Source organism: Streptococcus equinus (assembly GCF_049393805.1).
Taxonomy (GTDB): Bacteria; Bacillota; Bacilli; order Lactobacillales; family Streptococcaceae; genus Streptococcus; species Streptococcus equinus.
Genome location: NZ_CP185763.1, coordinates 807,402 through 922,744 on the forward strand (window position 1 = coordinate 807,402; position 115,343 = coordinate 922,744).

Below are 115,343 nucleotides of genomic sequence, written 5' to 3' on the forward strand. Positions count from 1 at the left end.
ATCACCGTACAATTTGCCGATAAGACATTCCATATTCACTACGATAACCCAAATCAAAAAGATTTTGGAAAATATATCATCAAAAAAGCTGTCTGTGATAACCAAGAAATCGACATCACTGATGACGCATTTGCTTTTATCACAAAAGATAAACTCACAGAACTCTCTGACGATACCCACGAAATTATCATTACACTAGCTTAAAAAACAGAAAGGACTCTCTCATGAAATACGGCTACTTTGACGATGACAATCGCGAATATGTTATCACTCACCCAAACACCCCCAAACCTTGGGTCAACTATCTTGGCTCACCTGAATACGGTGCTATCATTTCAAATAACGCTGGCGGATACAGTTTTGCAAAATCTGGTGCTAATGGACGTATTTTGCGCTATGTTTTCAACAATTTTGATCAACCAGGTCGCTACATCTACCTGCGTGACGATGACAATAAAGACTTCTGGTCTGCATCATGGCAACCTGTTGGTAAAGATTTAAAAGACTATCATAGTGAGTGCCACCACGGGATGGGCTACACTAAGATGATTGCTGATTACTCTGACATTCATTCAAAAGCTACCTACTACGTTCCAAAAGACAAAAGCTATGAAGTTTGGGCAATCACCGTTACTAACCGCTCTGAGCAAGCTCGTCATCTCACACTAACAGGCTACGCTGAATTTACCAACCACAGCAACTACGAGCAAGACCAAGTCAACCTTCAATACTCACTTTTCATCACGCGCACCCTTTTCCAAGGCGACCGTATCGTCCAACAAATTCACGGAAATCTTGACACCCTTAATGATAGCGAACAAGTGGACGAAAAAAATGTCACTGAACGCTTCTTTGGACTTGGTGGTGCAAAGGTTAGCTCATATTGTGGAGACAAAAAAAACTTCTTAGGTGACTACAACGGCTACGACAAACCTGAAGGAGTCACATCTGGAAATCTTGGTGACCAAACAAGCTACAACGAAAATGCTTGTGGTGCTCTTTCAAGCAAAATCACACTTGAACCACAAGAAAGTAAAACACTTGTCTTTCTCCTTGGTGAAAAAACATCCCAAGAAGCTGCTGACATTATCTCTCATTACGCTAATCCAGCAAAAACTGTTGAAGCTGAAATTCAAGAACTTCGAGATGAATGGGAAGACCGCTTAACTAACCTTCAAGTCCAAACACCAAGTCCAGAATTCAACACCATGCTCAATACCTGGAATGCCTACAACTGCTACATGACCTTCATCTGGTCACGCGCCGCCTCATTTATCTACTGCGGACTTCGTAACGGCTATGGCTACCGCGATACTGTCCAAGACATCCAAGGTATCATTCACTTGAAACCTGAAATGGCAGCTGAAAAGATTCGTTTCATGCTATCAGCTCAAGTCGATAACGGTGGGGGACTTCCTCTTGTAAAATTCACCCACAACCCAGGTCACGAAGACACACCAGATGACGCATCCTATGTTCAAGAAACTGGTCACCCAGCCTACCGTGCAGACGATGCCCTCTGGCTATTTCCAACAGTCTACAAATACATCTCTGAAACAGGAAACCTTGCCTTCCTTGATGAAGTGATTCCATTTGCCAATAAAAGAGAAGCAAGTGTCTACGAACATTTAAAAGCTGCTGTTCAGTTCTCACTTGACCACCTCGGACCTCACGGCATGCCTGCTGGGCTTTACGCTGACTGGAATGACTGTCTTCGCCTCGGTGCCAATGGTGAATCATCATTTGTCGCTTTGCAATTCTACTATGCCCTAAGCGTCTTGCGTGAATTTGCCAAAGCCAAAAACGATACTGACTACCTTGCTTTCCTTGACTCTGAACAAGATAAAATGGGACAAAAAATTCAAGACCTCTGCTGGGATAATGACCGCTTCATTCGTGGTTTCACCGAAGCAGGTGAACGTATCGGCGCAGCTGATGACCCAGAAGCTAATATGTGGCTAAACCCACAAAGCTGGGCTGTCATCAGTGGCTTTGCTGACAAAGAACAAGCAGACCTCGCTATGAATAATGTTTTTGAACAGCTTAACACAGATTATGGTGCTATCCTCATGAACCCACCATATCACGCTCACGCTTTCGACGGCGCTCTTGCTGTTATCTATAACCAAGGCACCAAAGAAAACTCTGGTATCTTCTCTCAATCACAAGGTTGGCTAATCCTAGCTGAAGCACTACGCGGACAAGGACAACGTGCCTTTACTTACTTTATGGAAAATGCTCCCGCTGCCCAAAACGACCGCGCAGACATCCGTCAACTAGAACCTTACTGCTACGGTCAATTTACAGAAGGTCCTGCTAGCCCACATTTTGGACGCTCACACGTCCACTGGCTAACTGGTACAGCTTCAACTGTTATGGTTGGCTGCGTAGAAGGGATCCTAGGACTTCGACCAGACTTAGGTGGTCTAAAACTCTCACCAGCCATTCCAAAAGAATGGGATGCTTTCAGCATGACCAAAATCTTCCGTGGCAAAGAACTTCACATCACTGTGGAAAATCCAAATCATAAGGAAACAGGCTTTACAAAACTCATCCTCAATGGTCAAGAACTTGACCAAGCCTACATTCCTGAAGACCTCCTAAAAGAAACCAACCAAATCACTCTTACCCTATAAAAACAAAAGCTGAGACTAAGTCTCAGCTTTTTAGCTATCAAAAAAAGGACTGAAATCATTCAGTTCTTTCTTCTTTTAACGTTTTAGTAAGAGTGATTTTAAAGAGTTATTTTTGGGGGAGTTAACCGATTTGTTTGGGGAGTGTAGTTTCAATCAGTTAAGTAAAAACAGACTGTTATGTCGCTAACAATAACTTAATTAAAATTTATCATAACTAATCCAGTCATAATAAGCATATAAAGGAGTCCAACCATTATAAGCGCCTAACCAAGAATCTACTTCATGAGTTCCAGGCCAAGCATTCATCATAATCTTACCTGGTGTGCTAGGAATATTGTTATAAGCTGTGTAAACAGCTCTTCCATCAACATACCAAGTAATATGGTCTGCTTGCCAATCAAAACCATAAGTATGGAATCCTTGAGAAGCATCGAATCCTAAATTATAAAGGTATTCGTGATTTCCTTGACCACTAGTATAGTAGTTAAATTGAACTTTAGTAGTATCTTTACCTAAAAATTCAATGTCAATTTCATCCCACTTTGTTCCATCACTTGGACCAGTGTAAGTAAAGAATGAAGAAACAACACCTGGATTTTTAATGGGTTTCATATTCACTTGGAAAAGACCATATCCAAAGCGTTCTCTACTACGCCATTCACCACCAGTGTAGCCTCCGCGGCCATCACTTCCAATTTTAAGGTTCATAAGACCGTTGTTAAAACCAACGTTTGCGGGATCCCAACGGCAATTAAACATACCGCCATTCGTTCCGCTACGAAGTTCCATGGTACCACCGTTATAGCCATTTAGTTCTTGACTATAGTGATATTTACTTTGCGCAGAAACACTTTGCGAAATCCCAAAGAAAGCTAATAAGAGAACAATTAAACAACTAACTTTTTTCAACATAGTAATACCTCAGTTTAAACATTTTCAAAAGTAAAGTTCTGGCAGAAAAAGGAACTAATCTCCTCTACCAGATTTGCAAGAGATAAGCAAATCTAGTCAAATTCACTTTTTCTAACCGACAACGATTTTTAAAAATGGGGCAAATTCTTTTTCATAATCCTGAAAAGATGCTAGTCACACAAATTTTTGTTTCTCTTTAAAATCCTCCGTTTTTCCGTTATGTCAATAGTATAGCGCTTTCATTAAACCTGTTATATTACTTTCTCTAAAAAAATATCAGATTTATGACATCAAGAGAAAAAAGAAAAAGTCTTCTTGGAACCATTTTAAGTAAAATAGCTCTAAGAAGACCTTTTATAAAGGTTAAGAAAATCAAGACTGATGACTTAATTTTACTCGCTTATAAGACAAAATCCCCTGCAGTAAAGCTGACAAGAATAAAATAACTACTGCTAAAATAAGTACACTTTTAACACCACTATCTAAAAGCGCTAAAACCAGCAAAATAAAATTAATGATTCTGATATAAAGGCTAACTTCTTTCATCAACTCACCCTCCCAAATTCTTTATCTTGCGTTTTTCATAAAACGCTTACATTTATATTATACTACATTTTTCGCCAGATTTTTATACTTTTTTCAAAAAATATGAAAAAATTTTATAAAAAACCACAATTTCATTCATGAAACTGTGGTAAATCGTATTATTTCTTTTTATCTAATGATTTCTTGATAGTATCGATAGCTCCTTCTGAGCCTTCTTTGAGGTCATCAACCAATTCTTTTCCCTTAGCAATTGTCTTTTCAACAAAGCCTTCAGCTTCTAGCTTTTTATTACCAGTTACTTTTCCCAAACCTTGTTTGAGACCGCCCTTAACTTGATCTAATTTTGCTTTATATTTTTCGTCAGACATACATGTGTCCTCCAATCTTTAAGTTACTTAAAGTCTAGCATTTTCGATTAGATAAGTAAAGTATCCGCTTTCAAAAATCATAAAATAAAAACCGCCAGACTCGAGCACTGGCGGATGATTTATCATTATGCAGATAAAACTTTACGTCCTTTACGACGACGAGCAGCAAGCACGCGACGTCCGTTTTTAGTTGACATACGGTGACGGAATCCGTGTTTACGTTGACGACGGATTTTACTTGGTTGATAAGTACGTTTCACGATGAATACCTCCTCATAGATTTTCGTATTCGTTTAGCCGGCTATATTTGATCAGTTACTAAACATACCCTACTATTTTATAATAAGTATGGCTAGCTGTCAAGCACTACTTATTTTTTTCCTGTAGTTTCTGATTAATATTTTTCACACGATGATTAAAATTAATGTAAAGCACAAGCCAAATCACTAGGTAAATCAAGGTAAATTCTACCAAAAAATCCCATGACCAAAAGAAACTTGTCGTGATGCCATTCATCAAATTTAAGCAGCTATTAATGCTGTAAACAAGGCAAAAATGGATAATCAGTTTCCAAGTCATAGCAAAAGCTTCTACCTCAAAAATCATACTAACTAACCCAATCAAACCACTTGTAAAAACAACATTAGCAATCTGCTGAACCGTCTGTGTCTTTGCACCACTTTGCCACAAGAAGAAAAGGTAACAAAGACCCCCAAAGCCTATTCCAATTAGAATATAAACAATCGCACGTTTAATAAATTTCATCAGGCACACCTCACAATCCCAAAGCTTTTTCCAAATCTGACAAATAACGACGACTGACGTCTGTCTTAATATCATTTGTCAAAAGAGCCAGCATATTTCCCGAGAAACTACTCTCTAAAGCCTTTAAATGATTGATATTAAGCACAGCATGCTTTGATACTTGTACAAAATCAGGGTTGTTCAGGCGAGCACGAAACTTGTAAAGACGGTCGTTAGTCACAAGTCTTCCGTGTCTTGTCTCTAAAATCAAAGAACTTCCGTCAACATCTATCAAAATTAAATCTGACACGCGCAATAACTCTGTACGCATAGCCGTTTTTACTGGTAAAACTTCCGTTTTTTCCTGATTAAATCTCGCTAAATAATCTAAAACATCTTGGACAGCTTGATCGTATTTTCCACTTCGGACCAAAACCTCAATAGCCTCTTTTGGCAAACTGCTATCCTCTTCAAACTGGTAGTGCACCCTTTAACTCCTCTTATTTATTTTTAGTCAATGAGAATCGCTCAAGATATAAACTTAGCGCCAAAAGAATGATTATCCCACAAATGACAAGGCTCACTAGGAGCATTTCTTGATTCAAGGTCGTTAAGTTTTTTAATTTCAAACCAATTCCTAAAAATTCCTTGGCATCTGCGTTTACAGCGTCTTTTGCAATCAAAAGCTGACGATAAGCAGCTGATACGTAGGCTGCTGGTGTTAATTTGACCACTTTTTGTGCAAAATCAGGCAAAGCACCAATCGGCATATAAACCCCAACAAGAAAACCTGAAACTGTTCCTACAATAGTCGAGAGAGCTTCGTTTGTCGTTAAAGTTTTGACAAATTGCAAAACAAGCAAAGCAAAACCTGCTCCCATGATTGAACTCAAAAGCATGATTAAAAGCATTTGAGGCAAGTGTTCAAGCCCAAAACTAATGCCATCTTGCCAGTAAAAATAAAGTTTCATGATAGCTAACATGACTAGCTGCATGATAAAACCAATCAAGCTAGATGAAATAAGATAGCCAAGATAAAGTTTTAATTGTGAAATATCTGTCAGCAAGAAATCTTCCAACTTATGACTCACCTTGTCTTGCACCAAGCGAGAAATCCCTGTCCACGTTGTTGTCATGCTGGTCACTGCAAGTGTACCGCCCAAGACCCAATTATCAAGCAGTTCTTCCAGATTTGGTGTCCCAGCAAAAGAATCCTGCATATTTTTCTGCAAAAAAATCACATAAAGAATAAAAGCAATCAAAGCTCCCAAAAGTGAGAAAAAGACACTTGCTTTATTTGAAAAATAGAGCTGTAAATTGCGTTTTGTCATCGCCCACATATTAAGCCATCTCCCTTCCCGTAATACTCAAAAAGACATCATTGATATTTGCTTTAACATAATCAAAATCATTAATCGCTGCACGCTTATCAGATAAAATTTGCAAAGCTTCTTTTGAATCATTGACAACAAGCTTCAATTGACCATTTCCCAAAAGCTGATACGCTACGTCCGAAAATGCTGATGCATCACTCGCATCAACGAGCAAGTATGGTTTAGAATAAGCTTCTTTCAGCTCCTTAGCAGAGCCTTTAGCCAAAACCTTACCACGGTCGATAATATAAGCCATATCGGCATTTTCAGCCTCTTCGAGATAATGAGTAGTCAAAAAGATTGTCAACTTTTCTTCACGCTGCAAGCGACGTAATAACTCCCAAATCGCCTTGCGTGTCTGAATATCAAGACCAGTCGTCGGCTCATCTAAGAAAAGAAGATTAGGTTTGTTCAAGAGGGCTCGCACAATATCAACTCGACGACGTTGGCCACCTGATAGCGTTCCATAAGCTTGATTAAGAAACTCCTCAATGCCAGTCAGATGAATCAGCTTTTCCATCCAATTCTTATCACGATTGCGATAAAGCGATTGGCGGCTCTTTAAATTGTCCAAAACACTAAGTTCAGCATCAAGCACACTGTCTTGGAAAACCATTCCGATTTTCAGATTTGGCGATAATTCAATCTCACCAGACGTTGGTTTTAACAAGCCTGTCAACATCTTCATCGTTGTTGATTTTCCGGCACCGTTTGTCCCGATATAAGCCAGTAATTTTCCTTCTTCTACCTCTAAGTTCAAGTGGTCAATAACCGTTTTATTTCCGAATGTTTTAACCAGATTCTTTGTCCTAATTAACATAGCCGTCCTCCCTTTTGACATTATTTTATCAAAAAAAGACCTGAAATAAAGCCTTTTTCGGTAAGCGGTTAAAAATAATTGCTAAGCGGTAAAATAAAAAGCCCTTAAAGGGCTTTTTTTATCTAACAGCAGTCACAACAACATAGCGATTTGGGTCATTTCCTTCTGAATAGCTGTCTACGCCTTCGATACCAGTAATGGTTTTGTGAACAATTTTGCGTTCGCTATTGCTCATCGGGTCCATGACATAATCTTTACCTGTTTCAAGCACACGGCTTGCTGCTTTACGAGTAAATTCAATCAATGTTTCTGTACGGTGTTCAACGTAATCATGAACATTTAAAATCACAGAGAAATTCTTTGAATAACGGTCATGTAAGAAATTTTGTGAAAGCAATTGAAGAGATTTCAAAACCTTACCGTGATAGCCAATCACACGACCAGCTTCCGGTGTTTCGATTTGCAAATTAATTTGGCGACGATTGTGGCTAGTCTCAACAGTTGCCTCAATATCCATTTCGTAAATGATTTTTTTAACATATTCAGCAACTTCTTCAGTCGCTTTTTCAATGTCTTTACTCAATTCACGTTGAGCTGGAAACTCACTTGCAACAAATTCTTCAAAGCTTTGTTCAGAACGAACAGGTTTTGGAACATCTGAAACTTCGACAACTTCAGGTGTTTTTTCAGTTTCTGCTTCATTAACTTTTTCAAGAGCTTCTAAGACTTCTGTGTGACCTGCTTCCTCAAGAATAGTTTGTGTTTTTTTCTTGTGCATAACGATGTCTTCTTTGACAGAATCATCGATGACTTCGCCACGCTCTTCCATTTTCTTGATGATACCAGTTACTTTTCGAAGTTCCATTGTATCTTCGAATTTTGATGATACAGGTTCATTTTTTTGATTAACTTCTTCAGGCACACCTTTGACCGCTTTTTGGTTAGCACGGTGTGCAGTCACTTCGTTAATGCCTTCAATATCTACTTGAGCAGGTTTCTTTCCAAAACCAAAGAAACCTTTTTTCTCACGAGAAACAACTTTAATATGAGCTTTGAGGCGTGAAAGATTTAATTCCTTCAAACCTTTTTCAATAGCATCTTCAACAGTTCGACCTGTGAATATTACCATATTTTTATCCTCTTACTTTCTTCTCTTTTGCGCTTTCTTCTTAGCACGACGAATTTTAGCGGCACGTTCTTTTTCAGCTTCTTCTTCTGCTTTACGCTTAGCAATAATTTTAAACGGATTGTTCAATAGAAGAACTTGGAAAACTTGGAAAGCGTAAGAAACTGACCAATAAAGCACAACCCCTGATGCCAAACGGAAAGCTAAGAAGAAAATCATGATTGGCATCACGTAAGTCATCATCGTCATTGCCATGTTTTTCTCGCGCGCAGCTTTATTACTCAACCAAGTTGAAAGGAAAGTAAAGAAAGCAGCCAAGACAGGCAAGATATAGTATGGGTCTGGTTGTGATAATTCAATCCACAAGAAAGTTCCAGTTTTTAGGAAAGCAACACGAGTCAATGCTTGGTACAAAGCCATCAAAATTGGCAATTGAATCACTAATGGAAGCATTGTCGCATATGGATTAACACCATATTCTTTATAAAGAGCTTGACTTTCCTCAGTCAACTTCATGCGGCTGTCAGTATCACGACCAGGATATTTTTCTTGTAATTTTTTAAGTTCTGGCTGCAAATCTTGCATTTTTTGACTAGATTTGATTTGCATATTAAACAATGGCATCAAGATTGCTCGAATGATGATTGTAAAGAGAATAATCCCCACACCAATACGACCATTAATTGAAAGCCATTGAATAGCTTTGGCAAAGAAGTAAACAATTTGTTCCCAACCATTTGTTGAGGAAGCGGTTACTTCGCTGCGCCCACAAGCAGCCAAAAGACCTAAAGTAAGACTACTTAATCCTAATAATTTAATCTTTCTTTTCACTATTGAGACCTTCCTGATATAAATTAGCAAGTTTTAAAACGTGCAATAGATTTTTTTTCACTTCATGGTAATCAAGTTCCTCGACACCTTTACGCGCAATGATGACAAAGTCCTGATTAATCAAGTTTGGTGACAATTCCATGATAACGTGTCGAATTTTTCGTTTAATGCTATTACGAGTGACAGCGTTACCAAGTTTCTTGCTCACAGAAAGCCCTACTCGATAGTGGCTCTGATTTTTTTCTAAATGATAAAGGACAAATTTTCGGTTAGCAACACTTGATCCTTTGCTAAAAATCGCCTGAAAATCTTTGTCACTTTTGACACGATAGGTTTTCTTCAACGTACGACTCCATTCTAAATTATTTTTATTATACCATAAAAATCGAAAAAAGCCCTAACCTCTAAGAAGTTTGGGCCTATTATCTTTAAAATATTTTTATTGGAATCTATGCTCAACGTTTTTTAAGTCAAAATGACAGTCGATTGAGTTTTTATAAAGCATTTTTTGCCAATTCAATTTGCCATTTTACTTGGTCAAAACCAGTTCCGCCAAGAGAGTGACGGCGTTCAACTGCCGTATGAGATTTGAGAGTTTCATAGATATCTTCCTCAATCAAATCAGAAATTTCTTGGTAACGTTCAAACGGCACATCTTGCAAATAATATCCAGCTTTTGTGCATTCAAGAACTAATTTACCAACAATTTCATGCGCTTGACGGAAAGGAAGTCCTTTGCTAGCAAGATAGTCAGCCAATTCTGTCGCATTTGAGAAATCTTTTTCAGTCGATTCAGCCATATGTTCTTTATTAACGGTCATAGTTTTTAGCATGCCAGCTAAAATATCAATAGCAACCGTGATTGTTTCAACCGTATCAAACATGCCTTCTTTATCTTCTTGAAGGTCTTTATTATAAGCTAATGGCAAAGATTTCATAACTGTCAAAAGCCCAAAGAGATTGCCATAAACACGACCTGATTTCCCACGAATTAATTCTGCCATGTCAGGATTTTTCTTTTGTGGCATGATAGATGAACCCGTTGAGAACGTATCTGAAAGAGTTACAAATTTGAATTCATTTGAACACCAGCTGATGATTTCTTCACAGATACGACTCATATGCATCATCAAAATCGAACTATTTGCCAAAAATTCCAAGATAAAATCACGGTCAGACACAGCATCAAGCGAGTTGCTGTAGGGTTTGGCAAAGCCCATAAGCTGCGCTGTCATTTCACGGTCAATCGGGAAAGTTGTCCCAGCGAGAGCAGCCGCACCAAGCGGTGACAAATCAGCATGCTTCACGTTAAACTCAAAGCGCTCGCTATCACGGGTAAACATATTGTAATACGCCATCAAGTGGTGCCCAAATGAAATTGGCTGTGCATGTTGCAAATGCGTGTAACCTGGCATGATTGTGTAAACGTGCTCTTCAGCCAAATCAACTAAAGTCTTACGCAAATTACCAAGCTTTCCAATCACTTCATCAAGCTTAGCTTTCAAGTACAAGTGCATATCAGTTGCAACTTGGTCATTACGCGAACGTGCTGTGTGCAATTTTCCAGCCACAGGACCGATTTTTGCTGTCAAAAGACTTTCCATATTCATATGAATGTCTTCGTTTGACACGTCAAATTCAATTTTTCCAGCCTTGTATTCTTCAAGGAGTTCTTCAAGACCGGCCTTGATTTGAGCTGCTTCATCTTTTGTGATAATGCCTGTTTCACCAAGCATTGTCACGTGTGCAATAGAACCTTTCAAATCAAATTCTGCCATTTTTTGGTCAAAAGAAATCGATGCACCAAATTCCTCAACCCATTTTTCAAGACCAGCTTCAAAACGCCCGCCCCATAATTTATGATTTTCTGTTGTCATATCACTGATACAATGAACCACCAAAGCTGGCGTTCAAAGCCTTTCTCTTTTCTTATTTCAATTAACAAATAAGTCCTAGGAGCTACCAAGGACTTATGATGTGTTGCCTCACTGGGCGAATGTCTTAAATGAATCTCACAGGATATCATTATTTAAGCTCGATGCCACTCTCTGTTGACACTAACGAGTGTTTGGTAAGTTATAAGAAAAGAGTCTCAGATGGGGCTCTCTGTCCCCTTTTATCTGATGCTTGGTGGAAATTTTTGGTACTAATCATAGGCATCATGACTTGCCGTATCCTAAGTACTGCCTGCGCCATTCTTCCTTGGTTAGCTTTGAACCCCTCACCAATTCTTTTCTTGTTTATTTGGCTGTGACATGTTCACGCCCATGTTTTTCTTTTCCATAATCGACTGCTTAAGCAGATGATTTATTTATTGTTAACTTGTGAGTTAACTTGAGTTGGTAGTCCCCAAAGTTTGATGAAGCCTACGGCTGCATCTTGGTCAAAGCTATCAGCTGATGTGTAAGTTGCCAAGTTTTCATCGTAAAGTGAATTTGGTGATTTACGAGCGACAACTTTTGCTGAACCTTTGTACAATTTGACTTTTGCAGTACCATTAACAACTTTTTGCGTTTCTTTGATGTAGGCAATGATAGCTTTTGTTGCTGGGCTGAACCACAAAGCATTATAGATAAGATTTGACAATTCATTTTCAAGAATTGGTTTGAAATGAGACACTTCACGAACAAGTGTGATATCTTCGATTTCTTTGTGAGCTGTCAAAAGAGTAATCGCACCTGGGCACTCATAAATTTCACGTGATTTGATACCAACCAAACGATTTTCAACGTGGTCGATACGACCGATACCGTGTTTGCCAGCGATAGCATTTACTTCTTGGATAAGGTCAGCAAGTTTCATTTCTTTGCCATTAAGAGCGACTGGCTTACCTTCTTTGAATTCGATATCGATAAATTCTGGTGTATCAGGAGCTTCTTCTGGTGAAGTTGTGATACCAAAAGCGTCTTCTGGAGCTTGATTCCATGGATTTTCAAGGACGCCACATTCGTTAGCACGCCCCCAAAGGTTTTGGTCAACTGAATATGGATTGTCAAGGTCAGCAGGAACTGGAACACCATTTGCTTTAGCGTATTCAATCTCTTCTTCACGAGACCATTTCCATTCACGGACTGGAGCAATAACTTTCAATTCAGGGTCAAGCGCAGCGATTGCTACTTCGAAACGAACTTGGTCGTTACCTTTACCAGTACAACCGTGAGCGATTGTTGTCGCACCAGTTTTATGAGCGATTTCTACCAATTTTTTAGAAATCACTGGACGGCTAAGAGCTGATACCAATGGGTATTTTTGTTCGTAGTAAGCATGAGCTTGAAGTGCTGGAAGAACATACTCTTCAGCGAATTCATCTTTAACATCAAGAACATAAGATTCAACCGCACCAACTTTAAGAGCTTTATCATGAATAAAATCAAGGTCTTTACCTTCGCCGACGTCCATACAAACCGCAACGACATCATAATCTTTCATAAGCCAAGTAATAGCAACTGAAGTATCAAGACCACCTGAGTAAGCAAGGATAACTTTTTCTTTTGACATAGGAATACTCTCTTTTCTTATTTTGTGTTTTTATCAACTTTATGTGTATAATTATACACACACCAAATATCCTTGTCAAGAATTTTTTGAATATTTTTTCAAAAAACTTGCAATTTTTATGATTTTATAACAAATATACAGTATATATACAAATATTCAATAGTTTTATGCAAAAAAATCCCCCCAGCTGAGCTAGGGAGATATGTATTATCTTAATTATAGAATTTTTTCAAATCGTTCTGTGTAGAATAGCGCTGCTGTCATTACAATTGTACAAATGAATAGGCAAAGTGCTGCTACTGTCCATGAACCAAAAAGGTCAAAGCTATAACCAAAGAGCGTTGGTCCGAAGGCTGCTAGCAAGTAACCACCTGATTGTACCATACCTGATAATTGTGCTGTTTGGCTTGGTGTATGTGATTTCATTGAGAAAGCCACAAGCATGTATGGGAAAAGGGCACTAACTGCGATACCGATAAGAATATTCACAATCAACCAGTAAGTAAAGCTGCTTGTTTGGAACAAGAGCATACCTGTACCTGCAATACCACAAATTGATACGATAGCAAGCATGATTTTACGATTTTTACTTGAAAGGCTAGTTGTCAATGTTGGAATAGTCAATGAGAATGGCAAGCTCATCAATGAGTAAATTGAAGCTAAAATTCCCGCTGCTTCGCTTGAAACGCCTGCTTGGCTAGCCATTGTTGGCAACCATGTCATCCCTGTGTAGAAAAGAAGTGATTGCAAGCCACCAAAGATAAGAAGGGCAATTGCCGCTTTGTTTTTCCAAAGAGATACTGAGTGTGTGTGTTCATCTTTTTCTGTCATATGATTGTGGAAAGTATTTGGAAACCAAACAACTAACGCAATCAAAATCAAGAGACTAAGGATAACGATTAGCCCTTTCCAAGAAGTCATTTTAACAATCGGCACAGCGACTGATGAGGCAACTGATGAGGCAATCCCCATAGCTGTTGTGTAAACCGTTGTTAACAACCCGATACGAAACGGTTGGTTTGCTAAAATGATACTTGGGAACAAAACGTTCATCATGGCAATGCTGATACCGATAATCATCGTACCAATGTACAGACTTGGAAGGTTAAATACACGCATGATTGACCCTGCAAAGAGTGCAACCAAAACCATAGTGAATAATTTTTCAAGTCCAAACTTGTCTGCTAGACGCGGTGCCAAAGATGAGCAAAACGCAAACATAATCAATGGAATACTAGTTAAAATCCCTAATGAATTCACAGAGACACCCAAACCATCTGCCACATCACTTAGGACAGTTGGAATAGTGGTAAAAGGAATACGCATTACGGCACCTACTAGGATAATCCCTGGAACAAAAAAGATTGAATTGTCTTTTTTCATGTAACCCCTCTTAACTTATAAATAACAATTTTTAAAGCCTATTATAGCAGGAACTGAGGCTCTTTAGAATAGGAAAAATCAAAGAAAACGTTTTTCACAAGCAATTAAAATCTTTCTAAAAATTCACAATATATAGATAAAAATACATTTTTTAAAATAACAAAAAAACCTGAGAAAAACTCAGGCTTTTTATCTATTATTTCAAGCTGTTAAGCATGTTTTCAATGTGTTCAATTGATTTTTCACGACCAAGAAGGTAGATAGTATCTGGAAGTTCTGGACCGTGCATTTCACCTGAAACGGCGATACGAATTGGCATGAAGAGATTTTTACCTTTGATACCAGTTTCTTTTTGAACAGCTTTGATTTGTGGGAAGATGTTTTCTGATTTGAAATCTTCATCACTCATAGCTTCAAGTTTAGCTTTGAAAGCTTCAAGAACTGTAGGAACTGTTTCACCAGCCATAAATTCTTTTTCAGCATCTGTCAATTCTGGGAAATCTTCGAAGAACAAGTCAGTCAATGGAATGATTTCATCAACAGATTTCATTTGTGGTTTGTAAAGTTCAACCAATTTTTCAGCTTTGTCAGTCAAACGACCAGCTTCTTCCAAGAATGGTTTAGCCATTGCAAAGATTGTATCGAAATCTGCGTTCTTGATGTATTCGTTGCTCATCCAGTCCATTTTCTTTTGGTCAAATGCAGCTGGAGATTTGCTCAAACGGTGTTCATCAAAGAGTTTGATTAATTCTTCACGTGAGAAGATTTCATCTTCACCACCAGGGTTCCAACCAAGAAGAGCGATGAAGTTGAATACTGCTTCTGGCATGTAACCTTTTTTACGGTAGTCTTCGATGAATTGAAGAGTGTTTGTGTCACGTTTTGACAATTTTTTACCAGTTTCAGAGTTGATAATCAATGTCATGTGACCGAATTCTGGTGCTTCCCAACCAAGTGCTTCGTAAACCATCAATTGTTTTGGTGTGTTTGCGATGTGGTCATCACCACGGATAACGTGAGAGATTTCCATCAAGTGGTCATCGATAACAACGGCAAAGTTGTATGTTGGGTAACCATCTTTTTTCTGGATAACCCAGTCACCACCGACGTTTCCACCTTCAAATTCGATGTCGCCTTTAACGATATCATGCCATTTGTAGATACCTGATTCGTTAACAGCCAAACGAACTGTAGGAATGATTCCTTTTGCTTCACGTTCTGCGATGTAAGCTGCTTTTTCTTCTTCAGACATACCAAGGAATTCGTTGATGTAACGAGGTGTTTCACCAGCAGCTTCTTGGCGTTCACGTTCTGCAGCTAATTCTTCTTCAGTAACGTATGATTTATAAGCTTTACCTTCAGCCAACAATTGGTCGATGTATTTTTGGTAGATGTCCAAACGTTCTGATTGGCGGTATTTTTCGTGAGTTTGTGGGCTTTCGTCCCAATCCATTCCCAACCATTTAAGGTTTTCCAATTGTGAACGTTCACCGTCTTCGACATGACGTTTACGGTCAGTATCTTCGATACGGATAACAAAATCACCACCGTGGTGACGAGCGTAAAGATAATTAAAGAGCGCAGTACGCGCATTTCCAATGTGTAAAAGTCCTGTTGGACTTGGTGCATAACGCACGCGAATTTTCTTAGGCATTTTCGTCTCCTGTTAAAATTTCAATCGTTTCTATTATAGCACAATCTTTAGTCTTGGAACAAAAAATCAGCTGAAAACAGCTGATTTCTAACATATCTTTCTATAAATTATCACTGTCTAAAGGCTGTAAAACTTTTAAAGCACTTTCACGCTTTGCCAGTTTCCCATCACAAACATCCTATGGCAAATCATTGCCTGCAGCTAAATAGATTTCGTACCATTCTTTTCGTGTTAGAACAATGTCTGCTGCTTTAGCTGCTTGGGCAACTCGCTCAGATTTTGTTGTTCCGATGACGGCTTGCATCTGTGCTGGGTAGCGAAGTACCCAAGCAATAGCAATCGCTGACGGCGTCACTTGATATTTTTCTGCTAAACGTTCCAAAACGCGATTCAATTCAGGGTATTTTTCTGAACCCAAGAACACACCGCCAAAATAGTCAAACTGAAGCACTGACCAAGCTTGAATCACCACATCATTTAAGCGACAATATTCAAAAATACTGCTGTCGCGGACAATTCCTGCATCTTGTTTCATATTGACATGAAATCCTGCATCAAAACTTGGCGTAAATGCTGCGCTCAACTGCAATTGATTAGCTACCAAAGGTTGCTTGACATCTTTTTTAATCAACTCCATCATCATCGGATTTTGATTTGAGACACCAAAATCAATCACTTTGCCTTGAGCTTTCAAAATATCAAAAGCTTCTGCGATTTCTTCTGGTTCCATGAGGGCATCAGGTCGATGTAGCAAAAGTGAGTCAATGTAATCCACGCCAAGACGTTCTAAAATCCCATCAACAGCTTCTAGGATATGCTCTTTTGAAAAATCAAAATAAGTAAAGTCTTCCATTCGGATACCACATTTTGATTGAATCCACATCTTTTCACGCAAATCGGGACGACGTTTCAATACTTCACCCAAAATACGTTCACATTCTCCGTGCCCATAGCAATCCGCAATATCAAAAGCATTGATACCAACAGCTAAAGCTGACTCAATCAATTCTTCAACCTGATCGACAGTCATCTCTGAAATACGCATCAAGCCCAAAACAACTTCTGAAATTTCTACTTGACGTTCACCAAATTTAATATATCTCATCTTTTTCCTCTTCTAAAAAATTTACATTCTAAACAAGGACTTCACTAATACGACCTGTATCGACATCATAAATAGCACCTGAAATCTCAATATCATCAGGAATCAAAGGTGAATTGCGCAGTTTCATAACATCCTCACGAACACTTTCTTCCACATCAGAAAACGGCAAAAAGTCTTTCCCTTGAACATCAACACCTAAATCACGCTCAAGCTGTTTGGCAAAGCCTTCATTGCTGAGTCCTTGCATGCCACAATCTGTATGGTGTAAGACAACAATCTCACGTGTCCCAAGTTGCTGCTCTGAAATGACCAACGAACGAATAGTGTCATCTGTCACGCGCCCACCTGCGTTCCGCAAAATATGAGCATCACCAAGTGCCAAACCAAGCGCATGCGCGACGTGCAAACGTGAGTCCATACAAGTCACGATGGCAACGTGCGTTTTTGGTTTTTGTGGCAAATGCGCCGTGCCATGTAAATCCGCATAAGCTTGATTGGTCTTTAAAAATTTTTCAAAATAAGACATAACAGTCCTCCTAATATGTATCTATGAGAGCGTTTTTATCATCTTATCATTTTTAGAACAACTTATCACTTAAAACGACTTGACACAAAAAAAGAGGAGTAACCTCCTCTGCAATTCTATTTAAAAACTTTCTTAAGAACTTCTCCAACAGTTGTCACACCAACAACTTCAATAGATGATGGCATATCAATACCAACTAAAGAATTTTTCGGTGCGTAAACTTTTGTAAAGCCAAGCTTAGCTGCTTCATTGATACGTTGTTCAATACGAGTGACGCGACGAATTTCACCTGTCAAGCCAATTTCACCGATAAAAGCTTCTTGTGGATTTGTTGGCTTTTCTTTGTAGCTTGACGCAATAGCTACCGCTACTGCCAAGTCAATCGCTGGCTCATCAAGTTTGACACCACCAGCAGATTTGAGATAAGCATCTTGATTTTGCAATAAAAGCCCACAACGTTTTTCAAGTACCGCCATAATCAGACTAACGCGATTGAAATCAAGCCCAGTCGTTGTGCGTTTGGCATTTCCAAAAACAGTCGGTGTCACCAAAGCTTGAACCTCCGCCAAAATCGGACGACTACCTTCCATGGTTACCACGATAGCTGAACCAGTCGCGCCATCCAAGCGTTCTTCCAAGAAAACTTGGCTCGGATTAAGCACTTCAACCAGTCCACCAGATTGCATTTCAAAAATGCCGATTTCGTTAGTTGAACCAAAACGGTTTTTCACTGCACGCAAGATACGGAAGGTATGATGGCGTTCACCCTCAAAATAAAGCACCGTATCCACCATATGCTCAAGCATACGTGGACCAGCAAGTTGTCCTTCCTTAGTCACGTGACCAACGATAAAGGTTGCGATGTTATTAGTCTTAGCCAACTGCATGAGCTCTGCCGTCACTTCACGCACTTGAGATACCGAACCTTGGACTCCTGAAATATCAGGACTCATAATCGTTTGAATCGAGTCAATAATTAAGAAATCAGGCTGGATTTGCTCAATCTGCGCATGGATAGCTTGCATATTTGTCTCAGCATAAAGGTAAAATTCATTATCAATGTCGCCAAGACGTTCACTGCGAAGTTTAATCTGCTCAGCTGATTCTTCACCAGAAACGTAAAGAACCGTTCCTTTCTCTGCCAGCTGAATCGAAACCTGCAAAAGAAGCGTTGATTTCCCGATACCTGGGTCACCACCGATAAGCACCAGACTACCTGGCACCACACCACCACCGAGCACACGGTTAAATTCATCCATGCCAGTCTTTGTGCGTGAATAATTAATCGAGCTAACGTCCTTCAACTTAGTTGGTTTGCTCTTTTCACCTGTCAAACTGACACGCGCATTTTTAACCTCTTGTACTTCGACTTCTTCAACAAAAGACGTCCAAGATGAACAGTTTGGACAACGTCCTAGATATTTAGGAGAATGATAGCCACACTCCTGACAAATAAACGTTGTTTTCTTCTTAGCGATAGCTCATTACCTCCTTGATATTCTTATCTTAAAACTTATTTTCCTGTTGAACCAAAGCCACCAGTACGAACGCCATCTGCTTCGTCACCGTCAGCAACCAAGAAAGGCATGAAAACACCTTGAACAATGCGTTCGCCAGCTTCAATCACAACAGTTTCATCTGTGATATTTTTCATTTGCGCAAAGATATGACCTTCATTGGCTGGATTGCCATAGTAATCACCATCAATGACACCAACAGAATTAATCAAAACCAAGCCTTTTTTACGTGGGTTTGATGAGCGGTCAAAGAGATAAAGCACTTCGCCAGCTTGCATGTAAGCTTTAACCCCAGTTGGCACCAATTTGATTTCGCCAGGTGCGATTTCTGTCGTTTCCGCAGCTTTCAAATCATAACCAGCCGCATGCGCTGTTTCACGTTTTGGTAGCAATGCTTCGTCTGTGAATTGTGAAACCAATTCAAACCCTCTAATTTTACTCATTTTGTCTCCTTAATTACTTATTCGTATTAAATTTCTTTACCTTCAAATGTAAAACGGATGTGTGGAAATTCTTTTTCGCCATCTTTGCCGACCATGAATTCTTTGGCTTCTTTTTTGATTTGATTCAAATCAACGCCTTGAATTTTTGCTGCAAAGACACAGCCACAGTAGCATTGACGATAAATGTCATACTCCTCGCACATTTCAACTGAACGGCGGTATCCATTATTTTTCTTGAAATCACTTGGCAAATACTTAGTCGCATAAACTTTTTGGACTTCGATTCCCACGCTGTTGATGACTTGGGAATTTTTGTGCGGGCTGATTGTCAAAGCACTGGCAAAGTAATCATATCCAAGCTCAACCGCCATTTTTGCCGCTTTATCCAAACGATAATCAAAACAAACCGTACAACGTTCTCCACCCTCAGGTTCGTCTTCTAGACCGTGAACCTTTTGAAAATATTCTGATGGGTCATAAGGTGCCTCAATGAAGTCAACATTATTTCCTGTTTTTTCATTAAAATCCGAGATGAATTTTTGCACCACATAAGCACGACGAAGGTACTCGTCTTTTGGATGAATATTTGAATTAGCAAAATAAACTGTTAAGTCAGCATACTGCGTCAAATATTCCAAAGTATATGTAGAGCACGGTGCACAGCAAACGTGGACAAGAATTTTTGGTCTTACCTCTTCTTGCGCCCAACGTTTAGCCATTTGTTGCATGACTCGGTCATAGTTGATTTTTTGATTGGGATTCATCTTAGATAGAACCTCTTCTAAATCAATCACCAGATAAGTCTTCCTTTCCTATTCCTGTTAAGTCATTTCATTATACCACAAGTTATTTTACAAAAACATATCGACGTTTTTTTCTATTGTAATAGCTTAAATAAAAACATGACAAAACTCACCTTTTCTAATAAACAAAGACAAACAGACTGCTCTTATGATATAATGGAGAATGTAATCTTGCTCGTTTAAGAGAGGAGTAAAAATGACAAGACAAAAAGTTGCTGTCTTAGGGCCTGGTTCATGGGGAACCGCTCTTGCACAAGTATTAAACGACAATGGACATGAAGTTTGTCTATGGGGAAATATCCCAGAACAAATTGAAGAATTAAATACGAAACACACAAATACTCGCTACTTCAAAGATATCGTTATCTCTGAAGATATCAAAGCGACACTTGATTTAAAAGAAGCTCTTACAGACGTTGATGCTATCTTGTTTGTTGTTCCAACAAAAGTTACACGTTTGGTTGCAAAACAAGTTGCTGAAACACTTGATCACAAAGCAGTTATCATGCACGCTTCTAAAGGTCTTGAACCTGGAACACACGAACGTCTTTCAACTATTCTTGAGGAAGAAATTCCTGCTGAATTGCGTTCAGATATCGTTGTTGTTTCTGGACCAAGTCACGCTGAAGAAACAATCGTTCGTGATATCACTTTGATCACTGCCGCTTCTAAAGATCACGAAGCTGCTAAATACGTTCAAAAACTATTTAGTAACAACTACTTCCGTCTCTACACTAATACTGATGTTATCGGTGTAGAAACAGCTGGTGCTCTTAAAAATATCATCGCTGTTGGAGCTGGTGCACTTCACGGTCTTGGTTTCGGTGACAACGCTAAAGCTGCTGTCATTACACGTGGACTTGCTGAAATCACACGTCTTGGAGTTAAATTGGGAGCTAACCCACTCACTTACAGCGGACTTTCTGGTGTCGGAGACCTTATCGTAACAGGAACATCAGTTCACTCACGTAACTGGCGTGCCGGTGACGCTCTTGGTCGCGGTGAAAAACTCGAAGACATCGAGAAAAACATGGGAATGGTTATCGAAGGCATTTCAACAACTAAAGTTGCTTATGAATTAGCAAAAGAATTAGATGTTTATATGCCAATCACAAGCGCTATATACAAAGTCATCTATGAAGGTGCTGACGTTCGCGAAAGCATTCTTGGTATGATGTCTAATGATTTCCGTTCTGAAAACGAATGGCATTAAAATATGGCACTAAAATTAAAATTATAGTATAATTTAATTCAGCATAGTTAATTTATGAAAAGGAGTTCTCTATGAACACAAGAAAAGTTAGAAAAGCCGTTATTCCCGCTGCTGGTCTCGGAACTCGTTTCTTGCCAGCTACAAAAGCACTCGCTAAAGAAATGCTTCCGATTGTTGATAAACCAACAATCCAATTTATCGTTGAAGAAGCCTTAAAATCAGGCATTGAAGATATCTTGGTTGTTACTGGCAAATCAAAACGTTCTATCGAAGATCATTTTGACTCAAACTTCGAACTAGAATACAACTTGGAACATAAAGGAAAAACAGATCTTCTTAAACTCGTTAACGATACAACAGCTATCAATCTTCACTTTATCCGTCAAAGTCACCCACGTGGTCTTGGGGATGCTGTTCTTCAAGCCAAAGCCTTTGTAGGCAACGAACCTTTCGTTGTTATGCTTGGTGATGACCTTATGGATATCAACAACGACAAAGCTGTTCCACTTACAAAACAATTGATTAACGACTACGAAAACACACACGCATCAACAATCGCTGTTATGCCTGTGCCACACGAAGAAGTTTCATCATACGGTGTTATCGCCCCTCAAGGCGAAGGTAAAGATGGTCTTTACAGTGTTGATACTTTCGTTGAAAAACCAGCACCTGAAGACGCACCAAGTGACCTTGCTATCATTGGTCGTTACCTTCTTACACCAGAAATCTTCAGCATTCTTGAAACTCAAGAACCTGGAGCTGGTAACGAAATTCAATTGACAGACGCTATCGATACATTAAACAAAACTCAACGCGTCTTTGCACGTCAATTTAACGGTGACCGCTATGATGTCGGTGATAAATTCGGCTTCATGAAAACTTCAATTGACTATGCCCTTCAACACCCACAAATCAAAGATAACATGAAACAATATCTTATCGATTTAGGTAAAAAATTAGAAGGTCAATCAGCCAAAAAAGAATCTAAATAATATACTATAAATTAAAAAAATTCCTCTAGATAATATCTAGAGGAATTTTTTAATGCAATGAAATCATAATCAAAAGCATACTCAGCACAACATATGTTGCCAACGCTAGCCAACGTTGCCATGGTTTAAACATATGTTTTTCCACAAGAGTTGGTAAAAAGATGGCACACAAAACACCACCAACAAGTCCACCAATGTGCCCTGCAATCCCGACACTTGGTGTGAATAAATTAAACAGCAAGTTAATCAAAATAAGCGCTTGATAATTGCGACCTAGCTCTTTCAAATAAGGATTTCTGCCAAAATATCCTGCCACCATAATTGCCGCAAAGACACCAAATAAGGATGTCGAAGCTCCTGCAGCAACAACGTTTGGCGTGAAAAATAGAGTAAAGACATTACCCACTATACCTGAGAGAACATACAAAGCTAAAAATTTATGATGTCCCCAGATTTGCTCTGCCATTTGTCCGACAAAATAAAGCGTTAAAGCATTAAAGAAAAAATGCTCCCAGCCGATATGAACAAAAATCGGTGTCACCAAACGCCATAATTGACTATGGTCGTACATGACATAAGCGCCATACATACCACCAGAATTAAAAATCGCTTGGGTAGATGTTGCATTGCCAAAATAAATCAATTGCATGGCTACAAAAACAAGTGTCGTCAGTGCCAGCAAAAGAATTGTCACAGGACTTTCCTTGATAACTTTTTTCATCGACTCAATACCTCCTTAACAGCTACGTCATGACCATCCGGCTGAAAATCAGCCTTTTGAAAATCATAAATCGTACTAATCGTATTTCCTTTATAATCTTTTAAATATCTATCGTAAAAGCCACCGCCATATCCAATACGGTAACCATCATGATTAAAGCCCACACCTGGCACATGAATCAAATCTATTTCAGATTTATCCACAGGTTTTCCACAATCAGGCTCCCATAAACCAAACTTAGTTTTAACCAGATGTTCGGGGTCATAAGCACAAAAAATCATTTTTCCTTTAGGATAAGTTTTAGGAATAAGAATTTTTTTGCCGTCTTTTTCTGCTTGATTAATCAACAGTTGGGTATCATATTCAAAATCAAAAGCCAAATATGTCGCAATTGTCTTTGCCTCTTTGTAAGCTTTTGTCTGTATAAAATCATCTAATAAAGCCTTATCTATCAAGGCTTTATCACGTTTATCTTGTCCTTTCAAATTGGCAAGAATGTTCTTTCGCAAGGCTTCTTTTTCCATGCTATTATGATAACACAAAACCGCGTTTTTACTCTGAAAAAACCTTAAAATTTACTTTAAGGTTTTTTTAAGGTTTCTCCGCTATACTATATCTATCCTAAATAGCGGTTCTCCCAAACCGCTGGGAATTGGCTCTTTTGGAGTTATTCCCTTTTCATAAATCTCCTGGACATGGTTGAAAAATCATGTCCTTCCCTTTTTAAGCCGCTAGCTCCCAATAGCGGCTTTTTTGTATTTTCTATTAAAAATGAGTTTGAGAATTTCTCAAACTCATTTATTTTATGACAAATTTGCTTTTTTCTTTAAAAAAGCTGATATTTCAGCAACTGCAAAGGAAAGAGCTGCCTCATTTGGGCTCATTTTAGGGTGATGCAAAGCATATGGCGTGTCCACGCCTAGCCAGAACATGACACCAGGAATTTGGTGCAACAAATACCCGAAATCCTCACCAGTCATGGCTGGTAGACAATCAATTAAGTTCACATTTTCCCTATTTCTAAAGAAATCCATAGCCTCACGCGCTAATTCAGGATTGTTTTCAACAGGTAAATAGCCACCTTGTTTAAGATTGATATCAACTTCCATTCCAAAACTTGCTGCAACTCCCTTAGCTATCTCAGTCACACGTTTTTGGATAAGAAGACTCATGTCTTGGGTCAAAGTGCGAATGGTACCATGCAGCTGCGCTGTTTCTGCAATGACATTATTCGTTGTCCCCGAATGAAATGACCCAAAAGTGACGACGCCACCTTGAATCGGGTCGACATTTCGACTGACAATTGTCTGCACTTGCGTGACAAAATAAGCTGCAGCAACCAAAGCATCGTTTGCTTCATGTGGAAAAGCCGCATGTCCACCTTTTCCTTTGAAAGTTATCAACACCTCGCAAGTGCCCGCAAAAAGAGTCGAGGTATTTGTCGCGATATCCCCAACCTTAAAATCAGGTCGCACATGTAGCCCGTAAAATTCATCTGGTTTCCACTCGCCAAATGCATTTTCTTGATACATGAGCATGCCACCAGCTTCATTTTCCTCAGCTGGTTGAAAAAGAAAGAGTAGATTGTTCTTTGGTTGTGTTTGCACCAATTCATCTAACAAACCAAGTGCAACGGTCATGTGCATATCATGTCCACAAGCATGCATGCGCCCTTCATGTTGACTTGCAAACGAAAGACCAGTCTCTTCAACCACTGGCAGAGCATCTATATCTGTACGCCAACCAATTGTTTTTTGAGGAGCAGAACCTTTTAAAAAGACTAAAATCCCAGTTCGCCAAGTTCGTTGTTCCACAAAGTCTTTTCCCGCTGTGATTTCTGCGATACGCTCTAAAAGGTAAACTTGCGTTTTAAATTCTTCCAAACCAATTTCTGGAATCTGATGCAAATCACGACGAATTTTAATTAAATCTAAAGTCATATGTTTTCCTTTATTTGTGAAAAGCTTGAGAAAACTCCCAAGCCTTTGAATCTCTTATTACAAATTGCGCAAAGCGTCTTCGAGTGCTGTTTTTTGTTGTGTTTTAGCATCAATTTCTTTGATGATACGAGCGGGAACGCCAGCCACAACAACATTTTCTGGAACATCTTTGGTAACAATAGCTCCCGCTGCTACGACAGAACCATTACCAACTTGGACACCTTCGATGACAACGGCATTAGCACCAACAAGGACATTATCCCCAATGCGCACTGGCTCTGCTGAAGCTGGTTCAATCACACCAGCAAGGACAGCTCCTGCACCAATATGGCTGTTTTTACCAACAATAGCACGTCCACCAAGAACAGCCCCCATATCAATCATCGTACCTGCACCAATTTCAGCACCAATGTTAATAACTGCACCCATCATGACAACCGCATTATCATCGATAGTCACTTGGTCACGAATAATGGCACCTGGTTCGATACGAGCGTTAATATTGCGTTTATCAAGCAATGGCACAGCTGAATTTCGACCGTCTTGTTCAACAACATAATCTTTATTTTCAGTCAAGTTTGCCAAAAGCGGCTCAATATCTTTCCAGTCACCAAAAAGCACGTTGCCAAGCTTAATGACACTTTCTGGAACAGCTGTAGCAAGTTTACCTTCAAATGTTACTTTAACATTTGTCTTCTTCTCAGCATTCCCAATAAAAGCAATAATCTCTTGAGCCGTCATTTTTTGTGCAGTCATATTTAAGATACCAAGAGCGTTTTAAAGACCTAGGAGAATCCTGATACCAAGACTTTCCAAGCCAAACACCCTACTCCTTCCAATTCAAAATTAGTTAATTGTATATTATTATAACAAATATTCAGAAAATTTGGAAAGAATTTTTATTTGTTTTCACAATTTCATGCCCACTTATTTTTAACACACAAAAAAGCTTCCGAGAGGAAGCTTTTTTATCTGTGTAGTGATGAATTAAAGACGTGCGTTCAATTCAGCTGACAAGTCTTCAAATCCTGGTTTACCAAGAAGAGCAAACATGTTTTTCTTGTATGCTTCTACACCTGGTTGGTTGAATGGGTTAACGGCGTTAAGGTAACCTGAAAGACCGATAGCCAATTCGAAGAAGTAGATTGTGTAACCAAGAGTGAATTCATCTTGTTGAGGAAGTGTCAAGAACATGTTAGGTACTCCACCGTCAGTGTGAGCAAGAAGTACACCATCAGTTGCTTTTTTGTTTACGAAGTCAACGTCTTTACCTTGAAGGTATCCAAGACCATCAAGGTCTTCTGACAATTCAGGGATAACAACGTTTTTACGTGGTTTATCAACACGAACAACTGTTTCGAAGATGTTACGGTAACCTTCTTGGATGAATTGTCCAAGTGAGTGAAGGTCTGTTGAGAAGTTAGCAGATGTTGGGTAGATACCTTTTTGGTGTTTACCTTCTGATTCACCAGCTAATTGTTTCCACCATTCACCGAAGTATTGAAGTGATGGTTCGTAGTTAGCCAAGATTTCAGTGATGTAACCTTTACGGTAAAGTACGTTACGAACTGCAGCGTATTGGTAAGCGATGTTTTCTGAGATTTCAGCAGAAGTCAATTCTTTACGAGCAGCGTTAGCACCGTTCATAAGAGCTTCGATATCGATACCAGCAGCAGCGATTGGAAGAAGACCTACAGCAGTCAATACTGAGAAACGTCCACCAACGTTATCTGGAACAACAAATGTTTCCCAATCGTTAGCAACAGCTTCAACTTTAACAGCACCTTTAGCTTTATCTGTTGTAGCGTAGATACGTTTGTTAGCTTCTTCTTGACCGTATTTTTCAACTAGAAGTTCTTTGAAGACACGGAAAGCGATAGCTGGTTCAGTTGTAGTACCTGATTTAGAAATGATGTTAACAGAGAAATCTTTATCTTTAACATATTCAACAAGGTCTGCAAGGTAAGTTGAAGAAATTGAGTTACCAGCGTAAAGGATTTGAGGACCTTTACGATCTGCAGATGCTTGAAGGTTGTAGAAGTGGTTGCTCAAGAAATCGATAGCAGCACGTGCTCCAAGGTATGAACCACCGATACCGATAACAACAAGAACTTCACTGTCTGATTGGATTTTAGCAGCAGCTTTTTGGATACGAGCAAATTCTTCTTTGTCGTAGTTTTCTGGAAGGTCTAACCAACCAAGGAAATCAGAACCAGGACCAGTACCTTTACGCAAATATTCGTCAGCAACGTTGACTTGTGTTTGCATGAAGTCGATTTCTTCTTGTTCGACGAATTGACCCAACAATTTTGAATAATCAAATTTAATATGTGTCATTACAAATACTCCTCAAAAAAAATTAAATTTCTCTTCTATATTACTCTTTTATGCGCTTTTTTTCAATCATTTTTGCTAAATAATCCCATATAATAAAGCGTTTCACAAGGGTTTGCCATCTTACTGAAAACTTTCATGAAACAATCAATTTAGCATGAAAAAATGCAACAATTTTTGCATAAAATAGCATGTCTTAAGAACAAAAAAGAGCACACACCTACAATCGCTTAGGGCTGCTGGATTCCTCCCCTGACCCGCTTCACGCGCAGATGTTGCTCCGAAGAATATTATATCATAAAAATTTAATTATGCAAATCAGCAATGTTCTTTAGCAGCACGTTTAGCTGCTTTTTTCTTTTCACGATTTTTACGGAAAAAATCTTGCATGATGCCTGCACATTCAGCCTCGAGAATACCCGTTTCAACCTCCACACGATGATTAAGACGAACATCTGTCAAAATGTCGTAAAGACTTCCAGCACCGCCGAATTTCTGATTGGCTGCTCCGTAAATCACTTGTGGAATTCGGGCAAGCCCAATCGCTCCGCTGCACATCACACATGGCTCGATAGTCACAAAAAGTGTGCTGTCTAGCAAACGCCAGTTACCTTCGTTTTCATTGGCTTCGTTGATTGCCATGATTTCAGCGTGCAAAATAGCCATCTGCTGCTCTTCACGCGCATTGTGCCCGCGTCCAATAATCTCACCATCTTTGACAATAACACAGCCAATTGGAATTTCTTCTTTTTCTAGCGATTTTTGTGCTTCCTTAAGCGCTTCTCGCATGAAAAACTCTTTTTCTTCCTGTGTAAATTCAGCCATTAGAGCTCCCCAATTTGCCATGATTTGTGAGGCTCTGCCAAATCAACAGGAACATCTGCAGCAAAACCTTGTGCTTCTTCTTTAAGCACTTGAAGATGATTTTCAGCAGAAATGCCTTGTGGTGGAACTGGTGGTGTGTGTGTCAAAACAAGTGATTTCACACCCGCAGCTTTGGCAATTTGCCCTGCTTCTTTGGTTGTCAAATGCGCTGGGTGATTTTCATTTCCTGCATAAAGGTAAACATCTGCCAAGAAAAGGTCAGCACCTGCGGCGAATTTTTCCAAGCCATCAAAATAACCTGTATCACCAGTAAAGACAAGGGTTTGACCAGTAGCACGTTCTACGATACGAAAAGCGTAGCAAGGCACTGGATGAACAGTCTTGATAAATGTAATGTCAAATGGACCAATGTGTTCAACACCATTGACATCATAAGCTCTACCTTCAGACACACCAGGCAAAGTCAACTTAGCAAATTCAGATTCATCTTCTTTATGACCATAAATCGGCAAAACTTTCGGTGCCCAAAGGTGTTTTGGATAAAGTTGGAAATAATGGCGGAGCACGCCAAGATCCGCAATATGATCAGGATGATAGTGTGAAATAATCACTGCATCCAAATCAAGTGGACTGATTTCTTTTTCTAGTTCTGTGACAGCGCGGCTTCCACAATCCATAAGCAATTGAAAACCATCTTCACTTGTAACAAGATATGAAGTTGTTCCGCCGTCTTTGTAAGGGTATGCGCCCCAGCAACCAAGTGTTGTGAGTTTCATAGTAGACTCCTTCTCTAGTATTACTTACTCACATTATAACAAAAAATGAAGTCTTTTTTCAAAAAGGTAAATCACTTAACACGCTACTTGAGACGGGATTAATTTATCTTTGAATTTATAGGCAATCGTTGCTGCGACAACTGATTTAATCGTATCTCCTGGAATAAAAGCTAGATTTGATAAAAGCGAAGCTACTAACGATGTATGTGTGTAAACTGACAAATAAACCGCACCAACAACATCCACAAAAATCATACCGCCAAGTAAAATGGCAATAAGATTTGCCACAAAGCTTGTCTTTTTAAAAATGGCTAAAATTCCTGAAATTACCATCGGTACAAACAACCAAGCAATGACATAGCCAAGCGTTGGTCCAGCAAAAACAGCAAACAAAGTGCTACCTGAAAATGCTGGAATGAACATCCCTAAAAGATAAAATAAAAGAATCGACAAGGTTCCCTTTTTCCAACCCAATAAAATTCCAGCCAGCATAACTCCCAAATTTTGCAACACAATCGGAACTGGAATAAAGCCCAAAGGTATAGCAGGAATGAATCCCAAAATCACTAAAATTGTTGACATCATCGCAATGTAGAGCAAATCTCTCACGTTTTTCATAAACTACTCCTTAAAATAAATGGTCTCGTGCACCTGGCACTTCGGATTAAAGGCATGATGACAATATGGACAAGCTCCCTTTTTATACTCATCAAAAGTTAAAAAATGCCGACAGCTCCCACAAATGACGGGCGCTACATCTTCTTTTGACACTGGTTCAAAAGGGTGATTTTGCAACTGATTGTGACACTGATAGCAAGCAAAATATTCCTTACATTTATTGCATTTTAAGGCAACGACATCACACTTTGTATGATAATGCAGGCATCTTCCCTCACTATCAAGTCCAATTCCATAAATCATAATCATCACCAACCTTTTAACAAAGTTTACTACTTCATCGATTTTTAGTCAACTAATTTTTGTAATTAGGTTAACACTTTTTAAAAATAGACATAGCTAAAACTAAAAAAAGCCTAGAACAAAACTGTTCTAGACTCTGTAGTTATTAGAAATTACGGTCGCTACGGTTGTAACCATAACGTTCGAAGAAATCTTCACGGAATTCCAAAAGATTGTCATCCATGATTGCTTGACGAACTTTTTTCATCAAGTTTACAAGGAAGTAAAGGTTGTGGTAACTTGTCAAACGAAGACCAAATGTTTCATCAGCTTTAAGCAAGTGACGAATGTAAGCACGTGTGTAGTTACGGCAAGTGTAGCAATCACAATCGTGATCAAGTGGTGTAAAGTCTTCAGCGTAAGCAGCATTTTTAACAACCAAACGACCTTCACTAGTCATACATGTTCCGTTACGAGCGATACGTGTTGGAAGGACGCAGTCAAACATATCGACACCGCGGATAACACCATCAATCAAGCTATCTGGTGCACCAACCCCCATAAGGTAACGAGGTTTATTTTCTGGCAACATTGGCACTGTGAAATCAAGTACCGCGTTCATTTCTTTGTGTGATTCACCAACAGCAAGACCACCGATTGAGTATCCTGGGAAGTCCATACTTACCAAATCATTTGCTGATTGACGACGAAGATCTTTGAAACCAGCACCTTGAACGATACCAAAAAGACCTTGGTCATGTGGACGACGGTGTGCTTTCAAACCACGTTCAGCCCAGCGGCTAGTACGTTCAATTGATTTTTTAACGTAATCATATGGTTGATAAAATTGTGGACATTCATCAAAACTCATCATGATATCTGAACCCAAATTATTTTGGATTGAGATGGCTTTTTCTGGAGACAAGAACATTTTTTGACCGTTAAGGTGGTTTTTAAATGTTACCCCTTCTTCAGTGATATTACGAGACTCAGCCAATGAGTAAACTTGGAAACCACCGCTATCTGTTAAAATAGCTTGGTCCCAGTTCATGAATTTGTGAAGACCGCCAGCGCGAGCGATTAATTCATCACCAGGACGCAACCATAGGTGGTAAGTATTTGACAAAATGATACCTGAACCCATTTCTTTGAGTTCTTCTGGTGATTGTGTCTTAACTGTGGCTTGTGTTCCAACAGGCATGAACATTGGTGTTGGAAATGTGCCGTGTGGTGTGATAATTTCACCCAGACGAGCACCTGTGTGTTTTTCTTTCTTAATTAAACGATATTTAATCGGATAATCTGTCATCTTTTTTCTCCTTGCTATCACAAAAAACAGTTGTGGGCATTTTTTATTATCGTCATGATTAAACAGTAATCAGACTGAGAAAATCTGAAAAAACTTCCAGATTTTTACAATGCATTGCTTAAATAGCGCAACCTTTACGATTTTACCAAAAATCACATTTTTTGTCATGTTTACCTCTTATCGTGTGACTTCTCTAATACAAGGTGCTATAATGAAAGCGTGGAAGTAATACATTTTACGGAATTTTTTAAGGAGGTTCATATTATGAAAGCTTCAGAAACTCGTCAAAAAGCTAGAGAATTTTTGAAAACTCTCTCTGGTAAGTACCAATTGTTTCTTGTTTCTATCATTTTAGCTATTTTAACAATTTCAATTAGCTATACAGAAACATATCATATTAATGGTACTACAGTTAATGCTACTGCATCTGTTCCAGGTATTGTTTCAATTCTATCAGCATTATTCCTTGCTTCAGCAAGTTACGCCGTGCTTGATGTTATTCGCCACAAACGCGACCATGTTGAAGTAGGAGATAACATGCGTGTTTTCTCAAATGAAATATTTGGAAAATATGTAGTAACTGCTATTGTCAAATGGGTATTCCTATTCCTATGGTCTTTAATCGGTATTGTAGGTTCTATCATCTTTGTTGCAGGAGTTACAGCAACTACTTCAAATAATTCTAACGGTGGCATCTTTGTCACTATCATTGGATTTGTTCTTATGGTTGCAGGTTTTGCTCTTTCAATCATCAAACAATATTCATATAGCATGACAACATACGTCCTTTATGACGCTGTTCAAAATGGCACTTATGAAGGTCCACGTAGTGTTATCAACAAGAGTACAGAATTAATGGCTGGTAACAAATGGCGCCTATTCTGTCTACAATTTAGTTTCATCGGTTGGTACATTTTAACTGCACTAACTTGTGGATTGCTTTACTTCTACACATTACCATATACAACTACAGCAGAACTCTTCTTCTACGAAGATTTAATTGCTAAAGCTGAATAAATGAAATAAACCCCAGCTTAGCTGGGGTTTTTTGTGTACAAAAAAGAAGATGTTAAGACACCTTCTTTTTATTTCTCTTCACGATAAGCCATGAATGGTTCGCCAGCTGCTCTAAGCTTTTCTTGGCAATTTGGGCAAATACCATAAGCAGTCAACTGAACCTTGGTAATCATATAACCAGTTTGTTCATAGGCTTCTTTACCGATGTCAATAGCGTCCACATCCATAAAGTCTGCAATATCACCACAACATTTACAAACGATGTTGATATGCTGATGTCCCATAAAGTCATAGTAAGTTGTTGTGTCGTTAGTCACTTTCAACTCAGCAACAAAGCCCTCTTCGACAAGGACTTTCATGTTGTTGTAAACCGTCGCTAAACTCATATTTGGATGTTCTGGCAACAAGTCTTTATATATCTTTTCAGCACTTGGGTGCTCATGACTATTTATGATATAAGCAATAATGGCTTTACGAGTCTCCGTAATACGAATGTGCTTTTTCCTGAGATGCTCAATGACATTTTCATAGGCATCCAAAGGACGGTGATGGGTATGAATGTCCATTATGGCTCTCCTGTTCTATTTATTTAAAATCATTATAACATAGTTTAATTTTTGCATGTCTTGACACGCTCATTCATTTTATTATAAAAATCAGACGATTTCAAGTTTTCATAGCAAATCTTCACTTTTTTAACAGGGAAAACCACAATTTCAGTATTTTCATGACAACAAAAATGAGAAAATCCATTTTGAAAGAATCCTCTCATTTTCAATGTTATTTACAAATTTTGATATTCAATTTTGATGCACTTGTTCATGACAATTTTGTCACGTCCTGCAGCTTGTAAAATGTCAGCCGCTTCTTGGCTTTCTAGACCTAGCTGAGCCCAAAAAATATCAGCATCCGTTTCGATAAAATCTTTGGCAACTTCTGGGAGAAACTCACTTCGTCTGAAAACATCAACAATGTCAACGTGAACGGGAATGTCTTGGAGTCTAGCATAGGCTGTCTCACCAAGTACCTTCTCACCCGCTAAACGTGGGTTAACTGGGATAATCGTATAACCTGCTTCTTGCATCACCTTAGAAACACTGTAAGCTGGACTATTTTCACGCTTGGAAAGTCCCACAACAGCAATGTTTTTGGCACTTTTTAAATAATCAGCAATCACATCTTGGCTAGGATTTTGAAATGTTGTCATCTGGCTGCCTCCTAAGAACGATTTTTTCTTAAGTATATCACAGTTGAGAAAAAATAAGATGACAAAAACTTGCCACCTTATTTTAATATTATTTTGCTTCGTACCATGTTTGTCCAGCACTTTCGTCTGCCACAAGTGGGACAGAAAGTTCGATGGCTGATTCCATGGTTTCTTTGACTAATTTTTCAATAGCTTCTAGCTCGTCTTTTGGCACTTCAAGGATGATTTCATCGTGCACTTGTAGAAGCATTTTTGTCTTGAATTTACCTTCAACTAAAGCTTTATCAAGGTTAATCATAGCAATTTTGAGAATGTCGGCTGCGCTACCTTGAATTGGCGAGTTAATGGCTGTACGCTCAGCAAATTGACGCACGTTGAAGTTACGAGCATTGATATCTGGCAATTCACGACGACGGTGGAAGAGCGTTTCAACATAACCTTTATCTTTAGCATCACGCACCACGCGCTCCATGTAGTCTTTAATACCTGGATAGCGTTCGAAGTAAGTCTCGATGTATTGTTTAGCTACTTTACGTGGAATACCCAAGTTATTAGCAAGACCATAGTCTGAAATACCGTAAACAATACCGAAGTTTACTGCTTTTGCGCTACGACGGTCATTTGGTGTGACGTCTTCTGGTTTTTCAATGCCAAAGACACGCATGGCTGTTGACGTATGAATATCTGCTCCTTCGTTGAAAGCTGCAATCAAATGTTCATCATTTGAAATGTGAGCAAGCACGCGCAACTCGATTTGTGAGTAGTCAGAACTTAGAAGGACTTCGTCTGCTGTTTCCGGGACAAATGCCTTACGAATCAAGCGCCCTTGTTCCAAACGCACTGGAATATTTTGCAAGTTAGGGTCAACACTAGACAAACGTCCTGTCTGCGTCAAATCTTGAAGATAGCGAGTGTGAATTTTTCCATCTTTTAAGATGAAATCTTGCAAACCAACGATGTAAGTTGATTGGAGTTTTGCGATTTGGCGGTATTCCAAAATCTTAGATACGATTGGTGAGATTGGTGCCAAGCGTTCCAAAACATCAACTGCTGTTGAATAACCAGTCTTAGTTTTCTTAGTATAGCTTGTTGGCAATTGCATCTTTTCAAAGAGCAGTTCACCCAATTGTTTTGGCGAGTTAATGTTAAATTCCATACCAGCAAGGTCATAGATTTCTTGTGTCAAGTTGTCAATGACTGCCTGGTTGGCTTTTTCCATTTCTTGGAGCGTTTCTTTTTTAACTGAAATACCCGCAATTTCCATCTTAGCAAGAACATTTGCTAGAGGTTGTTCCATGTCAAAAAGAAGGCTTGCTTGTTGATGCTCTGTCAACTTATCTAGCATGACTTTTTCAGAATGGTTCAAAACCACAATCTTACGCGCTAAATGGCTGAGCAGCACTGCTTTATCTGGGACAGCACGTTTGACACCCTTACCATAAACAGCTTCATCGCTATCAAGGACGTACTCTGTGTACAAACGAGCAATGGTTGACAGTTCATTATCATCAACGGTTGATAAAAGGTATTTTGCTAAACGGCTATCAAAAGCTGGCGCTGGCAAATCAATACCTAAATGGCTAAGAAGAACTTTGCTACGTTTAAAATCGTAAGTTTTTATTGGTTTAGCTAGCGCTGCTTTAAACAAATCATCTTTTAGAAGTTCAAGATTTGTTGAGGCATAGATAGCCTTGTCATTTCCCCAAGCAAAGCCAATGATGCTTTCAACGTGATAATTATCACCCAAGATTTCAAAATAGAAAAATTGGTCATCAGTGAACATGTCTGCACTCAAACTGTCCACTTCAGTGTAGGTCACATCAAATTTTTCTTGTTTCTTAGCAGCACCAAGATTATCTTTAAACTGTTTGAAGCCCATTTCATCATAAAATGGCACAAGTTTTTCCAAATCAGGTCCAGTGTAGTCGATATCATCTAAACCAATCGCAATCGGCGCAGTGATATTGATTGTCGCCAAAGTCTTAGACAAGAAAGCTTGTTCTTTATCGTTAATCAAGTTTTCTTTCATCTTAGATTTCTTCATGCCGTCGATGTTTTCATAAACACCTTCAAGACTACCGTACTCTAAGAGAAGTTTAAGACCTGTCTTTTCACCGACTTTAGTAACACCTGGAATGTTATCAGATTTATCACCCATGAGAGCTTTTAGGTCGATAAATTGTTTTGGCGTGATGCCCATTTTTTCCATGAGATAAGCTGGAGTGAATTCTTCAAACTCAGCGACACCTTTTTTAGAAATCTCAACGGTTGTGTTGTTATCCGCAAGTTGGATAAGGTCTTTATCTCCGCTGACGATGGTTACATCATATTCATCTTCGTTCTCTGCTAATTTATCCAAAGTTCCGATGATGTCATCAGCTTCATAATTTTCCAACTCATACCAGCTGATACCAAGTGCTGTCAGCATTTCACGGATGTATGGCAACTGCTCACGGAATTCATCTGGTGTTTTGGCACGACCAGCTTTGTAATCTTTGTACATTTCTGTACGGAAAGTTGTCTTACCAGCATCAAAAGCAACCAAAACATGCGTTGGCTGAATTCTTTCTAATAAGTGATTGAGCATAAGGTGAAAACCGTAAATGGCATTTGTATGAAGACCTGCTCGGTTTTTAAAACGATCAATCTGATTATACAGTGCGAAAAAGGCACGATAAGCTACAGATGACCCATCGATTAATAATAATTTTTTCTTGTTTTCCATGGCTTTATTATAACATATATTGACCACATCTGATTTTTAAGAGATTAATTCTTTTACTTAAGATTCATTTAAGCAAGTCTCCTTATACTATACTCATTCCTAAAAACTTTCACAGCTAGCATTGCTAGCTTGCATTCACCCGAAACCTCCCAAAACAACTGGGTGGATGCATCCTTTTTCATAATCTCCTTAAAGTCTAGCCGCCTCGGTTAGGCTTTTTGAAATTTAAAAACAGCAATCTTTAAAAGATTGCTGTTTTATTATAATCCATTTAACAAAAACATTAAAATCGGAATAACAAGCATGGTTAAAATGGTTGATTCGGTTACCATGATTGCTGCGTAATCACTGTCTGCACCGTAAAGTTTTGCAACAACTGGGGCATTTGTCATGACTGGCATAGCCGACTGAATAATGAAGACTTCTTTCATCAGTTGTGGCATTTGAGCATTTTTAACGATTAACATCATCAAAAGCGGAGCGACTACAAAACGTCCAACAAGTACCAAGACATTGTCTTGTGTGAAACGCAAGCGTGACAGCCCTGCATTTGCCACCGAAATCCCGATAAAAATCATTGACAAAGGAATCGTCAAATTTCCCAGATACTGGAAATCACTGAGCAAGAAAGCTGGTAGTTTGATGTTTAGAAGAACTAAAATCACGCCAATAATGAATCCCATAAGTGGCGGAGAAAAGATTTTCTTTAGCGTGCCTCGAAAATCAAGAGTAACTTCTTTACGTCCATCCTTTTGAATCAAATACGTTCCAATCGTCCAAAAGAATGTGGTGTTGCACATGTAGTAAACCAAGACGTACGGAATGCTTTTATCCCCAAAAAGCGCTTGGTTAATTGGCAAACCAACAAAAATCGTGTTGGAATTAAAAAACATGGAAACAAATAAGCCTCGGTGCTTTTCATCAATCAAAAATAACTGAGCAACTGCCATAGCAATAGCAAGTAAAATCACCATTGAAATTGCTGGAAAACGCAGCTGCGGCAACATTTCAAGCATTTCTTTTGCCGTGAAACGTCCGACAATCGTTGATATCATGTAACAAGGAAGAGCTACTTGCGTCACTAACTTAGCTATCAAATTTGGTGCTTTGTCGTCAAACCATCCTTTTTTGGTCAAAACATAACCGACCATAACCATGACTAGAATAATTAAAACACCCGAAAAACTGCTCACAAACCGTGTCATTGCTCACTTTCCTTTTCATCTTTTTGTTTCAGTATAGCATATTTTTAACGCTTTCTTAAACACTTTTAGTAATATTATTTATTCTAGCAAAAAAGCCCGAGGACTTCGTCCCAGACTCTTTATCTATTCAATCTTATTCTTCATTTTCTGAATCGAAAACTTGCTCGACATGGTCATGAATATCTTCTTTGATTTCTTTTGTTTCAACGACTGACTCTTCACCTAATCGTTGATATTCTACTTTATCTTTCTTGGTAAATTTCTTATCATCGTCATATTTTTTAGAAATCAAGGAAATCATGCGGCGACGCAAATGTTTTTCATCTTGAACATTACTCTTTTCGCGAATCCAAGCTTGAAGTAACACAACCAGCATAACCATACCGATGTAACCAAGAACTGGGTACATAATAGAAACAAGTTGTTTGAAACCAAGGAATGACAAGGCATAACCACTAATAACAAAAATAATCAAGTAACGTTTGAATTGACTTCCACCTTGAGTTTCAGAAAAACGTTTAGCTAGTGCATAGTACAAACTAAAAGCCGTATTGAAGATAAGCCCGAACACCACAAGTGCGTAAGCTAAAGCAAACCACGGATGAATCTCATTAGCAAGTACTAGCATTGGAATATCTGCTGAAGCAAGCTTTCCAACATTGACAAATAAGACAAGTGATGTCACAGCGATAATAAGACCAACAATCGCACCACCAAGGGTACCACCTTTTTCAGCCACTCCAATACGAATGATTGAACCACCAAGGACAAAAGCCATTGATACCCCAGTCATCACACAAATGGCAAAGTAATTAAGAACTGATACCCAAATATTTGGCATATTTGTCGGCAAGGTCTTAGCAACTGCATTCAACTGAGTAAAATCAAATGATTGTCCGATAAGCGTATGACCAGCAATAATCAGCACCATGATAATAACAATCGGTGTAAAAATCCCGATAATCTGAGTAATTTTTTCAAAATCAAGAAAGCTGACAAAAATCACAAGGAGAGCACAGATTAAAGCTCCTAACCAAGTCGGTAATCCAAATTGTTGATTAAGGTTAGACCCCGCTCCTGCTAGCATGACAAAGCCGATAACATAACAAGAAACAATCAAAGCAATATCAAGCACGCGATTTGTAAAAGGATGGGCAATCTTTGAAAGCACCTCTGAGTGGTCATTCGAACGATAGTAACTTCCTAATGTCACGATAATACGCCCAAAGATAGCATTCAAAATCCCTAAAACAACAACGCCAATCATTCCCCAGACACCGAATCCGACAAAATATTGCATCAAATCCTGTCCTGAAGAAAGCCCAGCACCAACAATAATACCAACATAAGCCAGTGCAATTGATAAAATTCGTTTAACCATTTTTCCTCCTTTTTAAATCAGGCAACATTAATAGGTTATCAAAAGCAGATTAAACAAACATTACTTTTGTAACACGGGAATAACAGTTATTATTTTTTAATTAATTATTTCTCAGCTTAATTTTAACACAAAACCCCGCTAGAATGGGATTTCTAGCGAGGCTTTTTAGTATTGTATATTGAATAATTTGTAAGCTTAGATATTTGCCCAAACTGATTCAAGAATGTTAGTTTGGTCGCGGTCTGGTCCAACTGAGAATGTTGAAATGCGAACACCAACGAGTTCACCAACACGACGAACGTAGTTACGAGCATTTTCTGGAAGCTCATCTAGGCTACGGCAGCCTGTGATGTCTTCTGACCAACCTGGCAATTCTTCGTAGATTGGTTTACAACGTTTCAATTGTTCAAGACTTGCTGGGTAGTGGTCGATACGTTGGCCATCAAGGTCGTAAGCCACACAGATCTTAACAGTATCAAGTCCTGAAAGAACGTCGATTGAGTTAAGTGACAAGTTTGTGATACCTGATACGCGACGGCTGTGACGCATTACAACTGAGTCAAACCATCCAACACGACGTGGACGTCCTGTTGTTGTACCATATTCGTGACCGATTTCACGGATACGATCTCCAACTTCGTCTAGAAGTTCTGTTGGGAATGGACCATCACCAACACGACTTGTGTAGGCTTTACATACACCAACAACTTTGTTGATCTTGCTTGGACCAACACCTGAACCGATAGTTACACCACCTGCAACTGGGTTTGAAGATGTAACAAATGGGTATGTACCTTGGTCAATATCAAGCATGACACCTTGTGCACCTTCGAAAAGAACACGTTTACCAGCGTCAAGTGCATCGTTCAAGATAACTGATGTATCTGTAACGTAATCTTTGATTTGTTGACCATATTCATAATATTCTTCAAAAATGTCTTCGAATTTGATTGGTTCGCATTCGTACATTTTTTCAAATAAACGATTTTTTTCTTCCAAGTTCACGCGCAAGCGTTCAGCAAAGATTTCTTTGTCCAAAAGGTCAGCAATTCGGATACCAACACGTGCTGCTTTATCCATGTAAGCAGGGCCGATACCTTTGTTTGTTGTCCCAATTTTGTTATCACCTTTAGAAGATTCTTGCAAACGGTCAAGTTTGATGTGATATGGCAAAATAACGTGAGCACGGTCTGAAATACGAAGACTATCTGTCTTAACACCTTCATCGTGCAAATATTTCAATTCAGTTACCAATGATTTTGGATTGACAACCACACCATTTCCGATTACAGAGATTTTCTCTGGGAAGAAAATACCTGATGGAATCAAATGCAATTTGAATTTTTTACCATCGATAACGATAGTGTGCCCTGCATTATCTCCACCTTGATAACGTGCAATCACTTCAGCATCTTGTGACAAGAAGTCAGTGATTTTACCTTTACCTTCATCACCCCATTGGGTACCAACAACTACTACTGATGTCATATTCTTTTCGATATTGATACGAAATCATATAGCAAGCAAACAAAAGACGATACTAACTTATTAAGCCTGTCGTCTCTATCTCCAAGCCATAAAATCGTATCTTCATCCTTTCTCTACAACTTGGCAGGAATCTCACCTGCGAGTTTGTCTTACAATTCATTATATGACTTTTCCGTCATTTTTTCAATATTTGACGTTAAAATTTTATTTTTTCCGAACTTTTTTCAAAAAAACACTATTATATCTCAGATTTTATAACAAAGTCTGAAAATTCTAAAAACTGTATTTTGCCGTCTTTAAGCTCCGTAGCAATTCTTTGCATTTTCACAAAGTTTTCCATAGAATGAGATTACGACACTAATGGTAGCATTATCATTAAATAAAAATCACTATGAGGAAATAAAATGACCGTCAATGGTTTATTACAAAATACATCAAAATATTCGCCGATTTTGCAAGCAACATTCGGGCTAGAAAGAGAAAGTTTGCGCATCAATCAAGAAAACAAAGTCGCACAAACTAATCACCCCGACAAGCTTGGTAATCGCTCGTTTCATCCATACATTCAGACTGATTACAGTGAAGCTCAGATAGAACTTATCACTCCTATTGGAAAAACAACCCAAAATGCCCTTCGTACCTTAGGAGCTATCACAGACGTAGCTGGGCGCTCAATCAATCAAGATGAGTACCTTTGGCCGCTATCTATGCCGCCAAAACTTGGTGAAGACGATATTCATATTGCCAAATTAGACGACGCTTGGGAACGCCAGTACCGTGAGCATTTGGCTGAAAGTTATGGCAAAATTCTCCAATCTATGTCTGGTATTCATTATAATGTAGAACTCGGTAAGGACTTGGTTGCAACCTTATTTGAAGAAAGCAACTATAACTCTCTTGTTCACTTCAAAAATGACCTCTATCTTAAATTAGCCCAAAACTTCTTACGCTATCGTTGGCTTCTGACTTACCTCTATGGTGCTTCGCCAATCGCTGAAGAAGGCTTTTTAAATGCTCCTTTGAAACAACCTGTTCGTTCAATTCGAAACAGTCATCTTGGCTATGTCAACCATACTGATATCAAGGTTTCTTACCAAAGTCTTGACCATTATATCGCTGACATCGAGTGTTATGTGTCAGCCAATCAGCTTACAGCAGAAAAAGAATTTTACTCTCCTGTTCGCTTGCGCGGTAGCAAGCATGTTCGTGACTATTTGACAAATGGTGTCACTTACCTTGAACTGCGCACATTTGACCTCAATCCTTTTGATAACCGTGGAATTACTCAAGAGACACTTGATACTGTGCACCTTTTTGTTCTTGCACTTCTTTGGCTGGATAGTAGCTCTGCTATTGACCAAGACATCACAGAAGCTAGCAAGCTAAATGACAAAATTGCACTTAGCCACCCTCTAGATAAATTACCAGAAGATGCTCCTATCGAAAGCATCCTTTCAGCTATGCAAGGAATTGTCGATTACTTTGAATTATCTGACTATTATCAAGGGCTTATCGATGCTATCAAAAATCAGATTGAGCATCCTGAACAAACTATCGCTGGACGTCTGCTAGATGAGATTGACACCCTATCATTAGAATCTTTTGGGCAAAAACAAGGTCAAGCCTTTCACGATTATGCTTGGCAAGCCCCTTACGCACTCAAAGGCTATGAAAACATGGAATTATCAACACAATTATTGATGTTTGATGCCATCCAAAAAGGTGTTCACTTAGAAATCCTCGACGAAAATGACCAATTCATTAAACTTTGGCACAGCGACCACGTTGAATACGTTAAAAATGCCAACATGACAGGCAAAGACAGCTACATCACACCACTTATCATGGAAAATAAAGTTGTCACTAAAAAACTATTGTCAAAAGCTGGTTTCCCAGTTCCAAAAGGTGAAGAATTCGCTGATAAAGCTGCTGCGCTCCGCTATTTCTCACAAATCAAAGACAAAGCTATCGTCGTCAAACCAAAATCAACTAACTTTGGTCTTGGCATTTCTATTTTCAAGGAATCTGCCGACCTGACAGCCTATCAAAAAGCCTTGGATATCGCCTTTGCTGAAGATGATACTGTTCTTATTGAAGAATTCATTTCAGGTACGGAATACCGTTTTTTCGTCCTAGATGGCAAATGTGAAGCTGTGCTACTGCGTGTTCCTGCCAATGTCATCGGAGACGGCAAGCACACCATCGCCCAATTAGTAGAGTTGAAAAATCAAGACCCACTGCGTGGACGTGACCACCGTTCTCCACTTGAAATCATTGACCTTGGCGACGTTGAAAAGCTCATGCTAAAACAACAAGGCTACACGCCTGATGATATTCCAGCTGACGGAGTCCGAGTTGATTTGCGACGTAACTCTAACATTTCCACAGGTGGAGATTCCATTGATGTGACAGACATCATGCCAGACAGCTATAAAGAATTAGCTGCGCAAATGGCTGGAGCTGTTGGTGCTTGGGTGTGCGGGGTTGACTTGATTATCCCAGACAAGACCTTACCAGCTAGCAAAGAAAATCCCAACTGCGCTTGTATTGAACTCAATTTCAACCCTGCTATTTACCTTCACACTTATTGTCACGAGGGTCCAGGACAAGCACTCACACCAAAAATCCTAGCCAAACTCTTCCCTGAACTTTAGTCCATAAAATCTTTGCCACAATTACAGTCATCGCTTGTCATTCTTGACCGTTTTGCGATAAAATAAAATCAATCTTAGATAGAAATGGATTGAATATATGTCTCGACCTAGAAATAACGGAGGAGGCCTCATTATCGCTATTATCGGGGTTATCCTTCTCATTGCTTTGCTTGAAAGCTTGTTAGAAATCATTATCCCACTTGCTATCGTTGGTGGTATTGGATATGGTATTTATTATTTTGCGACCAAGCAATCACGTCTTGAAAAGGTTAATACTAAGCAACGTTTGCAAGATTTAAAAGATAGCATTCGTATTGCTGACCGCCAAGTCAAACTTTTGGACAATTATCTCGATGAAAAAAATTACACCCAATACGTTGTCAATGCGCGCCAGCTATTGCCACAAATACGTCACATCAAGTCTGAACTTAGTGAGCTCAAAGCCAAAATGGATTTAAACATCTACAAGCGTGTTCTCAAAAAAGCTGAAACCGTTGAAAAAGATATCGAATTCCAACTAGAGCGACTGGATGTCTCACCAGTAAATCCTGACATTTCTGAGGAAGAAGCTGATTTACTAAAACTCGCTCCAGAGTTAGCTCATCTTTACAATAACATTCAGCAAGACCATTTGACTATCTTGAAGAAGATTGAAAATGCTGATAACAAAGAGGAACTCACTGCTCTTCACGAGGCTGATATGGACCGCTTCCGCGATATTTTGGATGGCTATCTAAAAATCAAAAAAGCCCCGAAAAATTATTACAATGCTGATGAGCGTTTAGCAAAAGCGAAATCCGCAATGGAAAAATTTGATTTGGCTCTCGATGAAACGCTTCGAAAACTGAATGAAAGTGACTTGAAAGACTTCGATATCAGTCTTCGCATGATGGCTGACGACGATACAAACTTATAAGTTTAATGGGAGGGTATTATGGCTGATACTTTTAACTTTGACATTGATAAAATCGCAGACAATGCAATCACAAAAACAGACAAAACAACCGAAATCATCGTAGCAACTGATACTTCAGCAACTGGTCAAGTCTCTTTTTACGACAAATTGACCCCTGAACAACAATCAGCAATCACAGCCAAAGCTCCTGCTTTAGTTGATAATTTTGTTGCTGACCAAAATGCTCTGCTTGATTTTGGAACATCTGCTGTTGAAGAAGTTAACACAACCGTCAACCGCATTTTGGCTGAGCAAAAGAAACTTGAAATTCCACAAGTTGATGACCTGCTCAAAAATGCTAACCGCGAGTTAAACGGCTTTATCGCCAAATACAAAGACGCTAAGCCTGCTGAGCTCGAAAAGAAACCAAATTTCCTACAAAAGCTCTTTAAGCAAAGCAAAAATAGCCTGCAAGAATTCTATTTTGATTCACAAAATATTGAACAAAAAATGGATGGCATGGCTGCCGCTGTTGTCAAACAAGAAGAAACCTTAGCACGTAACATTGTCTCTGCTGAAATGCTAATTGAAGATAATAACAAATCTATTGAAAACTTGGTTGGCGTTATCGCCTTTATCGAAGCTTCTCAGACAGAAAGTGCCAACCGTGCGCAAGCTCTTCAAAATGAACTTGCAACACTTGATAGCGCAACGCCTGATTACCAAGTAAAATCTGACGAGCTAGCTCGCATGACCGAAGTCATCAATACGCTTGAACAACAGCACACTGAATACCTCAGTCGCCTTTACGTTGCTTGGACAACCACACCGCAAATGCGCAACATGGTCAAAGTCTCATCAGACATGCGCCAAAAACTTGGCATGCTCCGTCGCAACACCATTCCGACAATGAAATTGTCAATTGCACAGCTCGGTATTTTGCAACAATCCGTCAAATCTGGTGTGACTGCTGATGCCATTGTCAATGCTAATAACGCTGCGCTTCAAATGCTTGCTGAAACGAGCAAAGAAGCCATCCCTATGCTCGAACGCACTGCACAAAGCCCAACCGTTTCTATCCAATCTGTCACAGCTCTTGCTGAGAGCCTCGTCGAACAAAACAACGGCATTATCGCAGCTATCGACAACGGTCGAAAACAACGTGCCCAACTCGAAGCAGCCGTTGTAAAATCCGCAGAAACCATTAACGACTCTGTCAAAATTCGTGACCAAAAAATCGTCGAAGCTCTCCTCAATGAAGGTAAAGAAAGCCAAGAAGAAGTCGAAAAAACAGACGTCACAGAAGAAAAATAAACTAAAAAGCGAGGTTCTCCTCGCTTTTTTCGCTTCTCATTTTTCACTGCATGATTACGCTTTACAGCTCACAATACTAGCCCATCAATTTTGCTTTGTGTTATAATATTCTTATGGATAAACTTATAAAATCAATTTCAAAATCTGGTTCTTTCCGTGCTTATGTGCTTGATAGCACTGAGACTGTTAGAACTGCTCAAGAAAAACACCAAACACTTTCTAGCTCTACAGTTGCTCTTGGTCGAACACTTATTGCCAACCAAATTTTAGCTGCTAACCAAAAAGGAGATAGCAAAGTAACTGTCAAAGTTATTGGTGATAGCTCACTTGGTCACATCATTTCTGTGGCTGATACAAAAGGACACGTTAAAGGTTACATTCAAAATACTGGCGTTGACGTTAAGAAAACAGCTACTGGCGAAGTTATCGTCGGTCCATTTATGGGAGCTGGTCAATTCGTTGTCATCACAGACTATGGCATCGGAAATCCTTACACTTCTTCAACTCCACTTGTCTCAGGTGAAATCGGTGAAGATTTAGCCTTTTATTTGACTGAATCTGAGCAAACACCTTCTGCCGTTGGACTTAACGTCCTTCTTGACGACGAAGACAAAGTCGAAGTTGCTGGAGGATTCATGTTGCAAGTTCTTCCAGGTGCATCTGAAGAAGAAATCAACCGCTACGAAAAACGTATCCAAGAAATGCCTGCCATTTCAAAACTTTTGGAATCTGACGACCACATCGAAGCTCTTTTAAATGCTATCTACGGCGAAGACGAATACAAAGTTCTCTCTGAAGAAGAAATCGGCTTTGACTGTGACTGTTCACGTGAACGTTTTGAAAATGCCCTTATCACACTTGGCAAAGACGAACTCACAGCCATGAAAGACGAAGACCACGGCGCTGAAATCACTTGCCAATTCTGTGGTAAAACTTACAACTTCACTGAAGAAGATTTGGAGGGGTTAATCAATGACTAAACTCAGCTCATCATTTATGATTGGTGATGTTGAAATCCCTCACCGTACGGTTCTAGCACCCATGGCAGGGGTGACAAACTCTGCTTTTCGTACTATTGCCAAAGAATTTGGAGCTGGCTTAGTCGTAATGGAGATGATTTCTGAAAAAGGTCTCCTTTACAATAACGAAAAAACTCTTCACATGCTTCATATTGATGAAACAGAACATCCAATGTCAATCCAACTTTTTGGTGGCGACGCAGATGGTCTAAAACGCGCAGCTGAATACATCCAAGAAAATACAAAAGCTGACATCGTTGACATCAATATGGGCTGTCCTGTCAATAAAGTTGTCAAAAACGAAGCAGGAGCAAAATGGCTCAAAGACCCTGATAAAATTTATCACATCATCGATGAAGTCACTTCTGTTCTTGATATTCCACTTACCGTAAAAATGCGTACAGGCTGGTCAGACAACTCTCTAGCCGTTGAAAATGCCCTTGCTGCTGAATCAGCTGGTGTCTCTGCCCTTGCTATGCATGGACGCACACGTGAACAAATGTACACAGGTAAATGTGACCTTGAAACACTTGCTCGCGTTTCAAAAGCCATCACTAAAATTCCATTTATCGGAAATGGTGACGTGCGCAGCGTTCACGATGCGAAATACATGATTGAAGAAATCGGTGTTGATGCTGTTATGGTTGGACGCGCAGCCATGAACAATCCTTACATCTTCACTCAAATCAATCACTACTTTGAAACTGGTGAAGAATTGCCAGATCTTCCATTTGTCAAAAAATTGGACATCGCAGAAGATCACCTCAAACGCTTGATTGACCTCAAGGGTGAAAAAATCGCTGTCCGCGAATTCCGCGGCTTAGCCCCACACTACCTCCGTGGTACTGCTGGCGCTGCCAAAATCCGTGGAGCCGTCTCACGCGCAGAAACCATCGACGAAGTCAAAGAAATCTTTAATAGCTTGCGATGATTGGGAAATTTCACCGATAACAAACCCAAAAATAGCTGCTAAGTTAAACTTAGCAGCTATTTTTATTTTATTATTATGCAATATCAAATTTGAGTTGACCTTTTGAAACACCAATTTTAAGAGTATTTCCGCTTGCCAAATCACCTGATAGGATAAGTTCAGATAGTTTATCTTCGACTTTATCTTGAATAGTACGGCGAAGTGGACGAGCACCCATTTCTGGGTCATATCCAGCTTCAGCAAGGTATTTAAGCGCTGATGGTTGGAATTTAAGTGTGATATCTTTTTCAGCCAAAGTTGCAATCAATGGTTTAACCATAATTTTAACAACATCGCGCATATTTTCTTGTGTTAAATGGTGGAAGACAACTTTTTCATCAATACGGTTGATAAACTCAGGACGATAAGCTTTCTTAAGTTCTTCCATGATACGTTTTTGCATAGCATCATAGTCATGAGCCATATCACGCGCACCAAATCCAACAGTTTTATCATCACGAAGAGCTGTCGCACCAAGGTTTGACGTCATGATAATAATAGTGTTTGAGAAGTCAACTTTACGACCACGACTGTCTGTCAACACACCATCATCCAAGACTTGAAGAAGCACATTGAAAATGTCTGGGTGAGCTTTTTCAACCTCATCAAATAGAAGGACTGAATAAGGTTTGTTACGAACCTTTTCTGTAAGTTCTCCACCTTCTTCATAGCCAACATATCCTGGAGGCGCTCCGTTAAGACGACTCGCCGCAAATTTTTCCATGTACTCAGACATGTCGAAACGAATAAGCGCAGATTCATCATCAAAAAGAAGTTCTGCCAAAGCTTTAGCAAGCTCTGTCTTACCAACACCAGTTGGTCCTAAGAACATGAAAGAACCAATTGGACGTTTACCTGTGCGAATACCTGCTTGATTACGGCGAATCGCACGGCTGATAGCAGAAATCGCAGCATCTTGACCGATAACACGTTTGTGAAGTTCTTTTTCAAGCGTCAAATATTTCTTGCTATCGGCTTGTGTCATTTTCTCAACAGGAATACCTGACAGACGGCTAAGAGTTGCCATAATGTCATCTTCAGTGACAACTGCTGGCTTACGTGTCACAACCTTGCGAGATTTTTTAAGCAATTTCGTTGCTTTTTTGAAATCACCTTCTAAGATAGCTTTATCAATATCAGTCAACGCTTCAGGAGCTTTTTTCTTAACAAGACCTTGAACTGTTGCACTCGTTTCATCAAGCAAATCAATAGCTGAGTCTGGAAGATTTTTGCTTGTCAAATAGCGGTGTGCAGCTTTAACAGCAGTCAGCACAGCTTCATCAGAAATGATAACATTGTGGAATGTTTCATAAGATTTCTTAAGTCCAAGAAGAATCTGATAAGCATCTTCAACACTTGGCTCTTCAATCGTAATTTTAGCAAAACGACGAGAAAGCGCAGCATCTTTTTCAATGTGTTTTTGGTATTCTTCTTGTGTTGTCGCACCAACCATGTGAAGTGTACCGCGCGCAAGAGCTGGTTTTAAGATGTTAGCAGCATCCAAAGTACTATCAATACCTGAGCCAGAACCCATGATAGTGTGAACTTCATCGATAAACAAAATGATATGACCATCAGCTTCAATGTCTGAGATGATTTGGTTCATGCGTTCTTCGAAATCACCACGGAAACGAGTCCCCGCAACAACACTCATCATATCAAGCTCTAAGACACGCATATCTTGGAGTTCATAAGGAATTTCACCATTGACAATACGTTGTGCCAAACCATAAGCAAGAGCCGTTTTTCCGACACCAGCTTCACCAACTAAGACAGGATTATTTTTAGTCTTACGGCTAAGTACTTGAACCATGCGAGAGACTTCTTTTTCACGTCCGATAACTGGCTCAAGTTTTCCTTGACGAGCTAATTCAGTCAAATCACGAGTGAAATCTGATAATTCTCCCGCAGTTGACTGAGGTTTCATCATTTCTGAGAAAGCTCCGCCCATCGTAGCTTTTTTAGGTTTACGAAGATCATGGATAGCTTTGATTTTTTCTTTGGTAAATCCAGCATTACGTGACAATGATTTACGTAAATCAAGCAAGCGAACTGAGTCACCATCTTCTTTATTTTTGAATCCAGCAACTTCTAACAAACGTGTCGCAAACAAATCAAGATTCAAGAGCATGGCATAAAGCACGTGCTCAGTTCCGATTTCTGTACCGTCAGTTACTTTGCAAATAGACTCAGCAAACGCCAACACGTCTTTTAAAGCCTTTGATTGTTCTAAAAATTGAACATTTTTCACATCTGACAATGGTGATTTACCAAGGGCCAAAACAGCTGCTGCTTCATACTCTTCATAGGCAATCTTATTTTGATATTCAGCAAACGTCAAGCCAGCCACTGAATCATGAACAGCAACCATGGCTAAAAGCACATGCCAACTTTCTAAATATGGGCTTTCAAATCGCGCAGCCTGAAACTGGGCAATGCTGAAAACCTCCTGCATTTTCATTGAATATTCACTCATAAATGGAATCCTTTTCTATCTAATCGTTGTAAAATTTTTCGCAACATGCGCGCTCGAATCTCAGGCGCATCTTTTCCAAGAACCTCATCAGAAGCTGTTGCTAAAATCAGATTTCCCTCACGTTCACTGATAATTTTTTCATCAAAAAGCAATTGAATCAAATCTGTAAAAACTTGCTCACTGATGCACTCGCCAATACTTCCCATCAAATTATCAAACATTTGGTGTTGATCTGAAAAGCTCACTCGCGCAATGCGGATATAGCCTCCGCCACCTCGCTTGCTTTCGACTATATAGCCACGACTTTCTGTAAAACGTGTTTTTATCACATAATTAATTTGGCTAGGAACAACTTGAAAGGCATCTGCCAAGTTTGACCGTTTAATCTCAGCAATACCAGATTGAGCTAGTAGTTGCTTGATATACTCTTCAATACTATCAGATGTATTTTTTGCCATTAGCTTCCTCCTTTTCAAGATTAAAGACCATTTTTAGATGGACTCTCTTTGACTATAACTGACTAATATTATAACAAAAATATCATGTTTTATAAACGAAAATACACTAAATGACCGAATCTACTAGGCTTTCCAAAAAAATACCATCTTAACAAGAAAATTCCTGAAAATAATATTTTCTATTCCTACAGATTTTAGTTGTTTTTGCCCAAAAGATAAGATACAATTGTCTTTGTAACAAATGAAAGGTTTCAAGTAAATGAACTATATTATTACATTTTTGATTGCCATGGTGCCACTTGTTGAACTTCGTGGTGCTGTTCCATACGCCATTGCGACAGGAATTCCAATGTGGCAAGCACTGATTATTGGTGTTATTGCAAATATGATTCCCGTACCAATTATTTTCTTCTTTGCACGCCGTGTCTTGGAGTGGGGCGCTGATAAACCAGTCATTGGCGGTTTCTTTACTTGGTGCTTGAAAAAAGGACATAAAGGCGGTAAAAAACTCGAAGAAGCAGCCGGAGACAAAGGTGTTTTCATCGCCCTTCTTCTCTTTGTTGGTATTCCAATTCCTGGTACAGGAGCTTGGACAGGTACCCTTGCCGCTTCAATCCTCGACTGGGACTTCAAACGTAGTGTTACAGCTGTCATGCTTGGCGTCATCCTAGCAGGCTTAATCATGGGAACACTAACAGTTCTTGGTCTTGGTGCTTTATCTTAAGAATTTGAAAAGAGTTTGGAAAAACTTCCAAACTCTTAAAACGTCAATAAACTTACTTTAAATTTAAAATAATACATAAGTAATATTTTCCTATGTTCAAATTCATAATTTTGGCGAGCTTTGCTCGCAACAAAAAGATACTGACCGACGTGGTGAAAGTGGCTGAAACAAAAATAATTTCAGCCACCCGGAAGTTTTGAGACCTTAGGCTCAAAACTTAGGCATGGAATTCCGTAGGGAGTTGCTACCGACGGCACCACCTAAGGAAAGTATCAAAAAATTTTTTAAATAAAGAGTTTGGAAGTTTTTCCAAACTCTTTATTTATTAACAAAACAAAAAAAGAAGACCAACAAGTGATCTTCTTTTTATTTAGCAAACAATTCTTATTTGTTAAGAGCTGCTGCCATTGTAGCTGCAACTTCTGATTCGAAATCGTTAGCTGCTTTTTCGATACCTTCACCAACTTCAAAACGAGCAAAAGTAACAACTTTAGCGTTTACTGAATCAAGGTATTGTTCAACAGTTTTGCTGTCGTCCATGATGTAAACTTGTGCAAGAAGTGTGTATTGTTGGTCAACTTTAGTGTTGTCAAGCATGAAGCGAGCCATTTTACCAGGGATGATTTTATCCCAGATTTTTTCTGGTTTACCTTCAGCTTTAAGTTCAGCTTTGATATCTTCTTCAGCTTGAGCAATGATTTCATCAGTCAATTGTGATTTAGAACCATATTTCAAGTGAGCAAGAGCTGGTTTGTTAACCATTGCACGTGATTCGTTATCAAGGTCGATTTTGTGGTTCATTTGAGCCAATTCATCGTGGATGAATTGTGGGTCAAGTTCTTCGTATGAAAGAACTGTTGGTTTCATAGCTGCAACGTGCATTGAAACTTGTTTAGCAAGAGCTTCGTCGCCACCTTCAAGAACTGTGATAACACCGATACGTCCACCGTTGTGTTGGTAAGCACCGAAGTGTTGTTCATCAGTTTTTTCGATAAGTGCGAAACGACGGAATGAAATTTTTTCACCGATTGTTGCAGTTGCATTAACAAAAGCTGCTTCCAAAGTGTCGCCTGAAGCCAATGTTACTTTAAGAGCTTCTTCGTTGTTAGCTGGTTTTTGTTCAGCGATAGCTTTAGCTGTTTCTTTAACCAATTCAACGAATTGTGCGTTTTGAGCAACGAAGTCAGTTTCAGCGTTAACTTCAACAACTGCTGCAACGTTACCGTCAACGTAAGTACCAGTCAAACCTTCAGCAGCAACGCGGTCAGCTTTTTTAGCTGCTTTAGCCATACCTTTTTCACGAAGCAATTCAATTGCTTTTTCCATGTCACCGTCAGTTTCAACAAGTGCTTTTTTGGCGTCCATAACACCAGCACCTGATTTTTCACGCAATTCTTTTACTTGAGCTGCAGTAATTGCCATTTTTATGTCCTCCAGGTTTTTTGTTTACTAAATAATAAAAACGAGACAGAGCGGTTTGCTTTCTGCCCCGTTTAAAGCATATCTAAGACTGTTAAGCCTCGAAATATTATTCGTTGTCGCCTTCTACAACTTCAACGATTTCTTCGATTGAATCAGCTTTTGCTTCTGCTGCGAAGTCAGCATCTGCATCTTCACCTTGGCGTCCTTCGATAACAGCGTCAGCCAATTTAGAAGTGATCAATTTAACGGCGCGGATAGCGTCATCGTTAGCTGGGATGATAACATCGATATCATCTGGATCAGCGTTAGTATCAACCATAGCTACTACAGGGATACCAAGTTTTTTAGCTTCTTTAACAGCGATTTGTTCTTTGTGTGGGTCAACAATGTACATAACGTCTGGAATACGAGGCATATCTTCGATACCACCCAAGAATTTTTCAAGACGAGCACGTTGTTTGTTAAGAAGAGCAACTTCTTTCTTAGGAAGAACTTCAAAAGTTCCATCTTCTTCCATACGTTTGATTTCTTTCAAACGAGCGATACGTTTTTGGATAGTATCCCAGTTTGTAAGAGTTCCACCCAACCAACGGTGGTTGATGTAGTATTGACCTGCGCGTTCTGCTTCTTCTTTAACAGCGTCAGCAGCTTGTTTTTTAGTACCAACAAACAAGATTACAGCGTCGTTTGCAGCTGCATCACGAACGAATTCGTAAGCTGCGTCAGCCATTTTTACAGTTTGTTGAAGGTCGATAACGTGGATACCGTTACGTTCTGTGAAGATGTATTTAGCCATCTTAGGGTTCCAGCGACGAGTTTGGTGACCGAAGTGAACACCAGCTTCAAGAAGTTGTTTCATTGAAATTACTGCCATGAGTAGTTTCTCCTTTATAAAATGTTTTTTTCCTCTTCCAGACTTCATCTTGCAAGCCCACCCGTAAAGAGCAACAGGTTCACAATACATCCAGAATGAGTATTTTGTTGCATAATACAACTATCATAGTTTATCACAAAATCAAGGCTTTGACAAGCCATATGCTGCTTGAAACACTTTTTATTTTCGCCGTTTGACAGCTCTTTTTATCAATCATTTTGAAAACGAAAAAAGCCCGACAATGTCGAGCTTTTATATGTCATGAAGGCGGTAGACGGATTTGAACCGACGATCAAGCTTTTGCAGAGCCGTGCCTTACCACTTGGCTATACCGCCATAACAGATAATATTTTACCTTAAATTCAAAAGCTCGTCAAGCCTTATTCGCGAAATTCTGCCAGACAATTCTGAAATCCTGCAAATAATTCTTTTTTACACATAAAAAAGTCACCCAACTAGAGTGACTCTCTCTCATCATCAAAATTGGCAGCACTCATCAAAACATTTAACTCACTAATTGCAACGACAAAAGGGAACGTAAAATTTGTCTTATACGGAGATAAAAGTTTTGGCGCCTTTGCTAATAGCTTCAAAACAGCATCATATCGGCTTTACTGTGGATTGCTCCACGGACAGGTTGGAAAGCCATAAAAATGCAAGACTTATTTTTTTGCTAATGCCAATTAACTGGCTCTTTTAGCCGCAACGCTTCATTATTCAACACATCTTAAGCACCACTATCGCACGCCATCTGTTACAAATGGTAAGAGGTTAAACAGATTTTTCTAAACAAGTTACCTTCAAAAAGGATGTAGTAGTTAAGATGGATTTGATGCCAAGAAATGTCTGACTTCCTGGAAGATACTATTGGCACCGCTTTTTAATATAAAGTGACAGATGGATGGTGGAAAGAAAAAAAGAAATTTCAACAGTACACAAGTAACACTATGAAAGCATTCTTCGTACTCTAATCCGCAGGAGATTATACTGACGTTAAAACACTCTTGTCCTTTCACCTTGTGAAAGTAATAATACCTTATATCAATAACGTTGGTAAGGCTGCCAGAACTAGTATCAATCATGATAACCAACACTTCTGTAGCTATCACCAGAAAACATAAAGCGCCACTTTCAAAATCAGACAGCTCAAATTAGTCTAATTTTCCCTAGAATCAACTCATGAATGGAAATGGAGAAGAAGCTAATGTAATCCTAGGACACACCAAAATGAGCAAAACAAATTTTGAATTCGCTAAAAAAATCCAGCCCTAAAGATAAAATCTCTAAAGTGATGATAATAAAACACGTTTCGGTATTCTTTTTCGAAAAATAATAACCAATAAGTAAACTATTCAAATAGGTTACACCAATATCTTACCACTCATGCGTATAATTTTCTGAAAATTGTATATTTGCTCAATAAAAAAAGTTTATTTGCGGATTTGCAAATAAACCGATTTCGCACTTTTCGCTGTTAAAATGAAGACATACTTACTAAGGAGGATACTACTAATGCTTAAACTAACCCTTAAACAATTACTAAAAACTGTCGTTCTGATACTTCCATTTTTTGTATATTACCCATAAACCTAACACTTGTTAAAACCAATCAAATCAACTAGAGTAACAACATTTATCCCTTCCCTGCCCTAATAAATGTCATTACTCACAGAACTTATGAATAATACGTAATATATAAAATTTGGAGGATACTTATTATGTTTACACAAATATTAAAACAATTATTGAAAATTAGTTTTTTTGTATATATTTTTCTTGTCTTGATTGCCTAACTATTGTTAAAAACATTTGATAGTGTAGATTTTAAAAGATTAACTGTTACTGGACTTCCTATTTCTTCTACGCAAGAAATAAAATGTTCTAAGTCAGACAAGTCACTTGATTCTTCCTCTAGGTGGCTAATTATTCTTTTAATAAAATTCAACCATGTCATAGCAAACATATCTTGATAAGTTAAAATTTTTTCTAGAGCCTCGATAAAATAGTTAGCTTGATAAATTTTACGATAATTAATCAAACTTAATATCAAATTTAAAAAAACAAGTTCAGCATTTTTTTTATGGCTTGTTAACGATAAATACAATTTATCACGATCCACAAATGCTTTCCCTAAAAAAATTAAATCAGATTCCGATAAAATAGTCATAGTATTACCAAAAACATATAATTCAAACTCTGTCCACTCTTCTATTTCGTAGAGATAAGATGTCAAAAATGTCTTTTCCTCCTCAGTAATAACATAAGATGGATTAAGTGTGTGAATTGCTATTTTAATCATGAGCTCATTCAAACGATTATATACATCAAAGGCTTCAGACTCCTTTTCTGACCCAAGCAACCTGTAAAGTCCCTCAATGTCTTGCTTGTTATATAATTCAGATATTTTATTCGATAACTGAAAATATTTAGTCTCTTGATAGTTATTAATCGCGTGTCCGAATTCTGAGAAGGTCATGTGGATGCCTGAGATAGCGATTAGAAGTTTATCGGCAGCGAGCATTGATTGTCCGTTTTCGAAACGTGAAAGTTGTGACACAGAGAGGTTTTCTCGTGCGACATCTTTTAGTTTCAACCCACGCGCAATTCGTAGTTCGCGATAAAGTTCACCCAGTTGCATTGATTTTTCAAGTTTCATACAGTCTCCTTTTTTGACAAAATTCCAATAATCTTGGATTTATAGAAACTACGTTTTCTAAATTCTCCCAACAAGAAAGGTCATGTCTGTTATCCTAAACAGCTTAGAAAATCATAGCTCTATATTTCTATTTTAAAAAACTAGTTATATTATCTAGGTATACTAACTAATGTTTATTGTATCATATTTTTAAAAAAGAAATAGAAAAAAACAAGAACTTGCCTAATACAAGTTCTTGTTTGGCTCATTATCTTAAGTGATTACCAAATAATGACGCGGTCTTCTGGTGCACGCCACATTGGGTCGCCAGCTTTGATATCAAATTCTTCATGAAATTCATCAAAGTTTGTCAGTGTCACATTAGTACGAAGTTTACCTGGTGCGTGAACATCAATACTTGCTAGCATTTGCATGTACTCACCGCGAGCTTTCATACGCCAAATAGTTGCGAAATTGATGAAGAAGTCTCGAGCTGAAAAATCATCATCTTGTTTAGCAGCTTCAAGCGCACAAGCAACACCGCCAAGGTCTGCGACATTTTCTGAAACGGTTAATTTACCATTTACTTTTGCCCCATACGAATCAAGGCCGTCAAATTGGTCAACGATTTTATCAGTGCGTTTCGTAAATGCTTCGTAATCTGCATCAGTCCACCAGTTATTCAAGCTACCATTTTCATCAAATGATGCTCCATTAGTATCAAAGGCATGTGAAATTTCGTGAGCAATGACTGCTCCGATACCACCATAGTTAGCTGATGAACTTTGTTCCAAGCTGTAAAATGGTGCTTGTAAAATAGCTGCTGGGAAAACAATTTGGTTTTGTTGTGGGTCGTAATAAGCATTGACCATGTGAGCTGGCATGTGCCATTCGCTACGGTCAACAGGCTGATTCCACTTGCTCCAGCTGTGTGCGATAGAAATTTTAGCAAGGTTTCGTGCATTTTCAACAAGTGATAAAGACTCATCGATAATCTTCTTCGCATAAGTTTCTGGCAATTTTTCTGGATAACCAATATGAGGAGTGATGACATTTAATTTCACAATAGCTTTATCACGAGTTTCTTGCGCCAACCAATCTGCAGAGGCTAAACGTTTCTTGTAAACGTCAATCATTGTTGCCACTTTGTGCTCAACATCAGCTTTTGCTTCTGGTGAGAATTTTTGACCAGCGTACCAAAGTCCAAGAGCTTGGCTGTAAGCACCAGATGCTAGATAGTAAGCAGCTTTCTTCTTGTCCATGGCTTGTGGTGTTCCAGAAAGAGCACGACTGTAAGTCCCTGCAAGAACCCGAATCTCGTCTGTCAAATAGCTATTGTAACTTGTTGCTGCAGAAAGGATAAGATCTGCTTTAAGCAATTCCCAATTCTTTTCAGAATAATATTCAGCAGCAAATTCTGTCCAAAAACGTTCTTCAGGAACGATAACTTTATCAGGAATTTCTCCCAAGATTTCTGTGAAAATTTCATCCAAAGGAAGTTCTGGTGCTAATTTTGTAAAATCAGCCCAGTCATATGGGTGATAAAGTTTGACATACTCTGAAGATTCTTCGCGTGAAAGGACGTACTTAGCAAGTTTGGCATCGAGTTCGATTGTTTTATCCAATAAATCTTTGATTTCTTCTGCTGAAAAATCAAACTTCGCTAGCAATTCTTCTTGTATCTTGCGCCAAGTCGCTAATAATTCTTTACCTTTTTCGTGGTCATCAGCGTAATAAGTTGTATCTGGCAAGATTGTGCCAGGAGCTTCTGCCCACAACACATTAAGCTGAGCATTCATGAAATCTGGTGCCACACCAAATGGAAAAGCATTTGGTTTTCCAGCCATTTCAAATTCTGCAATACGTTTAGCAAAATCTGAAAATGACGCTAAAGCTTTATATTCTTTAATCAGCGGTAAAACAGGTGCTACACCGACTGCTTCACGTTTTTCATAATCAGATGTCATGCGGTGAAATTTAACAAAGTTTTGTAGGATGCTATCTTCTGGAACATTTTTTCCAGCTAACCAATCATCGGTTGTATCCAACATCAAATCTTCGATTTCATCAGCCAAATCTGAAAAACCACCTGTACGAGGTTTATCATCTGGAATAACAGCTGTTTTTTCCCACTCGCCATTGACGGCATCATAAAAATCATCTTGATATCGAGTCATAAAAAATCTCCTTTATTCTGTTATGAACATTCTATCAAAAAATTCAGATAATAACAGTTTTAAAAAACTAAAAAAAGCTAGCCGATTAGACTAACTTTTTGAATGACTATTTCCGTAGTCTGCGATAAACAGCACTCACCAATAACAAGATGATGAAGAGGAAGACCGCGATTATCGGCGCAACAATCATCGCGTCAACGCGGCTCGCTTCAGATACCACGCGCGCATCTTTGACTTTATTTGGAATGCGGTGACCGCGTACCAAAAGTCTGTGACTGTTAACACCGTAAGGCGTACACGTTACCAAAGTCACGTAATCTTTATTTGGGTCAATGGCTAGCGCTGAGACATCATCTGGCAAGACCGTCAGAATCTGGTCAACTTCATAAGTCAGTGTTTCATCCAAAACCTGAATCATGAACGTATCACCTTCACGCAAACGGTCGATGTCTGTAAACAGCTTAGCCGAAGGCAACCCACGGTGACCTGAAATCACAGCGTGCGTCCCCTTACCACCAACTGGCAGAGACGTTCCAGGAATATGACCAACAGCCACCTGCAAAATACTATCTTCAGTACCGTGATAGATTGGCAAAGTCGTATTAACCTTTGGAATATCGACATATGCCATGATACCAGTACCTGTGACATCAAGAGTCTTGTCATAAACAGACTTCTCAGCCTTTGACAGATTCAAATCAGGCATCACACCTTTTGCCAAAGATTGATTATAAGCCTTAGCTGCTGCCAACATATCATCTTTCTTTTGCTGACCCATGTCTTGAACATTTTGGACATAGCCAGCTACCGCTTCTGATTGGTGAAATGAGTTCCAATAATCGCTAACTGTCGGATACAACAAAAGGGACAGCCCGATTATTAATATAAAGACGAGTGCATTCGTCAAAAAATTATCTTTTGATTTTTTTTGCATATTAAAGAGCTCTCCCGACAGTTGCAAGAATAAAGGGAGTAGAAAGTGAGCCCGTGCTCCTTGCCACTCCCTTTATCGGATGATTAATTAAACAAAGTTAATATTATTATAACAAATTCTTATTTAGCTGCATCCATACGTTTTTTAGTGATAAGAAGAACAGCCGCTACAAGAACAAGGATTGAACCGATAACGTAAAGGATTGTTGTACCCATACCACCAGTTGATGGAAGAAGTGAACCTTTACGGTTGACGATATCAGCTTTCAATGAACCGTCAGCTTTGTTAGCATCAAATTTTGCTACACCTGAAGTGACATCACCTGAAAGGTTAATCAATTGAGGGTCATCAGCTTCTTTATCGTAGTCAGCGTCGATTGTGAATTCGATTGGTTTGATTGTGTTGTAACCATCTGGTGTTTTTGTTTCTTTAAGAACATATTTACCAGCGTCAAGACCTTTGAAAGTGAATGATGTTCCTTCAGCATTTTTAACTACATCTACATTCTTAGTTGAACCATCTTTATTTTTCTTAACAAGAGTGAATTCTGCACCAGTCAAAGGTTTACCATCTTGGTCAACTTTATTAATGATTGTTTGGTAAGTGAAGACTTTTACAGTATCTTTTGGAGTTTTACCAGTATTTTCTGGTTTAGATGTACCATCACCAGTAGCGTTAGGGTTGTTTGAGTAAGTCAATTCAACGCTGTTTGGGTTACCTGCTGAACCAAGAACAGCATTTGAGTTAAGTTCAGCGTTGTATTCTACAACAACTTTATTTTCATCTTTTGTAATATTAGCAACAGCTTTCACATCAGTAATTACAATAGAAAGTGTTGTTGTATCGTCACTATTTTTTGTTACAGTCTTTTTATATTGATTTTCATTAAGTGTTGTACCATCTGCTGTTACTTTTGTGATTTCTTTAAATGTCAAACCAGCAGACAAAGTATCTGTAAATTCTACATAGTAGTGATCATAATCATCAACACGTTTTTTAGGTAATTCTGCTGTCAATTGGAATGGAACAATATCACCCATATCATAGTCAGCAGCATCTTGCCAATCAGTTGTTTCACCAGTTGAATCGTTAGTTTCTTTTACTTTCTTTTCAACAGTTGGAACGTCATTTTTGACTTCAACAGATTCAGCACCAGTTACTTGCATCATAAAGCGAGTATAAGCTCCATTTTTACTATCTTGTGAGCCATCTTTATCTTTTACCAAGTAATAACCAGGGGCACCTACTGTAAGCTCAACTGTATTACTAGTACTTTCTTCAGATGTAGCTGCAGTTGCAAGATGTTTACTAGCTTCCTTTGCGAAATCTTTTGCAGTTTCTGAATCAAATGCTTGACCTGATAATTTTTCAGCAATTTTAGCGGCATCAGATTCACCATCATATGTGAAAGCATTAACACCTTCACCCCAGTCAATATTTGAAAGTGTTGGTGTCGTTGCACCATCTCCTTTATAAAGGTCGCCACCAAATACTTGGTAAGCTTCATAAGTGTGACCTGTTGATACATTTTTAATGGTAATAGTATAAGCGGATGCTTTCACACCAGCAAATGCGAAGAGTGTAGCAACAAAAGCTGCTAAGAGCAATTTAAACTTCTTCATTATAAAATCCTTTTCCTTCTTTCTTTTTTTGAAAACTAAATTGTGTAAACTCCTAAAGTGAAGTTATAACCTAAATCTTTACAGTAGTGAATCAGGCACCACCACCTTTACCATAATCTCTTATCATCAGGAGTCACCTCCTGCTTGATATGTTTTGTAAGCTTTCAGGATTATCAATCCTGTAGTAAGTAGAACGAGAGCCGCACCAAGTACATAGTGCATCTTCACGCCACTACCACCAGTCTCAGGCAATTCATATTGCTTCTGAACTTTATTTTTAATAGTAATCTGACCATCAGAAGAATCCGTCTTCATGTCAGATGGATTATCAGATGTCGTTTCACCATTTGAATAACTAGTATCATAGCCAGAAGCGGGCGTTTCACGAACATAGTATTTATAATCTACTTCATTGCCCGAAGCATTTTTACCAGAAACAGGCAATCCCTTGTACGTTCGAGTCCAATCATCATCGTGAGTCAATGTCTCACCTGATTTATAGTCTGTCTCAGTAGAATTGCCTTGGCTATCAGTCGCAACTTGAATCAAGTCGTAAGTGATTGAGCCATCAGAACGCTCAGTTTTGCTACCGTCAGCTCTTAGCCATTCTTTCTTAACGGTTAAGTTCGTTTGCTTGATTTTTTTATTTTCAACCCTAAACGAAGCACCGGTTTTAGCTAAGTTTACAACATTATCGCAACCTTGCCAAGGATCATAACAAGAAGTACCATAATAAAAATAATGTACTTCAGGATTTTCTGGTAAGTCGTAACCTTCTGGAGAACGGACCTCTTTAACATAATAAAGTTGGTTATCTTCAAAATTATACTTAGAATTTATCCAACCGACCACTACCCAACCATAAAATGGCACCCAGACTGGTTCATGGTAATTTTTATATTCTAAAAGTTTTTTAGAAATGGAAATTTGACCATCTTCGTCACTAACATAATATCCAACTACTTCATCGTCGTCATAACGATGATAGTACTTATCGTCACACCAATTATAAATATTATTACAATCATCGTACTTGTAAACAGCAAAAACAGCGCCTTTAAGTTTTTTACGATAATTATCGGAATCAACTTTGTTGATAACAATACTTCTATCTGTTTTTGCTGTACCAGACGTAGAGTATGTTTCCCATTCTTTTTTACACTCGTCAGAACCAGTTTTAATACCTTCGATGGAAGCAGTGTTAATAACTGTGTACGATTGTTTTCTTACTATATCACCTGAGACACCATAAACATACTTCAAAGTATATTTTTGATTATCAGGAACAACTACCGTCAAAATACTTTTAGTATTTAGACCATCTTTAACTTCTTTGACTTTCCAAGACCAACCATCTTGTACCTCGTTACCAGATGAGTCAATTAACTTAACAGTGTCATCTAACAAACTATAACTTATATTATCTTCTACTCCACCAGACGTATAAGTTAAGGTATCAGTTACTGTATAAGTATCTGAATCAGCATTCAAATCTTGCGCATCTGGGTTAAGATCTAACTTGTAATGAATCCCTCGTATATCATCTGGGTTATTAGGATCCCCTTCATGCCATTCACCAGATTTGGTAAGCTTTTGACGAGGGGTGATAGTCACTGTCTTAGTGTGCTCATCAGAACCAACTGGATCACCATTAAGACTCGCTGAAGCTTTGTTTGTTAACTTCTTAGTAAGACTATCATCCAAAGGTAGCTCACCAGTATACTTAAAGGTAAACTTAGCATATAAGTATTTACTATCACCAAGAGCTTTTTTAATAGTTTTCCCGTTAATAGCTGTAAATGTCATCTTAATAGCACCATTGTCATCAATTATACCAGAAGACGAGATTTCATACTGTCCTGGCCATCCAGGATCTCCCCAAGTAATTGAGGTACTTGTTATATCATATTTGGAGTTAATCATTGAATTATAAGCAGAACCAAAAGCAAATCCTACTAATTTCAAACCTGCTGGTGGTGTATCTGTTATAGTAACTGATGTCGTATCATCTTCAAGTTCAACTTTAACCGCCCAACTCAAATTTTTATCAGGTGATATGGTTTGACTTGTATCCTCAGATTGAAAATCTGATCCACTCACTTGGTTCCAAGATTGAGTATCAGCATCCATCTTAGTAACACGATTTTTTTCTTCATAGAGATATTTATCAGTAGCTGAATATCCATCCGAACTAATCGTATTAGTATAAACTAATCCAATTGATTTTTTTATTGATGATTTATATTCAAGAGTTATATCCTTTGTCCCTTCATAATCCTTTTTCAGTTTAAACTTAAATACGCGATAAGTTTTATCGCTACTAATTTGGTTGTAACTTATATCCTGCCAAGTACCAGATTCTTGAACTGAAAATTCAATATCACCAAAAATATCTTTTAATTTTTGATAAATATCATCTAGCTGAGCTTTCGTATAATAATGTGAATACCAATCATTATTATTACCAGCCACTAATTCATCAGTAAATTCAGTCCCCTCTGGAATTGTTTTATTTCCAGGTAGTGAAATAACTGATTTCCAAGATAATTCTTTAACGTGAGAATCTGAAGTTGGAGTCATCTTTTCAAACGACTTACTGAGTCCACCTTTCTGAGGTTGTCCTTCATCGACCGTTTTAGTGGCTTTTGACTTCTCACCGTTATCATCGAGTTCAACCGTATTTGTCTGTGTCACTGGATTAGAATTCCAACTCTTATCAACCTCACCAGCTTTAGTTTTATAACTAATTGTATAATGTTGAGTATTTTTCCCATTATTATCAACTGCTACAAACTTATAACCGTCACTTGTTTTTTCATAACCTGTTGATGGTGAAATATCAACTTTTCCTGATATAGCATCAGAGAACATATCATCCTTCAAAGTAGCTCCAGCAATATCATTATGATTTTTATTTACTTCAATTGTCCAGGTGATAGTATTATCACTTGAGTTGTACTTACCATCTTTAGAAATTTTATTGCGTTCAATAGTTAGCCAACTATTTGAATTACCAGGATGATCTATATCTGGACTTTCTAACGTAACATCATTTTTTATTACATAAGCTTTTCCTGCTGGAAATTGTTTCACTTTATAGCGATATTTAATCTCGTAAGACTCTCCAGCATTTAATTTTGGCAAAGTCATTGTAAATGACTTCTTGTCACCATCATCTACCTTATCCTTAATTACTATACCTTTATCTAGTGATTGATTATTTTTCTTAAGCGAATCAATTTCAATAGAACCAATCTGAACATCAGCAAGACTATCCCCTGATAACGCGTCATTCAGAGTAATCTCACCTTTTGTTCCCTTATCTGACCATACCTTAACAGTATATATTAAATCAGCTTGGTCTCCATTATACTCAACTTTACCTGATTTACTGCTCTTCACATCATATGAAGCTTCATCTTTTTGAGGAATAACATCCTTTGCAGGAATCTCAACAGTTGCCTTATCTGAGTACTTAATACTATAACTTTTATCATCCTTACGATAAGTACTACCAATGGTAGCTGTATAGTTTAACGTTCCTGTAACATCCTTTCCCGCACTATTAATATAATCATCACGGAAAGTTATTATAATATATTTTTTATCATCTTGCTGAATAAACTTATAATCAAAAGCTAGCAGTGGATGATACTTATTTTCCTCGTCATATCCTGGATACTCATTTCCTTCTAAATTAGAAGGCCATGCAGCATCATCAGGTAGTTCAAGTGCGTATTTATCATTAGCAAGCAGAGTTTCTTTTGAAATTGCAAAAGATAATCCAATATCAGTTGTCAACGTTTTTGTTGATTCAGTATAAGTTGGTGTCGTCGTACATTTCGCACCCGTCAAATACCCTGAAAAGTCAGCGTATGTTACTCCTGCTAAGGTATAGATTGAAAATGTATTTGATTTGAAATCAATACTTTCAACAGCCCCATCACCAGTTTCTTTGATGTCTGTATCTGTCGATTCAGTCAAATCTTGAACTTGATTGATATCGTTGTCCACGAAGTGGTACAACTTCCAACCAGCTTGTTTGTCGTCGTTGGTAGATAAGTCATTCTTGAAATTCATTGAAACCTTAACATCTTTGCTTGGTTCAACTTCCTTGCCCTCATCTGTAACAAATGAAATATCATAAGAATGAGCTTGTGACAACTCTTGCTTGCTTTCGCTAAGAAGTGTTGTCAATTTATTATCAATGGCACTTGTATCTTCAACAGGTTTTACTTTTAATTGAACCGGTTCCGAAAACGTATTGCCTTCGTAAGAGACATTTACGGTGATATCAGATGTCTCAGCGTTCAAAGTACCTGCCTGTGACATGTCCTTTTTTTCTTGACTTGACTCAGTCGATGTCGTTTGTGAGGAATTTTCAGTTTGATTAGTTTCTTGAGAACTTGCCGCCGTTGATTCAACTTGCGAAGAACTACTGTCTTGCGATTGAAAAACAGCTGAGCTATTTCCCGTACTAATCGTTAGGGCTGGTAATATCAGCAAATAAGTTGTACAAAAAACAATAACAACAGATAGCGCCAGAGCAATCTTTGCAATGATGCTATCTTGGACTCGCTTTTTTATTAAAATCGCTAGCTTTGCCCAAAGCTTTACCATAAAATCCCTTTCTAAACATAATTTATTAACTGTCTAAGCAATTGCCACATACAAATTGTGACTAACTCTAAATTTTAGTTTCCCAACTAACCATTCAGAGTTTAATCAATTGCACCCATGCGAGATAGTGGCCAAATTCTTAGCGTTAGTTTCCCAACTAACTGTTCACTGCCTACCGGACCAACGGTTTTATTACGTGAGTCGATTGAAACTTTTCGGTGATCTCCCATCACGAAATATTTCCCATCTGGCACCTGATACGGAAGTTTGATATTTGTCTCTCCGTAATCTTTCTCGCCTTTTTGTAGGTAAGGCTCATTTAACTTTTTACCGTCAACATAGACATTCCCTTTTTTATCAACGTTAACCCATTGACCTGATGTCGCAATCACACGTTTTACAAGAACTTTATTATTGTAATAAAATGCAACGACATCACCCTGCTTTAAATTTTTCTTACTAACAGAAACTACCATGTCTCCAGCTTTCAAAGTCGGAGTCATTGAATTTCCATAAATCTGTAAAACAGGAAGCCAAATTGTCGCAATCAGTACAGCCAACGCTGCCACTGTCACTAGCGTAAAAACCGTGCTGCGAAGAGTGCGAACGTAACGTTCACGATATTTAATCTTTCCTAATTCTTTTGAAAGGTCATCAGCTTTCGGTAAATCAGTTAAATTGATTTTCTGTGATTTTTTTTCAAATAATGGTTTCATTTTAAAAATCCCAGCATTCTACGCTTTATTATCTATATTATTTTTGGCATCTGCCATACGTTTTACATTATAAAGATACGTATCCGCTGCTGCCTGTGCTTCCTCAAAAACTTTACTAATCGCTAATGCTGCCTCAGCAATTGATCCCGCATCAGTAACTTCTAGCTCGCGACGTTCAAGTTTTCCTTCAAGTTCTTTGACCTGACCTTGGAGTTCCTCAATCTCTTTTGCCTGCTCAACAAGCAATTCAAAAAGGTCTGAACGGCGAAGTTTCCTTAACTGTTTAGCATCAAGCATCCTAATTCCTCCTTTCCAATATCGTCTTTCACATAAAACTCACATAATTCTAAAGGCATATTTATTCTTGTTTTGGAAAAATAAACATTTTTTCATTTTGCTATTTTATGCATCTAGACGTTTTGGGGTTTATTATAATATTTTTTTGCTAATTTGAAAAGCAATTTTCCCTAAGTGATACATTTTTTAAAAAATTGTTTCCTATTTCTAATTTTTTTAATATTCTTTCTCAATTCATGTTAAAAAAGCTAACAATAACAATTTTATGAAGTAAAACGTTAACAATATCGTATGATTGATGTAGCTTAACTTTTAGCTTTATGTTACAATGTTAAAGTGATTAGGTATAATTTTTTGTCTTTTCAGAATTATTACATCGTTCAAGTTGAGGATTGTTTATGGCAAATTTATCAAAAAAACAACACCAAGTCTCAGAAACAAAACACCGTTTATCAAAAGCACTTTATCTACTAATTACTGAACGACATTATGACGAAATCACTATCTATCACATTCTTGATAAAGCTGATATTTCACGACGAACATTTTATCGTTACTTTAACAGCAAAGATGATTTAATGGATTTCTGTCTAGAAAACTTTGTCGATGGATACTATCATCAACGTGATAATTTTATCTTAGCAGAAAGTGCCGAAGATGTATTCTTAGTCACTTTGAATTTTATGTATTCAAATCGATTATTCATCGCATCGCTTGTCAGAAGTGGACATTTTTCACTGCTATCAGAAAAATTAAATAAAAATTCCGCAAAAATCTACAAGAAAATCAACCTACCATGGTGCATCGATGATTCTGTAGAAAGCAACATCGACTATATCTCAAAAGGCTTATACGGCGCTTATCTTAACATTTTACAATTTTGGTTAACTAAAGATAAACCCGAAAAACCTGAATTTATTGCTAAAAACTTATCCCTTCTTTTTAATTCTATTCCTGGTTACTTCAATGCTCCTTCAAAAGAACATACCCCGTTAAGAAATGAAAAGTAAGAGATATTTTTTTATAATGTTTTCCTCGTTTTTTACATCTTGACAAAATTTTTACGAGATATTGACAGAAAAAACGTTAACATTGACAGAATTATCGCTTACATTATGTCAGAAGTTGACACAAGAATGATTTAGTTGACAGTTCTTGACACTTTTTTAAGCAAAAAGTTATCCACAGACTATCAACCAAACAATCAAAGATTAACCGTTCAGTTAAATATAATTGCTTTTGATAACCTCGATTTCATACCTGTGCTCCCGAATAAACAGATCTCAGTCGATCTTGAAATAGATGAAAGCCAGTAACATTTTAATGTTATTGGCTTTTTGCATGAAATTTTCAAATCATTCCTGAATTTTTTATAAAAAAAGCTAAAATAGCTTGAAAATTCTTCTTTTTTTACACAATTTGTTAACAGTTATTCACAACTTGTGGATAAATATGGTTATATATTGGGGATAACTTGTGTATAAACCACCAACAAATCCTTTAATATCAATGGTTTTAGGCTATTCACAATTTTGATAAACAACCTGTGTATAACTTCTTCTTTTTGACATTTTCCCAACAAAAAGAAGCCGATTATTCCCATCAGCTTCCCATTTTCACAACTAATAAGTCATTTTAGATTAAATCATCCCGGCTAACTTGTTCAAAGTTTTGATTGCCATCGTTTAGTTTATCCCAAATGACAACTTTTCCAGCTTTTAGTGACTTTTGAACATCAATAATACGTTGATTTTCTGAACCACGGAACTGTAACATCAAGTTTTTCTTGGTAATGTCAAAACGTCCATCAACCAGAATATCAATCAAACTCAACATTTCAAGTTTGTCTGGTGTTTCCTGCATCATTTCTTCCCAAGTATAGCCAGTCCATGACCAGATATCCTTTTCAGGAAGTTCGCGGCGGACACGTTTTACCAGCGGTAAAAGAATTCCAGTATTCAAAAATGGTTCTCCACCGAGAAGCGTAAGACCTTGAACATAAGGTTGAGCCAAATCTTCCATGATTTGTTCTTCAAGCTCTTTTGTATAAGGCATTCCTGCTTTAAATGACCAAGTCGCAGCATTATAGCAGCCTTTGCAGTGGAACATACAGCCTGACACGTAGAGAGAATTACGAACACCTTCTCCGTCAACAAAGTTAAAGGCCTTGTAGTCCATGATTCTACCTTGACTTAAATTTTCTGAAGTCCATTCACCAGGTTTAGGAGTATTCCAATTTTTTTCTTCCATACTAGTCTTCTTTCTATTAATTTTCTAAAGATATCCAGTAACGTTCTACAGAATCTTGAACATCTTCCAATACACCACCGTTAGCTAATATAACTTTGCGGCTACCTGGATTATCATCATGACAAGTCACCAAAGCTTTTTTAATATTTTTCTTCTTAGCTTCTAGCAAACCCAAGCGCAACTGTTCTTTAGCATATCCTTTGCGGCGTTCTGATGGACGAATAGAATATCCGATGTGCCCACCTTGTTTTAAAAGATTGTCATTAAGACGTAAACGCAAATGCAAAAATCCCAAAGTCCTGCCATCATCAGAAAACGAGACAAATTGGACCGCTGGAACAAACGTATCTGGAATATTAATTCCCATTTCACTCAAACGATTATCCTCAAGCCATTTTTCATAATCAAAGTTATCCACAGACCAGAAACCACCATCGTGGGCAGACTGGCTCACTTCAAATTCTTTCATCATTTCAATAACTGCTTCTTTATCCGATAATTCAGGTCTTCGTAACTGCATAAGCTCACCTCTTATTTACTTTTCTTTTTAGCTTTTTCTAAAAATTGTGCTTTCAACTGGTTAACACGCGCTTTTTTGTCAGCTTTCACATTTGAATTTTTCTCGTGAAAACGTTCGACTTGCTGCATACCTTTATAGTCTAATTGGTATTTTCCCACGTTATTGCTCCTTTCATCTTAATTATTTATCAATATAACAAAGAAGCTGGGACAACTGTCTCCAGCTTCAATTATTTTATGAAACTGTCTAACAAGAATCTATGCTTTGTGCATGTGAGGATCACCAGGATTTTTAATAGTTGATCCGTTCATGTTTTTAACACGCGCAGAAATTTCTTTGTGACGGCCATTAACCATTGGACGAGCTTGAGGGTTTCCAAGATATCCACAAGTACGTTTAACAACGTCTACAGATTTTGGATCGCTGTTTCCACAGTTTGGACAAACGAATCCACGTTCTGTTGGAGTGAAGTCTCCTTCAAAACCACATTTGTAGCAACGGTCAATTGGAGTGTTAGTTCCAAGGTAACCAACACGAGTATAGGCATAATCCCAAACAGCTTCTAGGGCTTTTGGATTTTGTTGAAGAACTGGGTATTCACAGTAGTGAATGAATCCACCTGTCGCACCAGCTTCTGGATAAACTTTTTCAAAGTCTAATTTTTCAAATGGTGTTGGGTTTTTACGCACATCATAGTGGAATGAGTTTGTGTAGTATTCTTTATCTGTAATATCTTTGACAATACCAAATTTCTTAGTATCAAGACGGCAGAAGCGGTCTGTCAAACTTTCAGATGGTGTTGAATAGATTGAGAAGTGGTAATCATATTCATCTGACCATTCTACACAATATTCTTTCATCTTGCGGATGATATCCACTGTAAATTCTTTAGCTTCAGCATTTGTTTCCCAGTTTGGTCCGAAGAAAACTGTTCCGACTTCGTAAAGTCCGATGTAACCAAGAGAAACTGTTGCACGACGGTGACGGAAAAGTTCATCAACGTTGTCGTATTTGCCAAGACGTTTTCCAAACGCACCGTATTGGTAAAGAATTGGTGCATTTGCTGGAGTTGCTTCTTTGACACGTTCAACACGGTAAACAAGAGCATCTTTAGCAATTCCCATGCGTTCGTTGAAGATTTCCCAGAATTTGTCCATATCACCGTTTGATTCCATAGCAATACGAGGAAGGTTAACAGTGACAACCCCAAGGTTCATACGACCTGAGTTAACTTCAACGCCATTTTCATCTTTCCAGCCTTGAAGGAATGAACGGCATCCCATAGGTGCTTTGAATGAACCAGTCAATTCAACGATTTTATCGTATGAAAGAACGTCTGGATACATACGTTTTGTAGCACATTCCAAAGCCAATTGTTTGATATCGTAGTTTGGGGTACCTTCTTCAAGGTTAAGACCACTCTTCAATGTGAAGATTAATTTAGGGAAGATAGCTGTACGGTGTTCGCTACCAAGACCTTTGATACGAATAGTAAGAATAGCTTTTTGAATTTCACGTTCAAACCAGTTTGTACCAAGACCAAAACCTAGAGAAGTAAATGGTGTTTGACCATTTGATGTAAACAAAGTATTGATTTCATATTCAAGACTTTGCATAGCATCGTAGATATCTTTTTTCGTTTTTGTACGTGCGTAATCTTCGCGACGATCTTCAGCAACCCATTCTTGGGCATCTTTCATATGTTTTTTATAGTTAAGTTCAGCATATGGTGCCAAAAATTCATCGATACGGTCTGCTGTACATCCACCATATTGGCTTGAAGCAACGTTAGCAATGATTTGAGAAATTTGAGCTGTCGCTGTTTGAATAGATTTTGGACTTTCAACTTCAGCATTACCAATCTTAAAGCCATTTCCCAACATTCCTTTAAAGTCAATCAAACAGCAGTTTGTCATTGGAGTGTATGGGCTGTAATCAAGATCGTGGAAGTGAATATCACCTTTTTGGTGAGCATTGGCAACGTGAGCTGGCAACATTTTAAGTCCGATTGACTTACCAACGATACCTGCAGTCAAGTCACGTTGTGTGTTGAAGACTTCACTGTCTTTGTTTGCGTTTTCATTTACGACCGTTTGATCTTTGTTCAACAGTTTATCAATAGAAAAGTTGATATCTGTCGCTTGAGAGCGCGCAAAATCGCGTTTTGTACGATAATTGATATATTCTTGAGCAATTGCATATTCATTAGCTTCTAAAAGTTCATGCTCAACGATATTTTGAATCTCATAAATTTTAACGTTATCTTTGAAGCGGTCAAAAATTTCAGCAACGATATTATCTGAAATACTTTCCAATTTTGCTTCGATAACTGGAGACATTTTTGTCACATTATTGCTAGCTTTTAGCAAAGCATTATAAATCTTATCTGCATCAAAGTTTACAGAACGTCCATCACGTTTGATAACTTTTACAGTAGGCTGAGTAGCAATTTTTTCTTTTTCTAATGTAATCATATGAACACTCCTTCTTACTCGTCTATTATAACACGGGACAAAAAAAAATCAATATCTTGTGGTCACTTTTTTTGACGACCACAAGATATTGCGTTTTTCTTTATTTTTTATGATAGACGGTAAAGCCTGTAATACCGCCGATTTGGACCTTTTCGTAGTTAGAAGAAAAATTATTTTTTAGTGATTCAGAAATTTTTTGGTCCTTGTTAACCACAATATATGACCCTAGATTTTGTAGCAATTCATCTTCTAAAACTTTTTTATTAGCAGATTTAGCAGTATTAACTACTGGTGAAGTAAATTGTGAACTACTTGGGAGTTGACTATCGATACCAATCTTAGACGAATCATCCCAGACGTAAACAGTATCATCTTTAGACACTTCTTTTTCGAGATATTTTGCAATAGTTGTGCGTTCACTATTAGCATTAACTGACAAGCAAGCATGTAAAACAGGCTGCCCAACACCAACTACTAACACCAAAATTGGCAAATAAAAGTGACGTTTAAGATAAAATCCAAAACTTCCAACATTGTCTGAAGCTTTTCTACGACGGTGTGACGTTTTTGTCAGACTACGTTGATATTGCTCACCTAATGCCATAGCTGTTAGCAATACACCAAAAGGCATAGCTGCTAATAGATTGTAAAACTGATAACTTTGCGTTAACAAATCAATAACAAAGAAGCAGATAAATACTAAAAGGATAAGCCATTTGGCTACTTTATCGTGAGAGATTCTAACAATTTTACCAAATGACACTGCACCAAGCACTAGCCCAGAACCCAAAGCAACAACGATTTGGAACAACAATGTCAAAATCAAATTACCATCGCTTGTCGCAAAACTAGTAAATTGATAAACAATAGCTTGGTTAAGGTACGGCAACAATACTTGTGAGTTCAAAATAAAGTAACCAGCAGTGTAAAATACCAAGATAGTACCAAAAATGATACACAATAATTGGTAGAAACCACGCGCAAAGTGACCTTTTCTCAAGTTATACACAATGATTGTCAAGAATGAAAGTACCCAGAACACCAATGTACGAGGTTCTAAAAGCATGGCTGCTGCGCCAGCAAATCCATACAAGATGAAAGCTTCATCCTTGATAATATCAGCAAAATACTTGGTCAAGAACCACAATGAAACCATAACAAAAGGCATGGCAAACTGGATAGGATATAAACCACCAAAACCAAGCGCAACATTTAATAAGTAAAATACTCCAGTAAATGTAACAGCAAGACGGTGACTGTCAGTAAAGTAGTTAACCAACTTGTAGAAATAGATTCCTGACAAATAAAATGCCACAATTTGGATAGGAACTAACCACAAAGTTGACCCAAGAATGTATGCTAATGCAATGACAGCATAATAAAGGAAACCACCTGTCGCAAACATATCAGTAAATGGAAGGTGTCCTTTAGAAAACATTAATCCAATATAAAGATTTTGTGACTGTAGGCTATTTGCCATATCAGTAAATAAAGGCACTGCTACTGATAAGCAACTCACCACAACACTCAATAGTAAAATATACAATTTATGAGGTTGAGGAACCTTTGTTCTCTTAGAAGGCTCTAGATGGCTTCTAACTTCACCGACTTTACGAGATGTGCGACTGTACGATGAAAACGCACTCTGATCTACATTTACTTGTTCTGATGTATTCACTTATTCTCTCCTTGAATTGTCATACATTAAGTATAACAAAAACTAATCATTAGTCAATTTGTTAAGGATAGCACAATAAGCTAAAAGTTCCCTAAAACCGTGGCGTGGCTTGTTTTGATAGCGTTTTAAGAAATCCTTTTCTTCTTGGCTGAGAACATCCGCTTTTTTCATCAAATTTTCCTCCTTCATTTACCTATTCGTAAAATAAAAAAGAGTCATTTTTGACAAAAAAATAAAGGCTAGGAAATACTCCTAACCTTTATAGCAAATTAGTCTTCGTCTAAGAAGCTATTGAAAACTTCTTCAATCATATCCCATTCAGCATCTGAATCTTCAGGAATTGGTTGAAGATCACCTTCAGTACCATCTTCATTTTCAGTGAATGAGTAAGCTTGAATTTCGATTTGACCTTGTTCATCTTCTTCAGCACCTGCTGGTACCAAAAGAACATAGTTTTTACCGAATTCTTCGCGACCATCGATTGTCAAAAGAATTTCAAAAAGTGTTTCATTACCTTGTTCATCTACAAGTGTAATAACTTCATGCTCGTGATCATGGTTATGATCGTGGTTATGGTTATGTGCCATAATAGTCTCCTTTAAATGAATTAATGATTAGATTAAAACATTCTATCTAAATAATTTTGCAAAATAAGCTGTGCTGCTAACTTATCGATAACTTTTTTACGTTTACCACGACTAACATCAGCTTGCTCTACTAACATACGTTCTGCTTGAACAGTTGTTAAACGTTCATCTTGATAATCAACTGGAATGTCGAAAAGTTCTTTGATTTGGTCGCCATAAGCTTTACTTGCTTCAACACGAGGACCTTCGGTATTATTCATATTTTTTGGTAAACCGACAACGAACTTATCAACGTTATACTGCTTAACTAACTCTCCAAGTCTTTCAAAACCAAATTCGCCAGCTTCTTCGTCAATTTGGATAATTTCTACACCTTGCGCTGTAAAACCAAGTGGGTCACTAATCGCAACACCAACAGTCTTTGAGCCGACATCTAGTCCCATAATTCTCATTTCAAATTAATTCCATTTCCTTTGAGATAATAGCGGACAAGCTCTTCAACAATTTCATCACGTTCGTATTTACGAATTTGATTTCTGGCATCATTGTAACGAGGCACATAAGCAGGGTCACCACTTAGGACATAACCTACAATCTGATTGATTGGATTATAGCCTTTTTCATCAAGAGAGCGATAAACCGTTGTTAAAGTCTCACTAATTTCTTTCTTGTTGCTATCGTCTAAATTAAAGCGTACAGTTTCGTCAGTAAATCCCATACTTACACCTTCTTTCTAAATAGCTGTCACCAATTATTATAGCTTATTCACAAAGATTTCACAAGAATCTGACTTTATTTAACCAAAGTTTATTTCACAATAGTAATAGTTATGACAAAAAATGTCATAAAACTTGACATAGATACAATGTAACCTTTTTCAAAATTTGACAAAATTGCTATTTTTTAGAACAAAAAAAGCCCCTAAAAAGAGACTTTTCTACTATATATTATAACGCTGCACGAAGACGAGCTTCTGCATTTTCCACATTACGAATTGAGCGTGGCAAGAAAGCACGAATATCGTCCTCTTTGTAACCCACTTGAAGACGTTTGTCATCAATCAAAATTGGGCTTTTCAAAATACGCGGATTAGCTTGAATGAGATCGATAACCTCACTTAAACTTAATTCCTCGATATCGCAGTCAAGTGCTTTTGCGTAACGGTTTTTAGATGAAACAATACTTTCAATACCGTTTTCTGTTTTAGTTAATATAGCTAAAATTTCTTCGCGTGATAGTGGTTCTTTTCCTAAATTCTGTTCTTTATAAGGGAGCTGATGAGCGTTGAGCCATGTTTTGGCTTTCTTACAGCTTGTACAACTTGAAATTGTGTAAATTTTAATCATGTGCACTCTCACTTTCTATCCCATGATAGTTGTATTATAGCACACACACATTGAGGAGCACATGGGACCTAAGACCTATTTTTCTAAAAAGTCAATTAAAAAGATTTATTTTTTTCTTGAAAATGTACTCATTTTTATCAAAAATTTATTAAAAAAAGCCTGAAACGCATTGTTTCAAGCTTTAAAGCAATTCAAAATTATTCTTCGATTTCAATCGCATCGTCTAGGTCAAGAACAACTTCATCTACTTTTTCAGAAGTTGCAGCTGATTCGTCAGCAGCATTTGCTGCTTTTTCATCTTCAGTTTCTTCAACAAGTCCATAATGAACACGAACTTTGTGATCAATTTCGTCAAAGACATCTGGGTGATCTGCCAAATATTTCTTAGCATTTTCAGAACCTTGACCAATTTTCTCACCATTGTAAGAGAACCATGCACCAGCTTTGTTGATGATATCCAAATCACTAGCGATTTTAATCAACTCACCTGTACGTGAAATTCCTTCACCGTACATGATTTCCACTTCAGCAGTTTTAAACGGTGGAGCAACTTTGTTTTTAACAACTTTGATTTTAGTTTCTTTACCGATGTTGCTATCTTTTTGGTCACCAGTACCTTTAATTTGTGTATTTCCACGAACATCAAGACGAACTGATGAATAGAATTTAAGAGCACGTCCACCAGGTGTTGTTTCTGGGTTACCAAACATGACACCAACTTTTTCACGCAATTGGTTGATAAAGATAGCGATTGTTTTTGTTTTGTTGATAGAAGCTGAGAGTTTACGCATAGCTTGACTCATCATACGAGCTTGCAAACCAACGTGGTTATCACCAATGTCACCATCAATTTCTGCACGAGGTACAAGAGCGGCGACAGAGTCGACAACAACAAGGTCAACAGCACCAGAATCAATCAATTTACCTGCAATTTCAAGACCTTGTTCACCTGAATCAGGTTGTGACAAAAGAAGTTCATCGATATTAACACCAAGAGCTGCTGCATAAGCTGGGTCAAGAGCATGTTCGGCATCAATAAAGGCTGCAATACCACCTTCTTTTTGTGCTTGTGCCACGGCATGAAGAGCTACTGTTGTTTTACCTGAACTTTCAGGACCATAGATTTCAATGATACGTCCTTTAGGGTATCCACCAGCACCTAGGGCAATATCAAGCGCCAGACTACCAGTACTCATGACTTGAACTTTTTGTTCAGCACGCTCACCAAGGCGCATGACCGCTCCTTTACCAAAATCTTTTTCGATTAATTTCAAAGCATCATCAAGTGCTTTTTTACGCTCATCACCGAATTTCTTCGTGATAGCTTCTGTTTTCTTTGTCTTTTTAGCCAAATTTTTCCCTTTCTGTTTGTTCGAGATACTAGCCCTATTATATCAGAATTTAGTCTTGTAATAAAGCTTGACGTACTAAGTTAAAAGCATACAAACATGCAATATGACGCACATCTGAACGGCTTCGTCCACCTATAACAACACGGATAGAATGAACTTTTTCTTTTGTAGCAATACCTATGAAAACTGTTCCCGCTGGATGACCTTCTAGACCATCTGGACCAGCAACTCCTGTTAAGCCAATTCCAAAATCAGCGTCTGTCAGCAATCGTGACTGCTCAGCCATTTTTTCAGCTGTAAAATGACTCACAACCCCATGTTCTTGTAAATCTTTTAAAGGGATTTGAAGCATTTTTGCCTTTTCTTCAATGCTATAAGTCACAAAACCACCATTAAAAACTGCTGAAGAGCCTGGAAAATCAGCAATACTTGATTGAAACAGACCAGCTGTCAAACTTTCTGCAGCCGTAATAGTCTTATGTTTTTGCTTAAGTAAATCAAAAACAACACGCGCCATACTATTATCATCACCGTATCCATAAAGTAAATTTTCAAGCGGAATGCTATTTAAAGTCTTCTTAGCAAGAATCTTATGCTCAAGCTCATCCAACTTAGCCTTAGCTGTTTCAAGGTCATCAGCCTTCGTTGACAATCTAAGTGTCACTTCACCTGTTTTAGCATATGGAGCAATTGTTGGGTCTGTTTGATTTTCAATCAAATCTGACAAAACAGTTACCAACTGACTTTCCCCGATACCAAAGAAACGTAAGACACGTGAATACAATTGCTTGTGGTCACTAGATAGCAATGGCACTAAATAGTCCCAAACCATAGGCTTCAATTCACTTGGTGGTCCAGGAAGAACGACATAAGTAACACCATCAACTTCCAGAATACCACCTACAGCAAGTCCCGTACTGTTTTGAAGAGGTGTTGACCCTTCAATCAATTGAGCCTGACGTTCATTGTTAGCTGTTCTTGTAAATTGCGGACGTGTCGCAAAGAATTCATCCAAACGTTTACTTGCCTGCTCATCAAAAACCAAGTTACGTCCTAGATATTTTGCCAAAGTTTGTTTTGTTAAATCATCTTCGGTTGGTCCTAAACCACCGCAAAGAACAACTAAATCACTGCGCTTACTTGCCAAAGCAATGATAGACAGCAGACGTTCTTCATTGTCCCCAACTGCCGTTTGGAAAAAGACATCAATCCCTAACTTAGCAAATTCCTCTGATAGAAATTGTGCATTCGTATTTGTGATTTGTCCTGTTAAAATCTCTGTTCCAACAGCAATGATTTCAGCTTTCATAATTGCCACCTACTTATCTATTCGTAATTTAATTTTATTCTACCAAAAAAAGCTGAAAATTAACGTTTTTTTGTAATAAGCTTCGCGTAAACAAGTGTAAAAACATTGTAAACTTACTTTACATCACTGTCAATGACGGCTTTTTTCATAATTATCACAGACAAAACCGCAAGCAAAATCAAAGATAGCATAAAGTTGATTGCCATGACTGCTGAAACAGACATTTGCTTCACCATAAAACTTAATATGCATAGTAGTAAAACACTTCCTATACGACTTACTGTTGACTTAAATGAAATCAAAGAAGAAATATTCTCAACAGAAACCATTTTGTTAAATTGATAATTTAAAATAAATTCAATCACATAAAAGACAAAAACAAATATGAAATAAGCTGTCAAGAAAATCTCAATCTTCCCTAAAAAGAATGTCAACGGTAGAAAAACAATCAACGGACTGAACTTAAGCACACCAGCATATTTTTTAACACCATCAATGTTGATAGAATATGAAAAAAGTGTGATGACTTGAAAAGCAATGTAAAAGAATGGAAAATACTGACTATCAATCCCCTTGCTTAAGAAAAATGATTGCCAAAGCTGAAAATGTGTCTGAAAGAAAATCTGAGTTAGAAAATCAAAAATCAGAATTAAACTCAAACGTGGCTGCTTGCGAAGTTCTTTAAAACTATCAGTAATTTGCTTTTTCAAAACCATTACATGACTATCTTGTAGTGACTCTGACTTTGTTGTCTCTTTAAAAAAGAAAAAACTGATAAGGGTTGAAGCCACAAGAAAAACTGTCCCTAAGACATAAATATTAATCCCGATAAAGTGATAAAGAATCCCACCTAGACTACTTCCTAATAAGAGTCCAACGATCTCTAGACGGTTACTCAAGGCCAGAAATTTTCGAAGTTCTGCTTCACGGTGCGCTAATTTAAGCTGATTAATAATGTAAGCATCAAGCGTTCCACTATCTAAAGCTGCGGCAATCCCGTAACAAAACCAAGCCGCAAAAATCAAGTAAAACTGATTGCTAAATAGCACAATCAAAAACATGATGATTAAAAATAGCTTTGACAGGCTGTAAAGATTTTTTCTGGAATAATTATCTGCTAATAGTCCACTTGGAAATTCAAATAAGACGATAGCAATACTATAAGCTGACTGAATGATTAGAATTTGTGATAAGCTTAAACCTTTGGCTAATAAAATTACTGTCAAAATAGAATGCGGCAGCGAATAAGCCACACTAACCAGAAAATTTGATAGTAAAAAAACTAATGTATTCCTTTTTATGCTTAAACTTTCCATATCTCCCACCAACCCTTCACAGAATTTTCTTTACAGAATACCTTATTTCACTAATACTGTCAAGATGTTTTACAGATAATTGACAAGAGTGTCAAAAAAAAGCCACCTGACACTATCAGATGACTAAATTGATTTAAAATCACAATCTACTTCATGGTCATTTACCAAACCTGCTGCCTGAAGAAAAGAATAAACACAAACAGGACCTACAAATTTAAAGCCACGTTTTTTTAAATCCTTAGAAAGATTTTCAGATAAAGGCGTGCTAGCTGGAAAATTCGCGTAATCCTTCACCTCATTTACGATAGGAGCGTAACCAACCCAACGCCAAAGATACTCATCAAAAGAGCCAAATTCTTTCTGAATCTTGATAAAAGCTTTAGCATTTGTACGTGTCGCAAAAATCTTACGACGATTTCGAACAATTTCAGGATTTTGAAGAAGCATTTCAAGTTCTTCATCAGTCATTTGCGCCACTTTTGTCACATCGTAGTCATAAAAAGATTGCTTAAATGCTGCGCGTTTATTAAGAATAGTCTCCCAAGAAAGTCCCGCTTGATAAGTTTCAAGACATAAAAGCTCAAAAAGTGCTTGATCATCATGCAGTGGCTTTCCCCACTCAGTATCATGATAAACAACATACAAAGGATTATTTTCCCTTACCCAACTACAACGTTTCATGTGAAACATCTCCTGTAATTCCTTGATAACTAGCCCTTCATCAACATCTTAAGGCTTGATTTGATGTATTGTTCTGCGGTTTCATTTGTACCTTCAAAGAACTTACGAATTTTCTTAAGTTCTGCTGCCTTGTAGCCAAGTGCCAAAAGAGCTTCCATGGCCTCTTCAAGCTGTTCGTTTGCCACTGCTTTTGCCTGAGAAGCTAAGCCATTTTCCATAGAAACATCAGCAAACTTACCAGCTAAATCAAGCACCATTTGTTGAGCTGTTTTTTTACCGATTTTTGGAAATTTCATCAGATAACGAATATCACTATTGTCAATAGCAGTTACGAGACCTTCATTATCATCCACTGCGATAATCGCTAGCGCTGTTGTCGGACCAATTCCAGAAACTGAAATAAGGTTAAGAAAGACTGCTTTTTCATCTTCTGTATGAAAGCCAAACAAAAGCTGTGCATCTTCTCGAACAACTTGATGAAGGTAGATTTGAACATCTTGATTCATCAAGTCAGAAAAACTATATGGATTGGCAACGTTGATAATGTAGCCTAATCCTCCAGCTTCAACGACAATATATTTTGCAGTAATTTTAGTTAATTTTCCTTTGATATAATCGTACATTTAGTATTTTCCTAACTCTCTTAAACTTGTATGATTTTCTTGAATACGACGGAACATCTTTTCCATGTCTGATTTGGTAAAATTGACCAGGACAGGACGACCGTGTGGACAGTTATATGGGTTCTTACATTGTGATAATTGCACTAGAAGTTGACGTGCTGAATAATCATCAAGAGTGTGATTAGCTTTAATTGAACGTTTACATGACATCATAATCGCTAACTCTGCACGGTATTTTTTGACAGATACTTCATTCGTCAAAAGCAACATATCACACATTTCATAAACAGCCGATTCAATCTCCTCTTCTTTCATCCAAATAGGATGTTCACGAAGAATAAATGTATTGTTTCCATATGGTTCTAGATTGATGCCAACTTGATTTAAAAGCTCCATTTTTTCTTGAAGCTTGATAAAATCTGCTCCAGAAAACTCAAACAAATATGGCATGAGCAATTGTTGAAGTGAGGCATCGACATCACCAATTTTGTCACGATAATATTCATATTTAACACGTTCCTGCGCCGCATGTTGGTCAATGATATAAAGGCCACCGTTTCCCTGCGCAAAAAGATATGTCCCATGCATCTGACCAAAATAATCAAGTTCAGGGAAAGTTGATGATTCTTCACCATCAAGATTTTCGAGCAACTTATTAATTTTAGATTTATTTTTGAAATCAAGGTCATCATGCTCGCCGTCTGCAAGGTTTCCCTGAGTAGAACGCTGTGCGTATTTGACTGAAGACTGCTTGTCAACTTCCTTGACAGGTGTGTCAACCTCATTAAACAGCTGAACAGGCTGCTCTTCAACAGTATCTGATTTCACAAAGAAATCGTGTCGCTCTTTGTCATAATAAAGATTTGATTGTTTTAAAGGCAGACTCGTTTGCTCTGGTTTAGGCAAGCCACGAGTGCTTGACTTAGCTAGATTTTCAAGAGCATCTGGAATCAAATCCTGAGCACGTAAACTCTCTGCAATAGCTGAGCTGATGAGAGTCATCAGTTCTTTTTCTTTTGAGATACGAACTTCTTGCTTTGTTGGGTGAACATTGACATCAGCAAGATACGGGTCAATCTGGATATCAATGACAGCAATCGGAAAACGACCAACCATCAATTTTGAACCATAGCCGTCCAAGATGGCACGATTCAGTAAGAAATTTTTGATGTAACGCCCGTTAATCAAAATCGTAATATAATTGCGATTCGCACGCGTCAATTCAGGTAAACTAATGTAACCTGATACCTCAAAATCAAGATCCGCATTTGAAATCTCAATCATCTTCTTAGCTGTGTTTAAGCCATAAATCCCAGCAATCGCTTGGCGCAAATCTCCAGTACCTGATGTCGTTGTCATCTGACGTCCATCATTAATCAAAGTGAAGGCAATTTCAGGATGTGCCAAACTCAAACGATTGACCACATCAACAATATGTGCCAACTCTGACTGTAGACTCTTCATATACTTAAGACGAGCTGGTGTGTTGTAAAACAGATTTTCAACTGTAATTTTTGTTCCAACGGGCGTTGAGATTGGCTCTTGTTTTTCAATTTCGCCACCCTTAGCAATCAAAAGCGTCCCATAATTTTCATCAGCCGTTGCTGTTTTCACCGTAAAATGACTGATTGAAGCAATGGAAGGAATGGCTTCGCCACGGAAACCAAGCGTTCTGATTCGAAACAAGTCAGCTTGACTTTTAATTTTACTAGTCGCGTGACGGTGCAAACTAAGAGCAACATCCTCTTGAGCAATTCCCTCACCGTTATCAGTAACTTGGATTTTTTTCAAACCAGACTCTTCGATTTCAATAGTAATCTGACTGCTTCCAGCATCAATCGAATTTTCTACTAATTCCTTGACCACGCTAGCCGGGCGTTCAATAACCTCACCAGCAGCAATTTGGTTGGCTAGAACCTCTGGTAACTCGATAATTTTACTCATAATTTATCTGATAGAAGCGCTCAAAGGCTGCCTCTCTTCCTTTCATTAACGATTGTTTACCTCTAATTATAACACAAAGTAAAAAGGCAATCCTTTTTTGATTGCCTCCTTATTTATAACATATTTTTCAATTCATAGATGACATTCATAGCCTGCATAGGTGTCAAGTTCATCAAATCAACTTTCTTAAGTGCTTCAATCACTTCTTGATTAGAAGAATCTTCTGCAAAAAGACTCAATTGCTCCGCTACAGGTTCTGAAACTTCTGACTCAGTTGCTACTGGTTCACTGTCAACTTCTGGTGTCAAATGAAGCTGCGCAGCACCTGATTCAAGATTAGTTAAAATGCTGTCTGCACGTTGTAATAAATCTTCTGGTAAGCCTGCAATTTTCGCAACGTGAATACCATAGGATTTATCAGCTGGTCCTTCTGCAATCTTGTGAAGAAAAGTCACATCACCATTACGTTCAAGGGTTGCAACATGGACGTTGACAAGGTGTGTCAACTTCGTTGACAGAGCTGTCAATTCATGATAGTGCGTTGCAAACATCGTTTTAGCCCCAATATGGTCGTGAATATACTCAATAATAGATTGTGCCAAAGCCATACCATCATAGGTTGCCGTACCACGTCCCAATTCATCAAAGAGAATCAGAGACTTATCACTAGCACGTTTAATAGCTTGGTTAGCTTCCATCATTTCTACCATGAAGGTTGACTGACCTGAAATCAAGTCATCTGCTGCGCCAATACGTGTGAAAATAGCATCGAATACTGGTAGGCTGACACTTTCAGCAGCGACATAAGACCCCATTTGTGCCATGATAACAGTCAATGCTAGCTGACGCATATAAGTTGACTTACCACTCATATTAGGACCAGTAATCAACTGAATATTAGTATTTCTACCAAATGTAATCGTATTTGGAATATATTCCTGAGTACCCATGACTTTTTCAACGACTGCGTGACGACCTTTTTCAATCTTAATCTCATGGCTATCGTTGAAAGTTGGACGCACATAATGATTGTTTTCAGCAACCACAGCTAAACTTTGCAAAACATCGACTGTTGAAATGGCTTTTGCTAAGTCTTGCAAACGAGAAATATAACGTTCAACCTGCGCACGAACACGCATGAAAATATCGTATTCTAGGCTTGCTGATTGTTCACGCGCTTCTAACATTTCACCTTCAATTTTAGCCAGTTCTGCCGTACCAAAACGTTCTGAATTCTTCAAAGTTGCTTTACGGAAGAAATAATCTGGTACTAAAGAAAGGTTAGAATTTGTGACATGGAAATAGTAGCCATCTTTTTTATTGTAATCAATTTTTAGATTTGTAATACCACTTGCGGCACGTTCTTTAGCTTCAATCTCAGCAATCCAGCTTGTGCCTTCACGCATGACTTTGCGGTATTTATCCAAAGTCTCATCAAAACCAGTTTTAATGATGCTACCTTCTGTAATAACAGCTTGAGCATCTGGATCAATAGCAGAGCTAATCAATAATTCCAACTCAGGAAGAGTGTCAATGCTGTTGACAAGTTTGTCAAGGTATGGACTATCAAAGGATTCCAAAATAGCCTTGATAGTAGGCACTTGCCCCAAAGTATGACCAAGTTGAAGAAGGTCTTTTGGATTAGCCTTACCAAATGACACACGACTCGCCAAGCGTTCAATATCATAAACACCCTTAAGACTATCCGTCAAATCACTACGCTCAAAGAAATTGTCTAAGAAAACTTGAATGATATTTTGACGCTCTTCGATTTGTTCTCGATTAACCAAAGGACGGTCAATCCAATTACGCAAAAGACGCATACCCATAGCAGTCTTTGTCTCATCAAGCAACCAATAAAGACTACCGTGTTTCTTACTTGTACGTGCATTTTCTAACAAATCAAGACTTGATTTTGTCGTATAAGACATTTGAAGATAATCTTTGATTTCATAGTGAACCAATTTTTGCAAATGGCTGAGCTCACGTTTTTGAGTGGTATGGACGTACTGTAGTAATTTCTCAGCAGCTGAAATCTCCAAAGATGCCAAATTAGAATCAATCAAGTGCACATCTTCAAAACGTTCTTGTTCAAACGATAAGAGTAAATTGAGTTGTTTAACAAGACTGTGTTTTTCTTCTTCTGAAAGTTCGTAGCCGACAACAATCTCACGTGCTTTAAGGTTTAGGATTTCACTTTTAAGACTGGCAAAATCTGACAGACTTGTCGCATAAAACTCACCTGTCGACACATCCATGTAGGCTAAACCAAAAGTCTTGCCATCAGAATCAATAGCCACCAAGAAATTATTGGCATTGTCAGGTTTTGTCGAATCAACTGCCGTACCTGGCGTAATGACTTGAACAACTTCACGTTTTACAACACCGACTGCTTTCTTGGGATCTTCCATTTGTTCTGCAATCGCAACTTTGTAGCCCATTTCAACAAGGACATCAATATATTGCTGAGCTGAGTGATATGGTACCCCTGCCATTGGAATAGGATTTTCAGCGTTTTTATTTCGACTAGTCAAACTAATCTCTAAAATCTGTGCAGCCTTAACTGCATCATCGTAAAATAATTCGTAAAAATCTCCCATGCGGAAAAGTAAAAAAGCATCTGGATAGTCTTTTTTAACATCCAAATACTGTTGCATGCCTGGAGAAATTTTATCTTTTGCCATCACTTAACTCCTCGTTAATTTTCATTTCCAAGCTGTTTGTAATATATTGAATCAGATCACTCGCATCTTGCATTTTATCACGATAATCTTTAACAATTGGAAGTTCTGATAATTCCTCTTGCAGCTGGTCAGCCTGCATACCAGCAGTTTTCTCAGCAACTGTTTTATCAAGCTTTTGAAATAAAACAGCTTCTTGCTGGTATGCCTTCATCTCTTTGACCAAACTGTCTAGTTCTGGAAATTCTTTAATCTTTTTTTCTGCCTTTTGAAATTCGACTACGCTATCATGCTTTTGGATAGCTTCAACCAAATGTTCAACGGCTTGGTCGTAGTCAATCATAGCCCTGTTGCTAAATCACGCTCAAATGCTTGAGCAGTTTCTTCATCCTTGCAAATAACCAATAGCGTATCAGCACCTGCTATAGTTCCAAGGACTTCTGAAATGTCACTGCTGTCAATCAAGTTTGCCAAAACATCAGCCTCACCAAGATTAGTATGAAGCACAAGCATGAAACCAGCACGAGCCACTTTCAAAATATATGAGCGAATGTTAGCTCCAAAAGTTGTCTCTGACGTTTCAGACAAACTGTAATAAAGTTTTCCAGAAGCATCACGCAATTTTAAGAGCCCAATCTCACGAAGGTCACGTGATAGGGTTGCTTGTGTGACGTTAATACCTTCTTCTTGCAAATGTCGCTTGATTTCTTCTTGGGTTCCAATATGCCCAGATTGAATCAATCGTTTGATTCGATTTTGACGTTCTATTTTATTCATCTAAGTTTCCCTTTGTGTATATTTATCCTTAAAATTATACCAAAAAAATAAAATATTTTCACCCTTTCACAGCCCATCTTTCCTTTAATAGCTTAATTTTTCTTACTTCAAACGTTTTCTTGACAGGAACCTCGTTTATTTCTTATTTTTATGTTAAAATAATATGACTAACTAATTTAGGAGAAAATTATGGATACTAAACGTACAATTGCAGAACGCATTCAAACTATTGTTCCAGAATTAGACCAAGAACAAATTGTTAATCTGCTTGAAATCCCAAAAAATTCTGATATGGGTGACCTTGCTTTCCCTGCATTCTCATTGGCTCGAATCCTCCGTAAAGCACCACAAATGATTGCAGCTGATATTGCTGAAAAATTGGATAAAACAGGTTTTGAAAAAATTGAAGCTGTTGGTCCATACATCAACTTCTTCCTTGACAAAAAAAGCATCTCTGCTGATGTTCTCGGAAAAGTTATCGCAAACGGAAGCGACTATGCTAGCCAAGATTTAGGACAAGGTCGCAATGTTGCTATCGATATGTCTAGCCCAAATATCGCTAAACCATTCTCAATTGGACACCTTCGTTCAACTGTTATCGGTGATAGCTTGGCTAACATTTTTGAAAAACTCGGTTATAAAGCTGTTAAAATCAATCACCTTGGTGACTGGGGTAAACAGTTCGGTATGTTGATTGTTGCCTACAAAAAATGGGGTGACGAAGAAGCTGTTAAAGCTCATCCAATCGACGAACTCTTGAAACTTTACGTTCGTATCAACGCTGAAGCTGAAACTAAACCAGAACTTGATGAAGAAGCTCGCGAATGGTTCCGTAAATTGGAAGCAGGCGACGAAGATGCTATCTCACTATGGCAATGGTTCCGTGACGAAAGTCTTGTAGAATTCAACCGCCTTTACAATGAACTTGGTGTTTCATTTGATAGCTTTAATGGTGAAGCTTTCTACAATGACAAAATGGATGAAGTTGTCGATATCTTGACTGAAAAAGGTCTTCTTGAAGAATCTCAAGGTGCTCAAGTTGTTAACCTTGAAAAATATGGTATCGAACACCCAGCACTTATCAAAAAATCTGACGGTGCAACACTTTACATCACACGTGACTTGGCTGCCGCTCTTTACCGCAAACGTACTTATGACTTTGCCAAAGCCATCTACGTCGTTGGTAACGAACAATCAGCTCACTTCAAACAATTAAAAGCTGTTCTTAACGAAATGGACTTCGAATGGAATGAAGATATCACTCACGTGCCATTTGGTCTTGTTACAAAAGAAGGTAAAAAACTATCAACTCGTAAAGGTAATGTTATCCTTCTTGAACCAACAATCGCTGAAGCTGTTAAACGCGCTGAAGACCAAATCAACGCTAAAAATCCTAACCTTGCTAACAAAGAAGCTGTCGCTCACGCCGTTGGTGTCGGAGCAATTAAATTCTACGATTTGAAAACAGACCGCTTGAATGGTTATGACTTTGACCTTGATGCTATGGTATCATTTGAAGGTGAAACTGGACCTTACGTTCAATACGCTCACGCTCGTATCCAATCAATCCTTCGCAAAGCTGAGTTTACACCATCTGTAAATGACGTTTACAGCCTTAACGATGCTGAAAGCTGGGAAATTATCAAACTTATCCAAGACTTCCCACGTATTATCAAACGTGCAGCTGACAATTTTGAGCCATCAATCATTGCAAAATTCGCTATCAGCCTTGCACAAAGCTTCAACAAATATTACGCACACACACGTATCCTTGACGAAAATCCAGAACGTGACAGCCGTCTAGCCCTCAGCTACGCAACTGCTACAGTTCTTAAAGAAGCACTTCGTCTTCTTGGCGTTGAAGCACCAAACGAAATGTAATTTCAAAAAAGATGTTGCTAATAGCGACATCTTTTTTATCTTTCTAGGGAATATGAGGTAAAATCGAGCATAATTACTATCCCACACATAAGAAAAGCCGCTAATTGCGGCTTTTCTTATTCCCTTTTTAAACCAACTATTTTTCATAGAGTTTTGGGATTTTTGTAAATTGTGTCAAAACAAATCCCAAGATAAATGAGATAAAGATTGAAGCGATGAAGTACCAAACGTTATTAGCATCACCAGTCATACCTGCTGGTAAGATATATGACGGAATGGCAAACAATCCCATACCTCCCATTGTATAGCCAGTTACATTAAAGAATCCTAGGAATGCACCTTGGATGGCACCAGCAACACAAGTCATGATAAATGGCATACGCATTGGAAGTGTAATACCATAAATAGCAGGCTCTGTTACCCCAAATAGAGCTGAAATAAAGGCTGGAATTGTCAGTTGTTTCACTTTATCTTCTTTGGTTCTAAAGAAAATGTTAAGGAGTGAACCAGCCTGAGCGAAACAGATTGAAACAGAAGCTACAAGGAGATTACTGTAACCTTTTGTCGCAAAATCCAAAATCGCAATTGGAACAAGACCCCAGTGAAGTCCAAACATAACAAGCACTTGCCATAAAGCACCCAAAATAATACCAAAAATAACTGGATTAAAGTCATAGATTGCTTGGAAGACAACACCAACAAGGTCTGATGCCCAAGTCATCAAAGGTCCAATGATGATAAAAGCAAGCGGAACTGTGATTAGCATAACAAAGAATGGAACCACGAAAACTTTCACAACATCTGGAATTACTTTATTAAAGAATTTTTCTAATTTTGCTCCTACAAAAATGGCAAGTAAAATTGGAAGAACAGTTTGTAGGTAGCTTGATGCTGGGAAAATAATTGGCAAGCCAAGGAATGTCGCATAAATATCTGATTCAATGACAGTTCCTTTAAATAACGTATAAAGAGGAGCATCTCCAGTAAAACTTTGAGCAATATCAGGATAAACTAGAGCAAAAGCGATAGCCATTGCTGTAAATTTGTTCATCTTGAAACGATTAGCAGCATTATAAGCTAAGATAATTGGTAAGAATTGGAAGAATCCATCACCAACTGCATTTAGGACAATGTAGGCTCCATCAGTTGCTGGTACGCCACAAGCTGCCATCAAGGCAACAACACCTTTTAACATACCAGCTGCTGACAAAGCTCCAAGCATTGGTTGGAATAGACTTGATACCAAAGCGACGAATTGGTCAAAAAGATTGCCTTTAGCTTTTGTATCTCCTTCATCAATGTCTAAACTACCTCCAGCTGCTACCCCCCCAACTTTCACAACTTCGTCATAGACATCTGGAACGTGATTTCCGATAACAACTTGATATTGTCCACCAGCTTTAACAACTGTTACAATACCATCACGTTGTTTGAGGTAATCATCATCAGCTTTTGATTCATCTTTCAAATCAAAACGAAGACGTGTAACACAGTGTTTTAGACTATTGATGTTTTCTCTACCACCAACGTGTGCGATAATGTCTTTTGCTAATTCAGTATATTTTGCCATACGAATAAGCTCCTCCTATTTTTCTTTTCTGACCATAAAGAAAAACCTAAATAAATACCAAATAAACTTGTAAGCAGCGGAGTCTTACAATCCTTTCAGTATCTATTTAGGTTTTGCCTGCTTGACCAGTAACAATCCTTACACTAATCATGATAGCACAATAAATTTATCGAGCAAGCGTTTACATACACTTTAGTAATATACTATCATTTTTTCAGATAATAATATCAAAAAAATAAAGATGGGTGATTTTTCACCTCATCTTTGTTTTTATTTATCGTAATTTTTTCGTCTGATTTTAAAGTCTGAAGACACGACTTCATCAACATCAATAATAGAAATGAACGCATCTGGATCCAAGTTTGCCATAATGCCTTTGACATCACGAACTTCACCTGGATTTAAAACCACGTACAAAATATTCTTTTCATTTCCTGAGTAAGCACCCTTACCATTAAGGAAAGTAACACCACGATTGATTTCATTGAGAATAGCTTGCGCAGCTTCTTCAGATTTTTGTGTAATGATAATCATACCACGTACCGTATAACCACCATTTTGCACAATCGTCAATACTTGACTGTAAACAAAGCTCGCTACCAAAGTATAAAGCATGTGTTGCAAGTCAATGTAGACTAAAGAAGCTGTAAGTACAACAGCATCTACGAAGAGAAGTGTTTGACCAAGTTTCGTACCAAATTTTTCTTCAACCACACGTCCGATGATATCAGTACCACCAGTTGTTGCTCCATATCGGAAAACTAATCCACTACCAACACCGGCAAATAGACCAGCAACAACCGCAACCAACATCATATCATTATGAAGAACAATCTGAATTGGCACTCTTTGCCAAATCCAAATAAAGACTGACATTAAAACCGTTCCATAGATGGTCAGCGCTAGCGATTTTTTCCCAAAGATACGCGCTCCTAAAATAAACAGTGGAACGTTTAAAATAAGGGAAGTATAAGCAGGGTTAATGCCGTACAGCGCATGAATAATCAATGTAACTCCGGCAACGCCACCTTCAGCAAGAGCGTTTGCCATATTGAATTTAACAAAGCCAAAAGTATAAATTGCCACACCTAAAGCAATGAGCAATAGACTTCGAACTTTTTTTAATGTTTGAGACATGTAACACTCCTCCTAAAAATCATAGGAAATCTAACAGTAAAGACTAATCATCAACGAATCGACCAATAATATGAACATTCTCAGCAACGGAAACGAAAGCTTTTGGATCAGTCTTTTTCATTAAATATCTAAAATCAGCATATTCCTCACGGGTAATAATAGCTAGTAGCACAGCTTTCTTCTCATGATTATAAGTACCTTCAGCATCGTTAATCTGTGTCACACCACGGTGTAGTTTGGTATGAATCATCGCGATAACTTTTTCAGGGCAACTTGTGACAATCATTGCTTGCATTTTCTTTTGTTTGGTGAAAATCGCATTCGTCACACGACTTGAAACAAAAATAGTCACCATTGAATAAAGCGCATATTGCCAACCAAATAAGATACCCGCAAAAATCATGATAACACCATTTACCATGAGAGAAATACTTCCGACATCACGACCTGTTTTCTTGCGAATGGTCAGACTGACGATATCAGTACCACCACTAGAAATACGAGATTTCAAACTAAATCCGACACCCGTTCCCATGACCAAACCACCAAAAATGGCATTAACCAAAGGGTCTGGTGTTAAAGTAACCTCAGGAACGATTTGGATGAAGAAAGAACTCATCGAAACTGTGATAAGGGTAAAAACAGTGAATTTGTGACCAATTTTATACCAAGCTAAAATCAAAAGCGGTATGTTAATCGCATAAAAAACGATAGAAATTGGTAACTTAAATCCAATCACACGCTCGCTAATAGCAGATAAAACCTGTGCCAAACCAGTTGCTCCACTTGAATAAACGTGACCTGGTTGGAAGAAGAAATTCACCGCGATAGCAGAAAGCAAGCCATAAAAAAGAGAAGCGGAAATTTTTTCCGCGTACTTCTCTCTTGAAATGCTTTGCATCGTTTTTAAAAGACCATATTTTTTAGCCCAGCGGCTTACAATATATTTTGTTTTCTTTTTGAGAGATGCTTTTTTAATCATTAGTTTTTAGTTGATAAAGCCAATTCATCCAATTGTTTGTCTGATACAAGACTTGGTGCTTGTGTCATTGGGTCAGTTGCTTTGTTATTTTTAGGGAAAGCAATAACTTCACGAATGTTATCTTCACCAGCAAGAAGCATAACGAAGCGGTCAAGACCGATAGCAAGTCCACCGTGTGGTGGGAAACCATAGTTCATAGCTTCTAGCAAGAAACCAAATTGGTCATTTGCTTCTTCAGCTGTAAAGCCAAGAGCTTTGAACATACGTTCTTGCAATTCACGTTGGTTGATACGAAGACTACCACCACCAAGTTCATAACCATTAAGAACGATATCGTATGCAACGGCACGAACTTTAGCAAGGTCACCTTCTAATTCGTGAGCTGATTCTTCAGTTGGCAATGTGAATGGGTGGTGAGCTGACATGTAACGTCCTTCTTCTTCAGACCATTCAAACATTGGCCAATCAACAACCCAAAGGAAGTTGAATTTAGAGTTGTCAACCATATCAAGTTCTTTAGCGATACGAGTACGAAGGGCACCAAGTGTATTGTTAGCAACTTCAAGTGTATCAGCTACAAAGAGAACCAAATCGTTGTCTTCAAGTTGTAAACTTGCTGTCAACTCATCTTCAATAGTTGTCAAGAATTTAGCAACAGGTCCATTTAGAGAACCGTCTGTGAATTTAACCCAAGCAAGACCTTTAGCACCGAATTGTTTTGCGAATTCAGTTAATTTATCAATGCTTTTACGTGAGTATTTATCAGCGTTACCTTTAACAACAATTGCTTTTACGACTGGAGCTTGTGAGAAGACTTTGAAGTCAACATCCTTGACAAGGTCTGTCAAGTCTTGTAAAAGCATTTCAAAACGTGTATCAGGTTTATCTGAACCGTAATTGTTCATCGCATCGTCATAAGACATACGTGGGAATGGTAATGTAACATCGATTCCTTTAATATCTTTCATGACTTTTGCAATCATTCCTTCAGTGATATCTTGGATATCTTTATCTGACAAGAATGATGTTTCCATATCAACTTGTGTAAATTCAGGTTGACGGTCACCACGCAAGTCTTCGTCACGGAAACATTTAACAATTTGATAGTAGCGGTCAAAACCAGCATTCATCAACAATTGTTTTGTGATTTGTGGACTTTGTGGCAAAGCATAGAAATGACCTTGGTTAACACGACTTGGTACCAAGTAGTCACGCGCACCTTCTGGAGTTGATTTTGTCAACATTGGTGTTTCAACATCGATAAATTCAAGACCATCCAAGTAGTTACGGATTGAGTGAGTAACTTTTGCACGTAATTTAAAGTTGTTAAGCATTTTTGGACGACGAAGATCCAAGTAACGGTAACGAAGACGGTTATCATCACTGACTTCAACATCATCTTTGATTTCAAATGGTGTTGTTTTAGCTGTATTCAAGATTGTCAAAGCAGTTACTTTCAACTCAACTTCACCAGTTGGCAAGTTTTTGTTTGCTTGTTCACGTTGTGCAACTTCACCAGTAACTTCGATAACGAATTCGTTACGAAGTTTTTCTGCTGTCGCCATAACATCACTTGAAACTTTTTCTGGATTAATGACTAGTTGCATAATTCCTTCACGGTCACGAAGATCGATGAAGATAAGTCCACCTAGGTCACGACGACGTCCGACCCAACCTTTTAAGGTAATTTCTTGACCAATGTGTTCGCTGCGAACACGACCAGCATACATTGTACGTTTCATTTGATACGATTCTCCGTTTAAAATTTATTCATTCTTATCTATTATAGCAAAAAGCAAAGAAAAACCCCACCCATGTGGCGGAGTTTTTCAAATTCTTTTCTCATTAAGCCTTTTCATTAGCATGGCATCCATAACGCCTTGAATTTTAGCTATTCTTAGCTTAGTTTTGCCAAGATTTCACCGAAGTTTGACTCGATTTCGGCAAAGCTTGCTGAAACTTCTTCACGAGTTTTGTTATTTTTCACAGTTACTTGACCAGCTTCAATTTCACTTTCACCTAATGTGATAATTGTTTTGGCGTTGAAAGCATCAGCTGATTTGAATTGAGCTTTGATTTTACGTCCAAGGTAATCACGTTCAGCTGAGAAACCTTGGTTACGGATTGCTTGAACAAGTTCAAGGGCTTTAATGTTAGCACCTTGACCCAAAACAGCAATGTATGTGTCCATTTCTTTTTCAACTGGCAACTCGATACCTTGTTTTTCCAAGATAAGAAGTAAACGTTCAAGACCAAGTCCAAAACCAAATCCTGGTGTTTCTGGTCCATCAAAGTATTCAACAAGGCTATCGTAGCGACCACCAGCACAGATTGTCAAATCTGATTTATCAACTGTTGTGATGAATTCAAAGATTGTGTGGTTGTAGTAATCAAGTCCACGAACCATGTTTGTATCGATAACATATGGAATGTTAAGCGTATCAAGCATTTCACGCACAGCATCAAAATGAGCTTGACTTTCTTCATCGAGGTAATCAAGAATTGATGGTGCATTTTCAACAGCTACCTTATCTTCTTTTTCTTTTGAATCAAGAACACGAAGTGGGTTTTCATCCAAACGACGTTGACTATCTGCTGACAATTTGTCACGCATTGGTGTCAAATAATCAATCAAAGCTTGACGGTAAGCCGCGCGGCTAGCAGCACTTCCTAGAGTGTTCAAGTGAAGTGTCACATCTTTGATTCCCAATGTTTGGAACAATTGGTAAGCCATAGCGATTGTTTCAACGTCTGTCGCTGGATTTGCTGAGCCAAAGCACTCAACACCAACTTGGTGGAATTCACGTAAACGACCAGCTTGTGGACGTTCGTAACGGAACATTGAGCCAATGTAGTACATTTTGACTGGTTTTTGAACTTCTGGTGCAAATAATTTATTTTCCACAAAAGAACGAACTACTGGCGCTGTTCCTTCCGGACGCAAAGTGATATGACGGTCACCTTTATCATGGAAATCATACATTTCTTTTGTCACGATATCAGTTGTGTCACCGACAGAACGGCTGATAACTTCGTAATGTTCGAACATTGGTGTACGAATTTCGCTGTAGTTATATTTCTTAAAAGTTTCACGCGCAACAGCTTCGACATATTGCCATTTAGCACTTTCGCTAGGTAAAATATCTTGTGTTCCTTTAGGTTTTTGTAATTTCATAAATAAGATATACCGGCACCAAATTTTTGCAAATTCAGCCCATTTATTCCTTTCTACTATTGTAGCTATTCAATCTCTTCTATTTTATCACAAAAAAGGACGGTAAAGAAGAAGAGACACCTCATTTTTAGATATTATTTAACTTGAAAACGTTAAATAGCCAACTTTTTAAATTTTTTTGTCAAGTAACTTTACTTTACAAAAAAGATATGTTATTATGTTAAAGTTGATTCAAAATCAAGAACAAATTAAAAAATATTATCGGAGGAAATAAAACATGGCAGTACCTGCACGTCACACTTCAAAAGCGAAGAAAAACAAACGTCGTACACACTACAAATTGACTGCTCCATCAGTTAAATTTGACGAAACTACTGGAGATTACTCACGTTCTCACCGTGTATCACTTAAAGGATACTACAAAGGACGTAAAATCGCTAAAGCAGCTAAATAATTAGAAGGGAGATACCATGCGCGTAAATATTACACTTGAACACAAAGAATCTGGTGAACGCTTGTACCTTACTTCAAAAAACAAACGTAACACTCCAGACCGTCTTCAATTGAAAAAATACTCACCAAAATTGCGTAAACACGTAATCTTTACTGAAGTAAAATAATTGAATACAAAAACCACTTTAGCAATATTGCTAAAGTGGTTTTTTACTGTCTAAACTAAAAAGTGCTATAATCAAGGAAAAAGTTAGTTAGGATGTGATGTTATGGATAAGCATCAAGTGAAAAAAGGTTATCTATTTATGTTTCTAGCGCTTCTTATCTTTTTTCTCTTAATGGCATTAGTATTTGGCAAAATCTTATCCAGATTTGGACTAAAATTAATCTTATGTGGTTTGATTTTAGCCCTTCTTGAACTTATTATCACTGGGTATCGGTATGAGTGTGAAAAATTTTCCAACACAGATGACATCACGCGCTTAAGAACACTTGGTACATCCATCAATCCTAAAAGTGTAGTCGGTAAATTTTTTATCGCTCTAACTATTATCATCCTTATCGCTAGTTTACTGACAATTATCTTTGCTATCTGATTTTTCTTGATAAATCGCAAGGGTTTGATAAGGTTTTAGAGTGATTTTTGATGAGAGATTTTCTGCTGGATAATTGCTTAACAGAATTTTTCCAAATTGATAGTATTTTGGCAAATCGATCTCAACTTCTGTGGCAAAAAAATTATTTAAAACTAGTAGACTTTCATCACCCAAATGACGTTCAAAAGCGTAAATTTTAGGATTATCCTGATAAGCAGACTGATAATTTCCTTCAGCAATAATTGGCATATCTTTTCGAAGACGAATCAATTTTTGATAGAAGGAGAAAATCGGTCCTTTTTTTTCACTTTCAACATTAATGTCACGATAAGTTTTACCCACTTTCAACCATGGTTTACCTGTTGAAAATCCAGCATTTTTAGAGGCATCCCATTGCATGGGAATGCGACTATTGTCACGTGATTTTGCACAGATAATAGCAAAAGCTTCTGCTTCGGTCTTGCCAGATTTCAACAAACTTTGATAAGCGTTCAAACTTTCCACATCAACATAATCTGCCATACTATCATAATCAGGGTCAAGCATACCGATTTCCTCCCCCATATAAATGTAAGGTGTCCCACGTGACAAATGAATAGCCGACGCGAGCATCGTCGCTCCCTCATTACGGAATTTTTTGACATCTATAAAACGATTAAGGGCACGCGGTTGATCGTGATTATTCCAAAAGAGAGCTGACCAGCCACCACCTTGACTCATTTCTTCACCCCAAGTGTGAAATAGTGATTTCAATTCTTCAAAATCAAATGACTTTAAAGTCCATTTCTGGCCATTTTCATAATCAACTTTGAGATGATGGAAATTAAAGACCATATCAAGCTCATGACTCGCAGGACTACTGTATTGGATACAATTTTCAGTGTTTGTAAAACTCATTTCCCCGACAGTCATGCTATCGTCATCTTGCCCAAACGTTGCTTGATTTAGCATTTTTAGATAGTCATGCGCAATTGGTCGGTCAGTGTACTCTGGTTTACCATCAAAAGCTTCGTTATCTTTCAGCTCTTCATCTTTACCAATCAAGTTAATCACATCAAATCGGAATCCTTTGACACCCTTGTCTCGCCAAAAATTAACCACTTTAAACAACTCTTCACGGACATGTGAATTACGCCAATTCAAATCTGCTTGTGTCACATCAAATAAATGCAGGTAATATTTTCCAGTATCCCCAAAAGGTGCCCAGGCATTGCCTCCAAATTTTGATACCCAATTCGTTGGTTTATCGCGCAAGATGAAGAAATCTTGATAGTATTTGTCACCAGCTAAAGCTTTTTGAAACCACTCATGCTCGGTTGAACAATGATTTAACACCATATCAAGCATCAACTCAATGCCATAACTCTTAGCTTTTTGGACCAACTCTTCAAAATCAGCCATCGTCCCAAATAAAGGATTAACAGCTGTGTAATCTGAAATATCATATCCGTTGTCACGTTGCGGACTTGGATAGAAAGGATTGAGCCAGATGACATCAACACCTAACTCTTTCAAATAAGGTAATTTTTCAATAATTCCTTGCAAATCCCCGACACCATTTCCTGTGGTGTCTTTAAAAGATTTGGGATAAATCTGATAAACGACTTTTCTCTTATCAAATGTCACTCTATTCTCCTTTATGACAATTTGCTAGCTGTAAAAATAGTTTCTCCGTGAGTAACTTCGCACGGCATTTTTCTTGTCACATCTGCCTGAAAATCATTTTGGTTCGTAATAATAATAGGTGTGTCAACTGGATAACCTGCTGCTTTAATCGCTTCGATATCAAAGCTAATCAAAGTATCGCCTACAGAAACTCTATCGCCTTGCTTAACATGAGCTGTGAAGCCTTGACCATTTAGATTTACAGTATCCATACCTATGTGCATCAAAAGCTCCACACCCTCGTCAGAAATCAAACCAATTGCGTGTTTTGTTGGGAAAATAGCCGAAACAACACCATTAATCGGAGCAAGCAATTCTCCATCAGTCGGTTCAATGACAATTCCTTGTCCCATGACACCTTGTGCAAAAACAGGGTCTTGTGCTTGGCTTAAATCTTTTGCATGACCGACAAGTGGACTTTGGATAGAAATAATTGTTCCAGCAGGCGCTTGCGCCTCTTTTTTCGCAGCTACTATCGCTTGAACTTGTGATTTTTCTCCATCTTTCAAATCATCTTCAGCTTTTGTCAAAATACTTCCTTTACGGAAAACATAGGTCAACATAAACGGAACAGCTACTGCAATCAACATATTAATCGCAAATAATCCCATGTATTTGGCTTGAATAGAAAGAATTCCTGGGAGTCCACCAATACCAATCGCATTTGCTGTAATATTGAAACTTGTACAGAAAAGACCTGCTAAACCAGAACCAATCATTCCTGCCACAAATGGGTAAACATATTTCAAGTTAACCCCGAAGAGTGCTGGTTCTGTAACACCAAGGTAGGCTGAAATCGCAGCTGGCAACGAGATTTGCGCCTCACGCTCGTCATGACGATTCATGAAATAAAATGCCAAAACAGCAGACCCTTGTGCAATATTTGACAAAGCAATCATCGGCCAAAGCCCAGTACCACCAGCATCCGCAATCAATTGGGTATCAATCGCATTTGTCATGTGATGTAAACCAGTAATAACAAGTGGCGCATAAAGTGCTCCAAAAATAGCGCCAAAGAGCCACTTCACAGGGCCTGTCAACCCAGCAAGAACAACTGCTGAAATTCCTTTACCAATTGTCCAACCAATCGGACCAAGTACAGTATGTGCCAAAATAAGAGCCGGAATCAATGATAGAAATGGTACAAAAATCATTGAAACAACTTCTGGAATGTGTTTACGCCAGAAACGTTCTAGATAAGCCAGAGATAAACCTGCTAAAAGTGCTGGAATAACCTGAGCTTGGTAACCAATTTTTTCTATCGTAAAGAAACCAAAATCCCATGACCAATTTGCTGCAATCTCCGCAGCTGGTGTACTTGCTACACTATAAGCATTAAGAAGTTGATTTGGTGATACCAAACAAATTCCAAGGACAATCCCTAAAATCTGACTAGTTCCCATTTTTCGTGTGACAGACCAAACGATACCTACTGGCAAATAATGGAAAATCGCCTCACCTGGCAACCACAAGAATGAGTTAACACCAGCCCAGAATTGAGAAACTTCAACAATTGTCTTACCATCTAGTGCTGACCACTCAACACCCTCTAAAATATTACGGAAACCAAGTATCAAACCACCTACAATAATAGCTGGAATGATTGGCGTAAAGATTTCAGCTAGCATTGATAACGCACGTTGCAGCCAATTTTGATTTTTCTGCGCAGCTGATTTAGCGGCTTCTTTTGACACACCTTCAATGCCAGAAATCGCAGTAAATTCATTGTAAAATGTTGGAACATCATTGCCGATAATCACTTGAAACTGTCCCGCATTTGTAAATGTTCCTTTAACTGCTGGAATTTTCTCCAAGCGCTTAACATCAGCTTTGCTGTCATCATTTAAGACGAAGCGCATGCGCGTTGCACAGTGTGTTACGGCTGCAATGTTTTCTTTCCCACCGATTGCTTCAAGCATCTCGCGGGCATCTTTTTCAAATTTTCCCATAATTTCTCGGTAAAACCGACTCCTTCGTTAGTCTATAAATAGTCGCTAGCTGTATTTACAAGAGTCATTGTAATCGTTTTCTATTTTGTAGGCAAGTTGTTTGGCTAAATTTCATTGCTTTTTTCTTGAAATCTATCATGTTGTATGGTATTTTACAGACAAATCGAGAAAAGTTGAGGATTTTCAAAAACATCATGAAGAAATACGAGCACATTTACCAAATTCTAGAAAAAGACATCACATCAGGAGTCTATTCAGCTGGTGATTATCTTCCTACCGAAAATGAACTCTGTACACAATATCATGTCAGTCGCGACACCGTCCGTAAAGCATTGAGCTTGCTTGCCGAAGCAAGACTAATCAAGAAAATTCACGGCTCTGGTTCACAAGTTATCAAACGCGAAACGATTGACTTTCCTGTTTCAAAATTAACGAGCTATAAAGAACTTGTCGACAATTTCGGTATTAATTCTAAAACCAACGTCATTTCCATTGATAAGCTGATTGTCGATGAGAAACTTGCTGCGCTGACAGGATTCTCAAAAAACAGCTTAGTTTGGCGCGTGATTCGCCAACGTGTGGTTGATGGCACAGCTTCTGTCATTGATATTGATTATTTAGATAAAAAAATCGTGCCAAATATGACACGGGAAATTGCAGAGAAATCTATTTACGATTATCTTGAAAATCAACTCCACCTGAGCATCGCTTATGCTCAAAAAGAAATTACCATCGACCAGCTTAACGACCGTGACAAACTACTTCTTGATATTGGCGCTGAACATCACGTCGTTTCAATCAAATCAAAAGTCTATCTTGCCAATAATCAACAGTTTCAGTTCACTGAAAGTAGACACAAACTTGAAAAATTCCGCTTTGTGGATTTTGCAACACGAAAAAACTTGCTACCGACCAAACATTAAACATCAAAAAAGAATACGTTGATGACTACATCATTGTTCAAGTTCGTCAATGGTGCAGCCAATATAATATTGAAAAGGATGGTAATCCTATGGATTATATCGCTAATAAGCTGTTACCATTTGTCTACGAAAATCGAGAGTATTTAAAAACACTACATACCGCTACTGTTGCAAAAAGTTTTGAAGACACAATTATTGTAAGTTTCACTGATTGGGCAATAGACATCATTCGTCCCCAAAGCGAAACCTTTAATCTCCCCAAAGACGTCTTAACCAAAATTATCGTGGAACAAATCGTTGTCATTATCAAAACTTGGCTCCTTCAAGAAGCACCTATCCCACCCCAAGAATTTAAAAAAGACTTTTTAAATTTAGCAAAAGCCCCTTTATATTCTTATTACACCATGGAAACACAAAAAAGCTAGAGACTAAGTCTCTAGCTTTTTGTATTCTACTCAAAACGAACACCGATTCTAATATCTGTATAAACAGTTCCGTTAATCTTTGAAGACATGAAAAAAATTGGTGAAGCTTCTTCGGCATCATCCTCAATTAACATAGCCTGTAATTTTTCTAATGCTTTATCAAAATCCTCAGGATTTGTGCTTGAAATACGAACACCATACATGGTGGGAATTGAAAAATAGCTATTAAATTCTGCTAATTCAACCTCTTCTCCTAGATAGTCTTCATTCACAGGTAAATAAACTGTGATATCTAGCATGCCATCATGACCTTCGACTTGAGGTGTTGAATAAAACAAATCAGTCTTTAAGGTGTAACCAGCAGCTGTGATACTATCTAAGGCATCTTTAAAAGCAATCCCTATCTTATCTACCTCAACAGTATAATTAACACTCCAAACATTAGATAGCGTTAAGGTTTGATTGCGTCCTTCTAAAATCTCTGTCATTTCAATTTTCCTCCGGAATAATAATATCCGCAAATAATTGACCATAAACCGGTGTAATGATTAAAAAGAGTTTATCAGGAATAGCCAGACCTTCTTCTCGCATGTAATCTTTCATGCTATTTAAATGTTCATCAAGTCCTTCCTCAAAAGGCACTCGCTTGCGCACACCTTTTATTTCTAGGCTTGGTACATACGTAAAATCATCAGTTGAAGCAACCTCAGTATTAATTGGAATATAAACATCATAAGTTTGTTTTTCTTCTTGATATTGTGACGGCGTAATTTCAAAAAATGTTGGACCATCTTTATAAATACCAAATTCAAATGGCAAATACTCTGTATATTCAAATAAAGCTGGCAACTGATCTGCCTCAATACGAACCGTCTTTTTCACTAAATGTGTTTGCTTAATAATAGCTTTTTCAATCATTTTAACTCCCTTTTATTTAAATCTCTCTTTATCAAAATATTGTTCTTGTAACGTCTCATTTAATGCATTCACTGCTTTACTTTGAACTTCTGAAGCTTCTGTCAAATCAGCCCCTTCATCATCCTTGTGATGAAGGGGGTAGAGAATAATAAACCATCCAGAAATTATCGAAAAAGAAAATACTGAATTTAATCCCCAGACTAAATAGATAAGATAATAATCTGAAATAAATTCTGCCATTAGAATTGCTGGTATCCCCATAATCAAAAGAGGGGTACACATTAAATAGGCTAACCTTCTTCTTGTTTTTTCTGAACAAATTTCTCCGTTATTTTTTACAATGCTGTATGCTAAAATAAATTCCCACATTATAGGATATAAGATAATTGAAGTTTCTTGAAAAATAATAAAGTTCAAATTACCATCACCCCAAGCAGCTGATGATGAAATTGGTGAAGTAAATAGATAATAAGCAAACATCAGACCAGTTGAAATCCCAACAAGAAATTGATTATCATGAAAAAAATCCCAAATAGTTAAAAAGAAGGATGTCACCCAAATAATAATACCCAAATAAAAAATCATTTTATTTAATACCATTGGAAGTTCAGAGTCATTCATAGTAGCATAAAACATAAAAAATACAATAGGATATAAAATAAATAATCCTGATAAATTTCCTGAACGAGATACTCCACACTTAATATTTCCTTCGTGATACTTCAACAATATTTTAAAACGTTCAATTAATCCCATGTGACCATCAATCTTCCTTAATTTCATCTTTATCAAAATGTTTTTCCTGTAACGTCTCATTCAAAGCGTTTACTGCTTTACTCTGAACTTCTGAAGCTGCTTCTAAGTCAGACTTGTGACGGAGTGGGTAGAGGATGTATTGCCATATAGCTACTAAATAAACAGAAAATGTTACCTCTAATCCCCAAGCTAAGTAAATATAATAATATTCCGAAATAAAATAAGCCATTGGGACAGCAAAAATAACAGATAGAGCCGCTGGGAATATCATAATATAAGCAAAAATTAGTTTTTCTTTATCATTTTTTAAAACATTTCCTTCTTTATCTATCATGAAATAGGCCAAAATAATATAATAAATTATTGGCCATAAAATAATTGATATTTCTTGCAAAGCCACAAAATTCAAGTTGCTATTTCCCCAAGCTACTGTTGAAGAGATTGGTAAGGTAAAAATACCATAAATATACATTAAACATGTTGAAATTCCAACAAGAAATTGGTTCTTTTTTAAATAATCTATGAGCGTCAATAAAAGTGTAGCTCCCCATACAATAAGACCAATGTAAAAAATAAACTTACTTAAATTAAACGAGAGTTCTGAGTTCTTCATTGTTGTAAAAAAACTCCAGAGTACGAAAGGATGTAATATAAACAATCCTGTATAATTTCCAATTCGACTCACACCACTTTTAATATTTTCTTCTTGATATTTCAATAATATATTTAGTCGCCTAATTAAGTTTAAGTCCATTGTTTCCAACCTTTCATTCCTTTTACAAAATCACCACAACCTTTAATAAACGAATTGGCTTTAGTTTTAATTTCGTTAGTTAGATTAATACTCTTATCAATCTTATCAATCCTATTACTTACAAATAGAGCAGCTACAACTGCTACAATTCCCGTTGCTAATACAGGAGCTGCAGTGAGCCCAAGAACTCCCGTTGCAAAGGCACCCACTGCTACCGCTCCTGCTGTAGCAGCAGCCGTACTTGCGACTCCTTTAACAGTAGCTTTAGCTGCGTCCACAGCAAAACCTGTTGCTACACTGGCTGAAACTTCTGCTCCATGTAACCCTTGTCTTTTAGCTTGGGTTTTATTTTTACTAACATTGTCAAAAGTCTCAACCACACCATCTACAACATTAAGAACAGCTACACCCTTCGCAAATTTTGAACCAGTTTTTAGAGCTGTTCCAACATTTGATTCCTTAAATGCTGTTTTCACACCTTTAGTGATTCTACCAGATTTCTTGGTAGCCTTAATCACATTTTTAAGTGTTTTTGTATTAAATGCTTCCTCAGCTTCAGAAATCACATTAGATTTTGTTCCTCTTACAACACCTTTCGCAATTTCTTTGGCTTTAGCTACCCCTTTTAAGCCATCTTTTTCAATTGTTTTTAATGACTTTCTGACTTCTTTTGAATAATCCGTTTCACCAAGTGTTTTCATCATTTTTTCAAAACTCTTAGTCACTGTTTTATTGCCATGATATTGAACAATACTGTGTGACTTTTTCTTTTTAAGAGTTTTACTTGTTCCAAAAACAAAATCCAAAACACGGTCAACAGTTTTCTCGGATTTTTTAATGATTGTATTTCCAAGTCGATCTTCTGAGAAGCGATATTCAGCATAAGCTGAGGTTGCCCACTTTTTAGCAGTTTTATAGTATTTTTTCCCCACCAAGTAAGGTGCTGTGATACTACCAACAGTCGTTTCTATCATTAACACCTACAGAAAAAGCGCAAAAGCGCCTTAAAATCAATCAATCTGTTTTCGTGGAATTTTCAAATTTTCTTCCCACTCATGATAAACTTTTAAAAATCTGTCCTCTTCATCATCATGATAGCCCTCAAAAACAACTTCATCGATATTCTCATGTTGGAAGAATAATGTTGAATTTGTTTGAAGGCCTGCTGGATAAACAACCCCCATATAATCTGCAAAGACTTGTTCATCAGTTTCTGGATCTTCAAAAATGGCCCCACGACCAACAATAACTAATTTTTGAGTTCCTTCTTCAAGATAAACAATACTTCCAAGTGGTAACAATTCTTTTGATTTATTCATGTTCTAGTAGCTCCTTGTGTTTTTTCAAATATTTCTTTCCATACCATTCTTCAAGAGATTTACCCTCCCATTCACGGTATTCTTCAGGGTATTTGAGTTTGTAATAAACATGCAAATAGGTTGGAAATTCAATAAAGATTACAAGTGCCACTATAGCTATATTTAAAATTCCCCACAGGAAAATAAAACCTATTCCAGTTAAATAACTCGAAAACTCTACTGAAAAAGCCTTAGAAATATATTTAATAATAATTGCTAAACCTAACAGTGAACCACCATACCCTAAAATTACTTTTGCTAATCTATCACTAAAAGTTACATCAGTTAATTTTTTGTACAAACGTTTCTTCAATTCAGAAACCTGTTTTTTTAACATTAAATAGCTTAAAAATAATACTGTACAAAAGAATAATAGTATCCCAAAGGGAGATATATTTGGTAAAGCCAAATCAACTCCGATAAAATTAATTTCCATAATAAACCACAGCAAAAAAGTTATAACATGGAAATGATAACGATATGGCAACACAAAAGCTTGACGAAAAACTTTTCCAATTAACACCAATAATAACCAAATTATTAGACAAATAAGATATACTTCTACTGTTAAAATTGGTTCTTTCGATATCATTATTCTTAAACTGCTTTCGTCCGAATCATGAAACATCATTGAAACAACAAGTAGCATAAAATTCATCAAAATCGGACCTATCAAAGTCAAAATAGCACCTTGTATTCTCAGTGATATTTTCGGTTTTCCATTAACATAATATTTCTCTAACTTAGAATAAACATCTTTTTTCTGATACTGTAAAAATCCATCATCTTCTAAATTCAAACTTTCTTCAAAACTTGCACTAAATAGTGATTTTTTCATATTAGTCATCCAACACCCACTGCCTTTCCAATTTTTTCAAATGCTCTGTCGATTTCTTTACTAGTTGTTTCTGTTCCAGCCTCAATCTTATTAATAATATTTTTTGTTCCTTTTACAGGATCATCAAAAAAATCAGGTTCTACCCATTTGGTGATTTGAATGACACCTCCAATACTTGCTCCTAGTGCTGCTCCAGCAGCGGTTCCAAGTCCTGGAATTACACTACCTACTGCAGCTCCTAATGTTGCTCCTTCTAGTGGTCCTATACTTGAAACAGCATCTAAAGCTCCATGTTTAACCGCCTTTCCAACATCTTTTGTTTTAGAGTATTCTTCGATTCCTCCGGAAACTCCTTCAAAACCAATATCTGCAACGGTCATAACTGTTCCAACTTTTCCTAAAATCTTGATACCTTTTCCTAAGAATTTTGCATCACCTACAAAATTTTTACCTGTAGTAACAGCCTTCTCCAAAGAAGTAAAACCAGAAATTTTTTCAATTCCCCACTTAACACCTTCTTTGACAGGAGATGCAACCTTTCCAGATAATTCGCCTAATTTAGACAAATACTTACTACTTTTACCTAATCCTTCATACTTAGATAAACCTTCTAGAACCAAATCGACAGCCTTGCTTCCTTTAGCTCCACTTTTTTCAACACTTGATAAAATTTCCCAGAAGCCATCCGATTTTAGAATATCCTTGGTTAAATTATCTGGTAAAAGTTTAAAAAGTTGTCCTAAGCGTTTCGCCGTATCACTATCCATAACTTTTTCAAACTCTGTATAATAGTCGCTACCCTTTTTCTCCAATGTTAGCAAAATTGGAGCTGGTAATGAATTTGTTTTTACCATATACCCACTATATTTAGAATCATACAAATTCTTGGCGAGTTCGTTTTTTAGCTGGTCTCGTCTAGCCTTACCACAAACAACAAGCTTAGTTTCTTTAACTTCTGTCTTGAAAGCTGTTTTCTTGTAGAAATCTTTAGCTTTCTTGCTAGTATATGAACTACTTCCTAGGTTAGATAAGCTTCCAATTTGCGTGTTTTGTTCGTCTAGGATGTCGCCTGCTTCGCTGGTGAAGACAGTATTATTGAAAGTCCCCATGTCCTTGATGGTGTTGGTTAAGACCTTCTTGGCACCTCTAAATTCTGAAATGGCATCATTCGTTGTCACTTTGGTTAGTATGACAATGTCTGCGACATCGTCAATTGCCTTGTTAATCGCGTCGGAGCTTGTCTTTAATTGCTCTAGCGGCGTGTCGAACTTGTCCACCATTTGTTGCAAGACATCTGTGTCAATAATGGCAGAGTCGCTGTTTTCACTCACAATACTCTTAAAAGTGCTGATGAGATTATCATAACCTTGCGAGATGACATCCAAACTGTTCACATAGTTAGTTAACAAAGGCACTTGGTAGTTAGTGATTTTATTGTTAATCGCATCTTTAACATCACCTTTTAGGGCCTCTGAATTGGCTGCGCTTTTTAGTTTTTTCTTGGCGCTTGATAATTGACTCTTTGTTTGGCTGATAGAGCTTTTGAGGCTATCGCGTTGTGCTATTACCTCGCTCATCTTAATCTTCATAAATCTCTCCCTTTGGATACAACGTTGAGAAAATTTTATCATAAAAATAAGCTCGACGTAACTCTTCATCACAATAATGCTTGTCACGCGCATCCGTATAACCTTCTGAAATCACACGTTTAACAAAAAGATTACTAATCAAAAGCGGTTGCGTCTCAAAATCCATACCATACGGCCAGACATAGCCAATATAATCAGCATAAGCTGTCTGATTATTGACCAAAGCACGGCGACCTGTGATAACAACGTTAAAATCCATATTTTCTCGAGCAAAAGAAGCCACCAATTCTTCAGGTAAAAGCTCCTTATCAAGCTCAACAATACTGCCTAAAGGATAAATTTTGCCAAATAACAAGTCCACGTATGATAAAAATGCTTGAAATAGTGACAGTGACAAGTCCAACTGACCATCTGGTCTGCTAATCGTCACCTTGCCTAAATCGTAATCAAAGGTAAATTCATAAGAGGCTCCAATAATTGGATGGTACTGGTAAGCTTTTTCTTCATCCAAATAAGCCAAGTGACAAGCGGTAAAAACATCTGGATGTCCTGAAAATACTAAAGCCAAGCTCTCCAAAAATTCGATATCTGCATCAGCAATTTGTAAAGATTTCAAAGCTTCTTTAAGCATTAGCATCCATTCATTTTGCATTATTTGCCTCCCTTACTACGTGTGTGCTTGGCTTCATTAGCATCATCATCTGATTTATTTTTACCAGCTTTATACATTTTATCAGCATCATCTTTAGTAAAAGTCTTCAATTTCTTGATTGATGCATTAAATTTATCAATATTCTTATGAAAATCAAGAAATGGTTTTAAAGTTGTTTCTGCAAATGTCAGTGATTTTATTTTACTAATACCTTTTGTCGAAGAAGCAACACCATCTGTTAAACTCTTCCACTCTTCTAAATCTACTCCCGTCTTTGCCATAAATTCTCCCCTTACATACTACTTGCAGCCATACGATCGTACATCACAGCCTGTTGATCCCAACTGCTAATTTGCGATGTTAGGCTTGAAATCGTAGTCTCCAGTTCAGCAATTTTATTATTAATAGATGTCAAATTATCATCTTCACTTGTTTTATAAGTTGATAACTTTTGAAGCGCCGCCGACATTTTTCCTTGATACTTAGCTTGACGGTCACCTACAAAATTTCCTGTGTCAACGTTATTTAAAGTCAACAAGGTCGATTTTTGACTAGATACCTGACTCAATTCACTGGTAATTTTAGATTTTGCCTTTTCCAATTTTTCTTTTTTGTCCATAGCAGCTTTGCGATTCGAACGCAAACTACTACTGTGACTACGACAAGTTCTAGCACAACTTTGATAATGTTTTACTTCTTTGCTCCCCACAGCATTCTCCCTTTTTAAAATAAATGCAAGACAATCCAGATGCTAAAAGCACCCGGACTTATCCTACTTAATTAGATTTTGGTTTGCTTGATTTCGTTAAGAAATATGTCACGATAATTGATAAAATACTTGAAACAAGAGCTGTCACAACAATCCAAATCTTATTATCTTTTTCTGCAACCACACCACTGGTTGTTTTTTTCGTGATGTTTACTGGATTAGACAAGAAATTCATGACTGCTTCATTATCTGTACCACCACTACGAGCATTTTTCAATACTTTAGAAAAGTTCGTAGCATATGTTGTGCTTTCTTGGATATTGCCAGCTTGGCTGCTAATAAGTTTATTAGTATTTGCCATAGTATCATCAACATCTTTTTGAATCGTATTCACTTGAGAAACCAATTGTGTAAACTGGTCAGTCATTGTTCCCAATGCTTGATAATTACTTGTTGTTGATTGAGCATTATCTGACGTTGATTTGACAAGTTCTGAAATACTGCTATAAAGAGCATCTCCACTAGAAGCATCAACATAAAGACTAGTTCCGTCTGCATTTCCACTGCCATAAGGAGCTACGTTAAGTACCTTGGCTTGATTATGTGACCAATTTGAAAATTCTGCATTCAAACTATCGGCAGCTGAATTATACCAAGCCACTAAACTTTGTAAACCTTGTGCAAAGTAATTACGAGGCAAACGCTCGTCTGATAAACCAGGTAAATCATTAATAGCTGATTGCAATTCAGTCATTTCATTAGTCAATTCAGTGTACAAAGTAAGCCCTGAATTTTTATAGTTATCAATATCAAGACCTGCGATATTGTCGTACGTCAAATTGCCATACATTTTAACTACAGAGTTAGCTGATGGATTGGCTACATTGACTTTACTTAAATCAGTTTGACCAGGTTCGCCATATAAAGTTTGAACCATAGCAGCTGCTGTGCTGATATTGCTTAATTGCGCTAAAATAGCTTTCAAATCTTCTTTAACCAATGCCACATCATCTGCAGTGTCTGTCACAAAGGTTGTATAAGTCATTGGAATAGTACTGTCACCAATTTTCAAATTGAAGTTAATGGTATGAGTACCAACAGCAAGTGAGTCAAAAGTATATGCAATCTTCAGGCTTTGAGCGCTTGTGATTTGTTTACTTGTTGAGCAGTCATCTGCAAAAACAACTCTTCCTCCTGAAACATCAGTGATGGCAACAGTTGTAGCATCTTGTTTTGTTTCAGTGCTTTCTTGAGAGTTTGTTTGCTTATCTTTTGATTCTGCTTCAGAAGCATCTTTAGCTGAATCACTTACTTGTGTTGTTACTTGTGTTGAGGTTGGTGCAACATTAATAGAAACTACGTTTGATTGGCTAGGTTTAGCATCTTCAGCAGTTAAGAATGAATAAGTTGCTCCACCAGCAGTTGTCACACCTTTTACTGCTTGGTATTGGCTAAGTAAGCCTAGTTTTGCTTGATAAGCAGTCACTTCGTCAGACGTGATAGCTCCCATGCTTTCTAGTTTTGAAAAGAGGGCGTTGTAATCAGCACTGTTAACATCGATACTTCCCATCAAATTAGCAATCTCTCCTTCATACTCTGATGGAAGAGTCCCGCCAAGTGAGCTCTTAATTTGATTAGCAAGAGCATCTTTTACTTGCTGATTAGTGACTTGATTTTGAACATCGCCTTTAATAGCTGATTTACGGTCTTCTCGGTTACCAATTCCTAAATAATTATTTTTATCGAGCCCTAAATCTGCATTGAAATATTGTTCAGATACTTTTGAGCGTGTTCCTTGAACCTGGTTCAATAAATCCATCAAGCGATTTCGGGTATTTTCAACTTGACTGCGATAATTTTCAATAATGCCATTATAATCTGAAATGCTGTTTGCAAATAAATTATAAACGGTATTACCACCATTAGATTCACTTGTGATAGCCGATGGTGCGTAAAATTTATTTAAACTACTAAGAGCGTTATCGTTTAAGTTGTTATAAAGGTCTGTATCTGTTTTAAATTGATCTGAAATAGCTGTATTAGCGGTAGCGACATTACTTTTAGCAATATCTGCTTGAAGATCAACAAAACTTTTGACTTCTGGTAATTCCCCATTTAAACCATTACTTGTTGAGTTAAGCATTTCAAAAACGCCTTTGGTGAAATTCGCCTGACTATCTTCAAAAGCTTTGTTCCCTGATTGGAGAGCAGTCGCATAACTTGTTAAACCACCAAGATTTTGACTAGCCGCATTTGATGGAGTGTAAATGTAGTTAGATAAGCTTGTATAGCTTGTTTCTTGGTCATTTACGATATTTGCAACATTTCGCTTGGCATCATCAAGATTTCCAATCACACTAGAGAAATACATTTTAATCACACGTTGATTAATCAAGTTCAAGTATGTGCCAACTTGGCTTTCAACATTTTTTTCTTTAACAGTGTCTGTTGATTTTTTAACTTTATAACCAATTTTAGCTTGTGACGGATTAAAACTTTCCAATTGAAGAATTTTGTCTGAAAAGTCGTTTGAAATATAAATAATGACATCTGCACTACCATCACTATATTTACTTTCAGCTAAGCTACGTGGCATGGTAACCCAGTTCTCTTTGGAATCCCCTGCATTGGTTAATAAATTCGTGAATTCTTGACCGAAGTTATAATTGACATTATTTAAGTTACCACCTGCATCTTCATTAACCAAAGCAACGGTCAATTGCTCGTCTTTTTTAGCTTTATCTGTCACTGAAACTTCTTTGTCTTGCGTATACACAAAGACTCCTGACGAAACTGCCAAAATAGAAATGAAAACACTAAATGCAATCACTACAACACTTGGTTTAATCTTAATTTTTTTCATTTTTCTCCTATCCCTTAGGTATTTTAACGCGAGAAACTTCTCTACCTTCAAAGAACTGCGCTTCATCTGCTTCTAATAAAGGTTCTCCATAACGTGTTCGACCTTTAATAAGGGTTTGATCTGCAAATCGCGTACCAAACATTCCAGCTGGAATATTTGATCTCAAGCGTTTGTTAAATTCATCAAAGCGCGTTTCAATCGTTTTTTGATGTCCTTGGAAAATAAAATAGATATTAACTTTGGCTGCTTTTTTCAAGATGGTATCCAAAGCAGTGTTAGACAACATTAATTTATCATTGATAGCATGAGCATCTGGTACATAGACGAAAATTGGTTGATTAACAGCTTCTGGCGAACGCGAAGCCATTTCTCCAAGCAAATCATTCATGACCGTACTGTAATTTTCTTCAGACGCTATCAAATCAAAACTATCGACAGCCCCTTCAAAACGTTGGTCTGGATCAAAGACGATACGTTGCGCGTGTCCTTTGAAATAAGCCATATTCTTAAGAATAATCGTTTCAAACAAACGTGTTTGCGTTGGGGTATCATCCATAATGACAAAATAGCCATGTTTTTCAGGCACAAAACCGATAACATTTGTGGTTTCCTTATCAAAGGCAAGCGGTACTTGCAAATGATTTATCATTGTCATCGTATAAGCATTGCCATAGAAGTCAGAAAGGCTAATGTCATTTGGAAGCATTGGAATAGCTTTTGGACGTTGTCCAGTCCAAGCTTTATCCATTTCAGCCACTTCTTCTTCTAAGTGACGCAAACGTTCAATATCTTCATCACCTTCACTTGGAAGATAGATTTGAATTTCGTATGGTTTATCATCATTCACCTGAGCACGTCCAAAGATTTCCTGTGGGATCAAAGCATTACGTCCAATAACATCCTTAACCGCATGGTCCTCAACCAAGAATAAAGCCATCTTAGTTGAAACGTTACTTGACATGCTAATCTTCAAGCTATTAGCTCGCAAAGCTGTCACAATCAAATAGCAACCCAAGCTTGAACCTTCTCGTAAAATACGATTCATGCATGCTTCGATAATCTCCTCTTTTGGACTATCCTTAATCGCATCAAAACCATCCATTACAGTAAGAATAACAGGAAGTTTTTCACCAGTTTTTTGCTCATATTGAGAAAGACTTGCAACACTATATTCAGCAAATAAGTCTTTACGTTTTTTCAATTCATTATCAATACGTTTTAAGAATTTTAGAAGTTTTTCTTCCTCATCCAGACGGGTCAAATCAGCAACATGAGGCAAATCTTTCAATGGTAAAAGCCCATTTGTTCCAAAGTCAAATAAGTTAAACTGGACTTGTTCAGGCGTATTGAGACGGGCAAAATTCATTACTAAAGTCTGCAAAGCAACAGATTTACCAAAACCTGGTGAACCATAAATAACAGTGTGACTCAACTCTTCCACATCAAAATTATAATTACGCTTAGCTTGTTCAGACGGCACATCCATCATGGCAAATGGCACAGCCAAACATTTTTCCTCAGACCAAGACATCTCTAAAATTGGAGAAATAATCTTAGTTTCTAACGGTGGCAACCAAGGTTTATCAGGAATTATCACTCCTGCTGTTTGCGAATAGGCTGAAATATAATCCACCAAAGCTTCTAGCTCTGTCTGAGTCTTCTCTGTTTGAACATTCAAGTCTTCTTCCAAAGAAAGGTCTTCTGTCAAAAGTTCGTATTGCCCCAAATCATTAATCAACCAAATACGATCATCGACTTCCTCTTGCTTCTCTGATTTGTTTGGTTGGTAACTTGCTCCACTCCAAGCAGATTGGAAGAGTTCATAAATTTCATTATTCCCGACTTGTAGGTAAGCACGTCCAGGTTCTACGATACTAGCAGCATCAGGTGTTTTTATGATTTCATTTGAATCTGACTTATCTGATACTTTCAAAGCCAATTTGAAGCGTGAGTTTGACCAGATTTGGTCATCAACAACTCCTGATGGTTTTTGCGTTGCCAAAATCAAATGAACCCCAAGTGAACGACCAATACGAGCAGCAGAAACCAACTCTGACATAAACTCAGGCTCATTAGCCTTCAACTCAGCAAATTCATCACTAATCAAGAATAAATGTGGTAATGGTTTTGTAGGATATTTGCCACCATCTGTGGCTGTTTTCCCTTGCTTATAAAGCTTCGTATAACCATTAATATGATTGACTCCAAAAGCCTCAAACAGACGTTGACGTTTTTGAAGTTCTGCTTTAATAGAAGCTAGCGCACGCGCACTGGCTGCACCATCTAAGTTTGTAATAACTCCCATAAGGTGCGGAAGACCTTTAAAGAGATTAGCCATTCCCCCACCTTTAAAGTCAATCGGCAAGAAACCAACATCTTCTGGACCAAAATTAACAGCCAAAGATAGCATATAAGATTGCAAGATTTCAGATTTCCCTGAACCAGTTGTCCCTGCAACTAAACCGTGAGGACCGTGAGCACGTTCGTGCAAATTCAACTCAACAATGTCATCACGTCCTCGAAGTCCCAAAGGAACCGCTAAAGTCTTAGATGTATCTGCCTTAGCCCATCGCTCAGCTAACTGCAAGTCTTCAACTTTTTCAACCTTATAAAGTTCCAAGAAAGTAACTGATTTAGGAATCGAATTCTTTTCGACTTCCACGTGATGCAAATTTGCCAAGGTTCTAGCAATCGCTTCGTAATTTTTACTTTCTGGATATGGTGTGAAACGTTGTGCTAGATATTCTCCATTATCATTTATAATTTGCCCCACATTTTGGTTTTGGTATTCCACCAAAGTTGTCACAGTTTCTGGCAAGAAACGCTGTGCTTCCTTAATCCAAATCACTGTGATTCCTAATTCTGTCATATCCTCAGCTAAATATTCATTTAGACTATGTCCAACCAAGTAAGAATCATCAAAGATAGTCACTACATAATGAGGTGCAAAGCGAACATCTTTACTTCCCATTTCTCGCTTAAGTTGCATGCGTTTTTGAATAATTTGATAAAGAGCATTTAAAACAGCATCTCGGCTACGCGCATCATGAACAATCCCACGAACATTACGTTCCTGAAGTTTGAAATGCGGTAAAAAGCGCCATTGATACCAATTTTCTTGATAAGACTCCTCAGGTACTAAAATTACAAAATTAATATCTTGATAACTATGAAAAACCGCCAGTTGCATCAAAAGATTAGAGATTGCTGGATAAGTTGTATCATAGGTTCCAATGATACCAACAGTCGCTTGGCTAAGAGACAAAGTAATCGGCACCTGATGTTGTTTACGATACTTTTCAACCGTCTTTTTAGCAAAAATAGCTTGTTTATCTTTACTTTGCTCCTTAAAGGAAGTTTGAAGTTTCAACTTCGTATCAATATCACCAGTCCCTAAAGACACTTGTAAAAAGTCAGCATTATAATTCATTCGTTCATAAATGCGAGAATCATAATCAAAAACCATTTTAGCCAGAGTATCCATATCTGGTTGGTTGTAGTCTAAAATTTCTTTTTCTTCATTGTGATAATGACTTAATGTTGAGATTTGTTTTAAGAGATAGCGGTCATAATCTTCAACACGAATTAGTTCTTGCTTTTTATAATATTTCTTGTCTTGGAAATATTGTGTCAAAGTCATCCCAGCAGTGAGCAAACTAAAGCCGCCCATACCAAGCATCATCCAAGGATTTCTACGACTGACAAGACTTGTCAAAGCAGTAATCCCAAACATCCCAAGTGGCGGAACAATCGCGCGAAGTAGAGAATTACGTCCCATTGAACTGGCTTCCATAGGACTGTCAATGACAATCGCATCACTATAAATGGTTGGTACAATACGAGGGCTTCTGTGATAATCTGGAAAATCACTTGGAAATTCACTCATCGGTGCTTGAAACAAAAATTTTTCCATTTGTGTCAGTTCTGGCTTGTTCCAAAAACGTGTTATCTTCCATTGGTGATGACGACATTCAATCAAATAGTCCTCAATAAAAACAGAATCACCCACATTAAATGATTGTGAAATATTATCACGGACACGCTTGCCATTAAGATAAACTAACGAAGTTCCTAAAGACTCAATATAAACCTTTTCTTTAGAAAATAAGACAACGGTCTCGCTATCCAAATGAATATCTGCCGTATCAGATGACGACAAGACAAAGTTTTCATGTGGCGGATACAAGTAAAGCGTAAAAATATCTGTTTCAGGTTTCAAAAAATAATAATCTTCTGTGTCTCCAAGAACTTTCTGATTAGCTATCTTTTGACCATTTCTAAAAATCTCACCATCACCTAAACTATAGCGACTACCATCAAAATCCAAAGGAGTTGTTTCAGAAAAACGCATGTACAATAATTTATCAGACAAACTTAACAAAAAAGCTTGTGATTGATTGTCATCTCCCAAATAGTCACCAAGGTGGTGGTAATAAGTTACATTATCATTTTGATTCATAAATCATTAATCCCCATTAGATTGTGAA

At 37.8% G+C, this 115,343-nt stretch carries 104 protein-coding genes, 1 tRNA gene, 1 other RNA gene and 1 pseudogene (2 of these 107 cut by a window edge); 18 read left to right on the forward strand and 89 right to left on the reverse strand.

All coding sequences use genetic code 11. The features are described 5' to 3' along the window. Nucleotides 1-204: the 3' end of a GH36-type glycosyl hydrolase domain-containing protein gene (locus ACN0NP_RS03940; protein ID WP_423217603.1), read on the forward strand. It extends 2,496 nt beyond the left edge of the window; the window shows 204 of its 2,700 coding nt (coding positions 2,497-2,700); its start codon lies beyond the left edge, outside the window; its stop codon occupies nt 202-204. Between the two features lie 20 nt (nt 205-224). After that, nucleotides 225-2,636 carry a GH36-type glycosyl hydrolase domain-containing protein gene (locus tag ACN0NP_RS03945; RefSeq protein ID WP_423217604.1) on the forward strand — a complete coding sequence of 804 codons (2,412 nt, stop codon included), beginning with the start codon at nt 225-227 and terminating at the stop codon, nt 2,634-2,636. Nucleotides 2,637-2,834: 198 nt separating this feature from the next. Here ACN0NP_RS03945 and bglS read toward each other — a convergent pair whose 3' ends face one another. From bglS to ACN0NP_RS04045, 20 genes are all read right to left on the reverse strand, one after another. After that, on the reverse strand, nt 2,835-3,548 hold the full coding sequence (gene bglS / locus ACN0NP_RS03950) for a beta-glucanase (protein WP_021143213.1): 714 nt from the start codon (nt 3,546-3,548) through the stop codon (nt 2,835-2,837). A gap of 372 nt (nt 3,549-3,920) precedes the next feature. Then, nucleotides 3,921-4,094 carry a hypothetical protein gene (locus ACN0NP_RS03955; protein ID WP_423217605.1) on the reverse strand — a complete coding sequence of 58 codons (174 nt, stop codon included), beginning with the start codon at nt 4,092-4,094 and terminating at the stop codon, nt 3,921-3,923. Nucleotides 4,095-4,252: 158 nt separating this feature from the next. Further along, nucleotides 4,253-4,462 carry a CsbD family protein gene (locus ACN0NP_RS03960; protein ID WP_021143215.1) on the reverse strand — a complete coding sequence of 70 codons (210 nt, stop codon included), beginning with the start codon at nt 4,460-4,462 and terminating at the stop codon, nt 4,253-4,255. A 125-nt stretch (nt 4,463-4,587) separates the two neighbouring features. Then, on the reverse strand, nt 4,588-4,722 hold the full coding sequence (gene rpmH, locus ACN0NP_RS03965; protein ID WP_002885866.1) for a 50S ribosomal protein L34: 135 nt from the start codon (nt 4,720-4,722) through the stop codon (nt 4,588-4,590). Nucleotides 4,723-4,828: 106 nt separating this feature from the next. Continuing rightward, nucleotides 4,829-5,227, reverse strand: coding sequence for a DUF3021 domain-containing protein (locus ACN0NP_RS03970; protein ID WP_423217606.1), 399 nt, complete (start codon nt 5,225-5,227; stop codon nt 4,829-4,831). A 10-nt stretch (nt 5,228-5,237) separates the two neighbouring features. Further along, entirely contained in the window at nt 5,238-5,693 is a 456-nt protein-coding gene (locus ACN0NP_RS03975; RefSeq protein ID WP_024344379.1) for a LytTR family DNA-binding domain-containing protein, read from the reverse strand. A gap of 13 nt (nt 5,694-5,706) precedes the next feature. Then, the gene (locus ACN0NP_RS03980; protein WP_423217607.1) at nt 5,707-6,546 is read right to left on the reverse strand and encodes an ABC transporter permease; all 840 of its coding nucleotides are present in this window, start codon (nt 6,544-6,546) and stop codon (nt 5,707-5,709) included. A gap of 1 nt (nt 6,547) precedes the next feature. After that, nucleotides 6,548-7,399, reverse strand: coding sequence for an ABC transporter ATP-binding protein (locus ACN0NP_RS03985; protein ID WP_423217608.1), 852 nt, complete (start codon nt 7,397-7,399; stop codon nt 6,548-6,550). 118 nt (nt 7,400-7,517) lie between these two features. Then, nucleotides 7,518-8,528, reverse strand: coding sequence for an RNA-binding cell elongation regulator Jag/EloR (jag, locus tag ACN0NP_RS03990; RefSeq protein ID WP_024344382.1), 1,011 nt, complete (start codon nt 8,526-8,528; stop codon nt 7,518-7,520). A gap of 12 nt (nt 8,529-8,540) precedes the next feature. Continuing rightward, a complete protein-coding gene (locus tag ACN0NP_RS03995) occupies nt 8,541-9,356 on the reverse strand; it encodes a YidC/Oxa1 family membrane protein insertase (RefSeq protein ID WP_039697830.1) in 816 nt (271 codons plus the stop codon). Then, nucleotides 9,340-9,699, reverse strand: a complete 360-nt coding sequence (gene rnpA, locus ACN0NP_RS04000; protein ID WP_024344384.1) for a ribonuclease P protein component — start codon at nt 9,697-9,699, stop codon at nt 9,340-9,342. Before rnpA ends, ACN0NP_RS03995 begins: the two co-directional genes overlap by 17 nt. 151 nt (nt 9,700-9,850) lie before the next feature. After that, nucleotides 9,851-11,233 (reverse strand): argininosuccinate lyase, encoded by a 1,383-nt coding sequence (gene argH / locus ACN0NP_RS04005; RefSeq protein ID WP_021143226.1) that lies wholly within the window; start codon nt 11,231-11,233, stop codon nt 9,851-9,853. A 430-nt stretch (nt 11,234-11,663) separates the two neighbouring features. Beyond that, nucleotides 11,664-12,854 (reverse strand): argininosuccinate synthase, encoded by a 1,191-nt coding sequence (locus ACN0NP_RS04010; RefSeq protein WP_021143227.1) that lies wholly within the window; start codon nt 12,852-12,854, stop codon nt 11,664-11,666. A gap of 216 nt (nt 12,855-13,070) precedes the next feature. Further along, complete coding sequence (locus ACN0NP_RS04015; protein WP_423217609.1) at nt 13,071-14,237, reverse strand: CynX/NimT family MFS transporter; 1,167 nt, start codon at nt 14,235-14,237, stop codon at nt 13,071-13,073. Nucleotides 14,238-14,433: 196 nt separating this feature from the next. After that, complete coding sequence (gene gltX / locus ACN0NP_RS04020; protein ID WP_021143229.1) at nt 14,434-15,891, reverse strand: glutamate--tRNA ligase; 1,458 nt, start codon at nt 15,889-15,891, stop codon at nt 14,434-14,436. 178 nt (nt 15,892-16,069) lie between these two features. After that, nucleotides 16,070-16,996: an aldo/keto reductase gene (locus ACN0NP_RS04025; protein WP_021143230.1), complete on the reverse strand. Its 927-nt coding sequence runs from the start codon at nt 16,994-16,996 to the stop codon at nt 16,070-16,072. 28 nt (nt 16,997-17,024) lie between these two features. Further along, entirely contained in the window at nt 17,025-17,522 is a 498-nt protein-coding gene (locus ACN0NP_RS04030) for a beta-class carbonic anhydrase (protein WP_074450841.1), read from the reverse strand. A 116-nt stretch (nt 17,523-17,638) separates the two neighbouring features. After that, nucleotides 17,639-19,000 carry a DNA repair protein RadA gene (gene radA, locus ACN0NP_RS04035; RefSeq protein ID WP_423217672.1) on the reverse strand — a complete coding sequence of 454 codons (1,362 nt, stop codon included), beginning with the start codon at nt 18,998-19,000 and terminating at the stop codon, nt 17,639-17,641. Between the two features lie 35 nt (nt 19,001-19,035). Further along, nucleotides 19,036-19,482: a dUTP diphosphatase gene (locus ACN0NP_RS04040; protein ID WP_021143233.1), complete on the reverse strand. Its 447-nt coding sequence runs from the start codon at nt 19,480-19,482 to the stop codon at nt 19,036-19,038. 26 nt (nt 19,483-19,508) lie between these two features. Beyond that, a complete protein-coding gene (locus ACN0NP_RS04045) occupies nt 19,509-20,276 on the reverse strand; it encodes an epoxyqueuosine reductase QueH (protein ID WP_423217610.1) in 768 nt (255 codons plus the stop codon). 205 nt (nt 20,277-20,481) lie between these two features. On the opposite strand from ACN0NP_RS04045, the gene ACN0NP_RS04050 reads away from it, so the two are divergent. After that, nucleotides 20,482-21,498, forward strand: a complete 1,017-nt coding sequence (locus ACN0NP_RS04050) for an NAD(P)H-dependent glycerol-3-phosphate dehydrogenase (protein WP_024344391.1) — start codon at nt 20,482-20,484, stop codon at nt 21,496-21,498. A 71-nt stretch (nt 21,499-21,569) separates the two neighbouring features. Beyond that, complete coding sequence (gene galU, locus ACN0NP_RS04055) at nt 21,570-22,490, forward strand: UTP--glucose-1-phosphate uridylyltransferase GalU (RefSeq protein WP_024344392.1); 921 nt, start codon at nt 21,570-21,572, stop codon at nt 22,488-22,490. Between the two features lie 49 nt (nt 22,491-22,539). On the opposite strand, the gene ACN0NP_RS04060 is transcribed toward galU, so the two are convergent. The 11 genes from ACN0NP_RS04060 to tgt all read right to left on the reverse strand — a co-directional run bounded on the left by ACN0NP_RS04060 (nt 22,540) and on the right by tgt (nt 31,295). After that, nucleotides 22,540-23,211 carry a rhomboid family intramembrane serine protease gene (locus tag ACN0NP_RS04060; RefSeq protein WP_423217611.1) on the reverse strand — a complete coding sequence of 224 codons (672 nt, stop codon included), beginning with the start codon at nt 23,209-23,211 and terminating at the stop codon, nt 22,540-22,542. Further along, complete coding sequence (locus ACN0NP_RS04065; protein ID WP_423217612.1) at nt 23,208-23,735, reverse strand: 5-formyltetrahydrofolate cyclo-ligase; 528 nt, start codon at nt 23,733-23,735, stop codon at nt 23,208-23,210. The genes ACN0NP_RS04060 and ACN0NP_RS04065 overlap by 4 nt, the downstream gene beginning before the upstream one ends. Nucleotides 23,736-24,014: 279 nt before the next feature. Then, nucleotides 24,015-25,151 (reverse strand): N-acetyldiaminopimelate deacetylase, encoded by a 1,137-nt coding sequence (locus ACN0NP_RS04070; protein WP_423217613.1) that lies wholly within the window; start codon nt 25,149-25,151, stop codon nt 24,015-24,017. A 57-nt stretch (nt 25,152-25,208) separates the two neighbouring features. Continuing rightward, on the reverse strand, nt 25,209-25,907 hold the full coding sequence (gene dapD, locus ACN0NP_RS04075) for a 2,3,4,5-tetrahydropyridine-2,6-dicarboxylate N-acetyltransferase (protein WP_024344396.1): 699 nt from the start codon (nt 25,905-25,907) through the stop codon (nt 25,209-25,211). Nucleotides 25,908-26,138: 231 nt separating this feature from the next. Beyond that, nucleotides 26,139-27,488, reverse strand: coding sequence for a glucose-6-phosphate isomerase (locus ACN0NP_RS04080; protein ID WP_021143244.1), 1,350 nt, complete (start codon nt 27,486-27,488; stop codon nt 26,139-26,141). A gap of 198 nt (nt 27,489-27,686) precedes the next feature. Continuing rightward, nucleotides 27,687-27,772, reverse strand: an RNA gene (ffs, locus tag ACN0NP_RS04085) — signal recognition particle sRNA small type. Between the two features lie 31 nt (nt 27,773-27,803). Next, nucleotides 27,804-28,310, reverse strand: coding sequence for a tRNA adenosine(34) deaminase TadA (gene tadA / locus ACN0NP_RS04090; protein WP_398575801.1), 507 nt, complete (start codon nt 28,308-28,310; stop codon nt 27,804-27,806). Further along, complete coding sequence (locus ACN0NP_RS04095; RefSeq protein ID WP_423217614.1) at nt 28,310-29,086, reverse strand: MBL fold metallo-hydrolase; 777 nt, start codon at nt 29,084-29,086, stop codon at nt 28,310-28,312. The genes tadA and ACN0NP_RS04095 overlap by 1 nt, the downstream gene beginning before the upstream one ends. 75 nt (nt 29,087-29,161) lie before the next feature. Then, entirely contained in the window at nt 29,162-29,704 is a 543-nt protein-coding gene (locus ACN0NP_RS04100; protein ID WP_423217615.1) for a biotin transporter BioY, read from the reverse strand. A 3-nt stretch (nt 29,705-29,707) separates the two neighbouring features. Beyond that, entirely contained in the window at nt 29,708-30,013 is a 306-nt protein-coding gene (locus ACN0NP_RS04105; RefSeq protein WP_181405672.1) for a CHY zinc finger protein, read from the reverse strand. A gap of 139 nt (nt 30,014-30,152) precedes the next feature. Then, nucleotides 30,153-31,295: a tRNA guanosine(34) transglycosylase Tgt gene (gene tgt, locus ACN0NP_RS04110; protein ID WP_021143249.1), complete on the reverse strand. Its 1,143-nt coding sequence runs from the start codon at nt 31,293-31,295 to the stop codon at nt 30,153-30,155. A gap of 264 nt (nt 31,296-31,559) precedes the next feature. Between tgt and ACN0NP_RS04115 the strand changes: the two genes are divergently transcribed. Continuing rightward, nucleotides 31,560-32,312 (forward strand): DUF975 family protein, encoded by a 753-nt coding sequence (locus ACN0NP_RS04115; protein ID WP_039691302.1) that lies wholly within the window; start codon nt 31,560-31,562, stop codon nt 32,310-32,312. Between the two features lie 68 nt (nt 32,313-32,380). On the opposite strand, the gene perR is transcribed toward ACN0NP_RS04115, so the two are convergent. The 6 genes from perR to ACN0NP_RS04145 all read right to left on the reverse strand — a co-directional run bounded on the left by perR (nt 32,381) and on the right by ACN0NP_RS04145 (nt 40,318). Beyond that, on the reverse strand, nt 32,381-32,878 hold the full coding sequence (gene perR / locus ACN0NP_RS04120; RefSeq protein WP_021143251.1) for a peroxide-responsive transcriptional repressor PerR: 498 nt from the start codon (nt 32,876-32,878) through the stop codon (nt 32,381-32,383). A gap of 218 nt (nt 32,879-33,096) precedes the next feature. Then, nucleotides 33,097-33,519, reverse strand: a complete 423-nt coding sequence (locus tag ACN0NP_RS04125) for a CoA-binding protein (RefSeq protein ID WP_423217616.1) — start codon at nt 33,517-33,519, stop codon at nt 33,097-33,099. A gap of 88 nt (nt 33,520-33,607) precedes the next feature. Further along, entirely contained in the window at nt 33,608-36,244 is a 2,637-nt protein-coding gene (polA, locus tag ACN0NP_RS04130; RefSeq protein WP_423217617.1) for a DNA polymerase I, read from the reverse strand. Between the two features lie 260 nt (nt 36,245-36,504). Beyond that, on the reverse strand, nt 36,505-37,449 hold the full coding sequence (locus ACN0NP_RS04135; RefSeq protein WP_423217618.1) for an AEC family transporter: 945 nt from the start codon (nt 37,447-37,449) through the stop codon (nt 36,505-36,507). Nucleotides 37,450-37,582: 133 nt separating this feature from the next. Beyond that, complete coding sequence (locus ACN0NP_RS04140; RefSeq protein ID WP_423217619.1) at nt 37,583-38,830, reverse strand: hypothetical protein; 1,248 nt, start codon at nt 38,828-38,830, stop codon at nt 37,583-37,585. A gap of 195 nt (nt 38,831-39,025) precedes the next feature. Further along, nucleotides 39,026-40,318: an adenylosuccinate synthase gene (locus ACN0NP_RS04145; protein WP_021143260.1), complete on the reverse strand. Its 1,293-nt coding sequence runs from the start codon at nt 40,316-40,318 to the stop codon at nt 39,026-39,028. Nucleotides 40,319-40,722: 404 nt separating this feature from the next. Here ACN0NP_RS04145 and gshAB point away from each other — a divergent pair, with 404 nt between their 5' ends. The 5 genes from gshAB (at nt 40,723) to dusB (ending at nt 47,131) form a co-directional block, all read left to right on the forward strand. Next, the gene (gshAB, locus tag ACN0NP_RS04150; protein ID WP_423217620.1) at nt 40,723-42,972 is read left to right on the forward strand and encodes a bifunctional glutamate--cysteine ligase GshA/glutathione synthetase GshB; all 2,250 of its coding nucleotides are present in this window, start codon (nt 40,723-40,725) and stop codon (nt 42,970-42,972) included. A gap of 97 nt (nt 42,973-43,069) precedes the next feature. Then, nucleotides 43,070-43,888 carry a hypothetical protein gene (locus ACN0NP_RS04155; protein ID WP_423217621.1) on the forward strand — a complete coding sequence of 273 codons (819 nt, stop codon included), beginning with the start codon at nt 43,070-43,072 and terminating at the stop codon, nt 43,886-43,888. An 18-nt stretch (nt 43,889-43,906) separates the two neighbouring features. After that, the gene (locus ACN0NP_RS04160; RefSeq protein WP_045798390.1) at nt 43,907-45,181 is read left to right on the forward strand and encodes a toxic anion resistance protein; all 1,275 of its coding nucleotides are present in this window, start codon (nt 43,907-43,909) and stop codon (nt 45,179-45,181) included. 113 nt (nt 45,182-45,294) lie between these two features. After that, nucleotides 45,295-46,161 carry an Hsp33 family molecular chaperone HslO gene (hslO, locus tag ACN0NP_RS04165; protein ID WP_021143267.1) on the forward strand — a complete coding sequence of 289 codons (867 nt, stop codon included), beginning with the start codon at nt 45,295-45,297 and terminating at the stop codon, nt 46,159-46,161. After that, on the forward strand, nt 46,154-47,131 hold the full coding sequence (dusB, locus tag ACN0NP_RS04170) for a tRNA dihydrouridine synthase DusB (RefSeq protein ID WP_027968310.1): 978 nt from the start codon (nt 46,154-46,156) through the stop codon (nt 47,129-47,131). The genes hslO and dusB overlap by 8 nt, the downstream gene beginning before the upstream one ends. Nucleotides 47,132-47,204: 73 nt before the next feature. On the opposite strand, the gene ACN0NP_RS04175 is transcribed toward dusB, so the two are convergent. Continuing rightward, a complete protein-coding gene (locus tag ACN0NP_RS04175; RefSeq protein ID WP_021143269.1) occupies nt 47,205-49,646 on the reverse strand; it encodes an ATP-dependent Clp protease ATP-binding subunit in 2,442 nt (813 codons plus the stop codon). After that, complete coding sequence (locus ACN0NP_RS04180) at nt 49,643-50,104, reverse strand: CtsR family transcriptional regulator (RefSeq protein ID WP_004233448.1); 462 nt, start codon at nt 50,102-50,104, stop codon at nt 49,643-49,645. Before ACN0NP_RS04180 ends, ACN0NP_RS04175 begins: the two co-directional genes overlap by 4 nt. Before the next feature lie 259 nt (nt 50,105-50,363). Between ACN0NP_RS04180 and ACN0NP_RS04185 the strand changes: the two genes are divergently transcribed. Beyond that, nucleotides 50,364-50,828, forward strand: coding sequence for a COG2426 family protein (locus ACN0NP_RS04185; RefSeq protein WP_243602880.1), 465 nt, complete (start codon nt 50,364-50,366; stop codon nt 50,826-50,828). Nucleotides 50,829-51,212: 384 nt separating this feature from the next. On the opposite strand, the gene tsf is transcribed toward ACN0NP_RS04185, so the two are convergent. The 10 genes from tsf to ACN0NP_RS04235 all read right to left on the reverse strand — a co-directional run bounded on the left by tsf (nt 51,213) and on the right by ACN0NP_RS04235 (nt 66,125). Next, nucleotides 51,213-52,250 (reverse strand): translation elongation factor Ts, encoded by a 1,038-nt coding sequence (gene tsf / locus ACN0NP_RS04190; RefSeq protein ID WP_021143272.1) that lies wholly within the window; start codon nt 52,248-52,250, stop codon nt 51,213-51,215. Nucleotides 52,251-52,356: 106 nt separating this feature from the next. Then, a complete protein-coding gene (gene rpsB / locus ACN0NP_RS04195; protein WP_021143273.1) occupies nt 52,357-53,124 on the reverse strand; it encodes a 30S ribosomal protein S2 in 768 nt (255 codons plus the stop codon). A gap of 265 nt (nt 53,125-53,389) precedes the next feature. Next, nucleotides 53,390-53,460 (reverse strand) — tRNA-Cys (locus ACN0NP_RS04200). A gap of 1,453 nt (nt 53,461-54,913) precedes the next feature. After that, nucleotides 54,914-55,780, reverse strand: coding sequence for a helix-turn-helix domain-containing protein (locus tag ACN0NP_RS04205; protein WP_027968308.1), 867 nt, complete (start codon nt 55,778-55,780; stop codon nt 54,914-54,916). Between the two features lie 260 nt (nt 55,781-56,040). Beyond that, nucleotides 56,041-57,936, reverse strand: coding sequence for a M13 family metallopeptidase (locus tag ACN0NP_RS04210; protein WP_423217622.1), 1,896 nt, complete (start codon nt 57,934-57,936; stop codon nt 56,041-56,043). A 106-nt stretch (nt 57,937-58,042) separates the two neighbouring features. Then, entirely contained in the window at nt 58,043-58,870 is an 828-nt protein-coding gene (locus ACN0NP_RS04215) for a class C sortase (RefSeq protein ID WP_039691277.1), read from the reverse strand. A 119-nt stretch (nt 58,871-58,989) separates the two neighbouring features. Next, the gene (locus ACN0NP_RS04220) at nt 58,990-60,492 is read right to left on the reverse strand and encodes a SpaH/EbpB family LPXTG-anchored major pilin (RefSeq protein WP_423217623.1); all 1,503 of its coding nucleotides are present in this window, start codon (nt 60,490-60,492) and stop codon (nt 58,990-58,992) included. A 126-nt stretch (nt 60,493-60,618) separates the two neighbouring features. Then, entirely contained in the window at nt 60,619-65,112 is a 4,494-nt protein-coding gene (locus ACN0NP_RS04225; protein ID WP_423217624.1) for a peptidase, read from the reverse strand. 101 nt (nt 65,113-65,213) lie between these two features. After that, a complete protein-coding gene (lepB, locus tag ACN0NP_RS04230; RefSeq protein ID WP_423217625.1) occupies nt 65,214-65,828 on the reverse strand; it encodes a signal peptidase I in 615 nt (204 codons plus the stop codon). A gap of 18 nt (nt 65,829-65,846) precedes the next feature. Beyond that, a complete protein-coding gene (locus ACN0NP_RS04235) occupies nt 65,847-66,125 on the reverse strand; it encodes a hypothetical protein (RefSeq protein WP_024344421.1) in 279 nt (92 codons plus the stop codon). 398 nt (nt 66,126-66,523) lie between these two features. Here ACN0NP_RS04235 and ACN0NP_RS04240 point away from each other — a divergent pair, with 398 nt between their 5' ends. Further along, nucleotides 66,524-67,135: a TetR/AcrR family transcriptional regulator gene (locus ACN0NP_RS04240; RefSeq protein ID WP_024344422.1), complete on the forward strand. Its 612-nt coding sequence runs from the start codon at nt 66,524-66,526 to the stop codon at nt 67,133-67,135. A 625-nt stretch (nt 67,136-67,760) separates the two neighbouring features. Here ACN0NP_RS04240 and nrdG read toward each other — a convergent pair. The 19 genes from nrdG to argR form a co-directional block, all read right to left on the reverse strand. Next, nucleotides 67,761-68,375 (reverse strand): anaerobic ribonucleoside-triphosphate reductase activating protein, encoded by a 615-nt coding sequence (gene nrdG / locus ACN0NP_RS04245; RefSeq protein WP_024344423.1) that lies wholly within the window; start codon nt 68,373-68,375, stop codon nt 67,761-67,763. A gap of 16 nt (nt 68,376-68,391) precedes the next feature. Next, nucleotides 68,392-68,895, reverse strand: coding sequence for a GNAT family N-acetyltransferase (locus ACN0NP_RS04250; RefSeq protein WP_423217626.1), 504 nt, complete (start codon nt 68,893-68,895; stop codon nt 68,392-68,394). Between the two features lie 11 nt (nt 68,896-68,906). Next, on the reverse strand, nt 68,907-69,053 hold the full coding sequence (locus ACN0NP_RS04255) for a hypothetical protein (RefSeq protein WP_024344425.1): 147 nt from the start codon (nt 69,051-69,053) through the stop codon (nt 68,907-68,909). A 99-nt stretch (nt 69,054-69,152) separates the two neighbouring features. Beyond that, nucleotides 69,153-71,369, reverse strand: a complete 2,217-nt coding sequence (gene nrdD / locus ACN0NP_RS04260; RefSeq protein ID WP_021143292.1) for an anaerobic ribonucleoside-triphosphate reductase — start codon at nt 71,367-71,369, stop codon at nt 69,153-69,155. 100 nt (nt 71,370-71,469) lie between these two features. Beyond that, nucleotides 71,470-73,047 carry a DUF2079 domain-containing protein gene (locus ACN0NP_RS04265; RefSeq protein WP_423217627.1) on the reverse strand — a complete coding sequence of 526 codons (1,578 nt, stop codon included), beginning with the start codon at nt 73,045-73,047 and terminating at the stop codon, nt 71,470-71,472. 42 nt (nt 73,048-73,089) lie between these two features. After that, nucleotides 73,090-73,218 (reverse strand): hypothetical protein, encoded by a 129-nt coding sequence (locus ACN0NP_RS04270; protein WP_021143294.1) that lies wholly within the window; start codon nt 73,216-73,218, stop codon nt 73,090-73,092. Between the two features lie 98 nt (nt 73,219-73,316). Beyond that, entirely contained in the window at nt 73,317-73,634 is a 318-nt protein-coding gene (locus ACN0NP_RS04275) for a DUF1292 domain-containing protein (RefSeq protein ID WP_006531413.1), read from the reverse strand. 32 nt (nt 73,635-73,666) lie between these two features. Continuing rightward, on the reverse strand, nt 73,667-74,086 hold the full coding sequence (ruvX, locus tag ACN0NP_RS04280; protein WP_141348509.1) for a Holliday junction resolvase RuvX: 420 nt from the start codon (nt 74,084-74,086) through the stop codon (nt 73,667-73,669). Then, entirely contained in the window at nt 74,083-74,352 is a 270-nt protein-coding gene (locus ACN0NP_RS04285) for an IreB family regulatory phosphoprotein (RefSeq protein ID WP_004233510.1), read from the reverse strand. The genes ruvX and ACN0NP_RS04285 overlap by 4 nt, the downstream gene beginning before the upstream one ends. A gap of 229 nt (nt 74,353-74,581) precedes the next feature. Then, on the reverse strand, nt 74,582-74,980 hold the full coding sequence (spx, locus tag ACN0NP_RS04290) for a transcriptional regulator Spx (protein WP_004233512.1): 399 nt from the start codon (nt 74,978-74,980) through the stop codon (nt 74,582-74,584). Between the two features lie 197 nt (nt 74,981-75,177). Then, complete coding sequence (gene recA / locus ACN0NP_RS04295; protein ID WP_039697778.1) at nt 75,178-76,332, reverse strand: recombinase RecA; 1,155 nt, start codon at nt 76,330-76,332, stop codon at nt 75,178-75,180. A 49-nt stretch (nt 76,333-76,381) separates the two neighbouring features. Beyond that, nucleotides 76,382-77,641: a competence/damage-inducible protein A gene (locus ACN0NP_RS04300; protein WP_423217628.1), complete on the reverse strand. Its 1,260-nt coding sequence runs from the start codon at nt 77,639-77,641 to the stop codon at nt 76,382-76,384. Between the two features lie 113 nt (nt 77,642-77,754). After that, on the reverse strand, nt 77,755-78,867 hold the full coding sequence (locus ACN0NP_RS04305) for an MFS transporter (RefSeq protein WP_423217629.1): 1,113 nt from the start codon (nt 78,865-78,867) through the stop codon (nt 77,755-77,757). Between the two features lie 213 nt (nt 78,868-79,080). Beyond that, nucleotides 79,081-79,638 carry a DNA-3-methyladenine glycosylase I gene (locus ACN0NP_RS04310; protein WP_423217630.1) on the reverse strand — a complete coding sequence of 186 codons (558 nt, stop codon included), beginning with the start codon at nt 79,636-79,638 and terminating at the stop codon, nt 79,081-79,083. A 29-nt stretch (nt 79,639-79,667) separates the two neighbouring features. Continuing rightward, the gene (ruvA, locus tag ACN0NP_RS04315) at nt 79,668-80,261 is read right to left on the reverse strand and encodes a Holliday junction branch migration protein RuvA (RefSeq protein ID WP_024344431.1); all 594 of its coding nucleotides are present in this window, start codon (nt 80,259-80,261) and stop codon (nt 79,668-79,670) included. Further along, complete coding sequence (gene mutL / locus ACN0NP_RS04320; RefSeq protein WP_027968297.1) at nt 80,262-82,205, reverse strand: DNA mismatch repair endonuclease MutL; 1,944 nt, start codon at nt 82,203-82,205, stop codon at nt 80,262-80,264. A 113-nt stretch (nt 82,206-82,318) separates the two neighbouring features. After that, complete coding sequence (gene mutS, locus ACN0NP_RS04325) at nt 82,319-84,889, reverse strand: DNA mismatch repair protein MutS (RefSeq protein WP_423217631.1); 2,571 nt, start codon at nt 84,887-84,889, stop codon at nt 82,319-82,321. Continuing rightward, on the reverse strand, nt 84,876-85,229 hold the full coding sequence (locus ACN0NP_RS04330; RefSeq protein ID WP_423217632.1) for a YlbF family regulator: 354 nt from the start codon (nt 85,227-85,229) through the stop codon (nt 84,876-84,878). The genes mutS and ACN0NP_RS04330 overlap by 14 nt, the downstream gene beginning before the upstream one ends. Next, complete coding sequence (gene argR / locus ACN0NP_RS04335; RefSeq protein WP_423217633.1) at nt 85,226-85,663, reverse strand: arginine repressor; 438 nt, start codon at nt 85,661-85,663, stop codon at nt 85,226-85,228. Before argR ends, ACN0NP_RS04330 begins: the two co-directional genes overlap by 4 nt. A gap of 189 nt (nt 85,664-85,852) precedes the next feature. Between argR and argS the strand changes: the two genes are divergently transcribed. Beyond that, nucleotides 85,853-87,544, forward strand: coding sequence for an arginine--tRNA ligase (gene argS, locus ACN0NP_RS04340; RefSeq protein ID WP_423217634.1), 1,692 nt, complete (start codon nt 85,853-85,855; stop codon nt 87,542-87,544). Nucleotides 87,545-87,689: 145 nt separating this feature from the next. Here argS and ACN0NP_RS04345 read toward each other — a convergent pair. The 5 genes and pseudogenes from ACN0NP_RS04345 to hisS form a co-directional block, all read right to left on the reverse strand. After that, nucleotides 87,690-89,114: pseudogene (locus ACN0NP_RS04345) on the reverse strand (PTS transporter subunit EIIC); the annotation flags it as partial. 270 nt (nt 89,115-89,384) lie between these two features. After that, entirely contained in the window at nt 89,385-90,251 is an 867-nt protein-coding gene (locus ACN0NP_RS04350) for a YitT family protein (protein ID WP_021143312.1), read from the reverse strand. Between the two features lie 43 nt (nt 90,252-90,294). Next, nucleotides 90,295-91,233 (reverse strand): YitT family protein, encoded by a 939-nt coding sequence (locus tag ACN0NP_RS04355; RefSeq protein ID WP_024344437.1) that lies wholly within the window; start codon nt 91,231-91,233, stop codon nt 90,295-90,297. After that, nucleotides 91,233-92,975: an aspartate--tRNA ligase gene (gene aspS, locus ACN0NP_RS04360; protein WP_423217635.1), complete on the reverse strand. Its 1,743-nt coding sequence runs from the start codon at nt 92,973-92,975 to the stop codon at nt 91,233-91,235. The genes ACN0NP_RS04355 and aspS overlap by 1 nt, the downstream gene beginning before the upstream one ends. A 155-nt stretch (nt 92,976-93,130) precedes the next feature. Beyond that, nucleotides 93,131-94,408, reverse strand: a complete 1,278-nt coding sequence (gene hisS / locus ACN0NP_RS04365; protein WP_021143315.1) for a histidine--tRNA ligase — start codon at nt 94,406-94,408, stop codon at nt 93,131-93,133. A gap of 277 nt (nt 94,409-94,685) precedes the next feature. Between hisS and rpmF the strand changes: the two genes are divergently transcribed. The 3 genes from rpmF (at nt 94,686) to ACN0NP_RS04380 (ending at nt 95,457) form a co-directional block, all read left to right on the forward strand. Then, nucleotides 94,686-94,862 carry a 50S ribosomal protein L32 gene (gene rpmF, locus ACN0NP_RS04370; RefSeq protein WP_003066947.1) on the forward strand — a complete coding sequence of 59 codons (177 nt, stop codon included), beginning with the start codon at nt 94,686-94,688 and terminating at the stop codon, nt 94,860-94,862. A 16-nt stretch (nt 94,863-94,878) separates the two neighbouring features. Further along, the gene (gene rpmG, locus ACN0NP_RS04375) at nt 94,879-95,028 is read left to right on the forward strand and encodes a 50S ribosomal protein L33 (RefSeq protein ID WP_002262412.1); all 150 of its coding nucleotides are present in this window, start codon (nt 94,879-94,881) and stop codon (nt 95,026-95,028) included. A gap of 171 nt (nt 95,029-95,199) precedes the next feature. After that, nucleotides 95,200-95,457: a hypothetical protein gene (locus tag ACN0NP_RS04380; RefSeq protein WP_423217636.1), complete on the forward strand. Its 258-nt coding sequence runs from the start codon at nt 95,200-95,202 to the stop codon at nt 95,455-95,457. Here ACN0NP_RS04380 and treC read toward each other — a convergent pair. After that, a complete protein-coding gene (gene treC / locus ACN0NP_RS04385; protein ID WP_423217637.1) occupies nt 95,431-97,083 on the reverse strand; it encodes an alpha,alpha-phosphotrehalase in 1,653 nt (550 codons plus the stop codon). The genes ACN0NP_RS04380 and treC overlap by 27 nt on opposite strands. A gap of 11 nt (nt 97,084-97,094) precedes the next feature. Beyond that, nucleotides 97,095-99,071, reverse strand: coding sequence for a PTS system trehalose-specific EIIBC component (gene treP, locus ACN0NP_RS04390; RefSeq protein ID WP_423217638.1), 1,977 nt, complete (start codon nt 99,069-99,071; stop codon nt 97,095-97,097). A gap of 194 nt (nt 99,072-99,265) precedes the next feature. On the opposite strand from treP, the gene treR reads away from it, so the two are divergent. Together treR and ACN0NP_RS04400 are read left to right on the forward strand one after the other, a co-directional pair. Next, nucleotides 99,266-99,994 (forward strand): trehalose operon repressor, encoded by a 729-nt coding sequence (treR, locus tag ACN0NP_RS04395; protein WP_094139909.1) that lies wholly within the window; start codon nt 99,266-99,268, stop codon nt 99,992-99,994. An 89-nt stretch (nt 99,995-100,083) separates the two neighbouring features. After that, nucleotides 100,084-100,419 (forward strand): TetR/AcrR family transcriptional regulator C-terminal domain-containing protein, encoded by a 336-nt coding sequence (locus ACN0NP_RS04400; RefSeq protein WP_049805806.1) that lies wholly within the window; start codon nt 100,084-100,086, stop codon nt 100,417-100,419. 26 nt (nt 100,420-100,445) lie between these two features. Here ACN0NP_RS04400 and ACN0NP_RS04405 read toward each other — a convergent pair whose 3' ends face one another. The 14 genes from ACN0NP_RS04405 to essB form a co-directional block, all read right to left on the reverse strand. Further along, nucleotides 100,446-100,907, reverse strand: coding sequence for a DUF5085 family protein (locus ACN0NP_RS04405; RefSeq protein ID WP_021143327.1), 462 nt, complete (start codon nt 100,905-100,907; stop codon nt 100,446-100,448). A 1-nt stretch (nt 100,908) separates the two neighbouring features. Beyond that, nucleotides 100,909-101,337 (reverse strand): hypothetical protein, encoded by a 429-nt coding sequence (locus ACN0NP_RS04410; RefSeq protein WP_024344444.1) that lies wholly within the window; start codon nt 101,335-101,337, stop codon nt 100,909-100,911. A 12-nt stretch (nt 101,338-101,349) separates the two neighbouring features. Beyond that, complete coding sequence (locus ACN0NP_RS04415) at nt 101,350-102,093, reverse strand: hypothetical protein (RefSeq protein ID WP_423217639.1); 744 nt, start codon at nt 102,091-102,093, stop codon at nt 101,350-101,352. Between the two features lie 7 nt (nt 102,094-102,100). After that, a complete protein-coding gene (locus ACN0NP_RS04420) occupies nt 102,101-102,811 on the reverse strand; it encodes a hypothetical protein (protein ID WP_423217640.1) in 711 nt (236 codons plus the stop codon). Between the two features lie 26 nt (nt 102,812-102,837). Further along, nucleotides 102,838-103,821, reverse strand: coding sequence for a hypothetical protein (locus ACN0NP_RS04425; RefSeq protein ID WP_423217641.1), 984 nt, complete (start codon nt 103,819-103,821; stop codon nt 102,838-102,840). A 36-nt stretch (nt 103,822-103,857) separates the two neighbouring features. Continuing rightward, nucleotides 103,858-104,166: a DUF4176 domain-containing protein gene (locus ACN0NP_RS04430; protein ID WP_423217642.1), complete on the reverse strand. Its 309-nt coding sequence runs from the start codon at nt 104,164-104,166 to the stop codon at nt 103,858-103,860. Further along, nucleotides 104,159-105,043: a hypothetical protein gene (locus ACN0NP_RS04435; protein WP_327083375.1), complete on the reverse strand. Its 885-nt coding sequence runs from the start codon at nt 105,041-105,043 to the stop codon at nt 104,159-104,161. Before ACN0NP_RS04435 ends, ACN0NP_RS04430 begins: the two co-directional genes overlap by 8 nt. Nucleotides 105,044-105,048: 5 nt before the next feature. Next, entirely contained in the window at nt 105,049-106,632 is a 1,584-nt protein-coding gene (locus ACN0NP_RS04440) for a T7SS effector LXG polymorphic toxin (protein ID WP_423217643.1), read from the reverse strand. Continuing rightward, nucleotides 106,622-107,284, reverse strand: a complete 663-nt coding sequence (locus tag ACN0NP_RS04445; protein ID WP_423217644.1) for a DUF4176 domain-containing protein — start codon at nt 107,282-107,284, stop codon at nt 106,622-106,624. The genes ACN0NP_RS04440 and ACN0NP_RS04445 overlap by 11 nt, the downstream gene beginning before the upstream one ends. Further along, entirely contained in the window at nt 107,284-107,565 is a 282-nt protein-coding gene (locus tag ACN0NP_RS04450) for a variable surface protein mvspG (protein ID WP_423217645.1), read from the reverse strand. Before ACN0NP_RS04450 ends, ACN0NP_RS04445 begins: the two co-directional genes overlap by 1 nt. Before the next feature lie 11 nt (nt 107,566-107,576). Next, nucleotides 107,577-107,993, reverse strand: a complete 417-nt coding sequence (locus ACN0NP_RS04455; RefSeq protein WP_024344450.1) for a YwqH-like family protein — start codon at nt 107,991-107,993, stop codon at nt 107,577-107,579. Between the two features lie 67 nt (nt 107,994-108,060). Next, the gene (gene esaA / locus ACN0NP_RS04460; RefSeq protein ID WP_423217646.1) at nt 108,061-110,856 is read right to left on the reverse strand and encodes a type VII secretion protein EsaA; all 2,796 of its coding nucleotides are present in this window, start codon (nt 110,854-110,856) and stop codon (nt 108,061-108,063) included. A gap of 7 nt (nt 110,857-110,863) precedes the next feature. After that, nucleotides 110,864-115,315, reverse strand: a complete 4,452-nt coding sequence (essC, locus tag ACN0NP_RS04465; RefSeq protein WP_423217647.1) for a type VII secretion protein EssC — start codon at nt 115,313-115,315, stop codon at nt 110,864-110,866. Nucleotides 115,316-115,321: 6 nt separating this feature from the next. Further along, nucleotides 115,322-115,343 carry the end of a type VII secretion protein EssB gene (gene essB / locus ACN0NP_RS04470; protein WP_423217648.1) on the reverse strand. 1,127 nt of this gene lie beyond the right edge of the window, so the window shows 22 of its 1,149 coding nt (coding positions 1,128-1,149); its start codon lies off the right edge, out of view; the stop codon is at nt 115,322-115,324.

Coding starts and splice junctions, on each gene's coding strand:
- ACN0NP_RS03945 (WP_423217604.1), top strand. CDS start 225: ATGAAATACGGCTACTTTGACGATGACAATCGCGAATATGTTATCACT.
- bglS (WP_021143213.1), bottom strand. CDS start 3,548: ATGTTGAAAAAAGTTAGTTGTTTAATTGTTCTCTTATTAGCTTTCTTT.
- ACN0NP_RS03955 (WP_423217605.1), bottom strand. CDS start 4,094: ATGAAAGAAGTTAGCCTTTATATCAGAATCATTAATTTTATTTTGCTG.
- ACN0NP_RS03960 (WP_021143215.1), bottom strand. CDS start 4,462: ATGTCTGACGAAAAATATAAAGCAAAATTAGATCAAGTTAAGGGCGGT.
- ACN0NP_RS03970 (WP_423217606.1), bottom strand. CDS start 5,227: ATGAAATTTATTAAACGTGCGATTGTTTATATTCTAATTGGAATAGGC.
- ACN0NP_RS03980 (WP_423217607.1), bottom strand. CDS start 6,546: ATGTGGGCGATGACAAAACGCAATTTACAGCTCTATTTTTCAAATAAA.
- ACN0NP_RS03985 (WP_423217608.1), bottom strand. CDS start 7,399: ATGTTAATTAGGACAAAGAATCTGGTTAAAACATTCGGAAATAAAACG.
- jag (WP_024344382.1), bottom strand. CDS start 8,528: ATGGTAATATTCACAGGTCGAACTGTTGAAGATGCTATTGAAAAAGGT.
- argH (WP_021143226.1), bottom strand. CDS start 11,233: ATGACAACAGAAAATCATAAATTATGGGGCGGGCGTTTTGAAGCTGGT.
- ACN0NP_RS04010 (WP_021143227.1), bottom strand. CDS start 12,854: ATGTCAAAAGAAAAAGTTATCCTTGCTTACTCAGGTGGTCTTGATACT.
- ACN0NP_RS04015 (WP_423217609.1), bottom strand. CDS start 14,237: ATGAAAAAAGACAATTCAATCTTTTTTGTTCCAGGGATTATCCTAGTA.
- gltX (WP_021143229.1), bottom strand. CDS start 15,891: ATGCCTAAGAAAATTCGCGTGCGTTATGCACCAAGTCCAACAGGACTT.
- ACN0NP_RS04025 (WP_021143230.1), bottom strand. CDS start 16,996: ATGAGATATATTAAATTTGGTGAACGTCAAGTAGAAATTTCAGAAGTT.
- ACN0NP_RS04030 (WP_074450841.1), bottom strand. CDS start 17,522: ATGTCTTATTTTGAAAAATTTTTAAAGACCAATCAAGCTTATGCGGAT.
- ACN0NP_RS04040 (WP_021143233.1), bottom strand. CDS start 19,482: ATGAGTAAAATTAGAGGGTTTGAATTGGTTTCACAATTCACAGACGAA.
- ACN0NP_RS04050 (WP_024344391.1), top strand. CDS start 20,482: ATGACAAGACAAAAAGTTGCTGTCTTAGGGCCTGGTTCATGGGGAACC.
- galU (WP_024344392.1), top strand. CDS start 21,570: ATGAACACAAGAAAAGTTAGAAAAGCCGTTATTCCCGCTGCTGGTCTC.
- ACN0NP_RS04060 (WP_423217611.1), bottom strand. CDS start 23,211: ATGAAAAAAGTTATCAAGGAAAGTCCTGTGACAATTCTTTTGCTGGCA.
- ACN0NP_RS04065 (WP_423217612.1), bottom strand. CDS start 23,735: ATGGAAAAAGAAGCCTTGCGAAAGAACATTCTTGCCAATTTGAAAGGA.
- ACN0NP_RS04070 (WP_423217613.1), bottom strand. CDS start 25,151: ATGACTTTAGATTTAATTAAAATTCGTCGTGATTTGCATCAGATTCCA.
- dapD (WP_024344396.1), bottom strand. CDS start 25,907: ATGACTGCACAAAAAATGACGGCTCAAGAGATTATTGCTTTTATTGGG.
- ACN0NP_RS04080 (WP_021143244.1), bottom strand. CDS start 27,488: ATGACACATATTAAATTTGATTATTCAAAATTGTTGGGTCAATTCGTC.
- tadA (WP_398575801.1), bottom strand. CDS start 28,310: ATGGCTGAATTTACACAGGAAGAAAAAGAGTTTTTCATGCGAGAAGCG.
- ACN0NP_RS04095 (WP_423217614.1), bottom strand. CDS start 29,086: ATGAAACTCACAACACTTGGTTGCTGGGGCGCATACCCTTACAAAGAC.
- ACN0NP_RS04100 (WP_423217615.1), bottom strand. CDS start 29,704: ATGAAAAACGTGAGAGATTTGCTCTACATTGCGATGATGTCAACAATT.
- ACN0NP_RS04105 (WP_181405672.1), bottom strand. CDS start 30,013: ATGATTATGATTTATGGAATTGGACTTGATAGTGAGGGAAGATGCCTG.
- tgt (WP_021143249.1), bottom strand. CDS start 31,295: ATGACAGATTATCCGATTAAATATCGTTTAATTAAGAAAGAAAAACAC.
- ACN0NP_RS04115 (WP_039691302.1), top strand. CDS start 31,560: ATGAAAGCTTCAGAAACTCGTCAAAAAGCTAGAGAATTTTTGAAAACT.
- perR (WP_021143251.1), bottom strand. CDS start 32,878: ATGGACATTCATACCCATCACCGTCCTTTGGATGCCTATGAAAATGTC.
- ACN0NP_RS04125 (WP_423217616.1), bottom strand. CDS start 33,519: ATGACAACATTTCAAAATCCTAGCCAAGATGTGATTGCTGATTATTTA.
- polA (WP_423217617.1), bottom strand. CDS start 36,244: ATGGAAAACAAGAAAAAATTATTATTAATCGATGGGTCATCTGTAGCT.
- ACN0NP_RS04135 (WP_423217618.1), bottom strand. CDS start 37,449: ATGACACGGTTTGTGAGCAGTTTTTCGGGTGTTTTAATTATTCTAGTC.
- ACN0NP_RS04140 (WP_423217619.1), bottom strand. CDS start 38,830: ATGGTTAAACGAATTTTATCAATTGCACTGGCTTATGTTGGTATTATT.
- ACN0NP_RS04145 (WP_021143260.1), bottom strand. CDS start 40,318: ATGACATCAGTAGTAGTTGTTGGTACCCAATGGGGTGATGAAGGTAAA.
- gshAB (WP_423217620.1), top strand. CDS start 40,723: ATGACCGTCAATGGTTTATTACAAAATACATCAAAATATTCGCCGATT.
- ACN0NP_RS04155 (WP_423217621.1), top strand. CDS start 43,070: ATGTCTCGACCTAGAAATAACGGAGGAGGCCTCATTATCGCTATTATC.
- ACN0NP_RS04160 (WP_045798390.1), top strand. CDS start 43,907: ATGGCTGATACTTTTAACTTTGACATTGATAAAATCGCAGACAATGCA.
- hslO (WP_021143267.1), top strand. CDS start 45,295: ATGGATAAACTTATAAAATCAATTTCAAAATCTGGTTCTTTCCGTGCT.
- dusB (WP_027968310.1), top strand. CDS start 46,154: ATGACTAAACTCAGCTCATCATTTATGATTGGTGATGTTGAAATCCCT.
- ACN0NP_RS04175 (WP_021143269.1), bottom strand. CDS start 49,646: ATGAGTGAATATTCAATGAAAATGCAGGAGGTTTTCAGCATTGCCCAG.
- ACN0NP_RS04180 (WP_004233448.1), bottom strand. CDS start 50,104: ATGGCAAAAAATACATCTGATAGTATTGAAGAGTATATCAAGCAACTA.
- ACN0NP_RS04185 (WP_243602880.1), top strand. CDS start 50,364: ATGAACTATATTATTACATTTTTGATTGCCATGGTGCCACTTGTTGAA.
- tsf (WP_021143272.1), bottom strand. CDS start 52,250: ATGGCAATTACTGCAGCTCAAGTAAAAGAATTGCGTGAAAAATCAGGT.
- rpsB (WP_021143273.1), bottom strand. CDS start 53,124: ATGGCAGTAATTTCAATGAAACAACTTCTTGAAGCTGGTGTTCACTTC.
- ACN0NP_RS04205 (WP_027968308.1), bottom strand. CDS start 55,780: ATGAAACTTGAAAAATCAATGCAACTGGGTGAACTTTATCGCGAACTA.
- ACN0NP_RS04210 (WP_423217622.1), bottom strand. CDS start 57,936: ATGACTCGATATCAAGATGATTTTTATGATGCCGTCAATGGCGAGTGG.
- ACN0NP_RS04215 (WP_039691277.1), bottom strand. CDS start 58,870: ATGCAAAAAAAATCAAAAGATAATTTTTTGACGAATGCACTCGTCTTT.
- ACN0NP_RS04220 (WP_423217623.1), bottom strand. CDS start 60,492: ATGAAGAAGTTTAAATTGCTCTTAGCAGCTTTTGTTGCTACACTCTTC.
- ACN0NP_RS04225 (WP_423217624.1), bottom strand. CDS start 65,112: ATGGTAAAGCTTTGGGCAAAGCTAGCGATTTTAATAAAAAAGCGAGTC.
- lepB (WP_423217625.1), bottom strand. CDS start 65,828: ATGAAACCATTATTTGAAAAAAAATCACAGAAAATCAATTTAACTGAT.
- ACN0NP_RS04235 (WP_024344421.1), bottom strand. CDS start 66,125: ATGCTTGATGCTAAACAGTTAAGGAAACTTCGCCGTTCAGACCTTTTT.
- ACN0NP_RS04240 (WP_024344422.1), top strand. CDS start 66,524: ATGGCAAATTTATCAAAAAAACAACACCAAGTCTCAGAAACAAAACAC.
- nrdG (WP_024344423.1), bottom strand. CDS start 68,375: ATGGAAGAAAAAAATTGGAATACTCCTAAACCTGGTGAATGGACTTCA.
- ACN0NP_RS04250 (WP_423217626.1), bottom strand. CDS start 68,895: ATGCAGTTACGAAGACCTGAATTATCGGATAAAGAAGCAGTTATTGAA.
- nrdD (WP_021143292.1), bottom strand. CDS start 71,369: ATGATTACATTAGAAAAAGAAAAAATTGCTACTCAGCCTACTGTAAAA.
- ACN0NP_RS04270 (WP_021143294.1), bottom strand. CDS start 73,218: ATGAAAAAAGCGGATGTTCTCAGCCAAGAAGAAAAGGATTTCTTAAAA.
- ACN0NP_RS04275 (WP_006531413.1), bottom strand. CDS start 73,634: ATGGCACATAACCATAACCACGATCATAACCATGATCACGAGCATGAA.
- ruvX (WP_141348509.1), bottom strand. CDS start 74,086: ATGAGAATTATGGGACTAGATGTCGGCTCAAAGACTGTTGGTGTTGCG.
- ACN0NP_RS04285 (WP_004233510.1), bottom strand. CDS start 74,352: ATGGGATTTACTGACGAAACTGTACGCTTTAATTTAGACGATAGCAAC.
- spx (WP_004233512.1), bottom strand. CDS start 74,980: ATGATTAAAATTTACACAATTTCAAGTTGTACAAGCTGTAAGAAAGCC.
- ACN0NP_RS04300 (WP_423217628.1), bottom strand. CDS start 77,641: ATGAAAGCTGAAATCATTGCTGTTGGAACAGAGATTTTAACAGGACAA.
- ACN0NP_RS04310 (WP_423217630.1), bottom strand. CDS start 79,638: ATGAAACGTTGTAGTTGGGTAAGGGAAAATAATCCTTTGTATGTTGTT.
- ruvA (WP_024344431.1), bottom strand. CDS start 80,261: ATGTACGATTATATCAAAGGAAAATTAACTAAAATTACTGCAAAATAT.
- mutL (WP_027968297.1), bottom strand. CDS start 82,205: ATGAGTAAAATTATCGAGTTACCAGAGGTTCTAGCCAACCAAATTGCT.
- mutS (WP_423217631.1), bottom strand. CDS start 84,889: ATGGCAAAAGATAAAATTTCTCCAGGCATGCAACAGTATTTGGATGTT.
- ACN0NP_RS04330 (WP_423217632.1), bottom strand. CDS start 85,229: ATGATTGACTACGACCAAGCCGTTGAACATTTGGTTGAAGCTATCCAA.
- argR (WP_423217633.1), bottom strand. CDS start 85,663: ATGAATAAAATAGAACGTCAAAATCGAATCAAACGATTGATTCAATCT.
- argS (WP_423217634.1), top strand. CDS start 85,853: ATGGATACTAAACGTACAATTGCAGAACGCATTCAAACTATTGTTCCA.
- ACN0NP_RS04350 (WP_021143312.1), bottom strand. CDS start 90,251: ATGTCTCAAACATTAAAAAAAGTTCGAAGTCTATTGCTCATTGCTTTA.
- ACN0NP_RS04355 (WP_024344437.1), bottom strand. CDS start 91,233: ATGATTAAAAAAGCATCTCTCAAAAAGAAAACAAAATATATTGTAAGC.
- aspS (WP_423217635.1), bottom strand. CDS start 92,975: ATGAAACGTACAATGTATGCTGGTCGTGTTCGCAGCGAACACATTGGT.
- hisS (WP_021143315.1), bottom strand. CDS start 94,408: ATGAAATTACAAAAACCTAAAGGAACACAAGATATTTTACCTAGCGAA.
- rpmF (WP_003066947.1), top strand. CDS start 94,686: ATGGCAGTACCTGCACGTCACACTTCAAAAGCGAAGAAAAACAAACGT.
- rpmG (WP_002262412.1), top strand. CDS start 94,879: ATGCGCGTAAATATTACACTTGAACACAAAGAATCTGGTGAACGCTTG.
- ACN0NP_RS04380 (WP_423217636.1), top strand. CDS start 95,200: ATGGCATTAGTATTTGGCAAAATCTTATCCAGATTTGGACTAAAATTA.
- treP (WP_423217638.1), bottom strand. CDS start 99,071: ATGGGAAAATTTGAAAAAGATGCCCGCGAGATGCTTGAAGCAATCGGT.
- treR (WP_094139909.1), top strand. CDS start 99,266: ATGAAGAAATACGAGCACATTTACCAAATTCTAGAAAAAGACATCACA.
- ACN0NP_RS04400 (WP_049805806.1), top strand. CDS start 100,084: ATGGATTATATCGCTAATAAGCTGTTACCATTTGTCTACGAAAATCGA.
- ACN0NP_RS04405 (WP_021143327.1), bottom strand. CDS start 100,907: ATGACAGAGATTTTAGAAGGACGCAATCAAACCTTAACGCTATCTAAT.
- ACN0NP_RS04410 (WP_024344444.1), bottom strand. CDS start 101,337: ATGATTGAAAAAGCTATTATTAAGCAAACACATTTAGTGAAAAAGACG.
- ACN0NP_RS04415 (WP_423217639.1), bottom strand. CDS start 102,093: ATGGGATTAATTGAACGTTTTAAAATATTGTTGAAGTATCACGAAGGA.
- ACN0NP_RS04425 (WP_423217641.1), bottom strand. CDS start 103,821: ATGATAGAAACGACTGTTGGTAGTATCACAGCACCTTACTTGGTGGGG.
- ACN0NP_RS04430 (WP_423217642.1), bottom strand. CDS start 104,166: ATGAATAAATCAAAAGAATTGTTACCACTTGGAAGTATTGTTTATCTT.
- ACN0NP_RS04435 (WP_327083375.1), bottom strand. CDS start 105,043: ATGAAAAAATCACTATTTAGTGCAAGTTTTGAAGAAAGTTTGAATTTA.
- ACN0NP_RS04440 (WP_423217643.1), bottom strand. CDS start 106,632: ATGAAGATTAAGATGAGCGAGGTAATAGCACAACGCGATAGCCTCAAA.
- ACN0NP_RS04445 (WP_423217644.1), bottom strand. CDS start 107,284: ATGCAAAATGAATGGATGCTAATGCTTAAAGAAGCTTTGAAATCTTTA.
- ACN0NP_RS04450 (WP_423217645.1), bottom strand. CDS start 107,565: ATGGCAAAGACGGGAGTAGATTTAGAAGAGTGGAAGAGTTTAACAGAT.
- esaA (WP_423217646.1), bottom strand. CDS start 110,856: ATGAAAAAAATTAAGATTAAACCAAGTGTTGTAGTGATTGCATTTAGT.
- essC (WP_423217647.1), bottom strand. CDS start 115,315: ATGAATCAAAATGATAATGTAACTTATTACCACCACCTTGGTGACTAT.